The following is a 115,343-nucleotide window of genomic DNA, read 5'->3' as shown; positions in this document are numbered from 1 at the left end:
AAGAGTACGCTGAGCTTCGCACTTTTGTCGTAGCCGCAAAAGCAGGCTGGTGTTCGGTACTTCGTTTAGCGCGTGAAAACGATGTTGAGCGTCGTCTTCACAAACGCGAACTGGCGTACATGTCTGCTGACGAACTTCGTTCGATGTCGGATAAATCGTTGGGTGCGCTGCGTCTCGCGGTTGCGAACAATGACGACCTGCGTGATTCACTGCGTCTTTCGGAAGATAACTCACGTCCTGAGCGTAAAGTTCTGTTCTACATTGCTGTTTACCAGCATCTTCGCGAGCGTATTCGTCAGGACATCATCCGTACCGATGATCCGGTAGAAGCAATCGAAGAGATGGAAGTGGAGCTGGCGCGTCTGACAGAAGAGCTTACTCAACGTGAAAACCGTCTGGCAATCAGTTCTGAGTCTGCAGCAAGCATCATTAAGAAGACGATTCAGCGTGAGCAAAACCGTATTCGTATGCTGAACCAAGGCTTGTCGAACATCTCGTTTGGTCAGGTGAAAGGGGTTCGTTTGAACGTGAAGATCCGCGAAAGCCACGAAGTGCTATTGCATGGTCTTTCTTCTCAGCAGGAGCAACATAAAGACCTGTTTGAGTCTTCACGCTTTACTTTCTCAGAGGCGATGGCGAAGCTGTTCCAACGTGTAAACCCACATATCGATATGGGTCAACGTTCTCCGCAGGTTCTTGGTGAAGAGTTACTTGATTACCGTAACTACCTGGAACTAAGCGTGGAAGTGAACCGTGGTTCAGAGGGTTGGCTACAGGCTGAGTCTGGCGCGCTATCTACTGGTGAGGCGATCGGTACTGGTCAGTCAATCCTGCTGATGGTGGTGCAAAGTTGGGAAGAAGAATCACGACGTCTGCGTAGTAAAGACATCATTCCTTGTCGTCTGTTGTTCCTTGATGAGGCTGCGCGTCTGGATGCGAGATCTATCTCGACACTATTCGAACTGTGTGACCGTCTGGATATGCAGCTTCTGATTGCAGCGCCAGAAAACATCAGCCCGGAGAAAGGCACAACCTACAAACTGGTGCGTAAGGTGTTTAAAGATCACGAGCATGTACACGTTGTGGGTCTGCGCGGCTTCGGTAAGACAGATAAGCCGAAGAGCGAAGCTCAGGAAATGGCAGAAGAGTTTGAATCTTAATCTTCCGTTTTGAAGTTAAATGCCCGCTAACGATAGCGGGCATTTTTTATAGTTAAGTCAGCAGCGCTTTAATTAAACCTGCGTTTTTTCTATAGAAGCGGTTTGCCGATATTGCCTTGGCGAACAGCCACTCCATTTTCGAAAGGCATGACGGAAGTTTGCACTGTCCGAAAAACCGACACGTTCGGAGATATCTTCAATACTGATTTGGGTAGATGCAAGGTAATGCCGTGCGAGATGAAAGCGGACTTGATCGAGAATTTGCTGATAGCTGGTATTTTCCTGCTTAAGATGACGACTTAATGTTCTTGACGACATTCCCAGCTCGGCTGACAGCGTTTCCACAGAAGGGTAGTTACCCGGACGCTCAATAAATATTTGGGTTATTTTGTCTTTTAAGCCGTTACTGCCACTGACTTTTGCCAGCATCTCATCGCAAGATTTAAGACACATTTGTAATGTGATGGGGTTCGCGGCAGGCAGTGGTTGGTAAATACTCTGCGCATCAAATTGCCATTCTAACCGATCGCTATCGAACTCGATGTCACAATGAAATACTTGTTTATATAACGCGCTGTACTCAGGCTCAGGATAAGGAAAGCGAATGACTTTGGACGGGAATGGGTGCTGCATGACTTCTTCGCATAGGTTCTGGATGGTAGAAAACCAGTATTCGCAGCAAAATGGCAACATGGACTGAAGGTCAATTAATTGTTCTGCACGGAAATAACCTAAGTTGTCTTCAACCCACATCTTCTTTTTCAGAACTGGCCCCGCGAGACGCAGATACTTAAACCCCATCACTAACGCATCAAATAGTGTGTTACTGCTCAACACTGCATAGCCGAGTACCCCAAAATCACTGAACTTGGCTTGTTGACCCATACTAAGCCCTAAACTTGGTTCTTTTGAGTGGCTAAGGGCGTTACTGAAGATCATTAGCTTTTGCGTCAGGGTGATATGAGTATCTGGTGCGTAAAGCTGAGAAGCACTGATACCGCTGCCATCAAGTAGCGTTTCGACACTGACACTGGGCTCTAAGTAACGCCTAAGTAGCTGTAAATCTAAAATGCCGAAAGCTTGTGTATCTGGCTCATAAACCGCGGTGTATTCCATCGTTTCTCCCTCTACGTTCGATATAATCCTAACTGGTCTGACCGAGGCTTTCTGTCAGGTTGTTCTCAAAGTTGTCCGAATATCACCGGTTTTTGTCATTTTGTAACCTGTGATTAATGTTATCAAAATGTTGTAATTCAATAAATCGCATGGTGGGAGAAAAATATGAATATGCTGGCAAAGCATGATGAGACGGTTGATAACAACCAAAACATGGATGCGCCTGAAAACCTAAATTCCAGCGAACTGGCTACCTGGTTCGCTGAACTCAGAACTGCCTATCAAGCGGAGCCGTTAGCAACGTTAGCTGTTAGGAAGCAGCGGCTAGTGGATTTAAAAAGGCAACTTTCTCGCTATCAGAATGTTTTAGCGGAAGCAATGAATGAAGACTTTGGCGGACGCAGTCACACAGAGTCAATCATGGCTGATGTTCTTGCTCCGATTCTTGATATCAACCATGTGCTCCGTCACCTGAAAAGCTGGATGAAGCCAAGCAGACGACCAACAGAATGGTTGTTTAAAGGCAATAAGCTTGAAGTCCGTTATCAGCCGAAAGGCGTGGTAGGTATTATCTGTCCGTGGAATTTCCCTATTTACCTGTCGATTGGACCAATGATTACCGCATTAGCTGCTGGTAACCGCTGCATGATCAAAATGCCACCAAATTGCCCTGCGACGACAAAACAGCTACGCCGCATGTTAGCGGAGATTTACCCGGAGAACTTGGTGCGCGTTGTCGACGGCACGCATCCTGAAGCAATGGAAATATCCCACCTTCCATTTGATCATTTGGTCTTCACCGGATCGCCAAAAAGTGGCAGAACCATCATGGCAAATGCTGCTGCCAATTTAACTCCGGTAACGCTTGAACTAGGTGGTAAATCGCCTGCGATAGTATTTGAAGATTACGATGTTAAAAAAGCGGCGGCACGCCTTGCACACGGTAAGGGGATGAACTCGGGACAAATTTGCATCGCCCCGGATTACGCTTTTGTACCGGAGGGTAAACAGCAAGAGTTTGTCGAAGCACTAAAGGCTGCTCACCAATCCATGTATGGCGAGATTAAAGCGAATCAGGACTATACCGCGCTCGTGGATGATGCACAGCATAAGCGATTCCATGACTTATTGAATGATGCAAAAGAAAAGGGCGCTGAGATTACGCAATGTCTGGACGGTGGAGAAGGACGTAAAACGCCGCTCTATATCGCGACCAACCTGACACCAGATATGCGTATTTGTCAGGAAGAGATCTTTGGCCCGTTGCTTCCTGTTCATACCTATCAATCCATTGAAGAAGTAATTCAATACATTACTGACAAACCACGTCCTCTGGCTTGCTACCTGTTTACTAACGATGAGACGCAGCGTGAAACCGTGCTGACACAGACTCATAGTGGTGGCGTCACATTGAATGACTGGGGCTGGCATGTTCTCAATCACTCGGTGCCGTTTGGTGGGGTAGGTAATTCAGGGATAGGGAATTACCACGGTGAAGAAGGGTTCAGAGAGTTGAGTCATGCACGTTCTGTATTGCAAATGCGAGACTGGTTTCCAGTTCAGCTCTTTTCACCTCCATACGGAAGTTGGGTACAAAAGCTGATACTGCGTGTTTTTGTCGGCAAGCCGGACCCGCGATTAAAGAAAAAAAATAGCTGACACCGCGCCTCACTTAGTACGTTTGTAATGACCTAATCAATTCAAGGATGAAATATGACGAAATCAGCGAAAGGATTACGCATTTGCGTGTTGCGTCTTTCTTCAAGTGGCATGACTTACCTGCATCAATGGCAAGAGAGTACCGCTCATTTACTGTCTATGGGAGGCCGGTAATGGAAAGCTACGATTACATTATTGTCGGTGGTGGATCTGCTGGTAGCGTTTTAGCTTCGCGTTTATCTGAAGATCCTGAGGTGACGGTTTGTCTGTTAGAGGCTGGTGGCAAAGACAACAGTGCGTTTATTCAGACCCCTGTCGGCACGGTGGCTATGCTGCCGACCAAGTTACATAACTGGGGTTTTGAAACGGTGCCACAAACCGGATTAAATGGTCGTAAAGGTTATCAACCGAGAGGAAAAGCGTTAGGTGGTTCGAGCTCGATTAATGCCATGATGTACTCGAGAGGGAACCGGTATGATTACGACTTATGGGCAAGTCTAGGTAATACTGGCTGGAGCTACGACGAATGTTTACCGTATTTCAAAAAAGCGGAAAACAACGAGGTTCACCACAATGAATATCATGGTCAGGGCGGGCCTTTGAATGTCACTGACTTGCGCTCTCCGAGTAAGCTTGTTGAGCGATATTTGTCGGCCTGTGAGTCCATCGGTGTTCCCCGCAGTGCAGATATTAATGGCGCACAACAGTTTGGCGCAACTTACACGCAAGTGACTCAACGAGATGGTGAGCGATGCAGCGCAGCAAAAGCGTATCTGACACCACACTTAAGCCGGACAAATCTTACGGTGCTGACCAAAGCCACCACGCATAAGGTTCTGTTTGAAGGAAAGCGTGCGGTTGGCGTCGAATACGGTTTGAAAGGGAAGCGTTTCCAAATTAAATGCAATCGTGAAGTGATTTTATCGGCGGGTGCATTTGGTTCTCCACAAATCTTGCTCTTATCTGGTATTGGAGCCAAAGCTGATCTCGATAAGCACAATATTGATCAAGTTCATGAGTTACAGGGTGTTGGCGAAAACTTACAAGACCATATTGATTTGGTACACAGCTACAAATGCCTTGATAAGAGAGAGTCTTTCGGCGTCTCGCTACGAATGGTTTCTGAAATGGGTAAAGCGTTGCCTCAGTGGATGAACCAGCGTAGTGGCAAAATGAGCAGTAACTTTGCTGAAGGAATTGGCTTTCTTTACTCTGATGACAATATTGATGTGCCTGATTTGGAGTTCGTCTTTGTGGTGGGAGTGGTTGATGATCATGCACGTAAGATCCACCTCAGCCACGGTTATAGCTCTCACGTTACGCTACTAAGGCCAAAAAGTAAGGGAACCGTCAAACTTAAAAGTGCTGACCCTTATGACGCGCCGCTGATTGATCCTGCCTTTTTAAACCACCCGGATGATATCGGCATCATGATCAAAGCGTGGAAGAAGCAACACCAGATGATGGAAAGTCAGGCATTTAATGACGTTCGAGGTGATAATTTTTATCCGGTTGATGTTGACGATGATCATGCCATTGAGCAGGATATCCGTAACCGGGCTGATACCCAATACCACCCCGTGGGTACGTGTAAAATGGGAACGGCGGATGATCCTCTGGCGGTGGTGGATAAGGATTTAATCGTCCATGGGTTAGAAGGGCTAAGAGTGGTTGACGCTTCGATAATGCCAACGCTTATCGGTGGAAACACCAATGCACCTACTATCATGATTGCGGAAAAAATCTCCGATCAAATCAAGTCACAATATGCCGAATATTCTGAGTCTGAAACGAGGATATCTAAGGTTGGGTAGGCCGCTAGGAAAATAACTGGTGCTAAAGCCAAAATAAAAAAGCCGAGACAGTAGGACGGCAGTCTCGGCTTTTTGAGCATTTAGCTTTATACAAAGGCTAGATGCTACTCCTCTGAAACGTCTTTTTTAACTTCGAGCATTTCAGCAAGCTCTTCAAGTGCCTGGATAGAAATCTCTGACAAGCGTTGTAGATGCTGGTCTAGAGTCTCATGGTCAACAAGCGATGGTTCTTTATTATTTGTCTCTTTTGTTAGCATGTCTCAACCTCATAAGTTGAGTTAGGGGAGCTATTATAATACTCAAGATGTTGAGTATTAAAAAAACGTTCTATGTTTAATTTGTTAGATAGATCATTGATTGAGGCTAGCGCTTTCGCGCTTTAAATTGAAAACGAGCTATATCGCTCAAATATGAAAGGTGACCTAGCAATCAGAGGAATTTATGCTATTTGCACTCACTGAACCACATGTTAGAGGTCCAGTGAGCAAAAGTGATATCAGAATTGCGGTTTAACACCGAACTGCGCTGCTGCGTAGGCGACGCGCTCTTTCGGTTTAGGGTATTCAGCAGGAGTACCAAGGCTTTCGATATGTTTTAAACGAGGCAGTAAACCCATGCCATTCGCGATTTGAATAGCCAGGCCCGGACGCGCATTGAGCTCTAAAACCATCGGCCCTTCTTCTTTGTCCAGCACCATATCTGTGCCCATGTAGCCTAGACCTGTCATTTCCCAAGCACTAGAAGCCAGTTCAAGCAAGCGCTCCCAATGTGGAACTTCCAGCGTTGAAAGGTCTTTTCCCGTATCAGGGTGGTGAGTGACAGGTTGGTCAAATTGTACAGCTCTGATCGCTTTACCCGTGGCGATATCAATACCCACACCCACAGCGCCTTGGTGAAGGTTCGCTTTACCATCAGAGGCCGCAGTCGAACAACGCATCATCGCCATTACAGGGTAGCCTTTAAATACAATGATTCGAACATCCGGCACACCTTCATAACTGAAACCATCAAAGCAGTCATCAAACTTGATCAGGTTCTCAACGACGGCAACATCGTTTTTACCACCAAGAGAAAATAGCCCGGCAAGCGCGTTACTGATGTGGCGCTCTACTTCTTCTTTGCCAATGGTTGCACCTGAAGGCTTGGTGTATACGCCATCTTTGTGTGAGGTGATAACTAAAATACCTTTACCACCACTACCTTGAGCAGGCTTAATTACAAAGCCTGGCCACTCTTTAACCATGTTGTGTATGGTTTTTACTTCAGCTTGGTTATGAATGACGCCGATGAGGGCAGGGACGGTCGCCCCTGCTGCCTGAGCGATGATTTTAGTTTTCAGCTTGTCATCCACTAAAGGATATTTGGAACGATCATTGTAGCGACCAATATAGCTATGGTTGCGCTTGTTCATCCCCATAATACCTTTATGGCGAAGTTTTGCTGGCGTGGTATAACGTTCAAACATCGTTTAATCCTCCGCTAGCGGTTTGAAACGACGAAGTTCTGTCAAGCGGTAACCAGTGTACGTACCAAGTAGTAGAATCCCTGCCAGAACGATCAGCTGAAGACCGATAAAGTTAAACGTCAGATGTTGGATATATGAGTTGGTCATGGCCAAATAAACCAGTACTGCGGTAAGTAGTGAGCCACCACCTTGCATCGCCACTTCTTTCGCCCCTTCTTCTTCCCACAGAATCGACATACGTTCGATGGTCCATGACAAGATGATCATCGGGAAGAAGGTAATCGTCAGACCTTCTGTCAGACCGATCTTAAATGCGACGACAGTGAATACCGAGATGATCATGATTACCGTGATGATAACCGCCGATATTCGAGCGACCAGAAGTAAATTAAGTCGCGACAGATAGCTTCGGATAATCAAGCCCGTACCGACAATCAGCAAGAAGCCGACAATACCAGTAATCAATTGCGTTTGGACGAAGGCGACCGCAATCAGAACTGGCATGAAGGTACCTGATGTTTTCAGGCCGATAATCACGCGCAGGAATACCACAATCAGTGCGCCAATTGGGATCAGCATGATGGTCTTAAACATAGCTTGTTCTTCAAGTGGCAAGCTATGAATAGAAATGTTCATCAGGCCATCTGCTTCAATCTTGTTGTTGGTGGCCTGTTGAGGAGTCATATCCTGCTTGATCATTGAGAAATGAACTTGGCTATTATTGCCGCCAACTAAATCGAGCAGCGATACGTTGGATTCATCCCAAACCAACAGGTTAGGTTGCACGGCCTTTTGCTCTGAGTTTGGAGAGAACAGAACCCAGTCTTTACCAGACCACACTTGTACCATTGGTTGAATGGTTTGGCGTCGGCGTCCATCTTCCAGCTCAATAACACCCACTATTTTGCTTTGTACACCTGCTGAGAGAAGGATATTGTGTAACGCATCGGTACGGTCAAAATCGTTCAGTAGCAGCGCAGAGTTTTGACTGTCTGGATCGTTCAATGTTTTGATCAGTTCACGTGCAAATGTCACGTTGTCCGCAGAGCGGCTCATTGCTCGCTCAATCAGTGCGTTTGCTGCGGCCTGTTGCGGAGCTGAAAGCGTTGGAGGAGTAATCTCATCTGCTGGTGGGAGAGGCGTAACCTGAGCTTGAGGGTCCACCAGAAATTGTGCTTTGTAGTAGATGGTCTGAGGACCGCGAGCCTGACGTATTGACCATTCTGCGCGACGTCCGGAGTCTGAGTTGATGTAAGAGACCCCATAACCAGAAGAAGAAGCGGATTCGCCGATAAGTGTGTAACCACTTTGAGTATGAGGGGCGGCAAGGGAAGCTTTTACTTCGTTGCCGTTAGCGTTGAATTCTATACGAGCTTCTACATCCCATACCTGACGCGTTTCACCTGGAGTCCATGGCACGCCATAATTTTGGTGTCTGAAAACACTCAAAGCGATGCCCGCAACCACCAATAAAATGACGGATACGTAAAACGGTATTTTTGACGTCATAATCTACCTTATTATTCTTAGTTTTCTTCTGTTTGAATATATGTGCGGCTAACATCGACCAACGCGATGTCGCGAATAAATTCTCTACCTAGTAAAATAGGATGGTTCATATGGGAACGATCTGCCAACGTAAATTGCGCTTTTTCATGGATTTTCCCAACTTTGACCCACAGTTCGACAACGGCTCTGCGATCAAGATCATCTGCCGTGGATTGACGTATCTTCACGTAGCGCAGGACAGGAGCTTCAATCCAAATATTCTTTTCTTCTTCAGACTTTGTATTGTCGGCCAAATGAAAGCGAACCCAGTTTTTTCCGTTTCTTTCAAACTCTTTAATATCGATAGCGTTTAAAGACGAAGTGGCTGCGCCAGTATCGACTCGAGCATCGAACGTCTGCTTGATAGAATCTATGGTCACTTTCTCAATTGAACCGAGAATAATGTTATGTGTTGGCGTCTGTTCTACAGGGGTAGGAGCCTGAACGATGATAGGATCTTTTGGCTTTTTGACTTCGGCCATGGCTTCGTCACGGAATGTACGAAGCTCGCCTTTTAGTGTCGTCACTTCGCCTTCAAGGTTGTCGATATGGTTCGATTGGTTACTGAGCTGCTGCTCCAGAGTAGCAATACGATTATTGACATTCGTTTCTGAGGATTGGATAGCGGCTAACGTTTCTTGGTGGTACTGTTCGCCTTTGGTAAGTGTGCATCCAGATAGCAAGACGATGGCAACAACCGGAGTCAATCGTAATAACATTGAAAACCTTGGGATGGATTAAGTTGTTTGATTTTTAAGAGTTTAGCTTATATCAACAAAGCCTCACAAGTAAGAATGTTTCTCTATCTCTTATAGAGTGAGGAATAGTGACGAAAAGCTTAGAATCAAGGGTGCGAACCACACCCTTGAAGAGATAAGATGAGAGGGTAATGTCTTAATAGAAGCAGTGAGTTAGAGCAATGTCAGAAATCTAAGTTAATTATGATTTACGAGCCACAAGCACTGCACGGCGCGGCGCTGGGTAGCCTTCCACTGTTTTACTCGGATCGTTTGGATCTAGGTAGTCTGGTAGTGAATTGTGAGTCATCCAGTCTGTTGTGCGTTGCTCACCTACCGTAGTCACATTCTCATCTACGATACGGACATCTTCAAAGCCAACCAGCTCTAACCACACTTTGAGTGCTTTTGCTGAAGGGAAGAAATATACGTTACGCATCTGAGCGTAGCGAGATGTCGGTACAAGAACGGCGTTTTCGTCACCCTCAATCACTAGGGTTTCTAATACAAGCTCACCACCCGAAACCAGCTGGTCTTTGAGCTGAATTAGATGGTCAAGCGGAGAACGGCGGTGATACAGAACACCCATACTAAATACCGTATCGAACGCTTCTAGTTTTGGTAGTTGCTCAATACCCAATGGCAGCAGGTGCGCTCGCTGATCGCCGCCCATTAGTTTGCGGATCGCTTCAAACTGGATCAGGAACAGGTGGGAAGGATCAATGCCAACACAAAGACGAGCGCCTTCACCAAGCATGCGCCACATGTGGTAGCCATTACCACAGCCGACATCGAGCACACTGCGGTTCTTTAGCGGTGAGATATGTGGAAGAACACGATCCCATTTCCAGTCACTGCGCCACTCGGTATCAATGTGAATACCATGCACTGTGTACGGCCCTTTGCGCCATGGATGGAATGTACGCAGCAAATTTTCTAGTTTTTTCAATTCACCTTCATGAAAAGGTGTGTCATTGCTGATGGTGACTGAGTTTTTAATGTCAACCTGATTCGGTGAGCCCTCAGGAATTTTGTTCAGTGCTTTCAACCAGCGACCAAAGTCACCGTGCTCTGCATTTTGCCAGTCCGTTAGCTGTTGTGGTAACACGTTTAGCCACGGTTGAAGACGCGTGTCTTGGGCAATTAATTGATAGAAATTTGCAAAGTTAAACATAATTAGTTAATCGCTGAGTTGATGGTGTAAAAGTAAATTGAGTTTGAGTTCGAATGTTTACTTATCCGAATGGTTACTTAATTGCAAACATAGAGCCGAAGTTAAAGCACTGGAACCAGACGTCATAGCTAGAGAATCCAATTTTTGCGAAACGTTCTTTATGGTCTTTCTTAGAATCCGGACGCATTACATTTTCGATTGCGCTGCGTTTTTGGCTGATTTCCAGCTCGCTGTAGCCATTTGCACGTTTAAAGTCGTGGTGAAGGTCAATCAATAGTTCATTAGACACTTCATCTTCAAAGACGAATTTTTCAGACAGAATCAGAATGCCGCCAGGGCGCAGACCAGCGTAGATTTTCTCTAACAACGTGTAGCGATCTTCTGGAGAAAGAAACTGAAGTGTGAAGTTCAGGACGACTACCGAAGCGTTTTCAATTTCGATATTACGAATATCTTGTTCAACGACTTCTACTGGTGTGTCGCTGCGGTATGCGTTTACGTGAAGCTTACAACGTTCGACCATGGCTGGAGAGTTATCGACAGCGATGATTTTACAACCTTCTTGTTTAATATGGCGGCGCATTGAAAGTGTCGCTGCACCTAAAGAACACCCAAGGTCATAAATGTTGGAGTGCGGCTTAACAAAGCGTTCAGCCAGCATGCCAATCGCAGAAATGATGTTGCTGTAACCCGGCACCGAGCGTTGAATCATGTCAGGAAAGACTTCCGCTACGCGTTCATCAAACGTGAAATCCCCAATTTTATCGATTGGAGCCGAAAAAATAGTATCTGGATTGCTCTTAGGGTTCATAACCATATCTCTGCATACAAGCTGACGGGACTATATAGTCTTCAAAAAACGTCAGACATCAAAAAAGGCGCGTATTTTATGAGAAATTCGCGCCTCTGTCATGCATTGCTTTAGATTGCATCAGAACATCTGTAACTGGGAGTTGCCATCATTGGCAGGGAAGGGCTCCAAATCAGGGAGCGTAATGTGCTTTTGTAGATTCTTATAAATGTTTGCAGCCAGTTCTGGTGCGATGATGTTGTCGGCGGTATGGATCATCACATAAGGCTGTTTACCTTCATTGATCCACTGTGAAAGTTTGCTCAGCCAAGGCTTAAAAAAGTCATAATTCTGCTGTTCCTCCGGGTGGCCGATAAAGCGGATCATCGGGTGGGCAGCAGTGGCAATTGCGTGTACTGGCACTTTGGGCTTTTTCATCTGAGCATCGATGATCGCTTCACTATTTGGTTTAGCTGCAAACACAGGTCGGCTGTCCATGATGATTCGGTCGATGCCATTTTCTATCAGCCATTGATTGAGCGCTCGCTCATCATCACCTTTGGAGAAAAACGCCATATGACGCACTTCTACACCAAGAGGGAAGTTCGGTGGAAAGCTGGCGCAGAACTTTTTTAAACGGTCGAGGTATTCAGGACCAAAAGCGGCTGGCAACTGGATTGTCCACTGACCGACTCGCTCATGGAGCGGTTCCATCACTTTCATAAAGTCACGCAACTGCTCATCACATCCTCTAAGCATTTGTTGGTGAGTAATGGCTTTTGGTAGCTTAAAGGTAAACTTGAAATCGTCGTGCGTTGCTGATTTCCAGTTTTGAACAGTACTAAGTGACGGTGTCGCATAAAAGGTGGTATTGCCTTCTACAGTATGGAATACCTGTGCGTACTTCTCTAAACGCTCAGCAGGCTTTGTGCCACTACCATAGAAGCTTTGTTGCCACAGGTTATGTGACCACATGGTTAGTCCAAGTCGAAGGGGTAAGTTATCCATTATTCTTCTTTACATTTAATCCTGCGATCACTTTACGAGAGTTTTGCTGAAATAGGTAATTTCACGTTATAATCAGCAGCAATTTTTTCGCTCTGGTGCGGTTTTGAACAGTTGTAGTACTAAAAAGCACCAATGAATGATAAAACACACTTAATTGTACGCTGAGTAGTCGATTTTCATAGACTTTCAGCGTATAACTGAATCTTTACTCTGCTTGGCAATGAAGCCGACAGAGCGTAGTCAACAACTTTTGAGAGATTGGGAATTTCATTATGCGTACCCATTACTGTGGTCACCTGAACAAGTCCCTTGCAGGACAAACTGTAGAACTTTGCGGCTGGGTTAACCGTCGCCGTGATTTAGGCGGTCTTATTTTTATCGATATGCGAGATCGTGAAGGCATCGTTCAGGTAGTTGTAGATCCAGATATGGCGGATGCGTATGAAGTGGCTAACACACTTCGTAATGAATTCTGTATCAAACTAACGGGTGAAGTTCGTGTTCGTCCAGAAAGCCAAGTAAACAAAGACATGGCAACCGGTGAAGTTGAGATCCTTGCGAAAGGTCTTGAAATCATCAACCGTTCTGACGTTCTGCCTCTAGACTTCAACCAAAAGAACTCTGAAGAGCAGCGTCTGAAGTACCGTTACCTGGACCTACGTCGTCCAGAAATGAGTGACCGCATCAAGCTACGTGCTAAAGCGTCTAGCTTTGTTCGTCGTTTCCTAGACGACAACGGCTTCCTGGACATCGAAACACCAGTACTAACTAAAGCGACGCCAGAAGGTGCTCGTGACTACCTAGTACCAAGCCGTGTTCATAAGGGCAGTTTCTACGCGCTTCCTCAGTCTCCACAGCTATTTAAACAGCTGTTAATGATGTCTGGTTTTGACCGTTACTACCAAATCGTTAAGTGTTTCCGTGACGAAGACTTGCGTGCTGACCGTCAGCCAGAATTCACTCAGATCGATATCGAAACGTCATTCATGACGGCTGATCAAGTACGTGAAGTGACTGAAAACATGGTTCGCGATATGTGGCAAGAGCTACTAAACGTAGACCTGGGTCAGTTCCCAGTAATGCCGTTTGCGGAAGCAATTCGTCGTTTCGGCTCTGACAAACCAGACCTACGTAACCCACTAGAGCTAGTAGACGTTGCTGATCTTGTAAAAGACGTAGACTTCAAAGTGTTCTCTGGTCCGGCAAACGACGAGAAAGGTCGTGTTGCGGTAATTCGTGTACCTGGCGGTGCGTCTCTGACTCGTAAGCAAATCGACGGTTACGCTGAGTTCGTTGGTATCTACGGCGCGAAAGGTCTGGCGTGGATGAAGGTTAACGACCGCGCTGCAGGGGTGGAAGGTATCCAGTCTCCAGTAGCTAAGTTCCTAAACGAAGACGTGATCAACGGTATTCTAGACCGCACTCAAGCAGAATCTGGCGATATCATCCTATTTGGTGCTGACAAAGCAGGCATCGTTGCAGAAGCGCTAGGTGCACTACGTCTGAAACTAGGTAAAGATTTAGAACTAACGGACGAGTCTGCATGGGCACCTCTATGGGTTGTTGATTTCCCAATGTTCGAAGAAGATGACGAAGGCAACTTACACGCAATGCATCACCCGTTCACGGCACCTCTTGGTGTTAATGCGGAAGAGCTAAAAGCGAACCCAGCGGCAGCGAACTCAAACGCATACGACATGGTTCTAAACGGCTACGAAGTGGGCGGCGGTTCTGTACGTATCCACAACGCAGAAATGCAGGCTGCAGTGTTCGATATCCTAGGTATCGATGCTGACGAGCAACGACTAAAATTCGGCTTCCTTCTAGACGCACTGAAGTTCGGTACGCCTCCACACGCAGGTCTTGCATTCGGTCTAGACCGTCTGGTTATGCTGCTATGTGGTACTGAGAACATCCGTGATGTTATCGCGTTCCCTAAAACAACAGCAGCAGCGTGTCTACTGACAGACGCACCAAGCATTGCAAACCCTGCAGCGCTAGAAGAGTTGGCAGTTGCGGTAACAGTAGCAAAAGAAAAAGACGCAGAATAAGCGCACAACAATTGAAGAAAAACTCCCGCAATTGCGGGAGTTTTTGTTTTAATGAAATATATTCTAATAAGTCTAATAAATTTAATGAGTTGTTGATTAGGAAACTTAATGTCAATTATTTTGGGCATTGACCCAGGCTCACGTATTACCGGTTACGGTGTCATCCGCCAGCAAGGCCGCCATTTGCAATATCTTGGCAGCGGCTGTATCCGCATGTCTGAAAAAGAGCTCCCAGGGCGACTCAGACAAATTTATGCTGGTGTTACGGAAATCATTACTCAGTTTCAGCCAGATGTCTTCGCTATCGAACAAGTTTTTATGGCGAAAAACGCTGATTCTGCGCTAAAACTGGGACAGGCTCGAGGCAGTGCAATCGTAGCGGCAGTAAATGCGGATTTACCTGTTTATGAATACGCCGCACGCCTGATTAAACAGGCCGTTGTGGGGACAGGCGGTGCAGATAAAACTCAGGTCCAGCACATGGTCCAACATATGTTGAAGCTGCCAGCAAAACCGCAAGCCGATGCGGCCGATGCCTTGGGTGTGGCAATCTGTCATGCCAATACCAACAAAACGCTAGTGGCTTTGGCAGGAAAGGCAACCAGCGCACGAAAAGGGCGCTACCGGTAAAATTAACTGGATGTCTATCCAGTTCTTTATTATCCTGTCGCAAATTCATTTCCAAAGAGTATTTATCGTGATTGGACGTCTTCGCGGCACCTTGCTAGAAAAGCAACCTCCTGAAGTTTTAATTGAAGTTAACGGCATTGGTTATGAAGTTCAGATGCCAATGAGCTGTTTCTACGAGCTGCCAAACATCGGCGAAGAAGCCATCATTTATACTCATTTTGTTGTTCGCGAAGATGCTCAGCTGCTTTACGGTTTCAATACCGTAAAAGAGCGTGCGTTGTTCCGTGAAGTGATTAAAGCAAACGGCGTGGGTCCTAAATTGGGCTTGGGCATTTTGTCTGGTATGACAGCAAGTCAGTTTGTTACATGCGTTGAACGAGAGGATGTTTCAACACTCGTTAAGCTGCCGGGCGTTGGTAAGAAAACGGCTGAGCGCCTTGTGGTTGAAATGAAAGACCGTCTGAAAGGGTGGGGTGCTGGTGATCTCTTTACCCCATTTACCGATGCCGCACCAGCAGATTCCGCAACGGCTGCATCTAACAACGCAGAAGAAGAGGCGGTGAGTGCACTGCTTGCTCTAGGTTACAAACCAACGCAAGCCTCGAAAGTCGTGTCTCAAATCGCGAAACCGGATATGAACAGCGAGCAGCTGATTCGTGAAGCGCTAAAATCAATGGTGTAACGCCAGTCCGAAGGTAACAGTTTGCCGATTGCAATAAGTTGCTTAAGGTAATCTATTCTCTCAGGTAACCATTTTTTCAAGGTAACAAGATGATTGAAGCTGATCGTTTAATCGCTCCAGAAAACCCGGCGTTTAGGGAAGAAGACGTCATTGACCGCGCAATCCGTCCGAAAAAGTTAGAAGACTACCAAGGTCAGGATCACGTTCGAGGCCAGATGGAGATCTTTATTAAAGCGGCACAGCTGCGTAATGAAGCGTTAGATCACCTGTTGATTTTTGGTCCTCCTGGCTTGGGTAAAACCACACTCGCCAATATCGTTGCTAACGAAATGGAAGTGAACATTCGTACCACTTCAGGTCCAGTGCTGGAAAAAGCAGGGGACTTAGCCGCGCTGCTCACCAACTTAGAAGAAAACGATGTTCTCTTTATCGATGAAATCCACCGCTTGAGCCCAATGGTTGAAGAGGTGCTTTATCCCGCGATGGAAGACTACCAGCTAGATATTATGATTGGTGAAGGTCCGGCAGCTCGCTCAATTAAAATCGATTTGCCGCCATTTACCTTAATCGGGGCGACAACGCGTGCTGGTTCACTGACGTCACCATTACGCGACCGTTTTGGTATCACTCAGCGTCTTGAGTTTTATAAGATTAAAGACCTGCAGGACATTGTTCAGCGTAGTGCGGATTGTTTAGGTCTCTCTATGGACCCGGAAGGGGCTTTAGAAGTCGCACGTCGTGCTCGTGGCACACCTCGTATCGCAAACCGTTTATTACGTCGTGTGCGTGATTATGCAGAAGTAAAAGGCAATGGTCACATCTGTGCTGATGTCGCTGATAAAGCGCTTAACATGCTTGATGTTGATGCTCAGGGCTTCGACTATATGGACCGTAAACTTCTCCTCGCGATTATGGAGAAGTTTGGTGGAGGTCCCGTTGGCTTAGATAATATGGCAGCGGCTATTGGTGAAGAAAAAGACACCATAGAAGACGTGCTGGAACCTTATCTGATTCAACAAGGTTATTTACAACGAACACCACGGGGTAGAATTGCCACTGATCGGGCTTATCTCCACTTTGGAATCGAAAAATAGAAAGTAAAAAGGCTGGGCAAATTGCTCAGCCTTTTTGCTTTTAGTGATCTATATCTCATTTATTGAATTTCTTTAATTCCTTTTTAGTTAACAGAAAGGTTCTAGTTGTTGCGTTAATGTTTGCCTGTAGCCCGTTATTTACTCCCCTGATTACCCAGCCTTAACATTTGCGTCAGGTGTTGTTTGATTTGCGTCAAGGTGATGGATTTTTGTCCACGTTCTGTGCATAAATATTGATGTGTATCAAAGCGCATTCTGGCTATAAATCTTTTGAAACAATGTGTTTTTACAAGTAATATTAGCCACAGCTATATTAGCTGATGCTTAACAATTAACTAACCAACGAAGTACATTTTCGCAACAAAAAGTTGTGACAATTCAACATATTTCATGTGTGAATAACACTTGATTATGGATTGCAATATGTAGAGAGTGTCATTCAGCCGACACATAGGAGTTACCATGATTGACGTAGTTGATCTATCGCGGTTGCAGTTTGCACTAACAGCGATGTATCACTTCCTATTCGTACCATTGACCCTTGGTATGGCCTTCCTACTGGCCATTATGGAGTCGTTGTACGTAATGACGAATAAGCAAATCTATAAGGACATGACCAAGTTCTGGGGCAAGCTGTTCGGTATTAACTTTGCACTTGGTGTGGCTACCGGCCTTACCATGGAGTTCCAGTTTGGTACTAACTGGTCGTATTACTCGCACTACGTAGGTGACATCTTTGGTGCACCACTCGCCATCGAAGCACTGGTTGCGTTCTTCCTGGAGTCAACGTTTGTAGGCTTATTCTTCTTCGGGTGGGATCGACTGTCTAAACGTCAACACTTAGCGGTAACTTGGCTGGTGGCTTTAGGTTCTAACTTCTCAGCACTGTGGATTCTGATTGCGAACGGCTGGATGCAAAACCCAGTTGGCGCGGAATTCAACTTCGAAACCATGCGAATGGAAATGGTGAGTTTTGCTGAAGTTGTGTTTAACCCAGTTGCTCAGGTTAAATTCGTTCACACGGTAGCTTCTGGTTACACCTGTGGCGCAATGTTTGTTCTAGGCATCAGTTCATACTACCTATTAAAAGGTCGTGACGTGGCGTTCGCTCGTCGTTCATTTGCTATCGCCGCTTCATTCGGTATGGCAGCAATTCTTTCTACTATCGTTCTTGGTGACGAATCAGGCTATGAGCTTGGTGAAGTTCAGAAAGTGAAGCTTGCTGCAGTAGAAGCTGAATGGCACACAGAACCAGCACCGGCTGCGTTCACGCTGTTTGGTATTCCTAACCAAGAAGACATGCATACTGACTACGCAATTAAGATCCCTTACGTAATGGGTATTATTGCAACTCGTTCTATCGATAAGGAAGTAACGGGCTTACGTGACCTGCATGATCAACACTTAGAGCGTATCCGTACGGGTATGTACGCGTACGAGCTGCTAGAGAAGCTTCGTGCGGGTGATAAGTCTGAAGAGAACATGGCTGCGTTCGATGAAGTGAAAGGTGACCTAGGTTACGGTCTACTTCTAAAACGCTACACAGAAAATGTTGTTGATGCGACAGAAGAGCAGATTCAAGCAGCAGCGGATGACTCTATCCCAACCGTGTGGCCGCTATTCTGGTCATTCCGTATCATGGTTGCGTGTGGCTTCATCATGCTATTCGTATTCGGCTTGGCGTTCATCCAAACGTGTCGTCAGAAGATTACACAGAAGAAATGGCTGCTTAAAGCTGCGCTATTCAGTATTCCACTTCCATGGATTGCTATCGAAGCAGGTTGGTTTGTTGCGGAGTTTGGTCGTCAACCATGGGCGGTTGGTGAGATTCTCCCAGTACACGTTGCAGCTTCAGCACTGACAGCCGGTGAAATCTTGACTTCACTATTCGCGATTCTGGCGCTTTACACTGCATTCTTGATTGCAGAAGTTTACTTAATGGTGAAATTCGCTCGTAAAGGTCCAAGTAGTCTGAAAACTGGACGTTACCACTTCGAGCAAAACGCTGACTCTGTTGAAGACAAAGTTAGTCGCCAAGTAGAAGCGTAAGACAAGGAGACAACAAGATGTTTGATTACGAAATCTTGCGATTCATCTGGTGGGTACTGATCGGTGTTCTACTAGTTGGTTTTGCAGTAACAGATGGATTCGATATGGGTGTAGGCGCGCTTGTACCTGTTATCGGTAAAAGCGACACACAACGTCGTGTCATGATTAACTCAATCGCCCCACACTGGGATGGTAACCAAGTTTGGCTTATCACTGCGGGTGGTGCATTGTTTGCAGCTTGGCCTCTTGTTTACGCAACGTCATTCTCTGGTTTCTACCTGGCGATGATCTTGACGCTTGCAGCGCTGTGGCTACGTCCTCTTGGTCTGGACTACCGTTCGAAAATTGAAGATCCAAAATGGCGCAGAAACTGGGACATTTGTATCTCAATCAGTGGCTTTGTACCGCCAATTATCTTCGGTGTAGCTTTTGGTAACCTTCTACAAGGTGTTCCATTCCAATTGAGTGACTTCCTGATGCCAACGTATCACGGTTCATTCTTTGGCCTGCTAAACCCATTCGCGTTGCTGTGTGGCCTAGTAAGCTTGTTCATGATTCTGATGCAAGGTTCAAGCTGGCTACAGATGAAGACTACTGGCGAAGTGCATACTCGTGCGCGTAACGTCGCTCAGCTTACTGGTCTGCTAACCGTGGTAACGTTTGTTGTTGCTGGTTTCTGGGTTCAGAACATTGAAGGCTACGTAATTGTTGGTGGTATTGATACCAATGCAGCGTCTAACCCTCTGAACAAAGAGGTGATTCGTGAAGCAGGTGCGTGGATGAAGAACTTTGAAACCCACCCACTGCTATGGGCTGCACCAGTACTAGGTGTTGCGATGCCACTGCTGACTGTACTGGCTTCTCGCCTTGAAAAGTGTGCGACTTCGTTCATCACTTCAAGCCTTGGTGTTGCGGGTATTATCTTTACTGCTGGCTTTGCGATGTTCCCATTCATTATGCCGTCAGATCTAGTGCCTAGCCATAGCTTGACGATGTGGGATGCTACTTCATCTGAGCTGACGCTTAACCTAATGACAGGTGTTGCGTTTGTTATGGTACCAATCATTCTGGGTTACACGTCTTGGACTTACTACAAGATGTTCGGCCGCTTGGATGATAAGTACATTGAAGACAACAAAAACTCACTTTACTAAGGAGCAATTACTATGTGGTATTTCGCATGGATTCTAGGTGTACTACTTGCTTGTGCATTCGGTATCATCAACGCTCTTTGGTTAGAGCACTCAGAAATGATGGATAAAGACAGTGAGTGATCTCGCTGATAAGGTAGCGAAGTTACATGAACCAACAGATAAGACTCTGCTGAGGGTCTTATCTCTCATCCTCGGCTTTATGCATGTTGGATTGGTCATGTGGGAGCCAGAAGCGTACAGCGAGGCGATTGGCGGGTTTAACGCCGTCATCGCTCCAGCACTGATTTGGGCAGTATGCTCAAGCATGGTGTTTGGCGTTGGCTTCAAGCCGAGAAGTTGGTATTGGCAGGTGTTATTCAGCCCATACTTTTCACTGACTATCTTATTGTACTTAACTGTACGCTATTTCATGTAGCTTGAAATAAGCTGAAATAAAGTCGGTTATTTCATCATCGATTAAAAGCCAGGCTCTTTGCCTGGCTTTTATTTTTTCTACAAAAATCAAAAATATTCCGCTCACTTGGTACCAATTCATATTGCTTAAGTTATAGTAACTACTTTAAAGAATTGACTCTATTGGTACTCTCTTGCAAGGCACATCTAATTCATTCCGCTGGCCGATCACCGTGTACTATGAAGACACAGACGCGGGTGGCGTTGTTTATCATTCAAATTACCTGAAATTCTTTGAGCGTGCCCGTACTGAAATGTTGCGTGCAAAAGGTATCTCTCAACAAGTGTTACTGGAACAAAACATCGGTTTCGTTGTCCGACACATGGATATCGATTTCAAACAAGGGGCAAAGCTGGACGAACATTTGACAGTCTTGACCCGAGTGTCAGAAATAAAACGTGCGTCTTTACAATTCTGTCAAGAGTTGGTCAATGATCAAGGGCGGATATTGTGCAGTACCTTTGTTAAGGTAGCATGTGTCGATAATAAGAAAATGAAACCAATAGCTATTCCAGCATTTATTAATTCGGAGCTAACAAATAGTGACTGCTGATATTTCCATTTTAGATCTCTTTCTTCAGGCAAGTCTGTTGGTAAAACTTGTGATGCTGACACTACTTGGTATGTCGATTGCGTCATGGGCGATGATCATTAAGCGCAGCAAAGTGCTTTCACACGCATCAAAAGATGCAGAATCATTTGAAGATAAGTTCTGGTCAGGTACCGATCTTTCTCAGCTTTACCAAAAAGTAAAAGCTCGTAAAGATGAAATCATCGGCACAGAAGAGATCTTCTACGCCGGTTTTACAGAATTTGCACGTCTGCGTAAGAGTAACGCGAACTCTCCAGCTTACATTATGGAAGGGACAGGACGTGCCATGCGCGTTGCCGTTGCTCGTGAAGTTGATGAGCTAGAAACCAGCTTACCTTTCCTTGCGACGGTAGGTTCAATCAGCCCGTACATTGGTCTGTTTGGTACCGTTTGGGGCATCATGCACGCGTTTATCGCACTGGGTGAAGTAAAACAAGCAACCCTTTCGATGGTAGCACCAGGTATCGCAGAAGCGTTGATCGCGACGGCAATGGGTCTGTTTGCTGCTATCCCAGCGGTAATGGCTTACAACCGACTAAGCAACAAAGTAAGTAAGCTTGAGCACACTTACGCGACTTTCTCAGAAGAATTCCACAGCATCCTTCATCGTCAGGCGATGGCTGGCCGAGACAGCGCGGATAAGGAATAAAGCATGGCGGGTTACCAACCTAAAAAGCGCAAAATGACGGCAGAGATCAACGTTGTACCTTATATCGACGTGATGCTGGTACTGTTGATCATTTTCATGGCAACCGCTCCATTCGTGACGCAAGGTGTTGATGTTGAGCTACCAAAGACCTCAAACGCAACCCCTGCTCAGGAGCTAGCCGGAGATACTGATAGCAGTTTCATCATTATCGAAATTGATCGCGATGGTAACTTAGGTCTGAGTGTCAACGATGAAGAAGTTCAACGTGGCTTATCACTGCAAGATGTGATTGTCCGTGTGAAAGCTGAGCGATCGCTTAAACCTGATTCACCTGTTGCGGTAGGTGGCGATGCAGCAACCCCGTATGCAGATGTAGTCCTTCTACTTGATGAATTGAGTCGTGCCGGTATCCCTAAAGTAGGGCTCCTGACCGATATCAGGGAATAAACGTCAACTATTCATGAAAGAAAAAAAGAACCAGACGAAAGAGTACTCCAAGCCGATAATGATATCGGTGGGTTTGCACGCCCTGTTGGTAGTCGCATTGCTTTGGGGTACTGATCTAACAATGTCAAAACCTGAACCAACAGGACAGATGGTTCAGGCCGTTGTTATCGATCCAAAGCTTGTTCAGCAACAAGCGAAAGAGATTCGTCAGCAACGCGAAAAGGCCGCTAAGAAGGAACAAGAACGTCTGGATAAATTAAGACGGGAAGCCGAGCAGCTGGAAAAAAATCGCAAAGCTGAAGAAGAGCAAATTCGCAAGCTGAAAGAGCAACAGGCTAAAGATGCTCAAGCCGCGCGTGAAGCGGAAGCCGAGCGCAAGAAAAAAGAGCAGGAACGCAAAGCCGAAGAGGAACGTGTTCGCAAAGAGCAAGAGCGAGCTGCTAAGCTTGAACAAGAGCGTAAAGTCAAAGAAGAGGCAGTACGTAAAGCGGAGCAGGAACGTTTAGCGAAAGAAGCGGCGATTGCAAAAGCGGAACAAGAACGTGTGGCGCGCGAGAAAGCAGCGAAAGAAGCTGAAGAAAAAGCCAAACGTGAACGTGAAGCCGCGCAAAAAGCCGAGCAAGAACGTATCGCAAAAGAAAAAGCGGCCAAAGAGGCGGCAGAGCGCGAACGTAAAGCTCGTGAAGCTGCTGAGAAAGCCGAGCGTGAACGTAAACAACAAGAAGCAGCATTGGATGACATTTTTGCTGGCTTAGAAGATGAAGCAAGCCAAAACAGTGCGGCTCGTAACCAATTTATCAACGACGAGCTTTCTCGTATGTCGTCGATATACACTCAGAGTATTCAGCAAAAGTTGATTAAGGATGACTATTTGCTGGGAAAGGAGTGTAGGGTAAACATCAAACTGATTCCTACCGGGTCGGATATGATGGTTGCTGGTGTTACCGTACTGGGTGGCGATACGCGAGTTTGTGCGGCAGCAAAAAGAGCGATTGCACAAGTTGGGACGTTCCCTAAATCGTCAGAAGCTGCGGTCAATGAAAAACTGAAAGACATCAACTTAACGGTTGCTTTGGACTAAAAGGAACAGAGACGTGATTAAACGCCTTTTACTAGGAATGTTTGTACTGCTAAGCAGTATGACGAATGTAGCGAATGCTGCACTAGAGTTGGTTATTACCGACGGTATTGATTCAGCACGACCAATAGCTGTAGTTCCATTTAAATGGGAAGGTGCTGCGGCGCTGCCAACAGATATTTCTGCGGTAATAGCCTCTGATTTACAACGCAGCGGAAAATTCAGCCCGGTGCCGACAAACAAAATGCCACAGACGCCTTTTAATGAATCTGAGGTTAATTTTGATTCATGGACCAACCTGGGTGTTGATGCCTTACTGACAGGCTCTATCACGCAAAATGAGCAGGGTAATTATGTGGTTAACTACCAGCTTGTTGATATCGTTCGTGGTCAGCTAACTGGCGGTCAGGGTAAAGCATTAGGCGGTGATGGTGAACTCGTACTATCGAAAGACCATGTGTTGTTTAACAAAGTTGCGACTGTAGAAGCGTCTCGTATGCGTGAATACGCGCACCGCATTTCCGATTTGGTTTATGAGCAGCTGACGGGTGACCGCGGCGCATTCATGACCCGAATTGCCTATGTAGTGGTGAGTGACACTGAGCGTTTTCCTTACCAACTGCGTGTTTCTGACTACGATGGTTACAACGAACGTTTGGTACTTCGCTCTAAACAGCCGTTGATGTCACCGTCTTGGTCTCCAGATGGCCAGAAGCTAGCGTATGTAAGCTTCCAAAACGGTCAGTCTGAAATTTACATCATGAATATCTACACTGGCGAACGAGAAAAGATAACTTCTTATCCTCGTCACAACGGTGCACCTAAGTTTTCGCCAGATGGAAGCAAACTTGCACTTGTTCTGTCGAAGACGGGGTCATTGCAGGTCTACACATTCGATCTGAGATCTCGCCAGCTCACACAAATTACGCGTGGCAGATCAAATAATACAGAACCGTTCTGGCACCCAGATGGAAAATCGTTGGTTTTCACATCGGATAGGGGTGGAAAACCTCAAATTTATCAAGTAGATTTGGGCAGCGGTGATACTAATCGTTTAACTTGGCAAGGTAGTCAGAACCTGAGTGGTCAAATCACACCTGACGGCCGATTCCTGGTGATGGTGAATCGCAGTGATTCAGGCTTCAACTTGGCAAAACAAGATTTAGAAACGGGTGCTCTTCAAGTTCTTACCAAGACCTTACTTGATGAGTCACCAAGTATTGCTCCAAACGGTGGCATGGTTGTATATAGCTCCATGTACAATAAGAAAAACGTACTTTCGATGGTTTCCATTGATGGTCGATTTAAAGCGAGATTACCTGCGACAAATGGACGCGTAAGAGCGCCTGCGTGGTCACCGTTTTTGTAATAATAAGATAGATTAATAAAGGAAAATAAGATGCAACTTAACAAGGTTCTAAAAGGGCTACTTATCGCGCTTCCAGTTATGGCTATGACTGCGTGTAGTTCAAGTGACGACGCTGCTTCAAGTACAGGTGACGCAACTAACCAAAGCGGCGCTGTTGAAACAACAGTCGTATCACCGATCGATCAAGCTGGTCAACTGACTGAGCAAGAGCTTAAAGAGCAAGCGCTACGCGAAACTCAAACTATCTACTTTGCATTTGATAACTCAACAATTGCTGGTGATTACGAAGAGATGCTAGCGGCTCACGCGGCGTACCTAAGCAAAAACCCATCACTACGCGTAACTATCGAAGGTCACGCTGATGAGCGTGGTACTCCAGAGTACAACATCGCGCTAGGTGAGCGTCGTGCTCAAGCAGTTGCAAACTACCTACAAGCACTAGGTGTTCAGGCAGACCAAATTTCAATCGTTAGCTACGGTGAAGAGAAGCCACTTCTTCTTGGCCAGTCTGATGACGTTTACGCTAAGAACCGTCGCGCGGTTTTAGTATACTAATTCGAGGGAATCCTCATGTTGTTCAGTAACACTAAGCGCGCTGTTGCGCTTACGTTACTGGCAAGTGCAGCGAGCTTTGCGTTCGCTGCACCAGCTCCAGTATCTGATCTCAACAGCACATCTTCAGTTTCTAAAAGTCGTTCATCCGAGACGGATGTCGAGCGATTAGAACGCCTACTGCAAAGTCGCAGCCGTCTTCAGTTCCAAATGCAAGAGCAAATTGACCAAATGTCACGAGAGATCAGTGATCTAAGAGGTCAGTTGGAACGAAACAACCATGAAATGAAGCAAATGCTTCAGAGGCAGAGAGAGCTGTTCGTTGAGCTTGATCGCATGCGTGGTGAGATGAAGTCAGCGCCCGTCGTTCAAGAGACGGAGTCAGCAGAACCGGGTGGTCAATACACTCCGAATGCGGATGAGCAGACGGCTTACCAAGACGCTGTGGATCTTATCCTTAAAAAGCGCGATTACGCTGGCGCAATTGCTGCATTCCAGCAATTCCAGAAGGATTATCCTGACTCCACTTACACAGCGAACTCACATTATTGGTTAGGCCAATTGTATTACGCTAAAAAGCAGGATAAAGAAGCCGCGAAAAGCTTTATTGCAGTGGTTTCTTACAAAGATTCTAACAAGCGAGCAGATGCATTGGTGAAACTTGGCGATATCGCTGAGCGTAACAACAATGCTGAGCAGGCGAAGAAGTTTTATCAGCAAGTGGTCGATGAGTACCCAAATAGTGCCTCAGCGAAAATTGCAGGCGCTAAACTGTAACCACTGTCTTTGATTATTTCTAAAAGGAGCTTCTGGCTCCTTTTTCTTTTATTGGCCTGTGTATTAAGTTAATAAGTGTTAATTGGAACAAAGATATACGGCTAGAGCTCTATAAATCCTCGCTATGGGTTGGTTTTTGAAAATTAACGAGGTTACAATACGCGGATTAAAGGAAGTTGCGTAGAGCAAGAGCAATGAGCCATATACTAGATAAAATCGACACTGTTTACCCATTCCCTCCAAAACCTGTTCCGTTGAGCGAAGACGAGAAAGCGTCTTACATTGAGCGCATTAAAAAGCTGCTCAAAGAGAAAGATGCCGTCCTTATCGCGCACTACTACACTGACCCTGAAATTCAGGCGTTGGCTGAAGAGACTGGTGGTTTTGTTGGTGACTCGCTAGAAATGGCGAAGTTCGGTAACCGTCACCCGGCAAGCACATTGATCATCGGTGGCGTTCGCTTTATGGGCGAATCGGCGAAGATTCTAACTCCGGAAAAGCGCATTCTAATGCCAACGTTGGAAGCGGAATGTTCGCTTGATCTTGGATGTCCTGCGGATAAATTCAGTGAGTTCTGTGATGCTCACCCTGACCATACGGTTGTGGTTTACGCCAATACATCTGCAGCGGTTAAAGCACGTGCTGACTGGGTAGTCACATCAAGTATTGCACTTGAAATTGTTGAACACCTGGACGCAGAAGACAAACCAATCATCTGGGGCCCTGACCGTCACCTGGGTTCGTACATTGCGAATAAGACTGGCGCAGACATGCTGCTGTGGCAAGGTGAATGTGTTGTTCATGATGAGTTCTCTGCTGACGCACTGCGCAAGATGAAGAGCGTTTATCCAGACGCTGCGATTCTAGTTCACCCAGAGTCACCAGCAAGCGTGGTTGAATTGGCCGACGCTGTTGGCTCTACAAGTCAGCTTATCAAAGCCGCGAAAGAGCTTCCTCACAAGCAAATGATCGTGGCAACCGATAAAGGCATCTTCTTCAAGATGCAGCAACTGGTTCCTGAAAAAGAGCTTATCGAAGCCCCAACAGCAGGTGCTGGTGCGACATGTCGTAGCTGCGCGCATTGCCCTTGGATGGCGATGAACGGCTTGAAAGCGATCGAACAAGCACTTCGTGAAGGTGGTGCAGAGCATGAAATCTTTGTTGATGAAGAGCTTCGTGTTAAGTCGCTTATCCCACTAAACCGCATGTTAGATTTCGCAGAACAGCTTAATATGCAGGTAAAGGGTAACGCGTAAGTTTTTCGCATTATCTTAAGATGAATCTCAAAAACCAGCCGAATATGGCTGGTTTTTTTGTGTCTTACAATCAATGGGTTACTATTAAAAGACGTAATGCATTTAGGAACTGAATACTTATGGCAGTGTGGCTGGTCGTTAAAAAGTGGTTAAGTTCGCACTTTTTTAAACTAAGTACCCGCAACCTTGTCGTCATTAGCCTTTTATATATCAGCCTCTCATGGGGGCTATTGGTTCTGGCAGGCGAGACGGAACTTACGGAAAACTTTTCAAGCTTCATTTATTACTTGATGGTGACGGCGAGCACCGTTGGTTACGGCGATCATTCTCCAGTAACCGATTTAGGTAAGTGGGTTGTGGTCTTGTTTGTAATTCCGGGAGGCTTGAGCTTGTTTGCGGCACTTTTGGGTCGTGTGGCTGGTGCGGCGGTAGATTATTGGCGAGCGGGAATTATCGGTAAACGGAGAGTAAGAGTGGAAAACCATATCGTATTATTGGGCTGGAACGGGTCAAGAACCATGCACCTGATTCGTATGTTGCAGCATGAGGAGTCAGGAAAACGTCCGGTAGTACTGTGCAGTCGCTCAGATATTGAAAACCCTCTACCGGGTGAAATTCACTTTATTAAAGTAACCAGTTATACCGACTCACAGGAGATGTCAAACGCGAACATTACAGAGGCGAGCTGCATCATCGTCGATAACTTATCGGATGATATCACTTTGTCTGCAGCACTGTATTGTGCCTCTGTGAACCCTGACGCACACTTGCTTGCCTATTTTAAAGATGAAGCGCTGGGTCGTTTACTGAGCCAGCATTGCCCGAAAGCGGAGTGTATTCCAGCTGTTGGGGCTGAAATGTTAGCCAAGGCAGCCGTGGATCCTGGTTCGAGTGCGTTGCATCAGGAACTGCTAGCCTCAACTCGAGGTATGACACAATACTCCGTGATCTATCCTGAAAACCAACCAACGACAAAGATTGAAAACCTGTTTGGGTTTATTAAAAAGCATCACCATGCAACGCTTATTGCCATCGATTTAGGTGAGGGCATTGAGCTAAATCCGGACCTAGATACTGACGTACCACCAAAAAGCAAACTGTTTTATATTGCAGATGAACGTATTGAAGATTTTGCATGGAACAAAATGATAAAGGACAAATAATGCACATCATCGCAGACTTGTTAGCGGGATTTCCCTATTTCTTACTCTATTTTTCAGTGTCGATTGTTTTCGTTTTGGCGTTCAAATTCGTTTATATAAAGCTGACTCCTTATGATGAATGGCAACTCATTAAAGAAGAGCAAAATACAGCAGCAGCGGTGGCGTTAAGTGGTGCTTTTCTTGGTTACTGTCTGGCAATTGCAGGCGCGGCGAAAAACTCAGTCAGCATCATTGATTTTATGGTTTGGGGCGTTGTCGCGTTATTAGCTCAGCTGATTGCGTTTGGAATTGTTCGTTTTATTCTGATGCCAAAAGTATCAGAGCGGATTGAAAACAACGAGGTACCCGCGGGTATTGTACTTGCCGCAGTATCCGTTTCTGTCGGTGTACTTAATGCCGCCTGTATGACGTATTAGGAGGAACGATGAAACGCAGCTCTAACGTTAAACGTTCATCCATGGATAAGAGCTTTAAAGTCAGTCGCCTTATCCCTTTTGCAGCCTTTGGCGGGATATTTTATCTTGCGACACAGGAGTCAACGACTGAAGGCGCTATTTACCTTGACGCCAGTGAGTGCAAAGCATCGGAACCCGGGTTCAGCGAGCAGTGTGACATCGCCTATCAGGAAGCGAAGGAAAGAGCGGAGCAAAATGCACCACGCTATACCACAGATCATGAGTGTGAGAACGACTTCTATCAAGATGACTGTTATTACAGTTCTCGCTACAACTCCTATGTTCCCTTTGCCAGTGGTTTCTTTTTCAGTCGCGCTCTTAGCAATCTGAGCGGATACAACAAGAGTTACTATTCAGAGCCGATGTACCGTTACAAGTCGAAATATTACAACGGTGCCGGGCAGTTTTATGGCTCGTACCGAAACCAGCCGACTAGCGTTGCGAGTAGCCGATTGAACAAGCGTGGCGGCGGTACGATTGGTCAGGCTATGTCTCGAGGCGGCTTTGGCAAAGCGGTATCAGGTAGTCGCGGCGGTTAACAGACACTATGTTTCGAAGAGAAATACAAGAAAGAGAAAACTGGCGTGAACTGGCACGCCAGTTTGGTTTTGGCTTCCATTCCATGTACGACCAACCTTACTGGGATGAGACCGCGTATTATCAGTTTACTCTGGCGCAGATCGAACAGGATCTTGAAGATCCCACTGAAGAGTTGCATCAGATGTGCCTCGAAATTGTTGACCAAGTGGTACACAGTGAACAGTTACTGACGAAATGTGCGATTCCTGAAGTTATGTGGTCTCAGGTCGCTTCCTCATGGAAACGCAATGAACCGTCCCTCTATTCACGAATGGATTTCGCCTACAACGGTTCTGGACCAGCGAAGCTTCTGGAAAACAATGCGGATACGCCAACATCATTATTCGAGACTGGATTCTGGCAATGGGTGTGGCTCGAAGATGTGGTGAATAAAGGGCGAATTCACCAAAGTGCAGATCAATTCAATATACTGCAAGATTTCCTTATCGAGCGCTTTGCTGAGATTGCCAAGCTACAGCCGGGACAAACGCTGCATTTTAGTTGCTGCAAATATACCGAAGAAGACAAAGGCACCGTTCAATATCTTGAAGATTGTGCTCGGGAGGCTGGGTTATCAACGGCTTTTGTCTACGTTGAAGACATTGGCGTGACGGAAGAGGGGATATTTGTTGATGCGGACAACCGAGCTATTCGCTGGATGTTCAAACTCTACCCTTGGGAGTTTATGTTTGAGGATGCGTACAGCACTTATCTCTCATCTGCGAACGTTAACTGGTTAGAGCCGATGTGGAAGTCCATTCTTTCGAATAAAGCTTTGCTGCCATTACTTTGGCAACGCTTTCCTAATCACCCCAATTTACTGCCTGCCTATTTTGCTGAGGATCCCAAAGCGGCAAGCTTAAAAGACTATGTGATAAAGCCGCTATTTTCACGTGAAGGCGCGAATATCGAGATAGTGAAAAGTGGTCAGCGCGTGCTTAAAACACCAGGACCTTATGAATCGAGCAAAAACATTGTTCAGCAATATCATCCGTTACCGAAGTTTGGACAAAGTCATACGCTTATCGGCAGCTGGCTGATTAACGACCGAGCCGCGGGTATTTCGATTCGTGAGGACAGCAACTTAGTTACTCAGGATATGGCGCGTTATATTCCCCATATCATTTTGACCTGATCAAAAAAGCTCTCCGTGGAGAGCTTTTGACTATTCATGACAATTGCGTTTCGCTAAAGTCTTTATTTATTGATCTTCAGCGAGCGTGACGCCGCGTTGAGTCAGACCACAAAGCATGACGGGCATTGCGTTGAAGATCTCTTCGAACTGCTCAAGCCCGACCATACCTTGTTCTGCTAATGTTTCGATCGTGGTTTCTGGATCGTAAAGCATTGTAAGAGAAAGCAGTACGCCACCAAGTAGTGCGTTATCCTCGCTTTCTTCAGGCATCAGTGTTTCCCAGTCGTCACGAGCCAACTGCCAGCCTTGTAATACACCCTCACAGAAGTCACGAGTGGTGGTGGTTACGATGTCTTTTTCATCCAGCGCGCAGCCTTCCGGCCAGCCCCATGAACCTTCTAGCAACGCAGGGCGAGTTTGGTTCCACATTTGTACAATTTCATCAATGTACAGTTCTAACTGTTCACCATCACTAAAAGGTGCTGTCTCTTCTCCACCCCACAAGAATGGTAGCCACTCTTGAGGCATCAATACATTTGGTGCTGAAGCCATCGCAGTGACAAAGCCTTGAGTTTTCGCTAGATTTAGTAGTTTTCCATCAAGTTCTGGAAGAGAAAGAATGTCTTGTAGTTTCAAAATAGAATACCATTTGTTCATGGGCTGGTTGGTTGCGGCCATCTTACCAATCAATTAACGATAAATCGATATTAGGGAAGATTTGTTAACACCTATGGAAATTCGCTCATCACTCCGCCGAAAAAGTATTTTTGCACTGACGCTTTACCTTTGCTTCTTTATCGCAACGGTTGGCTCGGTGGTGTACTTTGTGCTTGAGCCGCCTGTGCGTGAAAAACTAGAACAAAACCTCGATTTACGAACGCAACTGCTAGCTTCTCAGATTAAAGAACCGTTGCTTGCGTCAACCAGTGTCCTTAACAGCCTTGTAGGCCTGGCTCAAAGCCCCAATCAAACTGGCTCTTTCAGTACGACTATCCCTCAAATCTTACGCTTAAGCGGTGACATGCTTGTCAGCGGTGGTTTGTGGCCAAAGCCTGAACAACTTGCTGACCAACGGAAGTATACCAGCCTGTTTTTCAACAAGAATCTGGATGGCAGTATCGATCAAATTCATTCGTACAATAACCCTCAATCGGCGGGATACGATAAAGAGCCCTGGTATGTCGTTGCTGCCAATGCGTCAGCAGGCTCTATTCGCTGGTCTTCGGTTTACATCGATACTTTTACCCAAGTTCAAATGATCACTGCTTCGGCACCTTACTATAGAGACGGTGAGTTTGCAGGTGTAGCGACCGTGGATGTTTCTTTAGCCGCTTTGTTTCAGTTTATTCGTGAACATACCAATCAATATTCGCTGGGCGTTAACATTAGAGATGCCAACTCAAACGTGATTATCGAACATAATTTCCAACTGCGGAATGAGATGTATGTTAGTGAGCTTCACTTTGGTGAGTTCAACTGGCGAATGGAAGTGGTGAATGCGAAAGAGCGTGTAGCCGATCAGGTTTTTGCTCAGGTGATGAGTGTTGAGAGCGGCATCATTCCGTTTCTACTGTTATGTGTTTTGGTCGGTTACTACTTACTTAACCGTTATATCGTTGAGCCCATTGTCAAAATAGCGGCAAAAATTGATGACTCTAAAACGGGGGGAATCATCGATATCGAATATCACAGTGAAGATGAGATAGGGCACCTCATCAATAAATTTAATGAAAAGACCATTTATCTAGAACATGAAAAGATAAAAGCACAGGCATCAACCAACGCAAAGACCGCCTTTCTGGCGACGTTGTCTCATGAAATTCGTACACCGATGAACGGGGTTTTGGGTACCGCGCAAATACTTCTAAAGACCAAGCTAACCGACGAGCAAAGAAAACAGTTAAGTACACTGTATGAATCAGGCGATCATATGATGACACTGCTTAACGAGATTCTGGATTACTCGAAAATCGAGCATGGCCACGTTGAATTTTCTAATTCACCATTTCCGATTGAATCGATTATTGGCAGTATGAAAAGTGTTTATCACACCTTATGTGAAGAGAAGGGGTTGCGCTTCCGTGTCGTTTCACAGGTACCATCCGGACGCTGGTATAACAACGACAAAGCACGATTACGCCAGATCCTATTCAACTTGCTAAATAATGCCGTCAAGTTTACCGAACAGGGTGAAGTTGAGGTTAGATTAAGCGAACATGTTACTCCAAGTGCAACCAAACTGAGCATTGCGATTAAAGATACCGGTATTGGGATACCAAAAGAGGCTCAGAACCGGATCTTTCGTCCATTTGAGCAAGCGGAATCTTCAACAACCAGACGCTTTGGCGGCACAGGGTTAGGGTTGGCGATTGTCAAAGAAATTGCCGAAAACATGGGCGGCAGTGTTTTGCTCGAAAGTAGGGAAAACGTTGGTACAACATTCACCGTAGAGATTGAGTTGACGCCGTGCGAGCCGAGCCAAACGGGGACGGCACTTAAACATAAACTAGACTGCAATGGTTTACAGGCTTTAATCGCAGAAGATAACACAACCAATGCCATGATCATGGAAACGTTTTTACGAGCCAAGGGTTTTGAATGTACACGAGTGGAGAATGGTCAGTTAGCCGTAGAGCAAGTGAGAAAGCAGCAGTTTGACCTAATAATGATGGATAACCACATGCCTGTACTAGATGGTATTGGTGCAATATCTGCTATCAGGGCCATGGATTCAGAAACAAAGTCAGTTCTCATCTTTGGTTGCACTGCAGATGTATTTAAAGAGACTCAAGAACTGATGACGGAAGCTGGGGTGGACCATATCATTGCTAAACCAGTTGTCGTGTCGGAACTCGACGACGCCCTGTATCGCCATGCAGACTTGCTCTATCAGTACCAAGACCCAAAAAGCAATAAGGCTAAGCATCCGCATCACATAAACACGGACTCATTACTACTTAGCTTTTACATTTCGCTTGATAATGACAACCTTCATCAAGCTCTGGAGGTCTTTTCTGACATCATCAAGCACATTACACCACACTCCAATCAGGATCTTGCACAAATTACTGCACGCATTGAAAGTAAATTACAGCGTCAGGAAGCACCAGAGCAAGCGGATGTTGATGCGCTAACAGTCATGCTTGCTACGCCTTAACATACCTGGCTTTCCAACTCGCTAGCCATTGTTGTATAAAGACTATTGTTCTAGAAATTGGGAAGCTCTGAATTATGACCTGCAGGTAGCATAAGCGAGTTATTTTTCGCATATTGTGCCAGATTTTGTTCTGTAAAATTACCTTTTCTCCTCCTCTAAATTCCTCATATAACGAAAATTTTTGGTTTTTTACGCCATTTTTGATCGAAAAAGTGCAGTTTTTGCCCGGATCGGTGAATTAAACTACTTTAGTTTCAAAATTTGGTTATAAATTTACATCTTCATTTTAAATATGGAACCATAAACTACAAACGTTGTGTTCTAATAGCGACATAATCTGGGTGGTTGCTATATATGTAGTCAATCATGTTTATTTTTTTGTTTATTGCAGTTTTTGATTTTAGAGGTTGCTAAATGAAGTCTCGTGGACCATTTTGTATTCGTAATGCCGCAGCGGATACTTTTGCTATGGTGGTTTTTTGCTTTGTCACAGGGATGATTATCGAGATTTTGATTTCAGGGATGACATTTGAGCAGTCTCTGGCATCACGTACGTTGTCGATTCCAGTTAACATTGCTATCGCTTGGCCTTATGGCGTTTTCCGCGATTGGGTACTACGTCAAGGTAGTAAAGTTTCACCGTCTTCATTTATGAAAAACGTGTCTGACCTTATCGCCTATGTGCTTTTTCAATCTCCGGTTTACGCAGGTATTCTATTAGCCGTTGGTGCATCGACCGATCAAATCATTACCGCAGTTACGAGTAATGCGGTTGTATCTTGTGGAATGGGCGTTTTGTATGGCTACTTCTTAGACATGTGCCGCCGTTGGTTCCGAGTCCCTGGCTACAACCAAGGTGTTTAATTGAGCCTGTTTTGTTCAATTTAGTTACTTAGTGAGCAAACAACAGAAAAACAGGGCTTTTTTTCATTTTTAGCCTTGACCATAAGGCACATAATCATTAAATTAGCGCCTCGTTAGCCAACGATGCTAACCACAATTTGATTCGGTGAGTTGTCCGAGTGGCTGAAGGAGCACGCCTGGAAAGTGTGTATACGGCAACGTATCGAGAGTTCGAATCTCTCACTCACCGCCACATTCCCTCAAAAAGACGTCCTAGGACGTCTTTTTTCGTTTATAAATCAAGAAATTACCTATCATTAACGTCCACACGTCTCACTAAAATCCACGCATTTGATGTATAGGGAAATGTATAGTTTACTATTCCCGCCGGCATCACTATACATGTTTTAACGAGAAAACCTATACAAGCCGTATAGTCCTGTAGGGCTGTACGGAATGCTATAACTTATTGTAATTAAATTGTTTTCCTCAAAAATATGTATAGCCAAAATTGAGCTCAATGAAGTCAGATAAAACTATACATTTTCGACAAAATTGAGGGTGCTATGAAGACAAAATTGACGACAAAGTTTGTGGAGAATTCCAAGGTCACAAACGGCAAGCCATTTCAGAGATTCACTGATGGGAACGGGCTATCTTTAGTCGTTAGAGCCTCAGGTACTAAAGCCTGGGAGTTTAGGTTTAGGAAACCAGATGGACGTGACTCAAACCTTGGTTTAGGCCGATATCCAGAAATCACTCTGTCTGAAGCGAGAAAAAAAGTAGCAGAATTCAGAAAACTGAGAGCTCAGGGCTTGGATCCGAGTGTTGTACAAAGAAATCGTAAAGTCGAACTTAAGCGCAGCGCAAGCAATACGGTTAAGCAAATTGGAGAGATGTGGCTTGAGAAAGCAGCTACGCGCGTTGTGCACAAAACCGCTGAGGGCTATCGGCAAAAGCTCAATAAACATATTTACCCTAAATTAGGCTCTATCCCGGTTTCCGAAATCAAGGCTGCGATGCTGATTGATGCGATGCGACCGCTGGAAAAGAAAGGGAAGTTGGAGACAGTGACTCGTACTATTGCGCTGTTTCGTCGGCTCATGAACTATGCCGTTAATAATGAATACATTGACCATAATCCGATAGGTAGCATGGCTGACGTATTTGAGAAGCCCAAGCGGGGTAATTTTGCTTGTATTGATATCAGCGAGTTGCCCGACCTATTGACCATGGTCGTACAGTCGACGATGCGACCCGCCAATAAGTTGCTATTCGAGTTCCAATTGCACACGCTTACTCGTTCTAAAGAAGCAACCGGTACTCGTTGGGAAGAAATCTCTTTTGAGGAGCAAATATGGTACTTGCCAGCGGAGCGTGCGAAAAATAGGTTAATGCATAAAATTCCTCTTACACCCGAGGTTATCGCTATTCTGAAAGCTGCTAAGCATCTATGTCGCGGCAGCGAGTACGTGTTTCCTTCAAGAAACTCTCTAAGAAAGCCCGTGCATAGTGAGACGGTAAATGCTGCTTTTAAAAGAATGGGGCTGGGAGGGAAGATGACATCCCACGGTACGCGTTCGCTCGGCAGTACAACACTCTATGAGCGCACAGACTTTGAGTCGGTAGTCATAGAAGCCCTGCTTTCTCATACTGACAGAGATGGTATTCGGGATGCCTATAACCGCAATAAGTTTTTTCAGAAAAGAAAGCGGGCGTTAGAGTGGTGGAGCAAGCATGTTGTCGGTTTGACACATGGATTAACAAGTTACTCAACAATCGAGTTATAGGTATTAAGGAAAGGGCACTAGAGAGACAGTGCCCTCGGTTTTTTATCAAGCTATCTCGTCTAAGCCACTTTGCAAAAGAACCTCGTTAATTTCACTCAATAGCCAGCCGGAAGCCCTCTTTCCCAGTTTTATAGGCTGGGGCAAGTGGCCTTTCTCTATTTGAGCGTAAATATGTGACTTGGAGACGTTTAAGATACCGGTCAGCTCTGAGAGTCTGATCACGCGTTCTTTCTCAATTTTACCTTGATACTGGTTACAACCCTTTCTCTTGTTTATCACATCACACAACCAAGTAAATACATCGTCTTTTCTGTAAAGCACTAGGTTACTTAGATACTGACTGTCAATTTTTTCTGGGAAATTGGGCAACTGAGGTATCGTGCTTTCAGAAACAGACAATATTTCGCAAATTTGATGCTTTTTGAACATATAAATAAATTCCGATTTCATTAATAAGAGAGTGATGAAATAAATGAGAGCTAAACACAAAAGCTCATGCTAGCTCTTTGTAAAAGATATGAGGTTGAGGAAGTTAAGCTACTTTTCTGATGTTGGTAAAAGTTTTAGGTGTATGAGTTCATTTTCAACAACATCAGTGCAGCTGCAATCTTTTGTGATTTCTTCGTACATGTTTCCCCATAGATCAAGGACATCCCGGCGCTTGCCTATGAATTTACTGCGATTGTAGATTTCTCGAATGTGATCTTTATCTGTATGAGACAGTATCATTTCGATGATCAATGATTCAGTGATGTCGAGCTCTTCGTGCATTTCGCTACTAAAAATAGAACGAATACCGTGCGCTGACATTGTTCCTTTAAGTCCCAGACTTCTGAGCAATCTTCCCATAGTTTCTTTGCTAACTGGCTGATTAAGGCTCGCTCGCGGAGAGGGAAAAATATAGGGACTACCATTTGATACTACTTTAGCCAATTTCAAAACTCGCTGAGCTTGGGATGACATTGGAATAATGTTTTCAAGCCCATTTTTTGCAAGTTCAGCAGGAATTTTGATAGTCATATCGTCAAAGTTGATATTGTTCCACGTGTTTTGTGTTGCTTCTTGAACACGCTGCGACGTTAAAAACAAGTAATCCCAAAGTAATTTGACTTGTAATGAGCATGCTGAATCTGCAATAAGCGTGTTGATCGCGGGAAGATCTTCTATGTCTGTACAAGGGTGAGGTTCAGGTTTGTGCCTAGTGAGAAATTGACTGATTTTACTCACGTCAATTGTGTCCAACTCATATTTTATACTCCCAAGCTCATAAGCGCGTTTTAGCAAAGAGATAACTTTTTTGTGTTGACTTTTATAACCCTTCTTGTCCATGTTTTGAGCAAAATCATAGATATGCTGGACAGTTAATGCATCTGCGGGAATAGAACCAAATGGAGAGTCAATTAGGTACTTCTTTGCGCGATTAAACTCCCTTTGGTACGTATTTTCATCCCAAGTGCTTCGTTTTTCTTCCAAAAACGCTAACATTAATTCAGCCACTGTTAACTTGCTATTTCGACGTAGTTTGTGCAAAACATGCCTTGGTTCATTGCCCTGATGCCTTTCTTTTATCAATATGTCACGTATTTCTCTAGCTTCTTTCAAACTGATAAAATCGACGGATCCTAGTGTTAAAAGGACTTCTTTACCATTCAACCCTTTAAGTCTCATTCGCCACACTTTTTTACCCGTTTTATAGACAATGAGTTGGAGGCCAGCACCATCATTCATAGTTCCTTGAGCCTTATTTCTCGGGCACTTTGCCTTTTCAATTTCCATCACAGTAAGTAAATTTTTCTTGGCCATCTTATGTCTTTTTTGGTTCAGTTTCGGACTGCGGACAGATATATCGTCAAAACGCGAAGGCGACAAAAAAAGAATTAGGTCTGTGGAGATTGCTCGCAGAAATAGAGTTTGGGAGATTGACTAAAATACAGAACGTTAGAGCTTGTAAGGTAGCCTGAACAGAGCTAGTGCTTATTGTTAGATATAAACCGATATACAACCCAGTGCAATGGGCCCGATATCATTATCGTCTTTTTTTGTGTTTCAACAGATTTTAAAAACTATTCGTATGGACTTATTACAAGAGTCCATCGCGCGATGTGACGAAACATGAATTTTAAATCTGAAGGAGAAAATCATGGAAAAAGACTCTAATGACCAACCAGGCTTGGTCAAGACCATACAAGCAAAGCCCGTAATGAATGAGGAGTTTTTACGTTTCTATTCAACTTATCCTGAACACCGCCGGATGGATGTATTAGATGCGGAAAGTGCTTGGAATAACTCTGCATTGTCTGATGAAGAAGTCACTTTTTTACTTAATTGGTTGAAAGAAAGACAGGAAGAAGACCCATCATGGCATCCCCGCGCTACAGGCATGTACGTGCCCAAGCTGGATAGTTTTCTCAAAAAGCGCTGGTGGCTAAGTCCAAAGGCTCGCATGAGACCATAGATAGTATTTGTTCTCGATTATTGTTTTAGTTTCAAACGGACGCCATTTGCTAAAGAGAGCGGTGGCGGTCCAGTTCATCAAACGGTTAAGACATGTGAAAAGGAACAAGGTGATTACCAACAATTACTAAGTGAACAAAAGCAGCGAACCATAACTGAAAGTTTGCAGCGACTCGAAGTAGTAAAACGGATCGAGTGACTCACGACGTCATCTACATACTGGTGAAGACGCGAGGTAATCGCAACAGGCATCATACTGCCAGGCAAACCGAACAGTTACATAAGGCAAGTGAAGAGTTTGGTATCGTAGTCAGATGCATAATAAGCTGAGTGATGGGCTCTTCTCTGTTCCTGAAAGGACATCAATGGTCTATTTTGGCTAACAAGGATAGCGCGGGAATCAACAATAATCGCCACTTAACGCCTATCATAGCGAGTTGATTTTGGCTGATGCCAAACTGGCGGAAGTTATTAACTCGCTATGGTAAAAATCAACTCGGGCTTGATACTTCATTAAAGGTTTTCCTGCGGGCGCAATGTCGGATTATCCAGGTAAGGTATATGTTTCAAAATTGAAGCTGAAGCATGTTATCTCTACGCATTCAAAGCCTTAACCTTGGAATTTTGGGGATTCTAGCCTAGGCTCTGAATTAAAATAATAATCCAATTGTGCAGTGGCGCAAGTTGATAATACTGCCCCACAAGTTAGGCTAGCGTAAATTACCGAACGACTATATGCACACAGCTAATTCTCGTTGGTTTTATCTGCTTCTCCGCACGTTCCTCAATGATTTAAATAAACGAGTTTTTGAATATGGCAGGTGCTTCAATAGATGCGATTGGTGTGATTAACCAAATCAAGGATAATTTGACCGACCGTTATGACAATGGTTTTCCAGTACTTAAAGAGATTATTCAAAATGCCGATGATGCTGGCGCCAGTACCCTCACAATAGGCTGGAGCAAGGGCTTTGGTGATGCCGACAATGAATTGCTTAATGCACCTGCTATTTTTTTTGTTAACGATGCACCGTTAGAAGAGGAGCATCGCGATGCTATCCTATCTATTGCACAGAGCTCGAAAGCATCTTCAAAAACGTCGGTCGGGAAATTTGGACTAGGCATGAAAAGCTTGTTTCACTTAGGTGAAGCCTTTTTCTTTATGTCGGAGCAGTGGCAAAAACAGCCTTGGGCAGCTGATGTCTTTAACCCTTGGGATAAATATCGCCCTAAATGGAACGAATTCACACATTCGGACAAACAACTTATTGAAAAGCGTTTAACCCCTTTGCTTGGAGAGCGAGATAAACCATGGTTTATTGTATGGGTTCCTCTTAGAACTCAAGCTCTTGTTGAAGCTAAAAATAATAATATGATCGTTAACAATGTCAGTAATGGTCATTCTTTGCCAGATTTTTTCTCAGAGCAGCATTTAGCAGAAAAAACATCTGAAATCTTGCCCCAGTTAAAGCATCTCAACGATATTGTTTTCTACAAAGAAGCCTTACACGGCCAGTTTGAAAACATGACTCACATTACTTTAACTCCTGAGTCGAGTCGAAGCGCATTTAATGGTGATGTTAGACTTTCCAATGGCATGGTTAGTGCTACATTTAGCGGAAAAATACGCGCAAAAGTACAAGAGAGTAGTCGTATTCTTGAATACGCTGGATGTGAGCAGATAATTTCCGATTCGCGATTAAAGACACTTAAAACGGCAGAAATGGGTTGGCCGAAAAGCTATCAGTTTGATAAGAATGTTCAAGAGCCAATAGAGGCTCTGGATAAAGCAGAGCAGCATGCTGCGGTAACCTTCTCTCGCTTTAAAACTAATGGGCAAGCGTATTTACGAGCAAACTGGGCAGTATTTCTTCCCCTTGCGAATACAGATGAACTTGTGTCGATACCTATTGAAGGCGACCATGATTACAATCTGTATCTACATGGCTACTTCTTTGTCGATGCCGGTCGAAAAGGCTTACACGGTCATGAGCAATTAGGTCAGGTTATCTCACTTGATGGCGTCGAAAACGATGAAAAACGTCTTCGTCAAGTATGGAATGTCATTCTAGCGAGTGAGGGGACGTTTAATTTGGTACTAAGAGCATTAGATGCATTCTGCCGTCAATTTAGTATGTCCCAAAAAGCCATGTCTACACTCACGCGCGCATTGCATCAGCTGCTTTCACAGAAAGAAGAGTATAAGCGAGAAGTGGTAAAACTCTATAATTGGCTAGTCGATGTGGATGAAAATCGCACTTCATGGAAGTTATTGGACTCGTCAACGTATTGTTTACCGATACCTAAGCCACTCAACAATGATCAATCACGTATTTGGTCTACTTTACCAAAACTTAAAGAGCTATCAGGGAGTAAATCTCTGTATCAAAGATGTGGTTATGAGTTTTTAACGTCGCAAAATACCGAAACTAACTGGACTCCTTCTCTGGTGGCTGAGGTGCTAGATGGCGATATTAGCCATGTTTTTGGTAAATCAATCTACATCGAATATTTAAATCAGTTTTTTGAGGTAACTAGATCTGAGATTTCAGAGGATGAGCTGAACAATTTGTTGCTGCCTTTGTTCAAAAACTCTTTGGTTCAGCAAAAATTGATGGAGCTTTCGGTTAACAAAGGGCTCGTAGCTACACTGTTTGCCAATGTAAGCATCGATAAATCTGTGGTTGTACCGATTGAAAAAGATGATCAAGAACTTTGGGAACAGATCTCACAACTTAACACTCAGAATCTATTGGTTCCAAAGTTTATTGCCAAAGAGCGTGTCGGTGAATATGCATTACTCTCACAAGATGAGTTGTTATCCCTATTGATCTGTATAGATAGCTTTATCAATCAACACCAATCTAACTTCAGCAAAGAGCAGTCTTCGTCTTGCGATAAGATGATCGAATTTGTTATTACATCGGCTAGGTCGAACGTTGAAATTGATATTTCAACGTTTTTCCAGTGCTGTAGTCACTTAAAGTTGTTCAAGGTCGATTCAATTGGCGCGACTCAAAAAACGAAATATCGCTCTCTTAATGAACTGTTGGACTTAAAAAGTAAGCGTCAGTTGTTCGTTAAGGAAGGACCTCGTGGTTTTGGTATGGGGTTCGCTAAAGAATTGGCGTTAGCGGTGCCAGATATTGAACTTTGTTTTATAACCCCAAAGCTTGTAGATATGCCAGAAGCGTTGCAAGGGGTTGGTGGGTGTACAGAAGCTAATTGTTTATATCTGCTTGCGACGTACCCTGCTCTTGGCTCCAAAGCAGGCCGTTTAGCATTACTCAAAGTACTGTCTAATGAGTTTGAGTCTTTGGATGAAAAGCGAGGTTTGCGGTACTTGGTTCATGGTAGTCGAGAGGACGATCTAGAACATCCTTTGTGGAAAAGAAACAAATCCACAAAAGCTGTCTGGATGAAACTATGGCAAATGTGCCAAATGGATGAACTTCCTGCTTGGTGCCAACTGGACCCTGAGTTTGAACAGGCACTAAGAAATCAGCATGAAGAGTTTATTGGTGTAAAAGAGCAGTCTTACCAGGGCATCATGGAAGTGTATAGCTCAATGATGCCAAATTGTGACTTCTCTATATTTGAGCATTGGGAGTTAGAAACTCTCTTGGCTGATATTGGGACAGAAGGTAAAAGAGAATTGTGGCAGGCGATGCCTATTCACATCACTAGTACGAGGGATCGAGTAGCGATTACCACCGATTGTTTGATGGAAGGGAGCTCTAACATACCATCCAACTTAAACGTGACAATTATTCAGCGTTCTGAGTCCAGTGAAGTCGCGGCATGCCAGCAAAAGTGGGTCAATAACGGTTTGCCCGTTGAACTGTTAGATATTGCATTGATGCAAGAAAAGCCTGCGAACTTCGCGTCGTTTATTATCGAGCAGTTGTGCATTATTCGATCTGAAGAAATGGACTTGTCCGTTGATCGACGCAGTAAAATAGAGGAGATACCATGGCTAACTCTCGAGAATTCAAGTCAATGTGTTGCGCCAAACCAGATATTGAAGTTTGGATTGAGCGATCTACCTGCGGCAGCTAAATTGTGCCGCGATTCTGATACTAGTCTGTATCATCTTTCACAGTTGTCTGGGGCACTGTTTCAGAACAAGGAGGCTAGGGCTGAGTTAGAGCGTTGGGTTGTGAGCAGTAAAGTCAAAGTGGGGACACGATTGGTTTCTGAAGCAGCGAAAAAACGCGAGTATGCATTGGGCCAGTTGGAGTCAGTAACAGAAACTGTAGTTGCACAAGCGTGTTGTATTCCTTATCTGAGGGATCATTTTGTGGGTTGGCAGCTTCTTTCCGAGCTGTTTGATTCCAAATATCTTCTTGAGGTAGACAATAAACAACAAATGTTATGCACTGATGTCGATGCGACGCTGTTGTTTGCTTCATTAGAACAAACTGCTGACCTTACTCAAAACGACTTTGCTACCGAACTAAGGGTGCAATTGCTCAGTGCATTATGTAAAGCGGAAGGCGGTGTCGAGTTGCTGCCAGATGTGCGATTGAGAAGTCAACTAGGAGAATATGTTAGCGGGACTCAATTAGTGTTTGATGTCCCTCAAGTTGCTCCAAAATACCTTATTGATTCGGGTGAATACCAAGTCATTGAATTCTATTGCAGCAAGTCATTTACGCAGCACTCTTCCTCTAAGTCCACCAACATTGTTGAACATGGCAACAATGCAGAAGTACTGAAAAGCTACTTCGAGGAGTGGGAAAGGCGAGTACCAAGGGATGCTATTGCGACATTCATGACGCTGTTCAGCAAACAAGATAGCGTTGAGAGTTTAGCGAAGTGCTATCTTGTTAATAACAGCCTAGAATCAATTCGAAAAATATATCAGAGTAAGTGGGACCCAATTAGCAGGGGGAGAGGGCCTTATTCTGGTCAACCTTTTACTACCTTATATAAAAGTGTCGATTTTGAATTGTCGATATGCGCTGAAAACGCCACTTTCATGACGTCTATCTTTGGTCAGCAAGTCGAGGTAGAGCTGATAGGCACACCAAGCTCACTATTAATTCATCAAAAATCTAACTCCAAGCTTAAACGCGTTGAACTAAGAAAAGTTGATGCGAAAAATACTGATAAAGAGCGTTTGATTCGTCTGTTAGCGAAAGGTGTAGAGGACCTATTTCAGGAAGTATTTGGTGCTTCGTTGCGCTTTGAAAATGAGTTTCTTAAGAGTTTTGGTCATTCAGAGCAAACTGACATTCAGGTGGCGCGTCAAATCATTCTCAACAACTTGGTGCCTTTATTGGAACGTTTGCAAGTAAGGGAAGAAGGTTTGTCGGAACTGTTGCTTGAGTATAACAGGGAGACTAGAGTGCTTGCGAAAGCGGACCCATCTGCTCAGCAAGACCGAACCAAACTATCAGCCGTGTTAACGAAGATACAAAAGGTGATGGAAAGTAATGCCAAAGTCCAAACTTTAGTGCTCAATGCGGTACGCAAAGAGATCAGCAAACATTTCCAGTACTCACCGAATAGTGTTCCTTTTGAGTTGTTGCAAAATGCTGATGATGCGTTGAGTGAGCTTGCGGATATGACGAAAGGCTCGGCAGAAATAATACCGAGGTTTGACGTTAACCTGGAAAATGGTAACGAGTTGAATTTTTGTCACTGGGGACGGGAAGTGAACTACTGTTCGAGTAGTTATGCTGCTGGTAAAAATAGGTTTGAACGTGATTTAGAGAAGATGGTGAGCCTTAATGTTTCTGACAAGGCTGAAGGTAAAACAGGTAAGTTTGGCTTAGGGTTCAAAAGCTCATTATTACTTTCAGACACGCCACGTATCGTCAGTGGTGAGATCTGTGCTGAAATTCAAGCTGGAGTATTACCAAAAATACCAGAAAAAGCATTGATGGCTTCGTTGACTGAAATCACGGCAAAGCGAGTAATTAATAACCAGCCTCCTACCTTGATTCAACTGCCAAACTGTAAACCACCAGCAGAACAGTTAGTATCGGTTCTAAAACGTTTTGAGAGTAGCGCGGGTCTGTTAACGGTTTTTTCTCGCCATATTCGCCAAATCAATATCAACGGTAAGCGCTTTGAATGGGCAGGGGAAACAGTAAGCAGTCTGCCGAGTTTAGCGGTGGGTGATGTCAAGTTGCCGACAAATAAGTCCAATGAAAATGAAGTGAGCCTGCGAAGCAGCAAAGTGCTATCGGTGACGACGGCTAATGGACAGTTTGTATTTGCATTAGATAACAGTGGTGTAGTGTCACTCGAAGACCGTAAGAAGCTGAGTAGCTTCTGGGTGCTTAACCCGATTGATGAAGAGTTTAAGCTAGGTTTCTGTATTAACGCGCAATTTTCAGTCGATATAGGCCGTTCTCAGTTAGCGGTTGATAATGATGACAACATAGCTTTGGCTAAAAAGCTTGGTCTGGAGCTTGCGGCTGTGTTCGAGGGAATGTATCAGCGGTCCAGTCGATACTGGAATGAGTTTGCAGAAGAGTTGGGCCTTGGTCAAAAAGCGACGTTTACCGGATTTTGGCGTTCGGTTTGGAACGTAATGACCACACAATGGCCAAATCGATTAGGCGATGATGGTTCGAAAGCTGAATTGATAAAGAGTATGTTTACTTGTCCAAATGGCCTTCTTGATTTTTATAAACGCAATCCGGTTCTTCCTACCAAACTAGTCGTAGAAGAAAACAAACTTATCAATCTGCAAAATGTCGAAATTGGAGCTGGTCGATTGCTTAGTGCTGTTTTCTCTTCTTTAAGCGAACATGAGCGCTTATCAAGGTTATCTGAGCAAAATCGAATTGTCGCAAATGAAATCTTTGAAGTGCTAGAGCGAATGGATTTTTCACCATCTAGTGGATCTCTTCAGAAATTAGATCTGATTGAACTCATTAAAGATGACCTCCCGAATTACGACGTGCCGCCTCAGAAGGCCTCTTATTATGGTCGCTTGTTTGATGGCGACTTTGATGAACGAATCTCGAAATCGAATGTCACCGTCATAGAAAGGCGTGAATTAGAGGAACTTCTCGCGAAAATGCGTTTCCTTAATCAAAGTGGAGTATATATATCGGCAAACAAGTTACTTGCTAAGGGCGTTACCGAATATGGTTTTCTTAGCCGTTTTGCGCCATTAACCTCAATGTTGAGTGAGCAGTATGACAGTGATGGTGTCAACCTTGTCAACCTAGTGCGCACTGAATCCGATTTTGACCCCTTTACTTGGGCCCATCAGATTGAAAGTGACGACAAAGCGAAAGGTGGGAAGCAAGATGGCTTGTGTTCTTATATGGTTGATGGGTCGAATATAACTACTTTACTCGGTAAGCTTAGACAGAACCATCCAACTTTTTTGCGAGAAGGTATTTTTGACCCGAAGATGCTCGAACAGTGGCAATGGGACATTGATAAACAATCTCGGTTTATTCGACTCTGGATCGACTCTGAAGAAGATAAGGCGCGACATGTCAGAAATGCTCAGAAAGAGTTTATTCCTAATGTCAGTGATAGTGACACCATCTTAGAGAACATTGTGGAATGGTGGAATGAAACAAAGGATGGTCATTTAACTGACCATGATAAATCGCTTTACGCTCAACCTATGCCTTGGACATTAATGGCGGAGGACTTTGGTTTAGAGCAGATCGAAGCTCGAAAAGGTTGGTTAAAACTATTCTACTTAGGTTGTTGTCAAACCTTGGCTTATTCCCACGACGAAGCGAATAGAAATGTCGTTGAATGGTTTGAAAATCACGGTTGGTGGGATCGGCTTGCTGAAAATGGTGGACCCAAACCAGAGTGTTGGACCCAATTGATGGAAGAGTATCTTCAAACCTCAAAGGTAAACGAACGCTATAGAGTATGGATACAAATTCTGCCTTTGTACCGTTTTGCTACAAAGCTAGCTGACTATGTTGATCTGTTTAGGAATGCAACGTTCATCAATAACTTAAATGACCTATTGCAACCTAATAGTTCAAACTTGTTATCTGGATCTGGTATTGATGTCGCAGAACTTAAAGGAACGCTGGGAATTGGGATTAACTTTATACTGAGAGAGCTCACCAGACACCATGTTATTGAGCCTGAACTTAGCACTGCTATTCACAAGTTTGCATTCGTCTTACCTTTAAGGCTTAGAAGATTGCTTAACAAGATCGGTGCTAACTTGGATACTCAAGCCAATCCTTTTAACTCAGAACGTGCCCATAGTTTTTTCTCAGAAACACTCAATGATGCTGATTGCCACTTTGGAATGAGTTTTGATATTCCATTTAGGGTACTGTTAGAAGACCAACAAGCGTTTAGGCGCTGCTTTGACTTTGAACCGTTAGATTTAGCTGAGGTAGAACATGGATAATGTTGTTCGCGTTAATCATCCCAAGTTTGGATTAGGTACGGTTGAATTTACAAAACCAGAGACGTCACTTGTTAGATTTGAGCACGGGTTTGAAGAATGTCTAAACAGTGAGCTTGAGCCAGTTGCTGATCTAAGGTCAGATATTCAGTCTGGAAACGCAGTGAAAGCCACGGAATTGGCCTTGAAGTCATTAGCGAGTTCATTGAAGAGTATCAATGAAAGTTGGAGTGTATTCTCGAAATCAAACATTAATTTGTTGCCTCACCAGCTTTGGGTATGTCATCGAGTGTTAAGACAGTGGCCAACCAATCAGCTAATTGCAGATGATGTCGGATTGGGAAAAACGGTGGAAGCTGGATTAATCTTATGGCCTCTGATTGAAAGAAAAAGAGTTAAGCGTTTACTCATAGTTACCCCGGCACCTTTGGTTGAGCAGTGGCACCAACGGATGCTGGAGATGTTTGATATTAGGCTCAGTATGTACGCACCGGAAAATGACACTGATCGAGTGGATTATTGGGGTGCTAACAATATGGTTGTAGCCTCACTGCCAACCTTGAGAAATAACAAGAATGGTCGGTTAGAGCGCATGCTAAATGCAGATCCTTGGGATATGCTCATCGTGGACGAAGCACATCATCTTAATTCTACTGAAGACAAAGGCGGAACACAGGGTTTTAGATTGATCCAGAGCCTTGTTGATAATGGCAAGTTTGAATCAAAGTTGTTCTTTACCGCCACACCCCACAGAGGTAAAGAATATGGTTTTTTCTCTCTGCTTCAATTACTAAGACCAGATCTTTTTAACGTTAAGAAAATGTCTGAGAAAGAAATGCGACCATTCGTTAAAGATGTCTTAATCCGTAACAACAAGCAATCAGTTACAGATATGAATGGCGAGCGATTATTCAAGCCTCTCAGTGTTTCATCACGAACTTATACTTACAGTGAGCAAGAGCAGAGGTTCTACGACCTACTGACGAAATTTATTATCTCTGGTCAGGCATATGCGTCATCATTGAACTCACGAGATCAAAGAGCGGTAAAGCTAGTACTGACTGCAATGCAAAAGTTGGCTTCGAGCTCAGTTGCTGCTATCGAGCGTGCATTGAAAGGGCGTATAGAGAAGCAAAAACAAGGGCAGAAGCGACTGGAAGATATCGAGCTGTTACAAAGTGAATTGCTTGAACAGCTCGAGGTGGATGATTTGGGGGCAGCCAATCCTAGTTTTGCTGACGAGCTTGCTCGTTTGGAAGTTGAGTTTGTTGAAACATCGACCCGTGTGCAGTTGATGAATGATGAGCTTCCGCGTATCAAAGAATTGCTGGAAGCATGTCAAAATATCAAATTTGAAACTCGAATCACGACCATCATGGATATTCTAGAGACAGAGTTCAAAGATAGAACGGTAGTGTTCTTTACTGAATACAAAGCAACACAGGCTCTCTTAATGGGGGCACTGAATAAAAAATATGGAGATGGTTGTGTTACCTTTATAAACGGTGAAAACAAGTTGTATAACGTGGCAACTCAGCTAGGAGAATATGCTGATTACAACACAGACCGTTATACTGCGGCCAAAATGTTTAACGAAGGTAAAGTACGTTTCATTATATCTACTGAAGCTGGTGGAGAGGGTATTGATCTTCAAAAGAACTGCTTCTCTATGATCCACGTAGATCTTCCTTGGAACCCCATGAGGCTCCATCAACGTGTAGGACGTTTGAACCGTTATGGGCAGCAAATGCCCGTAGAAGTAATCACGTTGCGAAACCCGGACACTGTAGAGTCCCGCATATGGGATTTACTGAACTCGAAGATTGATCTTATCATGCGTTCTGTTGTTGGAGCCATGGATGAGCCAGAAAACCTAATGGAGCTTATCTTAGGTATGGCCGACAGCTCTCTCTTTAATGAGCTGTTTGCAGAAGCATTAATGCGAGACAAGTCAGACTCGCTTTCTTCCTGGTTCGATTGTAAAACAAAAACGTTTGGTGGAGAGTCTATCGTACAAAAAGTGCAAGATTTGACGGGCCGAGCTGAAAGATTTGATTATCAGGATTTAGATGATGTTCCACGCTTGGATCTTGCTGACTTGAAACCTTTTTTTACTCAAATGTTGGCCTTGAATCAAAGACGCTACAAGTTTGACGAATCTGGGGGAATGTCATTTCTGACGCCAGTCAGCTGGCTTGGTGAATTTAGAACGAAACGAGCATATGAACGTATCTATTTTGACCGTAAAGCTAAGCAAGTAGACTCCCAAGCCGATATTATGGGCTTCGGTCATCCTATGTTGTCTAAAGCAATCAATCAAGGTGAACAGATTACGGGAAGCTTTGCCTACGTTGAAAATATATCTAGTGATTTGGTTGTGTTTAAAGTTCAGGATCAAATTACAGGGACAGACGCGTCAGTTAAAAGCAGCATAGTTGGTATAGCTGTTGATTTGGATATGCATTGTAATGTTGTAAAAGACGAAGAGCTAATTCATTTGTTAAATGAGATGATTAAAAACAATACATTAGCAGATGTGCTCAGAGAGCCTGATGATTTGTTGTCTATTCTTGAAGTAGCTATGGGTTTTTTATCTGAACAAGTATTGAGCCTCGGGCTACCATACAAATTACCTACATTCGAGCCTTTGACTGCTTTCTATAAAGTCTAGGTATTAGAGGGCTAGATCACTTTATTCTACCCCTCAATTTCAACTCAACCCATAATCATTGAGATGGCATACCGTGAGGTAGCCACTGTGGCTGATCGTTGTATCTCTATTATCAACGAGCTATTTGTTAGTGACGATGATTCTCAATGCCCTTAATTATAGATAGAGCTATTTCTGGTTGATAAGCGGATAAACCGCTTCTCCCCAAACTTTGTCTGCGGAGTCCATCATGATTTCAATAATACTGGGTACCAGTTTTTCTAGAATACCGGAGCAGTCTTTGAGCTGCTGCCTATTTGCCGAGCTCAAATAAGTCGCGCCGCCGTGGATAAGCTGGTTACGCAGGGTGTAAAGGCGAGAAAATAATATAGATAGAACCTTTGCAGTATCGTTTTGGCTTAGTGCTTTGTTAGCAGCAACTTTGGCTTTACTACGCTCGTTTTTCCAGCTTTCTTCTGTAATCCTACCAGCATGAAAGTCCCAATATGCCTGCAGAATAAACTCATTGTCTAAGATCACACGAATAGTGTTGGAGTACTCATCCCAAACTAAATTGTGTAACTGTTCTCGTTGATCACAAGTGATTAGCTTTTCCAAAAACTTCCCATAAAGTCCTTGTTCACCATAGTGTTGTTTCTGATCAAACTCTTGTGCATAGGCTGAATTGAAAGCGATCCACAAGAATATGAATTTAGAGTCATCATCGTCACAAACCTCCGACTTATTCAGCCAGCTCAAAGCACGGTGGACGCGAAGGCTAAGATTTTGAGGGTAACGATTCCGTTCAGCTCTTTGGCGTTGTTTTAGTTCTTTGTAGGTTCTCATTTTCTGGCTCTAGATCATATGCACATACTTCTATTAGTATATAAGCATTTGGTTGCTCAATATTTGATCTCTAGTACAAGATTATAAGCTAATGGGAGCGTTGTAATTGTAGGCGGCTAGAATACAAGGTATGTCCTCAGTTCATCAAAATTTCCTACGACAATTTGCTGGCTTTTAGGGTTGGAATCCAACACATTGACATCGATGTTATAAGCATCCAAAACATATCGGACCAAGGCTGCATTGGTTTGAATCTTGAGTATGTTTTTTTCCATACCATAATCATGGGTAACGACAGCCGCTTGAGCTTCGGTCAACCTTGGGTCTGGTATTAACTCAATAGAGAGTGGAGTGTTCCACAGACCATCGTGCTCTCTCCCCATCACCTTCTTAGCTTCAAGGTTTGGAATTCCACGTATTCGGCTGAGAACAAAATCACGATAACCACCAGCATGCTCACAATAGGCTCGAACGTGCCAGCGCAATGGGGTGCAAACGAGGGTATGGGGTGAAATAATTCGCTCCACTTCTACTCCGTCTTTGAGCGATGTGTAGCTTATATCGACACGTTTTTTTTCTCTAATAGCTTGGACGAGAGGACGAAGTATCTCTGGCGCAATATTGCGTGTTACGGGTCGGACCATGGTCGTGTGATCAAAACCCATATCAAGCTCTTTAAATGTGGTAGTCATATCTTCGGTGCGTGAGAGGATATGTAAATATTCATCAGCATGGCCGCTGGTTAATCGTGGGACAAAGTTATCACCGGGCTTGTAGCCTTTTAACCGTTTGTCATAAACAAGATTTCCTGGTGCAACATCTGCCAGATAGGTGTTGATGTCTTTTGATGCTTGTTGTCTGCCAATACCAAAACTCTGAATCAAGTGGTTCGTTGTCAACCTACCTTCCCATAGCGCAATGACTTCTATCATTCGATAGCGAAATAGTAGATCCCAGCGTATTGGCCACTTACTCATTATTAGACTCCTGTCTAGTTATTCTACATGATCATGTATTCAGTATTTACCTGTAGTTGATGACGTCATATTATTTTTCCGTCACAACTACGTCAATAATTATCTGGGAGAAGGCCATGAGTGAAATTCATATCACGCGAGCGGTATATACAGACACTAAAGAGTCAGTATCGATTGAAGCTGTTAACAGTGGCCTTCAAGATAACGTTGTATGTGCATGTTGTGGAGCAAAGCTGGTAGCGAATAAAGGTAAGAAGAAAGCTTGGCATTTCTCTCATTATTTTGATGAAGCATGTGCGTTAGCATACGAGACTCAACTCCACCTCACTGCTAAGGAATATTTCGCTAACGTAGGCAAAATCCCTATACCTCTTGAGGCTGGGTGGGTATCTCCCTATGTTTGCTCCGAGTTAAAAATTTCTGGTGTTCAAATCGAAGTCTATATGGATGGCAGAAGACCAGATCTTGTTGTTGAAGTGGGTAGTGAACAGTATTGGATTGAGATAGCTAACAAACACAAGTGTGATGCAGATAAAGTCTGGGATTGTCGAGCTTACGATAAAAATGTGATTGAGATTGATGTTTCGGATTGTGGCCATTTAGATCAATTTGATTCGTTAGATCATTGTCTGGTGCGTATCCAATCACTAAATGTGTGTAACGACTACCTTGATGACATCGCAACGAATACCGCGCATAAACATGAAACTGTTAGAAAGCAGTTTGAAGCTTTAACGCGATCTCAAAAGCAACTAGAAGAAAAAGAGTTTAAGCAGATAAAAGCGGAAAAAACACTGGAAGAACGCGTAGAAGCACAGCAGAAAAAACACGACTCTAGACTAGAGAAAATGAGGCTTCGAGAAAGTGCACAAAATGAAATTCTAGCAGAGCTTGAACGAGCGATTGGTGCACATGAGGTTCTTCTCAATGAAGCTAAAGTTAGAAGATCAAATCTTGAAAATGAAATAAATGATAAGGCTAGTGCAAAACTCGTTGAGCTTGAAGAGTTGAATAAAGCGACGCTGGAAAGACTTAAAGGTGAGTTTGAATCACAGTGGCAACTAGAATTGCATGCCAAACGGGAACGATTTGAGCAAGAGTTGAACGCAGAGTTTCAACGCAGATTTCAGAACGAGTTAGACGAAATGAACTCCAGAACACTTGCTCATGAAAAGTTAGGATATGAGTTAAAGATTATGGAACATGAAAAAACCTTCTTGTGCAATGAGCTTGAGACTTTGGGGCATCGTAATAGGGAGTTTCAAAAGCAACAAGAAAGTCAGTTACAAGAATCAATTAGCCCCCTTATTGAACAGAGAAATACCCTTAATGATCAAATTGCTGAATTAACAAGGATGATTGAGGGAAAGATGATAGATGCTGATCTTATTGATACTTATGCCAACAATCTTGCTGAAGTGAGGGAGTTTTGCTTGGCTCGAACCGACTATCGTCAAACTCTTAATCAGCGGATGAAAGTATTTAGGTCCATCGAACGTCAATGTAACGAGCTAAGGGTTGAATATAAACAAAAATCTGTGCAGTTAGATGCGATGGTAAAACTGTCAAATGATTTCGTTAAGGCTTTTAAGAGTAGCTTCGATTTGTTACAGAGAAAAGAGTTATTAGAGCAGATACCTGAAATCTTAGCCAAACGAGTTAATAAGAATTCAATTTTGTTATCCAGAAACGCTCAAGAAGAACTGGACGACTTTGAGTTGATGGACGTGTAGATAATTTAGGAAAGAGTGGCCTTTGCGGCTATTGTATTCACAAAATGCACAACAATTGAGCATTGGATTGCATAATCTGGTGAAGAGCATTGTTGATTCCCCAATTTTCCCATATTCTCTCATTATTAAATCCCCAATAAATTTGCCGAGAGCTAATACGCTGAAATGACTGACCAAATTTTAACCTTGAAAGAGGTGGCTACTTATCTAAAGTTAGCTGAAAAGACAGCTTATAGACTTGCGAGTGAAGGTAAGCTCCCTGGGTTTAAAGTTGGTGGTTCGTGGCGCTTCAAACGTGAAGACCTAGATACCTGGATAGAAGAACAAAAAGGTAAATAGTTACGCTCAAATAATAATGAGTGTCAGAACGACTTCTGAGGAAAAACAATGCACAAAGAAATAGTAAACAAGCTAGCACTGCTGCGTTACGTGGTTGGTTATTTGGGTGAGAAGAATCAATATGGTTGGTGGCCGTCTAACTTCCTTAATCCATCTACCAAGAAAATGTTGGAGTTTACCTTCCCGCGTACAGCTGCGTTAGCACAGTACGAAGCAGTATCAGCAGCGGCAGCAAAAGTTCATGATGAAGCAATTGGTGTGGGTAAATCTTTCCACCTGTTTCGTCTGCCTGAGTTCATTGAAAAGTCTCTAGTGTCGGAAATACAAGGTGCATCTGACAGTTCCTCGTTTGAAAGCAGTATTGAATCCAAGGAACTAGCAATGAACGCTCTTAGTGATCTAGCTGGCTCTGCAAGCTTAAATGGTGAAGGCCCTATTAATATTGGCCAGGTTGATGATACCCAAATGGAGCAGTTTATTGCTCAAATAGCTTCAGCTTATATTCAAGCGTTTAACGGTAATAAAAAGGCGTTCCCGTACTTTAAAGGTGAGAACTAAAGATGGCGGAACAGTATTACACTACACAACTTCAAGCAGGTCTTGGTTTAAGAGAAGAAACCAAGGGCTTATTCGAACTTTGGCAGCCAGGAATGAACACACAGCAGCTATGCGACCTAGCATTAGAGTCAGGTTCTTTCCCTAATGTAACGGCAAGACGTTTAAGAAACATCGTTGCTGAGTGCTTCTTTCCTCGCTATCTGCGCAATGAAGGTGTCGCAGAGCAGGTTAAAGCGCTTTTGCCAGCACTAACGAATGATGAAATGACGCAAGTGCTGTATTTGTACACGGCAAGAGCTAACTTCATATTGGCAGAATTCGTCAAAAACGTGTACTGGCAGAAATACGCTGCAGGGTATTCATCTATCTTAACGGAAGAGTCTAAGTCTTTTGTCGAGCTTGGTTTACAAGAAGGCAAAATGAAAAAGCCTTGGTCAGAAACCACTATCAAGCGTGTATCGTCCTATATTTTGGGTTGCCTTGTTGATTATGGCTTTTTAGAGGTAACCAATAGAACTGAGCGCAAACTTACCCCTCCACGTTTGTCGGATAACATTGCAGTCTATTTAGCTTATGAGCTTCATTTTTCAGGCCTAGGCGATAACGCGATAATTAACCATCCTGATTGGCAATTATTTGGTTTAGAACCAAGTGATGTTAGAGAGGAGCTAAAGGCACTAGCCGTGAATCGTCATTGGATTTTCCAAGCTGCAGGCAGTGTTGTTCAGATCAGTTGGTCATACAACAGCATGGAGGAGGTCATTGATGTCATCTCTTAAAAACAACTTTGATGAACTGGTTGCGAAAATTAAACAAGGGCGTGAGTTTACACAAGCAAGTTTTGAGCCTGTTTACTACTTGGTATTCAGCCCTGAAGACATTGTGGCAGTGAAACGCAAAAAAAATGCTTGGCTAGCTCAACTGAAGAACGAAGGTTGGAATGTTCGAGAGTTCTCTGCTGCTGAGCAGATTGAGAAGATATTGAGCGAAGTAAAGCCCATGGTAAAAAAACTATGGTTGGCTGCGGATCAAAAAAATCCGCTAGATTTCGAGAGAGTAAACCAATCTATTATCAATCAGCTCAAAGAAGGCGAACGTTTCAGAGATGCGCTTGAAGCATTCCTGCTTGAAGCAGAGCAAGACAAAGATGCATTAGTGTTAGTTACGGATTTAGAGGCACTTCACCCCTATTTTCGTATCGGCACAATAGAAGCGGGCCTGCAAGGTAAATTCAACGTTCCAACAGTATTTCTATACCCGGGCACACGTACGGGCAAAACAAAATTAAAATTTTTAGGCTTCTACAACGAAGATGGTAATTACCGTTCAGAACACGTAGGTGGATAAGGAATAAAAATGACAAATATAAGAACATTATTTGATGCAACGAAAGGGCTAGATCGTCGTATTGAAAAAGTAATCACCTACGGCAGCAATAATGAGCAAAATCTTAAGGCAGAGATCTCTGAATATGTCGTAACAGATCACTTGTGTGAGAGCATGCACGAGTTGTTAGAGCGTATGCAAACGGCAATGAATTCCAATGACGAAAACGAGATTGGTGTTTGGGTTTCTGGCTTCTATGGCTCAGGTAAATCGTCTCTATCTAAATATATCGGTATGGCTTTAGATGACCAAATCACCATCGAAGGTGTGCCGTTTTTGCAACATTTCTCAGACAGGATCCGCGACGTAAGGACTAAAGCTCTGCTAAATACGGTAGCTAAGCGCTTTCCTGCATCTGTTGTGATGGTTGACTTAGCCAGTGAGCAGTCTGCTGGTGCTTCCATGGAAGATGTTGCTACTGTCCTCTACAACAAAGTCCTCAAATGGGCTGGCTATTCTCGAAACTTGAAAGTTGCTTCTTTTGAGCGTCGCCTTAAAAAAGATGGCCGCTTTGAGGAATTTGAAGCACTATTTTCAGAGATGCTAGATGGTGAAACTTGGGATAGTTACCAGGACGATCCATCAGTGGTGGACTTTATTGTTCCAGAGCTTGCACATCAGATGTATCCAAAGTTTTGGCCGCATTCAGATAGCTTCAAAACTGACCATGAAGAAATGGTCTTCACCGTAGAGCAGCAAGCACAAGAAATTATCGACATCGTTCGTGAAACGAGCGAGAAAGAGTACTGCATCTTTATTTTCGATGAAATTGGTAACTATGTTGGTCCAAGAGAAAAACTGATATTTAAACTCCAGGGCTTTGCTCAGATCATCAAGCAGCTGGGTAAAGGTAAAGTTTGGCTGTTCGGTACCGCTCAGCAAACGCTGGCTGAAGATGATAAGAGCGCGGCACTTAACTCGCCAGAACTGTATAAGCTTATTGACCGATTCCCTATCGATATCCGATTAAAGTCGAGCGATATTAAAGAGATTTGTTACCTGCGTTTGCTTGGTAAATCAGCATCAGGTGAAAAACAACTTGAAGCTCTATTTCAAAATCATGGCCAATCATTGCGTCACAGTACAAAGCTCGAGGGTAACAAGTTCTACGAAGCGGATGTTGATGAAAAAGCATTTGTAAACTTATACCCATTTTTGCCGGCGCACTTTGAGCTATTACTGAATTTATTAGGCGTGCTTGCGAAATCTACCGGTGGTATTGGTTTGCGTTCTGCCATCAAAGTAATTCATGATATTTTGGTTGAGGGCAATGATGATCAACTGCCGATTGCAGAGCAAACTATCGGCTGGTTAGCAAGTTCAGTCACGTTATACGACGCGTTAGAAAAAGATATTGGCGTTGCATTCGCTACCAAACATAAAGCAGTTGCACGTTTGCACCAATCAAACTGGTTTGAGTCTGAAACTCACTGGGGCGTAGCTAAAACCGTAGCACTACTAGAGATCCTCAATAACCTACCAATTACGCGAAATAATGTTGCAGCGTTAATGCATGGTGATGTGACTGCTCAATCTCAAAAAGACGCAATTAATCAAGCTATTGAAGACTTGATTAATGATCCAAAAGTACCACTTGCAGAGAAAGACGGTGAGCTTTGTTTCTTCAGCGAACGCCTAAATGACATTGAACAAGAACGCCACCAGCTTCGTTTACCATCTGTGGAACTGCGTAAAATTATCAGTGGGGCATTAAAGGAAGTAATGAGCCCATTACCAGCGGTTCGTTTAAGTGATTCTAGAAGCGTACAAACAGGTATCAGATACCACAACGACACTGGCGTCATTGCACAACTGAATGGCGATAGAAACCCAATCCAAACGGTTATTGAGTTTGTTTCTCCAACAGACTTTGATGCTTCTCGTGCTCGCTTGGTGGATGCTTCTCGCCACAATACCAGTGAGATTTATTTACTGGCACGTACAGCTCCGGATGTAGATGATCTAATCAATGAAACGCATCGTTGTCAGGAAATCGCAACTCGTTATCGACATGAAGCTGAGAAAGAAATCAAAGATTACTGTAAAGCGCAAAACGATCGAGCGATTAATCTAATTGACCAAATCCAAACCAAGCTACGTCGTAGCTTAGTAAACGGTGAGTTTATTTTCAGAGGTAATGCATCAGCGGTTGAAGGGCACAGTCAAGAGCTGTTAGATGCCAACAAAAAACACCTCCTCGATGCGGCGAAGCAAGTCTTTGACCGTTTCCAAGAAGCGCCAGTTCTTGTGAATACCAACATCGCTGAAAAGTTTATGCGTGCTGATAACCTAGGGGTAATCACAACAGAAATTGATCCATTAGGCTTGGTGGTTAAATCTGGTGGTTCGTTCAATATTAATGAAAATCATCAGGCAATCACCAGCATCAAAGATTACATTGAAACTCGTGGTGGTGTGGATGGTAAGGTGCTGTCTGATTATTTTGCTCGCCCTCCGTTTGGTTGGTCGCAAGACACGCTGCGCTATCTAGTATCGGCTATGTTTGTCGGTGGTTTAGTGAAATTCAAAGTATCGGGCACTGAGCTAACTAGTTCTGGACAGAAGGCGATTGAAGCAATTAAAAGCAACAATACTTTCAAAAACATCGGCGTTAACTTACGAGACGATAGACCATCACCTGAAATGTGTATGCTGGCGTCAGAACGTTTAACTGAGCTAACAGGTGATACGATCTTCCCTATGGAAGATGACATCAGTAAAGCCGCGGTTAAGTATTTCAATAAGGCTCAGCATGACTTTGGTTCTTTGGCTGAAAAGTTACGTAGCATGGGTATACCTGGTAGTGAGCGTGCTGATAGCTTAAGCCAAGATCTTGCCGATATGTTGTTGTCTGATTGTTCTGAAGCACCTCAACGATTGGGCGCAGAGGAATCTCAAGTATTCAAGTCACTCCAGTGGGCAACATCGGTACAGCTCGCATTCAAACAAGGCTTAGGCGATACCCTTAAATCACTTAGAAGCTTAATTGAAGCTATTAATGGATTACCTTCTTCAGGGATTCCAGGCCAGTTAAAAATCGATGTGTCAGAAGAGTTATCAGTCTTTGCTGATCAGATCAAAAAGTCTGACTTCTATGAGCATAGTGCCGACTTTAACAGTACCTTTACTCGCTTGAAGTCAAGTGTAAGCAGTGCCGTTATATCTTTACAAGAAGAACAAGAGAAGCGAGTAGAGCAAGCGCAAGCTGAAGTGGCAAACCATATTGATTGGCATGAGTTAACACAAGCTGAAAAAGACCTTGAGCTTAAGCGCTTTGATGATTTGGAGATCCAAGCCAGCCAAGATATTAATGGACTCAAACAGTTACTTTCTCAAGAGTACAACATTAGCCAGAAGCTGAAAGAAGTGAACGAGTCTGTCAGCCAAAAAGCCCAGGTTAAGCGTGCTCAGAGAGTCGCAGAAGAAAAAGCGAAATATCAGAATGAGGGTAAGGTCAAAGTCGAGCGTAAAGTGACGGTACCAAAGCGAGTGACGCAAAAAGCTGAACTTGACCAGCTTATTCAAACGTTACTGCAACTTAAAGGGGATTTAGAGCTCAACAGCGAAATTGAAATCCACCTCGACTTTGAAGATTGAGCTCTGAAGGAACTATTACATGGCATTTGACCAAACAACCCGAAACCGCCTACAGCGCTTTGTAGGCGATGCACGCACATTGTTAGCTGACGAGTTTACTCGTCAGTTGCAAGCCACATACGGCATGAACCCAGCGACTGGTGATGTGGCAGACATTAAAACCCTTTCTGGTTTAACACCACACCAGCAAGAAACAGCGCAACTTCTGCGGGATACGTTTACTCACTACTTAGCCAATAATGAAAGTGGTAAAGAAAAAGAGCGTAAGCTAGCAGCGTTAGACCGTATCGTACGTGAACAGGCGTTTACTGTTTTAAACCGTATTGCAGCGTTGAGAATGAGTGAGGCTCGTGGTTCGTTAACTGAATCGTTAGCGAATGGATATGAATCAAAAGGCTTTCAACTGTTTCACCGTATAGCAGGTACAAGCCTGGGTGAAACAGGTGATGCATATCGTCATTATCTGTTTAGTATTTTTGATGAATTTACCCTAGATCTATCTGTACTATTTGATCGCTTTTCGGCGCAAGGTCGCTTATTCCCTTCATCACCTGTGTTGCTAGAATTGCTCGCCCTTGTGAACGATGAAGAGGTTGCGCCTTTATGGAATGAAGATGAAACCATCGGCTGGATCTATCAGTACTTCAACTCTATTGCTGAACGTAAAAAAATGCGCGACGCATCCCAAGCACCTCGTAATAGCCGAGAGCTTGCGGTAAGAAATCAGTTCTTTACCCCTCGCTATGTGGTTGAGTTTTTAACGGACAATACCCTTGGTCGTATCTGGTATGAGATGACTCAAGGTCAAACTGAGCTGGTGGACTCATGTGAATATTTGGTTCGTCGCCCCAATGAAATCTTTTTGTCTAAAGGTGAAATTGCGCCAGAGCAAATTGAACAGGAAGGCTTGAGTCAAGAAGAACTACTTCAGCAAACCGTTTATATCGAGCATAGAGAGTTAAAAGATCCACGTGATATCAAAATGCTCGACCCTGCCTGTGGTTCTATGCACTTTGGTTTGTACTGTTTTGACTTGTTCGAAAAAATCTATGCAGAAGCCTGGGATCTAGAAAGCTCTCAAGGTAAAGATGCTTTTGTTCGTGAAGGTAACAAAGCGGCACTTACAGAAGCATTCCAAGATAAAGCGGAGTTTTTAACTCACGTTCCCCGCTTAATCATTGAGAACAATATCCATGGTGTTGATATCGATCCTCGTGCAGCGCAAGTAGCAGGTTTATCTCTATGGCAACGCGCTCACAATAGCTGGCAGCAAGCCGGTATCAAGCCGCAGTTTCGACCAAAGATATTAAAATCAAACATTGTTTGTGCAGAACCAATGCCGGGTGAGAAAGAACTATTACAAGAGTTCACATCTCAATTAAAACCGACGGTTTTAGGCCAGCTTGTTGAAGTGATTTTTGAAAAGATGGAGTTAGCTGGCGAAGCGGGAACATTGCTCAAAATTGAGAAAGAAATTGAAGATGCAATTGCTAGTGCAAAAGCGGTGTGGCAGCAACAAAATCAAGCGTTGAGTCAATCCCCTGATTTAGCTAAAGTCGATAAACAGCGCGGTGAAATTGAGTTTGATGTCAGTGATATCGATGAAGAGAGCTTTTGGCAACAAGCTGAGCAAAATATTCTGGATGCTTTAGCTAGCTTTGCTAGTTCAACTTCATCAGATATGAGTGAGCAAAAACGACTATTTTCATCAGATGCGGCTAAAGGTTTCGCTTTTATTGACCTGTGTAAAAAGCGATTTGACGTTGTATTAATGAATCCACCTTACGGAGCTCCATCAAATAAATGTAAAAATTACTTGTCAGAGCATTACCCTACAATTTGGATTGAAATTTATATATCTTTTTGTATAAGAGCACTAGCTTTATGTCCGAACGGATACATAGGTTCATTGACATCTAGAACATGGCTGTACCTACAGAAGTTCAGCTCATTTAGGAAAAGTATAATTCTTAATGAATCGCTGGATGTATTACTAGACCTGGGGGCTGGAGTTTTAGATGGTGCTGCCGTAGAAACTGCTGCCTACATCATTAAAAATAATAAAAATCAATCTAACTCTTTATTCTATGATCTTGATGGTATCGATAAAGATAATATTTGTTTAGAGCCAAAAACGTTGGAGTTCCAAGGTGAAAAATCTAAAGTTAGGCCAGTGATAAGAAATCTAAAATATTATCTAGATGGGAAAAACTCTCCTATTAAATATAAAGGCGAAGTTAATCCAGAGAATAGTTTACAAGCAAAGGAGCTATTCGATGCAAAGCCAGGTTTGGGCACACGTGATGACTTTAGATTTATAAGACTTTGGTGGGAATTACCCGCGCAGGATAGTGAATCTCCATCTTGGCAGCCAATTGCTTTTGGTGGGAAAAGTACGCATTTTTATGCGAATCACAATACTTTCGTTAATTGGGCTTCATCAGGTAAAGAGTTAAAAACATTCATAGAGCAAAAATACGGCTCCGCATCTAGAAGTATCGTCAATGAGAAGTACTATCACAAGCCAGGCATTAGTTATCAGTATACAGGTAAAACATTCAGAGCTCATCTTATGCCTAGTGGTATGATTATTTCTATGGCTGGACAAGGTCTTTATGCTGATAGTGAGTATATTTATCCATTGTTAGGCCTGCTAAACACAGGACGTGCCACCTATGAATTAAAGCAGATAAATCCCGGACGATTCTTCCAGGCAAGCTATGTCAACTCTCTTAGATTTAGTTCCGGCATTGTCGATGAATTTGATGCTCTAAGCCTTTTTACCGATAAAGCATTAGAATCAGCCTTTAAGTTGTCTTCATATGAAGAAACCTCTTTATATTATACGCCTAGCTCGAAGCTTATCCCTTTTGATGCTTATGAAAAAATCACCAATGATTATAACTATGAATACAATTATGCTTTTAATCAGTTGGAGGAGCTTTCATCTAAAGCATTTCCACAAGCAGAGAGTGGATTTGGTTCCGAAAATTATTTTCCAGTACCTAAGTGGGGGGGGATTAGTTCGCTTGTAGGGTTCGCATTTGGTCGTTGGTGTGATTCCGATTTCGAATCTAAATTAACATGTTCAAATGATTTTTCTCAATATCCATCATTACCGGCTAATCGCCATGAAGTGAGTCAAGTGGCCTCAGCGATTCACTCGGGAGATAAATTGCATGGTACATGCCTAGCTGATGTGATAAATGATTTTATTCAGTTCAAAGGACTTGAAGAGTTTTTTGATAAAAGTTTCACAGATGATCTTTATTCTTATATAGAAAGAAGGTTCTTTTCAGAACATTTAGATATGTATACTGAAAATAAAAGGCAAGCTCCAATATATTGGCAACTACAAACATCACAACGTACTTTTTCTATATGGTGTTATTACCCTAGTTTAAATTCTCAAACACTATTAAATTGTATTAATAATCTAGTAGTACCTAAGCAAGATGAGGTAGAAACGGAGTTGCAGTTATTACTATCTAAGCCTTCAAGAAGTGTAGGAGAGGAAAAAAGGGTTGATTCTTTAGTTGGCTTGAAGGTTGAGCTAGACAGCTTTTCTAATGAATTACTTCGGTTATCAAAATTTTGGCAACCTGATCTTAATGATGGTGTTCAAATTACAGCTGCTCCGCTTTGGCGACTTTTCCAACATAAAGCATGGCAAAAGAAACTCAAGCAGACCTGGGAAAAACTTGAAGAGGGTGACTACGATTGGGCCCATCTTGCCTATACCACCTGGCCTGAGCGCGTACTTAAGAAGTGTCATGCGGACAGAAGTCTAGCTATTGCTCATGGTATCGAATCTGATTTATGGCATGAAGTTGAAGTCATCAAAGGTCGTAAAAAAGAACCGGTATGGGAGTGGCAACCTAAGCCGCTGTCACCTGCTGAACTGAATGACTATGTGCGTGAAAAGATTGCCACGGATGAGCGCTTGGCTTTGTACCGTTCTAATGCAAAAAATAGCGGAGTGAAGTCATGAGTATCACTATTGAGCAGTACATTAAAACCGATATCCTTGAAAAACGTTTAGCAGACAGAAGTGTTGTTGTCGTTTATGACGCCGAAAAGCGTTACCACAAGCTTTGTTTGGAATTAGAAAGCGAAAATTGTCAGGTCATTGATGCAACGGCTGGAAGTTTACTTACTCGCCAAGCAGCGATAACTGCTTTAACTAACCTTGGTTCTGTCAAGCAGTTATTGGTGTACGTACCTAAATCTGCACCAATGGAAGATGAGGACAAGCAAAAAGATCCATTTGCTATCTATATGGCCACTGGTAGCGTGTTCCCAGATCCCCAACGTTCAGGTGACAACTACATTGATATTTGTATTCAAGCCAAACCAGATCAAGCAACAGAGATTCGGGAGTTGTTTGCGCAAAACAGCCATCCTAGCTTTGATGTCATCAATGCTATTGGTGGTGGCGTGAGTTGGCCGACGTTGCAAGCAGCATTAGGTGCCGAAGGTGCCACAAATCTACTGTTTAAGTTTATGGTGGCTGACAGTTCTGTTCAAGAGAGATTGGCGGGTGAGTCTAGCTGGGTAACCGAGATACAAAGCTTGCTAAGTAGGAGTTTAGGTTTAACCCTTCGCACCAAGCAGACGAGTTGGTCTGCAATCAGTGATGAATTGTGGCGATTTGTATTGTTTAGTGAATTTGTCTTTGATCTAAAAGAAGCAATCCCTGTAAGTTTAGACGATGTACCTGTAGCGAAAAGCTCGGCACAGCCTGTCATTGAAGAGTTAGGCAATAGTCTTCGTAAGCATACAGACTACCAAAGCCTATATATTGAGCGTGCGACAGCGATTGAGCAAGAGCTTAATCTAGGAGTGTTGTGCGCTAATATCACTAAGCTAGGCACGAGAGATACATTCCCGTTTGAGGAAAAATGTTACTTGAAGCAAGCGGTAGAAACTCTTCTCGCGGATGACGGTGATAAGACTCGCCAGATAGTTAGTGAGCATGCTAATTCAGTATGGTCTGCTAAAAGTGATAGCCAAATGAACTGGGAGCTGGTGAAGTCGTCTCAGCGTTTAATCGAAGTATGCTCAGACTTAGAGCGTGATTTACCAGCATTCAGCAGAAATCAAACAGATCTGATTGAGTTTTATCAGTCTTCTCTGCGCCGAGCGGACCAACTCCATCGCGAATTTGAACAAGCAGTGAATGATTGTCCTGAAACTGAAGACTTAATGCCAGGTGTGGTCGACTTAGTTCGCAAGCGGTATCGTAATCTAGTTGAAGCCGCTCAGTTAAAGTTCACTCACTTTGTTAATGATGCGGGTTGGCCGCCACAAGGCTTCTTATCTAATACTCAGGTATTCGATACCAAAGTGGCTCCATTGCTGAAAAGCGGCGGAAACCGAGTGGCTTACTTAATGGTCGATGCGCTGCGTTTCGAGTTAGGTTACGAGCTAAACAAGCAGCTAATGGAAGATGCCGACGCGCAGCTATCAGCAGCGTTCTCAAGTTTGCCATCCATTACACCTGTTGGTATGGCAAGCCTATTGCCTGGTGCGTATGAAAAACTCTCTGTACATCTTGATGACGGAAAAACCAAACCACTATTCAATGGTAAACCTGTCGCTGACGTAGCTCCGCGTATGGCTGTGTTCAATGCCCAATATGGTGATCGTTTTCAAGAAATGCCATTAAAAGACTTTGTAAAAATGGCTAAGAAGAAAACCATAGACAGTAATGTTGACCTTCTTGTTTTACGTAGCACAGAGATTGATAGCTACTTTGAAAATCATCCTGAAGATGCACCAGCAATGATGCAGCGTGAATTAAAGCAGATCCGCCAAGCAGTCAATAAGCTTCAAACTCAAGGGTTCCAGAAAGTCTTCATTGTTACCGATCATGGTTTCTACATGAACAATGCCCAAGAAGTTGGGGATGTAGTGAACAAACCCGATACAACATGGAAGGTTGAGCACCAGCGAATGCTTTTGGGCAATGGTAATTTAGATACCCATCATTACAGTTTACCGATGGAACAAACTGGTATTAAAACAGACATTGTTCAGTTTGCTGGCCCACTTTCTTTGGCTCCGTATAGAAAAGGCATGCTCTATTATCACGGTGGTCTGTCGATTCAAGAGTGTTTGGTACCTGTAATTGAAATTACACTTAAGAACAACTCGATGAAGTCAACACAAAGTGCCTCAGTTGTGCTCAACTACAAAAATGGCGCCACACGTATTACGGCGAGATTTGCGGTTATTGAACTTAAACTCGAAAGCCTGAGTGCAGATCTGTTTGGTGATTCAGAAGCTTTGGATGCAACAGAAATTCTGTTGGAAGCTCACAGTGGTAAGAAAGTGGTTGGTGAAGCGAGGCCAGGTGAACATGTTAATGCTGCGACAGGTACAGTAACTTTAGAGCCAAACAAAACGATTAAAGTGACGCTAAAAATGGATCCTGAATTTGAAGGTAAGTTTAAAGTCAAAGCTATCGATCCCGTGACTAATAGCATTTTAGGCACTGCGCTTGATCTTGAAACTGATTACGCCGTGTAAGGACTAATAATGGACGTTTTAGATAGTAAGTTAATTGAAATCTTTGATGGCAAGTTAGTTCGCAAAGACTTGTTGCAACGAATTAAAAAAGGCACCAATGTGCCAACGTTTGTGTTGGAATTTCTTCTTGCACGATATTGCGCGAGCGATGATGAAGATGAGATTCAGGCTGGTCTTGAAGCTGTGCTTGAAACTTTGTCGGATAACTATGTCAGACCTGATGAATCCAATGCAGCGCAATCTAAAGTAGCAACAAAAGGTAAGCACAGTTTCATTGATAAGGTTCATGTTCGTTATGTCGAAACGCAAAGACGGCATTGGGCTTCTTTAGAAAATTTTAACTCTCAGAAAATAGCGGTGGGTGATAAATTCTATAAAGAAAACAATCGATTACTAGAAGGTGGGATTTGGGCTGAAGTAAAGCTGGCCTATAACGAAATCGATGAAGATGACTACGCTTTTTATATTGAGAGTCTACGCCCAATTCAATTGAGTCGCTTTGACTTTGATGGTTATAAGCAAGGTCGAGCGTTAATGAGTCGTGACGAGTGGATGGATGCTTTACTTCGTTCAGTAGGACTCGAAGCTACGAAGTTGTCACAGCGAGTTAAGTTTCACTATCTATTACGTTTAGCACCGCTGGTGGAAGCAAACTTCAATTTTGTTGAGCTTGGACCACGCGGAACAGGTAAGTCATACTTCTACAGTGAATTTTCACCATATTCGACTCTGATATCCGGTGGTCAAGCTACAGTCGCGACTTTGTTTTATAACAAGAACAGAAAGGAGACGGGCTTAGTAGGGCACTGGGATACCATTGCTTTTGATGAAGTTGGTAACATGAAGGTGAAAGACCCTGATGTTATTCAGATCCTTAAAGACTTCATGGCAAATGGTCGTTTTTCTCGTGGTAAAGAAGTCATTGCAGATGCGAGTACCGCGTTTGTGGGCAACTTAGATCTGTCAGTGAATCAAGTTGTTAACTCGACAGAATACGACCTATTTCAACCATTACCCAAAGAGTTTGATTTAGCGGTCATGGACCGCTTTTATGCTTACTTGCCTGGTTGGGAAATGCCCAAAAACTCAAGTGATTTTCTGACCAACAATTACGGATTCATCACTGACTATCTAGCAGAGGCATTTCACCACCAGCTAAAATCAGTCAACGTCTATGAGATGGTAAATAAGCGTATAAAACTAGGCCGTGCGATTGAAGGCCGTGATGAGAAGGGTATTAAAAAGACGGTTTGTGCATTCATCAAGATGCTCCATCCTCATGGTGAATGTGGTGATGCAGAGTTCGATCAATACGTTGAATATGCTGTTGAATGCCGTCGCCGTGTTAAAGAGCAAATGAATAAGCGTAAGCCTGATGACGAATTTGCCAATATTGGTCTGTCTTACTTTAACCATAAAGGTGAGGAAGTTGTTGTTCATTGCCCTGAGTCGATTAATGCACTGGCAACATTGGAGCCATCTAAGCCAACATCAAGTGGTTCTAACGAGGAACCGACAGAAACAAACATAGCCGCTACAGAAGAAACCGGTCAGCAAGCAGAGGTTAGTGTCTCACAGGAACCAGAACTGGTTGAAGAGCTAAAAGAGCAGCACTATACGATTACCTATGATTCGACAGGTTACAGCTATGAGTCAATTGTGACGCCTTACCTTAAGGGGGCGAAAACGGTTGTAATAGAAGACCCGTATATTCGAGCTAAGCACCAACTGAATAATTTTGTCCGTTTCTGTGAAGCAGTTATCAAGCAGCCTTCCGTTGATTCTGTCACTTTGATTACTTCTTACGACGATCATACTGATGTAAGTGAGATGGCAAGCGCACTAAAAGACCTCCAACAAAGCCTTCTAGAGCTCGACGTGAAACTAGACGTGCAAGTGAATGAGAACTTACACGATAGAGAAATTCGCATTGACAATGGCTGGACCATCAAAATTGGCCGCGGCTTGGATTTTTTCCAAAAGCCGGACAGTTGGTTTGGTGTTGGTGTTAATGATCTTTCGTTGAGAAAGTGCCTTGAAACTAAGGTTGATATATTTAAGTCCTAGAGCCAGTGTTTAGGGATTTCTAAATCAAAGTTTTTGGCAGCATACTTGAGCATCGTGATAATTTCACGGTGCTTTTTTTCATCATAGGGCTGACCGTTTTGCTTGTGTTGAACAATGACTTTGAGCTCTACGAGATTAAACATACCCAACTTGTAAAAGTTTCCCCAGTTTGGTGTGCCAAATAGGTTATAGATGACTTCGGTGCTATCACGTTCGCTGGCCAAGCGCTTAGGTTCACCGATTTTGGCTAGAGCTGCTTCGCCTTCTTCTTTTGTGTCGTAGGTGTTGAGTTGTTTCATTATTTTGTACTGTTGTTGCCTATTGAACAAAGGTTATCAGAAGCCTCAAATAATGTCCTCTTCAGATAGCTAGGCTTACGAAACTCTGTGTGATATTGCGCAACTTTTTGAGGTATATCTAGAGTCGATATTGAGTCATTATCTTCCAGATTGGTTAGTGTCGAGCCAGCAGAAACTCACTGTTTATCAAGGCACTTTCTTCGAGCGGAATATGTATCCTGATTTGGTACTCACACATATCGAGACTGGCAAAATAATGGTCTTTGATGCCAAGTTTAAACGGATGTGCTCGGACTACAGAGACGTCGATAGGGCGGACTTCTACCAAATTCATGCTTATATGGCGTATTACCATCAGCAACTGCAAGTGGGTGGCTTACTCTATCCTTGTGATCGGCCGATAGAACCCGGTCAATGCTATGCCAATCAAGTCATGGGACAGGCACCTAACTCGGATGCTCACTTCATCATCATTGATGGCGTGTATGTGAATGAGGCGATGAGCATGAGTGACATTATTGAGAGTGAGCTTGAGATGGTGGGGAGGATTGAGAATTTGGTGGTTTAATGTGACGAGCTTTGGCTGTTGCTAACGAGCAGAGGCGTACTATCAAAATTGGACATGCCGGCAAGCAATAACTGACACGTTTGTTTCCAGAAGCGCGTTAGCGAGGGAATATTGCTAGCTTGTGATCACTAAGCGATTCTACCAACCGATTTTGGCGTTCGCTTCTCACATTTTTACCTCTTTCAACTCGTTCAAAATCTCCCTAAGTTGAATGGACAACGCTATTGAGCGTCGCCTTTTGTGATTACCAAAGAATGTTAATTGCAGGAATAAAAAGCCTTCAGGTCGGTAATGAAAAACGTTAAAAACCGGAGATAGAAATATAGACGGCTAAAGTGTCTATACGAAATACGTTCAATCTAAGTACGTTTATCGGTCGGTCGCAACCGCCCACAAGCGCAGACAGTTCAAATAAAAATCACAACAGGATTTCGATGAAAAATAGTTAGGCGTAATAATTTATGCCTCAAGACGAGGCGTTTTTCCGTCCTAATGGTCAATAAGGAGTATGAAATAGAGTTTGCTCCTTTCTCATTGGTACAGGTACTCAATGTAATCACGAGCAACTCACGTCAGTATCGGTGGGTTTAATTTCTAGAGTTAGACCCACCGATTTTTATTTCAAGCTTCTACGCCGATTACGTCTGTATTAGCGTCTATTTTTAGGCTACCGTCCCCTCGGAGCCTATATTCCTCCCTCTCGTTGTTACTCATTTTTCTTGGTTCAAGATATTCCAATTCTGCTCATCGTTGTCTTACTACAGATGCAAACGCAATAGCGTTGATATTCTGAGCACACCCGCCATCAAAGGAGAATTTACATGATGAAGAAATTATCGCTCACTTCAGGCTCGATGTTCTCGCCAATTGGCAAGGCATCACAAGATATGCTTTCAGAGATCCTAAAGTCGAGAAAGAGGAAACAGCGATTAACCGATGCACAAAGATGCATCACCGCTTCGTCTAATTTAAGTTAAGAAATTAGACGAAGCCGCAAACTTTAACCCAAGCCAGGACTGGTAAGGGGTGCGGAACAAAACTTAAGGAAGTGAATGGAAGTTCAAGCGTTATTCGGTGATTGAGAGCGACAATAGGCGACATAAGTCTGGCGCTATTATCCCAATGCCCACTCAATACATAACGTCATTACGCACAAAAAACACATAGCCCCCTGGTGGAGGATGCAATAAGCCCAAATGCAGCTGTCGACTGCGCCACCAGTCAGAACGAGGATGCAACACGCCCAACTGATCCACAAAAGGTGGAAAGCGTTCTATAAGTGAAGGTGAGGATGCAATAAGCCCATGTTGACATCTGGAAGAGGGAACACCTTGACTCCCACGACGTCATCATTTATCGAAACAGCCTGTGTGCTGCGCAATTGCTATGTACTAATCTATTAATCAATGACTTTGTGACTTTATTTCAATTGGTTACAAGTTTAATTAAAAATAAACATTAACACTTTGTCTTAATTCCGCGCTTTGCGCTACTTCGTTGACGGACGTGATCGTCATGTAGTGTGAATATAGGAATGATGATGGTAACAAAAAGAAAAGAGTCAGCAGTGCCCAAAAGAGCAGGCGAGTTTTTAGTCAAATTCTTTGGGGGTGACCATGAACCGCGACACTAAAAAGCAAATTTTGACCGTAATGGCGTCTTATCACAAGCGAGGGATCCCCTTTAGACGTAAACAAATGAAGCGCTTGATTGCGATACTCGATGACATCTTTATACATGAGCCGTATCTCGGCGAACGACTACAGAAAGTCGGCAAGCGTCAAATCATCGGGTATTGGCAGCGCACCCGTTGTGAAACCGCGCAAGTGAGGGCAGAAAAGTACGCCATTTTAAAATTGTTTTTCGAAACGGCGCAGTTAGCCGGGCGTGTTCCCAGACCCAAATGATGGGTTTGGGATGTTGAGTGGATAAGGACTATCTTCAACTTGGACAGCACAGCGAGAGTTGTCGCAATGACACTATTTATCGGCTGGTTTTTCCTGGTGTGTCATTTTTATCATTAAATAGTGTTCTTAATGTTTTGTAAGTAACTGAAATATATAGTTTTGTGTTAACTTGTGGGAGAAGGCAAGTCTGATTTAATGGTTAGTGAGTAATTCATATAAGGATATTGCTATGACCATGTTTACATCACGTACTATCAACTTCTTCAATTTAATGAAACGTCTGGGGCAGGTATTGCTCTTGTTTGTTTTAGGCGCTTGCCTGTTAATACTCAGTACATTGCTGGTTTCCGTTTCTGGCCAGTGGGGATGGCTGGCGTTTGGGATTTTGGTCAGTACCCTGCCGTTCCTCGGCTTTTATCTCGCCGGTTTTTTGCTTGCGCCAAAACGTTTTTATCAGGCCCAAATGTGGAAAAATCAACCCTCATCGCTGCGTTGGGGCGTTGTCATTGTGTGCGCAGTGAGTAGTTATCTTTCAATGGGTGAGTTAAACAGCGTGGCTGATATTTCTGCTGTAGGACAACCCATGCCTCTGCTCGAACAGTTACTGATCACAGTCGGCGCGGTGATATTGCTGACGGGTGTCTATATGCCGTTAAGAGCGATAACACTGTTCCGTTGTCTTGGAATGGGCAGGACAAACGCTATCGGTGAAGTGTTTGACGAACACAATAAAGACACGTATTCCTCGTTGGCGATACCGCCGCTGCCGGTGAGTATCATGATGTTAGTGATGATGTGTTACTCACTGACTGCTTTGAGTACTTCGAATGCGCCAGAAGGGGCTAACTACCTGCTTTTCTTCCTGCTAGAAATTACCGCAGCTTTAGACATTGCGTACGTCTATCGAAACCGTACAAAGGGTGGCCCTCATTTTCACCTTAAAGACCTTGCAGCCCGACAGGCATGAACGCCTGAATAGTTTCTGAACTCGAGTGCGTGGACAGTTCCTCCTCGCACTCGTTCGCGTCTTAAAAAGATTGGAGGGCATTATGCTTCTGGTACTCCGTATAGGGTTGACTCTCTATTGTTTTCTCACCGTGGACAGCGTGTCCGAATGGTTAGCCGTCTCACTCAGTGGCGTGCTGACGGTGCTGATTTCGCTTTTCATCATTGTGCCCAGTTTTAAGTTGTCATTTTGGCGAACTCTCCAGCAACTGGCTTGCAGTCGCCTTGTGCTGACAGGCATCAGTGCATTTGTCATCGCAACGTTTGTTTATGGGCAACTGACACTCTTAGTCGAACTCAACCAACATCTACTAAAGGGGCTTCATCGGCCAGATTTTACGGGTTATTGGGCCGCAGCCCGGGCCTACGATACCTTTTTCGTTTGGGTTGGGTTGTCCCTGGTCTTAACCATTTTGCTGGAAGAGTGGCGGGTGCTGTTTTCTCGCCCGCCAACGTTTAACTGGTACTACTTACAGGGTGTGTCGGTGATGTTGGCGTTTGCCGTTGTGGCGTGCGGTGAATACCTCGGGTCAGCCACACAAGCCTGGCTGAGTGTGGTGGCCTCTTATGTCGTCATTGTTTTATTCCATATTGGCGGTTTTATGTTTGACCAGAAACAACCGAAACGAAACACACGCTGGCTGGTTTAAGCCATTCGGTTTTTAACAAGAGGGACAGAATATGACTACGGACAGAAAAGAAACAGAAGTGCAACCAATCAAACCCGGCATCGAAATAATGGCGATTACGATACTCACGATACTTACGGTTATTTTCCTGTTAGCGAACCACATATCTGAATCAACCTTTCAGGCTCACTGCCGGGGTTATGAAGAGAGTATTGAAAAGTCACTGAAACAAACGATGGCCGGTGAGGATGAACTTCATTTAATTCAAACCAACTTCCAGCAATACAAAAAAGATTGCAGTGCGCATTAACAGGGTGTTCGGGCTGACATGAGCGAAGGTTAAACACAACAGAAGGGGAGTTCACATGACAGAAGAAGAGAAAGCGGAAGTGAAGAAACTCATCAACGAGCAAAACAAGGCTATAGACCAACGTATTGAATCACAGGAGAGAAAACTCGATGCGCTGCTTAACCGAGCACCATGGTGGCACTGCTTTTTTAACGAGACTCTCGATGTGATTTTGGCCACGCTCTGCAAAGGCATCATTTTGGGAATACTGGTGTTCTACCTGCTGATCAACCCAATTATTTCAGGTTAAAGACGTGGGCGATAAGAGAAGCCTCGTGTTTTCTGCCTGGAAAAGAGGCTATTCGGCAAACGATGAGCGCGACCAACGTGTCGATAAGGATATCAAATGGGACAAGGTGTAACTTTCAATCGCAGCGTCTATCTGAGCCCGATAGTGTTGATACTGTTTGGTTGTAAAGTTGAGCATATAAAAAGCGATTATTTATGCTTCAATGCGGATAACCACTACATTGATGGCAGTACAGGAACGTCGGCGGTATTCCGGGTCGACAGCGGGCATGGCACCCAGATAGGCTACAGTGCAAACGGGAGACTGGTTCTGCACAGTGAATGTGCCGCCGCCCTGACCATCAGGGATGATGGTTCAACCACCTATGCCTGGTTTGAATATGGCCGTGAAGTTGAGTACGACAGTATTCAATCTTTGCGCTTTTTTACCGCGAATCAGCGCATCAACCTCCACGCACGCAGAAACATCAGACCAGGGATACCAACCGAAGAGTTCTCGGAGCGAAGCTTTGATTATAACAGTCGACCACAGCGCACGCGGACGGTGTTTTATGGCGAATTTCCGTATTCAGAAATCGATGTACGTGACAAATATGACCAGAAATTAATTCGACAAGTCTCAGCTTCAATTGGTTCAGCGTCGAAAGTCTATCGATGGAACGATAATACCGACCAATTTGATTGTCTGTATACGTCGCACACTGATACGGTATTTGATATCGGGTGTCAAAATGAAGCGAGTTTAGACCAGCAATATCTCGGTCTTAGGGCGCCGCTTGACGATTATTTCCAGTCACTGTCCCAACCATTTTTATATGAAACAGAGGAAGCTGAAATCCAACGTCATATCGATCGCTATTAATCAAAATTCATCTCAGGCGATACGATATCCTCGTTCTGAGAGGTGATGCCTGCGCTCATGTTGCTCCTAAATAGTGACTGAACACAATAGTTCGTTGCGTTCTTTGCCTTACTTCCTTCTCGAAAAAGGAGTAAGTCATGAGGAAGAGAAATTACGTTGGTCACTTGGCAAAGGCACCAAGAGACTTTAATAAGCCGAATTTCAATCTGGGGTCGAGAGACATGTTTAAAGCGCTGATTAATGCCAGTTTTGAAAATCAGGGCGGGATGGTCACCAACACTCACAGAACCAGGTTGCCCGCTCTAAAGCTCTTTATCTCTTTCATCAAAACCCATACGCCTGTCAAACGGTTAAACGAGATAGAAAAGCAGCACGTCGTTAGTTTTGGCGAATTCCTGAAAAACAACGCAGACGAAGAATTGTTATCTCCAGCAACCGCCCGAGATTATCTTTCTCATGTCAATCGAGCGCTTGCACAAGCAAGAGGGGATGAAGCGTGTGTTGTGAACGCGACACGGGATTTGGGTTTTACCCCCAAGTCTGGCATTGCCACCGTTGATGGCTCCGTCAAAGAGGCACTTCATGAAAAAGTGCTTCCACAGGTCACCCCTGAAGTCGGCTTTGTGATGCAATTGCAGCGTACTTTTGGTGTCAGGTTCAGGGAAGGTGCGCTTTTAGATGCGTCGAGGGTTTTAGAAGAGCTCCACAGCGGACGGGCACCGATGTTGTTACGTGGCACGAAAGGTGGTCAATCAAGGCCGTTACCTGTGGATTCGAAAGAAAAGTACCGGTTGCTGGTGAGAGTGGCGGCATTTCAGCAGTCCCTTGGGCAGGATTCACTTATCCCTTTTCACTTGTCATTTAAAGCTTTTCAGAGCGATGCGTGGCGACAAACCAAACATGCAGATACCTCTTACCTGAGCCACGGCGAACGCAAGCACTTTGCTTGTGAGGCGTACTATCAGCTTATGGACGTTCGCTGCCCGGTTCAGGCCAATGTGGCACATGGAAAAAAGCACCATCAGTACATTGCGAGTACGCTTAACATCAGCGAAGCAGAAGCGAAACAACGTGATTATGAAGTTCGACTAAAGATATCCAAGCTACTTGGCCATCATCGAGCAAGCATCGCCAATGCTTACTTGGGATAGGGGAGTAGCTATAGTAAATTTCAGAAATACGACAGAATCGCTCGGTGATCAAACGCTTTTATAAAGTGTCGTAACTCAGAATTGGGACAGAAGTTTGTCAGGGACTCTGTTAAATTAGCATCTAACGGATTACCTCAAGTATCGAACACCTCTAGGCATAAACATTCGCACTTCAGACTTGCTTATGAACATGGAAATGTTTAGTCCATTCTCCAGAAACCAAGCTACGTGTTTCTAAGCAAAAAGGTACTGACCAAATAACCAGCTCATCAGAAAAATAGAACGGTGGAAGTGCCGATTTAAACTGCTGATGCTTTGGATATATCAGCATCATATGACCTCGACCTTTTTGGTATTTATGGCCATACGCAAACATCTGATATAGATCGGCCTGAGAGATTCCATATTTCTCATTTGATTGATACGCTGATTGATCTATGAGCTTCCACTTGGTATCTAAAACCTGGTTACCCATTGATGTTTTCAGCAACAAATCAGGCTTTAGTTGAAACAGTTTCATTGACTGTGCCCTATTCTCCGGCGTATGCCGCAATAGATACTTGGAGCTAACCTGCGATTTTAGTAAGCAATCTTTAGGTAATTGCTTATGTAAGGTAGATTCCACATACTTTTCAAATAACTGCTCCATAGGGAACAATAATGAAATGCCGCGATGTACGCCTTGCTGAAAATTTGGATTCAGTTTTTCCAATATCAGAGCACACCATGGACGTAGGGTATCGTATGCTTGCATCAGTTTATTGCTCTTCCAGTTACGCATTTGATTTAACGGATCCGGCAAGGTGGGAATATCTGCCATACGATGAGATAACTCGTTTGCTAACCGCCAATTTTCACTAGTTCTACAGGCAGTAAATACATATTCCAGAGCTGTTTTGAGCAAGCGGTTTTCTACACGTTCAGGTGAATAAATATCATGGCTGATATGAAAAAAGTGCTGCTTACCCGCAGACTGTCGTTGCTGCTGAGCGACTCGTAACTGTCCTCGAATAAACCGACTCTCCTCATCAGTACGTTGATAATCAAAACGCAAGCCCCGTGTTACCAACTTTTGGAGCTCTGATAGAAATTGACTAAAGATCCATTCATGCAAAGGCTGACGCATCCGCATCAGTTTTGCAGCATCAGCTACTCTTGGTTTAATACCCATCGCAGTCATCAACATGTCTTGCAGGATACGCCGAGCTGAATCAGAATTTTCGAGTCCTAACCCCGTCTTTGGCAATATCTCTATTGCCTCTCCTCTGGGGCTCTGCAAAAAACCAACATAGCTGCCTAACTTCAAAGAGCGTTGACTATCAATTATAGTTATTGTCTCTGAACCCTTCCATGCAGCTGTCAATTCCTGCAACCAATCTAATGTAGCTCTGGATACCACAGCGCAATCCAATGAAGGAACCACCCGACTATCAGTTGTGAGGCGAGCGTACTCGCGCACTTGAATCATTTGGCTATTCCCCTGCTACATTAAATATTCCCTTATAAGAATCCGGATTAGTAAACGCCCGTTGGTTAATTCTATATCTACGATCGATAACTTCGTCTGCAATAGCATTAGTAAACAAGTTACTCAATGGCTGCCCAACTGCCTCCGTCTGAATAAACTGTGCATCTGGAGCCTTACCAGGATCATTTAAAACCCAACCTATGCGTTCCCAATCCGCAAAAAAGTATTCCTGGAGTAGTGGTATAACGCGTTTAGCAAAGATATCTGCCAGTAACATTTCTTTTTCACCTTCAGAATCCACACCTTTGAGCGGCCAAAAGTAAGCGTGTCCGAGCATATGATCACGATCTAAAAGAACCTCTATACGTTGATTGAGTAAATCTAATAATTCACCTATATCTACTCCATGTACAGAAATCCCAGATAGAAGAGTTGGTTCCGGCATTAATTCTGCGAACTCAAACCTCCGACGCAATGCCAAATCTAGTTGTGCCAGTGATTTATCCGCAGTATTCATAGTTCCTACAACATAAAGGTTGCTTGGCACATCAAAAGGTTCTTTTGAATATGGAAGAATAACTGAACGCGCATCTGCACCACCTTTGCGTTTATCAGGCTCTAGAAGAGTAATCAACTCTCCAAAGATACGCGAAATGTTTCCACGGTTAATTTCGTCAATAATTAACACATAATTTTGGACCGTTGAGCGAGATGTTTCCGGGTTTAAAGAAACCGGTAATTCTATCTGCTGCTTTTCAAGTTCAGCCACCAGTGAGTTCCAGTTTATGCGATTGAGTGGGTACACTGTTTGTTGCACCATTCTCATATCATTGTTGAGTGGCAAGATATTTAGCTCTATGTTTTTCAGCAACCATTTTACTTTACGGGCATGGGCATACCCTTTGTTGCACTCCGTTTCATCAAAATAATAATCTGATTCAACAACCCCGATAGCCTGAACAGTTTCAGCGTTTTTAAGGCATAGCAATACATCTCCCACCTTCATTTCATGTGAAAATGCACTGATGGCGGTGCGATTCCGGGAAGACAGATCTTTGTCCCAATATTCCTGCTGCTCGTGTGTCCTATCATCCCACTCCAGAGATAGATCTCCGGTATCATTCCAACCAATGCGAGCCTCTCCAGCGTCAATATACTTATCACGCATCTCTTTTTCATTGGTACGACCAATGGAGATCTTCCAAATATCAGGGGATTCCGAAAGTCCAATATCTTGGTGCGTTGACACAGCTTTAACGGCTCGATCACACATTCGCTTAAACACGCCATCTTCAGTTTTGTATTCTAGTGTTTTGGTCTCATTAGATGTTTTGGCTCGGATGCCCTCAACAAAGTCTTCATAAGAAAAGCTCTGATGAAATGTTGTAAGCGCGATGCGTCCATCAGAACATAGCTCTTCATAGCGAGCTTTAATTGAGGCACGCTCCTGGTCTTCGTCCAAACCCTGACTTTGTAGCTCTTCAAGCCAATTTGGATCCGCTAATGAAATTGAAAGATGTGTTGTTGAGTAGGTCTTTCCTGTTCCTGGAGGGCCATAAAGTATCTGGTTTAAAGGTTGCCCGTAACCTAGTTTCTCGTCATCTTTCATATTTTTACCATCCATAGATACAGTGGAAGCTTTAGGAGATTGTTTCGATATATGAAAACGGTCTTTACGCTCTGAATCTTTTGTAATGCACAATGTTACCGGAGCTGTATAGTCAGCGAAACGCTGGTTGAATCTGGCTTTGATACGTCCAAATTTGCTTAAAACACAAGTTAGTCGTTCCTCTCCATCCGGCCAGCACAGAGTAAATTGAGATTCACTAATCCCCTTTTCATTAGCAATAAATTCTGTAGGAAAGAAACCATTGTGGTCCCTCACGACTATATAGCCGTTTCTGATTGCACCATCAGTTAACTCAACAAAATAACTATTAGACTTATCTTGAAATGTACTCTTCTGGAATTCAATCCAATCTCGAAGGCCTGAGCGAGTGCTGCCACTGTTCTTATCGCCCACACTCTTATACTTCCCGCCAGGACCATAGTCTGACCAGATTTTGTCTAGCTCACCTAGATCATTAATACTGAACACATCTTTACCGTAGTGCCCGGATACAGTATTGACACCTGATACGTACGCATTCACCGTATTTTCTGTTCGCCGCTTTTCATTTAGCAGAAAACTTTTGAATTCTTTTTTTCTTTCTTCTAGTGCCATCACGCCTACCAAACGTTTTTGTTCAAACTTTTCATCACCGATAAAGGACCTATAAAAAGCCTCTTAGTCACGATACTCTGCTCTATTTCAAACACTTGAAATCGACTGGTATGTTAAAATCTATGTTTAGACTTCCGAATCAATGTAACTCTTTTGAATATCGAACTTCAGGTACTTAATCATTTTCGTATTTTCAACATGTTATGATAAATAGTCTACGAGAGCAGTGATCTGTTTAGCTACTTTGTGTCTGGACATGAGATTAAATGAAAAAAACCTTGAGTATTAAGGTTACTTTGTAGAGTGATTACAATTTTGGCCACATAGATAGATGAGAAAAATTAAGTCAAATTACTAACTTTGAAATCAGGTTCAATCTCATCTTGGCTCACTTTGGGGCGTAAGCTTCTCTGTACGTAAGGCACGATCCATACATTACGTACTGCTTTAAGGCAAGTGCTACACCGTATTTACTCATCCTTATTGATTTCCAACTTTTTATCGCACCAAGCTATAATTCTCGCAGCATAGAAGGTCAAAACACCAACACCTAACATTAGGATAATATAGAGCCATCCAAGCCAGTAAAAAAACTTAGGTACATTTGGGGCAATAACTGCGGCTACGCTGCCTAACGACATTAATGAGAAAACAATTTTCCAGAAGACTTTCTTCATAGTGAACCCCTAACTTAAGTTAATAGAACACCCAAGCTAGCATGTCTTTTTTATTTCCAAAGTCCCCACAACGCGACCTAAAACTTATTGGGGAGTCCTATCGGAATCACCTCTCAGTGACTCTATAATTCCTTTGCTAAATTTGAAGTTGGGTTAGTCACAAACAACGTGGTGAAACTAAGCAATGAAAAAGGTGAATATTGGATTAACTTTAGCAGTTGTTACTGTCATTCTTACTTTTATTGGCTCAACAAATAAAACGTTCATAGGGCACTGGGGACAAGGGGTACTAGTTATGATTTGGGTTTACTACCCACCTTTGATTCTTGTTGGGATTTTTCACATTTTTAGTCACCGAAAAGTCATTTATTCGTTTACAAATAACCTTTGGGTCATGGGAGCTTTGGCAAATATACTACTTCTCATCTCGCCTGTATCTCTTTTACGTGATGATATTGGTGTGGGGTGGCTTTTATTATTCACAGTAACATTGATAGATATGGCCATTTTGTTCACTAAGAAAAAATGAAATATATGCTGAGCTAATATCTAGCTGCAACAGTGTGGTGAATTTCACTAATAGTGAAAGCACTGATGACAGTAACTGGACCTCAATATGAGGGAATAAAAAACCAGACGCAATTAGAGTACGTCTGGCTGCATTATGATAATTCAATTCACTAACAATGTCAGTTGGCTAGGTGCCTGCATCTTACTGACTAACTTTAGCTAACTTCTTGCCCATCTCAATCGCCGCAGTGAGCTCTTTTCGTGCCTCAGTTTCGCTAATCGTTTGTTCGCGTGGCTCAACTTTCATGAGCAGAAATGAAGTTTTGTTGTTTTTGTTATCCTGAACACCTTTCTCAACCACTTTCAGATTGGTATAGACGGTATCGAGTACACAAGCACCGATAGCTGCCGTTCCAGTCGGTAGTTCGCGGTCTGCTACTAGTTTTGCTGCTGCTGCGGTTCCCTCAGGAATTTCTAGTTCCTTCGGTTGGATGCCAGCTTTCCAGGCGTTAATCTGTTTCAGGGCCGCAGGGTGGGACGCTATCATAGTAATGGCCGTATCATTAGCAACGTCTCGTTGGTTCATCAGTACGCACATTTCTATCGGCGTCTCAATGAATGCCTTGACGCTGAGTAGGCGGTATTGCTGAAATGCTTCCACGGTGGCTTGTACTAATCGACCGTCAATAGTGCTATTTTCAACTGCACTGAACGCTAGAGCACTGTTGTCGATCGATTGTTGGAAAGTATTGCTTGGCGTACCCGCAAACGTCACAGAGGCACTTAGTGATGGTTGCTGTTCAAAAAGCTTTGTAATAGCAGCATCGTTGAAACTCCCTCTCGAGGCTTGTGCAAAAACTGACTCACTGGCAGTCGTGAGAGTTGAAAACATAAGAGTGGAGGCGGCAATGGCGATTCCTAGCGGTTTTAACATCCGTATTTCCTTTACAATATATGGGTAAGAGCGGTTTAATATGATAATTTTATCTTGTTGATTTTAGATATCTTATCACTAATTATGGTCAGAGCAGTTTATCTCAGATAAATTTGATTCTGAGGCCCCGCATTCTGATGTGTGCGTTCCGTTTTCATAAGTCGTGTAGCGACTCTAACCTCTATCGCTGGTATGCGTTGTCATTATTTGGGTTGGGTGAATCGTCACCGACTTGATAGATATTTTATGTATTGTAATGTCGCTTAGTAAAGTGTTTAGTCTGACCAAAAGATAAAGAATTCTACGGAACAAATATCTCTGATTTATAGTTACGATAAGCACTTGCAAACTGTCCTATAAGTCCAGTAAAAAGTCGAACGTAGAGGCAGAGGAGATGGTGGCTTGGATAGGTTATTTAACGATAAATGTGAACGTCATAACAGAAATGAAATTGTATAAAATGGCGTAGAAAATAATTTTAAAATCGCTATATTTTCCTTTTATTTCATTATCTTATTGTTGTCGTTTGACGTTCTCACTCACATTCTTGAAGAAAGGCGTCTTAGGACGTCTTTTTTATATCTCAAAAACAACGAGTGATTTTTCGTTGTCTTCTCTAACTAGTTGTTGTGACGCAAATCACAATAACTCATTATTTATTAATACTTAATCGCCTTATGCAACCATGCTATTTATCATCATTGAATGGTTGATGGTGGCTTGGTTCATGTCTGTAAATATCTCTTATTAAGATAAAAATGCTGTTGAGCTAGCGAAGCAATATGACTCTCTTTCATTTGAGTCAGTGCACCGTTCATGGAAACAGTATTGGCCAGGAAAAGGCGCGAATGTTTTGGATGTTGGTGCAGGTTCTGGTCGGGATGTTCAGTGGTTTTGTGATCAAGGCTGCTTTGTTGTTGCTGTTGAACCTGCCAGTAATCTCCGCCAATTAGCCATTTCAAACTCCTCGGCGCAAATTGTATGGGTAGGGGAGTCACTGCCTGACTTGACTCGTGTCAGTGAATTGCCGTACCAGTATGACCTTATTTTATTATCTGCAGTTTGGATGCATTTAACTACCAAGCAGCGAACTGAGTCGATGAGGGTTTTATCACTTCTTTTATCTGACAGAGGAAAATTGGTGATTACGTTGCGTCATGGGAGTTTTGATGAGGGACGCGAGACATACGGTGTATCAGCAGCTGAAATAGAAACTATGGCTAGAAAACTCGGGTTCTCTGTCTGTCATGTTGTTGACGGAGAGGACGCTTTAAATCGACCTGAAGTTAAATGGCAAAGCGTGATTTTAGAAAACACTAAAACGTTGAAAGGTAAATGATGGCGCTGGAGTATTATTTAGAACGTTTTCAAAATTTAAAAATGAATAGTTCTGGTGGTCAAAAGAGCCCACATAAAGTCTGTATGTTACTGGCAGTAATGGATCTCATTCAAGCGGGGCATATTGTTTCCAACCAAATTACATTCAATCAGATACTTAAAGATCAGTTTACTCGCCATTTCAACACCTTTGCGCAAGATAAAGACAAAGATACGCCGGAAAATCCTTATTTTCATCTGAGAAGTGAAGGATTTTGGCACCTTTCATATAAAGATGGATATGATGAAAAGACCACAAGCCGATATTCATCGAAGTCTGTGGCTTATGCATTTATTGATGAAGAGCTATTTGCGTTCATGAAAAGTTATATTGTGTCTAATGAACTCAAACAAGCACTGATTTCAAATTTTTCAGATTTAGCAACGCTCTTTCGTCAATGGCTAGTCGATATTGGAAAATCCGATAAAACCGCAGTTAACTACCTTGGAGCTATTCGTGGCTCAATGTCTAATTGGTTGATCGAGGCGGGGGAAATTGATCAACCGCTAACTAATATTAATTCATATCGAAAATTTCTTGATTATAAAGAAAAGGTAAAGAGGTTAGAGGAGTTTCAAATTCGCGATGCGAAAGGCAAAGGAATGTACAGTGCTGCTCTATCTCATTACAACAAGTTTCTCGCTGATCTATCTCAAATCGATATTAACGCAGATATAAAGCAAGTCATGTCGGATAATACTTTATCGGAAACAGAAAAAACAATTTTGGTAAATACTAGGATGGGTCAAGGACAATTTAGGGCAAAGCTTATTCATATGTGGGGTGGGTGTGCGGTTACTGGATATAGAAATACACAAATGTTGTTAGCTTCTCATATCAAGCCGTGGCGTGATTCAAATAATGAGGAGCGTCTGGATAAATTTAACGGGTTATTACTGCTGGCTAATTTAGATAAAGCTTTTGATATCGGTTTTATTTCTTTTGATGATGACGGAAAAGTTATGATCTCTAGCCACTTAGAAGATCCTTCTGTAATCGGGTTGAGAGAGGACATGTCTTTTAATCTTTATCCAGAGCATAAGTCGTATCTCGGTTATCATCGCGCAGAATTATTTAAGGGCTTTTAAGATAAATAAACCGTTATGAGCGTATATCAAAAACACTTTTAAAGAATGCTATAGACAAAATCTGTCCTAGACTGACTAGTGAACTGTGTAAACACTCAATAAGAAGAGAACGACTATGTTTACTAGCACCTTTGTCAAAACAATAAGAGCGCAGACTAAAAAGTTGTGGTGTGTTTTGTTCCTCGCTCTTACCTCTATTCCAATTCATGCAGCCTCTCCTTCGGCTCGTGCTGAGCTTGAAAATAACCCATCATTAGCCTACTCATCAGAGTCGGTTCTGATACGTTTTAAACCTGAAGCCAGCGCGGCAAATAAACAACAAGCAAGGCAATTGGTGAACGGTAAAACGATGCGCCAATTTGCGATTGTGAATGCGCTTGAGCATCTTGAGTTAGGCCTCGGGCGCAGTGTAGAAAAGGCGATTGAAACCTTACAACGTTTGCCTTTTGTCGATTTCGTCGAACCTGATTATGTTATTCGTGCTTACATGGAACCCGATGATTATTACTACACGGAGGGGTTGCAATGGGCACCAGACAATGATGGCAGCTTTTATTTGAATTTGTGGGGGCCATTCTTAGGTACGTTGTTCCCAATAAAGGCGGGTGCGGATATTGATGCCAATTTAGCTTGGGACATCACCACGGGTAGCTCGGATGTCATTGTTGCGGTGATTGATACTGGGGTGGACTATAACCATGAAGATTTAGCAGGAAATATGTGGTCGAACACTGGCAGCCCTAGTGGAGTTCATGGTTATGACTTTTATAACGACGATAATAACCCTATGGATGAACATGGGCACGGAACCCATGTGGCCGGTACGATATGTGCCCAGGGTAATAACCAAGTCGGTGTCGCGGGCGTTGCGTGGCAATGCCAGATTATGGCGCTGCGTTTCCTAGGCGCTGATGGTTCAGGATACACCAGTGATGCGATTAGCGCGATTGAGTATGCCGTAGAGAATGGCGCGAAAATCTCAAATAACAGCTGGGGAGGAGAGCCTGAATTTTCAAATGGACTCTACGCTGCAATACAAAGTGCCGCGACGAGTGGCCACCTATTTATCGCGGCTGCTGGCAACGGAGGTAGCGATGGAATAGGCGATAATAACGATTCGACAGCAGATTATCCTTCATCCTTCGATTTAGATAACATCATTTCGGTTGCCTCAACAAACGCCAGCGATGACCTTTCATCTTTTTCAAACTACGGTAGTAGCCGCGTTGATCTTGGCGCTCCGGGCGAAGACATCGTGAGTACTTATACGATAGCAGGGGACTATGAAATAGCATCAGGTACCTCAATGGCTGCACCTCATGTTGCTGGTGTCGCTGTTTTGGTGGCGAGCATGCATCCCGAATGGGGCTATGCAGACATTAAAAACCGTATTTTGAGCACGACTCGTCCGCTGACATCTTTAGCAGGGAAAACAGTCACCGGAGGTGTTCTTAACGCTTTGAATGCGGTTCAAGAGCCCGCGACTTTACCCGCTGCGCCAACCTCACTCTCTGCGACGGCTATCTCCGATACAGAAATCATTCTTACGTGGGAAGATAATTCGAATAATGAACAAGGGTTCCGTATAGAGCGCGACAGTGGCTCTGGCTGGGAGGTAGATTTCGCCAGCGTTGAAGCTAATGTCACCACTTATAGTGATACGGGTTTAACAGCTGAAAACTATTATGACTATCAAGTCGTTGCTTATAACGAAGTGGGTGATTCCGCCTATACAGATGTGGCGTCCGCGACGACACAAAGTACGCCTTCTGAGACGGTTCAAACTACGGTAGCGAGCAGCGAAATATTTGGTGCAGGCACAGTAACAGGAACTTATGCCGATACTGAGGCTGATGATGGTAACGTTCAAACTATTGTTGAGCGTTTATCCGGAGGAAAACCAGCCAATCGTTATAGCTACCTACAACATACGTGGGTATTTACAGGCGTTGCCGTAGGTACTTCCACACTAAATATTGCGGCTGGATCGACTACTTCTTCAGATGGGGAAGCCTTTACATTTAGTTATTCTGTTGATGGTTCGAGCTATTTGAAATTAGATGGGCTCTCTGTTAGTGGTGGAAAGGGAAGCTACAGTGCCAATCTACCAGCGGGAGTCGATGGTACGGTTTATATCCGTGTTACAGATACTAATCAGCTTGCTGGTAACGATGTGTTAGACGAAATATTTGTGGATCAGCTTGTGATCGAAACTGAAGTTGGGGGCACTCCTCCTTCTGAACCTGAACCAGTCGTCCCTGTTCTTACATTGTTTGACCAGTATCTATCTGGTAAACCTGATTGGCACAACGTTGTCTTAACCTGGGAAGACGCGTCAATGAGTGTAGATGTTTATCGCAATGATAATCTTATCGCACCTAGCGTATCCGGAGGAACGTATAGGGATGAAAAAATAGGCAAAGGTAGTGCAACCTATACTTATAAGGTGTGTGAAGCTGGAACTACCAATTGTTCAAGTGAAGTAGTCGTTATTTTTGAATAGATAAACTTAGCTCTTTAATGATGCGCGAGGCTCGCTTTGAAAACCCCAGACCCATTGTCTGGGGTTTTCTGACTCTAGTTGTTAATTCTACGCTTTATGTTTGAGCGCGTATAAGCGACATTCTGCGATGCAACTCAGTATGCCTATCTCACGCTCTTTCGTTTTTAAGCAAACCAGAGACACGGTTTGAGGTTCAGGCTCGGGGTGAAGGGTATCGATATCAACAAACGTAACGTGTGGTTGGTATTTGTCTTTTAATCGTGCTGGAACGATCGAGTAGCCTACGCCAGACTGAATCATGTTCATTAGTGTAAAAATATCTTCCACCTGCATGCCGATATTAGGTTTAAGGTTGTCCCTTTCAAAGCACTTCATGCAATGTTCATAGGTAGCAAAGCCAGGCGATAGAGTGATGAGCTTTTCATTGGCGAGCTCTTCCAGTGCTATCTTGGTTTTGTTGGCAAAAGGCGAAGAGTTGGATAACGCAATCACCATGTGATCTTGATAGATCGGCATGACAGTATAGGTACTATTCGCCGCGGTGTGCGGTTGCGCAATAAGTGCGACGTCGATTTCCATTTTATCTAAGCGTTGCAGTAGCGTTTGGTTCGAGCCTTGGGTGATCGAAACCTGAAGCTCTGGTCGTCGATTTTGCAAACCTGAGACAACACTTGGAACCAGATCATACGTTAACGAATACAAGCTACCTAATGCCAACTTGTCGGCTTGAATCCCCAGCTGCTCTTTCGCTTCTTTGATGGCGGAATCCAGTTCATTCAACAGTTTTTCTGAGTAGGTATACAAGGTTTCCGCACTTTTCAGCGGGCGGAGGGAACGGCCTTGAGTCTCGAAAAGTGGGCACTCAATCGCTTCTTCTAATGAGTGCAGCGCTTTATGCACACTCACCACACTAATATCCAAATTACTTGCAGCATCTTTCATGCTGTTGTGTTTCATAAATTCATGAAAAATCATTATTTTCTTTAACGTAACACCATCGTTAATCATGTTTGTTCGAATCCGTTCCAATGATGTCATCACCATAGCATTGTTAACTTTAGGTTAATAGTGTTGCTTGTCAGTTAATTGAATGTGGTCTCGTTCACGAGTAGTTTGAATCTATGGATAGATTCAGAGCGTTGTCACTGACATTAGTTCACGGAAAACAATGCCATGGAATAGCGGGTTATTTTTCAAATTAAGAAATAACAGCGTGATTGAAATAGATCGTGAGGCACTTTTATGACGGAAAAGAAGAAGTGGGATATTAAGCGCACCTTAAAACAGCAGCGAATTAAATCGGTTCATTCAATAACGGAAGGGAAGGTTATTCCAACCGAAAATATTGTTGAAGTGATGGAAAAAATTATCCAATCCGGTGATCGAGTTATCCTCGAAGGCAATAACCAAAAACAGGCTGACTTCTTGGCGCGCAGTCTAGAAAAAGTAAATCCCGAAACGGTGAATAACCTTCATATGATCATGCCGAGTGTGAGCTTGCCTGAGCATATGAATATTTTCGAAATGGGGATAGCCAAAAAGCTGGATTTCGCTTTTGCAGGAAAACAGAGCGTACGTATTTCTCAAATGCTCGCTGACGGAATACTAGAAGTTGGCGCCGTCCATACCTACATCGAACTCTACTCGCGTTTGTACTGCGATTTAATTCCCAATGTTGCCCTAGTGGCTGGCTACACAGCTGACAAAAAAGGCAATTTATATACAGGTCCATCAACGGAAGATACACCTGCTCTGGTGGAAGCGCCTGCTTTTAAAGACGGCATCGTTATCGCTCAAGTTAACAAGATTGTGGATACGGTCGATGACTTACCACGTGTTGATATTCCTGGCGATTGGGTCGACTTTGTGGTCGAAGCTGACAAAGACTTCTTTATCGAACCGCTGTTCACTCGCGACCCCCGATTGATCAAAGACACCCATATTTTGATGGCGATGATGGCAATCAAAGGGATTTATGCCAAGCATAAAGTGCAAACCCTCAATCACGGTATTGGCTTTAATACCGCCGCGATCGAATTACTTCTGCCAACCTACGGCGAAAAACTGGGACTGAAAGGCAAGATCTGTCAGCACTGGACATTAAACCCGCATCCTACATTGATACCAGCGATTGAATCAGGCTGGGTTGAAAGCGTGCACTCGTTTGGTGGCGAATTAGGCATGGAAGAGTACGCCCGTCATCGACCAGATGTGTTCTTTACCGGCCCCGATGGTTCCATGCGCTCGAACCGAACTATGTGTCAGATGGCTGGCCAGTTCGCAGCAGACATGTTTATTGGTGCAACACTGCAAATGGATGCGGAAGGCAACTCGTCAACTGTGACGCATGGTCGATTGTCCGGCTTTGGTGGTGCGCCAAACATGGGGCACGATCCTCGTGGACGTCGACACGCGAGTGATGCCTGGCTGGATCTCATCACCGATCGCGACAAAGACATCCTCAAAGGTAAAAAGCTGGTGGTACAGATGGTCGAAACATTCCAAAGCGGGGAAAAGCCAACCTTCGTCGACAAGCTTGATGCGGTTGATGTTGGCCAGCACAGCAATATGCCGATTGCGCCAGTGATGATTTATGGCGATGACGTTACCCACGTATTGACCGAAGAAGGCATTGCTTACCTGTACATGGCGCGAGATCTGGAAGAGCGTAAACAGATGATTGCTGCGGTGGCTGGCGTTACTCACTTAGGGCAGACAGTGACTAAAAGCCAGATAGATAAACTCCGGGCCGAAGGTAAGGTCGCCACACCTCAGGATCTGGGTATCAAACGCTCTGAAGCGACTCGTGACTTGTTAGCCGCGAAAAATATGAATGAGCTGGTTAAGTGGTCTGAAGGTTTGTACGAGCCTCCTGCGAAATTCCGCAGTTGGTAGGCTGATGGGTTTATAGAACAGCACTTGTTTATTAGCCGCTAAGTAGTAATAGCAAACGCCTAAATAAGCAGTAGGTAGAGGGAACGTTAATGTCGCATATTGCTCAGAAAGTCCGCCCAAATTGGGAGGAATACACAACGATTTCTCCATTGGCAAATCAAATAGGTTTATTGGCGCGTGATGCGTTGGTCGCTGAAGTTATGTTATCGCCAAAACCTGGCTTGGTTGATCAGTGGGATACCGGATCACACAGTGATTTGACTGTTGAATTGATGGTGCGTTCGGCCAACTGTCTTGCGCCTTATTTCGCGCAAATGGCGGCAGAAGGACAAAGGTATCACTCTGATCAGACTACGGATTCTTTGCTTGATCTGCGAGAGAGAATTGGTCGCATTGGCCGAGATGCCGAGTCGCAAATGATGATGGTGACCAATAATGTGAACACGCATCGTGGTGCGATTTGGGCGCTGGGTTTACTGGCTACATCCGCAGGGATGCTGGGAGAACACGCGACGTCAAATGATCTGTGTGTGGTCGCCGGGCGCATCGCTTGTTTGCCGGATCAATTCGTCAAACAAACGTGGAGTAAAGGACTTAAGGCGACACGCCAATATCAGATCAACGGCGCTCGAGAGCAAGCTCAGAATGGGTTTCCTGCCATTTTAGACATCGCGTTTCCGGCTCTTATCACCAGTCGGCAGAATGGTGACTCTGAGCCTCATGCGCAGTTGAATGCGTTAGTAGCTCTGATGGCAGAACTGACCGATACGTGCGTGCTATCCAGATCTGGAATGAAGGGGTTAACACTGATGCAAAAAGGCGCGAATGACATCATTCGTGCTGGTGGAGTGGCGACGGAGTCAGGCTTTAACAAGCTCATCGAATTGAACAGAGACATGGTTGCTATCAATGCTTCTCCGGGAGGCGCAGCTGATCTGTTAGCGGCGACACTCTTTGTCGATGCAATAGTAAACCGTAGCATCATTTTGGTTGATTAATGATTCCAGTTCATTGATTTATAAAGGAGATTATTAGCAATGGAACAACTGCAATTTACTTATCCAGGTCAGCACTCAGTTTCCAAAAACGTGCGGGTGGGTAATGTTGGGTCTGGTGACTTAGAAGTTTTGCTGCAACCAAACTCAAGCCCCCAAATCGACGTGAATATTTCGACTTCAATTAACCATCGTCATGAAGTTTGGCAAGTGATTTTATCGCGTGCGTTTGATGAGGTTAACGAAGCGATGACGGTCACCATTAATGACTTTGGCGCGACTCCCGGCGTGATTAACCTCAGGCTGGCTCAGGCACTCGAGCAGCTTGAGGAACAAACGAATCCTTCGTTCGATAGCTCGGAAATGGGTCGCTCTTTTGTCGAAATGCCAGTACGTCAGCGCTGTCAGTTCCTGTTCGATGAAGGTTCAGTTACGGAGCTTTTGGGTTGTGAAGCACAGTTAACGTCCCCATGGCTACCTAAGCAAGGCATCGTTTCACAAAGTGATGATGGCGCGGTTGTGATGCTAGGAAAAATTGATGGTCAGCGCGCCGTTGTTCTCGGAATAGAAGGTGGGTTTCAGGGCGGCGCGATTGGTGAAGTTTCTGGTGCAAAAATGGCAGCCGCTCTTGATCTCGCCCTGCAAGACAATCAACGCGGTGTAAAAACTCAAGTGGTCATTGTACTTGAAACTGGAGGTGTCCGATTACAGGAAGCCAACCTTGGTTTGGCTGCCATTGCCGACATCCACTCAGCTATTATCGGGCTAAATGATTATGTCCCTGTGGTGGGGATTGTGGCCGGAGCCGTGGGTTGCTTTGGTGGCATGTCGATTGCAGCAGGACTTTGCAGCAAGCTTATCGTCACCCGTGAAGCGCGACTTGGTTTGAATGGCCCGGCGGTGATTGAGCAGGAAGCGGGGATCGCGGAATACGACGCTTCCGATCGACCTTTTATCTGGGGCATCACCGGTGGTGAGCAGAGATATCGAAGTAATTTGGTCGATCATTTAGTTGAAGATGAAGCAAACACGATTAAACAACAGCTTGTTGAGACGCTTCAATCTGGCAAGCCACTAACAACCCGTAGTGAACAAATTGACCACTATTTATCGATATTGAATCAGGTAGATACATCGGTTCAAGCAACGCCTACACAGGTATGTTCAGATTTAGCAGGAGGAGAGGCTGATGAATAAACGAGGTGATATTTGGATGAAAGCACTGGCCGAGAACGGTCAGATAGTCACTGGTTTTTCTCCATCGGTACAAGTCGTTGATGATCAGTTTAATGGCCTTCCGGTTCGCTATATTAACGTGACTCAAGACCTCAATAATCCATTCCCACGAGCGAGAAATGGTGAAGTTGGGCTACTGGAAGGATGGAATGTTACGAAGGCCGTGCGTCAGGTGGTTGAACGTGATCAAGACAGCCATTCAAAGTCGATCATTGTCGCGGTTATTGATGTTCCTTCTCAGGCCTACGGTCGCCGCGAAGAGGCTTATGGCATTCATTTGTCATTAGCAGCAGCGGCTAATGCATACGCTCAGGCTCGTAAGGCGGGTCACCCGGTGTTAGGTTTGATTGTGGGCAAAGCGATGTCAGGTGGCTTTCTTGCTCATGGTTATCAGGCGTCTCGATTGATTGCTTTGGATGATGAGCAGTGCAGTGTGCATGCGATGGGTAAAGCCTCGGCGGCGAAGGTGACGCTAAGAACCGTTGAACAGCTAGAATCACTCGCTGCTGAACATCCGCCGATGGCGTACGATATCAACAATTACAATACACTGGGATTATTGTGGAAGTTGGTCTCGGTAGAGAATGCGCAGCAGCCTTCTAATCAGGATATTGACCATATTCGCTCTCTCTTTTCTGCAGCATTGGAAGATATCCAAGTCAATGGCAATGACTGGTCTCATCGTCTGCAAGGGGAGAACCGACAAGCAACCCGTCATATTCGAGAGCAGATGCAACAAGCCTGGGTGTATTAGGGTAACGAGGAGGCTGATGATGTCTTTTAACGCACATGATTTATTGTGGGTCGATGAAATAACCCTGGAAGGAAATGAATCGCCCAGCTGGTACGCGAGCCATAATCAGTCTCTGCCAGTTGTTGTCCGCCGGGCTAGCCGACAAACCCTAATTCCCGTCGGCGTGAGAGGCAAAACCCGCAGTGAACGTTTGGCAGCATGGGCGTGTAAATCATCAGTCGTCAAGTCAGTTTCGCCTAGAGAGCTTGTTCAGTCAGAGCATGCACGGGCGTACTGGCAGTCGAGTGAGTTAGTAGCTTTTCAAACGCTCACTGATGTGGATGCAATATGTCAGGCGTATGGAATTGAGTGGGGCGTCACAGGCAGTTTAGGCTACGAGTTGGCGACGGGAATGCCATGCGCGCATCAGGACAGTGATATCGACATGACCGTTTACTTATCAGAGCCGGTGCCAGTAGAAACGCTAACTTCTTTAAGCGATCAGCTAGACAAATTAGCGTGCAGGGTCGATACGCAAATAGAGACGGCTTTAGGGGCCGTGGCTTTGAGAGAATGGGTTTTAGGCCGTGGAGAATCTAACGTTCTGATCAAAACGGATGAGGGCCCGCTACTGACCGATAACCCTTGGATATCCTAATTCTTAAATTTGCTCTATTTTGCCCGGTTTAGGTTTTGCTGCTGGGCATACCCTTCGATCAGAGAAGCCTTAATCATGAGTATTCTAATGACCTTTCCCGGACAGGGAACACAACGCCCCAACATGATATCTGAGTTACCTTGTCACGCTGAGGTTGAATTGGCCTTGCAGCAGGTGGAAGAGGCATTGGGGTACTCTCCAACTAATTTTGATAGCCTTGATGAGAACAGCTCAAATAAGGATGTACAGTTAGCGCTTACCATTTCTGGGTATGTTCAGTATCGCTACCTGAAAGCCCATGGTGTGCAGCCAAACTATATGATGGGACTGTCAATCGGAGCGTTTACTGCCGCAATTTGCAGTGGCATTTTAGATGTGCAACAAGGGCTTAATATTGTGTCGCTAAGAGGCGAACTGATGGCTCAGGCCTATCCGAGCGGTTATGGCATGGCGGCGATAATTGGGCTTTCACAGAATCAGGTGAGTGATCTGGTACTCCACTCGCAAGAACAGGGGCTGTGTGTCTATGTGGCCAACGTTAATTCAGAGAATAAAACCATCGTATCAGGCAAGCTCGACGACCTCGACCGGATCTGTGAACAGGCAATAAAAGCACAGGCACATAGCGCCCGACGCCTTAACGTTTCGGTGCCTTCGCACTGTGAGTTACTCGCGTCTCAGGCTGAAACGTTGTATGCCGAAATGCAAAAGGTACCGATCAACCGCGCTGAGAGTATTTACGTCAGCGCCAACCGAGCCCGGGTGCTGCACGACGCTGAAAGCATACGTCGCGACTTAGCGTTCAATATGTGTCAAACGGTGAACCTCTGGGATACGTTGTCGATGATGGGACAACGTGGCGTAAAATTGGCAATGGAATGCGCTCCGGGAGCCGTACTCACATCACTTTGCCAGTCATCAATGAATCAGACACAGTGCATCAGCCTTGACTCCACCAACTTAGACAACACCTTAGAATGGGTAAAGAGAACGCGCTAATTGATGAAGGGAGTTCTCCAGCCATTTTACTGCAGGTAAAAAGAAGCCAGAGCATTACCACTCTGGCTAAACACAGGAAGAAATAAAGCCCAACTATTCGTTGCCAGAACACGACTGCTGAATGTTCTGTGTGGGGCATCGGCATATAAAATGTAGTCTTTAGTCTGAGACTTATACACTTTCTGAGGTCCTTTAAGTGCCCGAATGGGAGGTTCGTTCCAATCAACACTCGCAGGGATGGTCATCTCGGATAACAAACGATGTTCTGGAATGTGGTTGTTTCTGTGGCAGCTTCGTAGCCATGTGGTTGATCACTGAAGAAGCGGATACTCTCTCCCGTAGCCAAGTGATGCCATTCATCGTTGAAGAACACATTCATTTCCCCTTTCAACACATGAATATGTTCGATGACGCCAACTCCATGCGGAGAGGACATTTGGCGATGATGATCAGTCAGCGTGATTTCGAACATTTCCAAACCTGAATCTGCTTTGTAAGGAAATAGCGTATTCACTTTCATCTTTGAGTCGTCGGGGAAGGCCTGATCTGCAGAGCGTAGCTCTGGGTCATTGGCAAAAAACGCAGAGAAAGATGTGTCCAGACCACTGGCTATTTTCCACAGCGTCGAAATCGTCGGGCTTGATTCTTCTCGCTCGATCTGCCCTAACATCGCTTTTGAAACCCCAGTCAGTTTAGAGGTCGCATCCAGACTCAATCCTCTTTTTTTCCTTTCAGACTTCAGGTGGTGAGCAATCTCGGATTTAAATGCTGATTCATTCATAACTAAATACCTTGTTGTGCGTTATTGCGCACAATGTTATCTTTTTGTTTGTATGTTATAGCGCACAAAAATTTTACCATAAAGCAGGGAAGAACGAAGGATGAAAAAGCTGTTCAATTTAAGTCACTTGTCAGCAGGGTTTACTGCCGTGTTAGTGGGCTACACCAGCTCGGTGGTGATTATCATTCAGGCGGCAACCTCTGCCAGTGCGACACCCAGTCAGATAGAAAGCTGGTTGTTGGCCTTGGGCGTCACAATGGGGTTAACCTCCATCGCCTATTCATGGTTTTATAAAACGCCGATTCTGACCGCGTGGTCGACACCCGGAGCGGCGATGTTGGTCATTGCTTCACAGCAGTATGAATTGTCAGTCGTCATCGGTTCTTTTGTTGTATCTGGTGTTTTGATCTTGTTGACGGGGCTCATTTCTCCGTTAAGTCGAGCACTTGAACGCATTCCGCCACAACTCGGCACTGCGATGCTTGGTGCTATTTTGTTGCCGTTCTGCTTAGGGAGCTTTCAAGCAGTGAGCAGCGCACCAATCACATTTTTAATTATGTTTGCTGGCTTTTTGTTAGCTAAGAATACGATTCCAAGGTACGCAATGCTCGTACTTCTTATCCTGGGTGTTGTTTGCGCGGTTGCGGTGGAAGACGCCACGCTTAACATCGAGGAACTCTCCATTGCTCAGCCTATGTGGGTCACTCCGGGTTTGGATCTCGGTGCGATACTGAACTTATCGATCCCGCTTTATATCATTACGATGCTTTCTCAGAATTTGCCTGGTATTGCGATGATGAAAAGTTACCAATATGACACACCAGTGAAACCCATTTTAATGGGCACGGGAATCACCAATATTTTGTCAGCGCCATTTGGTGGTTTTAGTGTCAACCTTGCCGCAATTTCAGCAGCAATTTGTATGACACCAGAAGTAGACTCAGACAAAACACAACGCTACCGCGCAGTGATATGGGCCGGGGTGTTTTATCTGATTGCCGGTGTGTTCGCGACGACGGTTGTGGCGATCTTTTTATCACTCCCTGACGATGTAACAAAAATCTTAGCGGGTTTTGCCTTGTTAGGGACGTTAATGATGTGTTTGCAATCGGCTTTTCATGACGAAGGATACAGAGAGTCTGCACTGTTTACGTTTCTTATCACTCTGTCCGGAATCAGTTTTCTTGGTGTGAGCGCGACATTGTGGGGCTTGTTAGTGGGGATTATGCATCTGCGTTTAACTCATAAAGCGGTCCGCGCATAAGCATTGCCAGCGACGAAAGTGTTGTGTTAATTGATCCTAGCCCGGTTTCGGGTACTAAAAATAAGAATGCATGCATAAATTCAGGTCATTTTTAGTGCATTAGCTAACATTACTTTTGGTTATCTACGAATTGTTTCTTAGGCGTTTAAGAAATAAAAGTGGACTTGGGATCAAATTTTTGTACAAACTTCTGGTGATTATTTCATCAATATGTCTTCTTTTTGAGCAATATTATTGCACACAGAAAAATGTGATTTCCAACGCAAAATAATCAGTTTTGAGATGTTAAGCACACCTTTCAGACAAACGTATTCTGCAAGCGTATAGAAACGTAAATATTGTTGTATGTACAACACTGGGTAATTATCATCCTAAGTAATTTTTGAATGTAACTTCAACAATTATAACCACATTTTTTAGGTGTATTTAGGCGCCTGAATGGTTTTTAGAGAAAGTAAGAAGAGAGATGTTTAATGAGACGTAAAACCACGCTATCGCTGTTGATTGCGTCAAGCCTGTTTATGGCCGGATGCCAACCAAGCCAAGAAGGAACGAAGCAAAGCGGTGGTGCCGCTCCAGCAACAGAAGTCGAAGTGATGACTGTTGAGCCAGTTCGTCAAATGTTAACCGTAGAGCTACCGGGCCGCAGCCGTGCGTTTAAAGAAGCAGAAGTACGCCCACAGGTGAGTGGTATTGTCTCGGAACGTAACTTTGTAGAAGGTAGTGTTGTCGAACAAGGTCAGTCTCTGTATCAGATTGACGACTCAACCTATCAAGCGGCTCTGTTAAGTTCTGAAGCAGAATTGATCCGCGCGAATGCGACTGAAGAATCCACTTTTGCAACGGTTAAGCGTTATCGTGCCCTCATTTCGAAAAAATCAATCAGTCAACAAGATCTCGATGAAGCGGAAGCGGCTTACAAAGAAGCAAAAGCTCAGGCATTAGTCGCTAAAGCGGCCATCAATACTGCGAAAATCAATTTGTCTTACACTCAGGTTAAGGCACCTATCAGTGGTGTTATCGGTAAATCGAGTGTCACGGCAGGTGCTTTGGTTACTGCAAACCAGTCTGACACGTTAGCGACGATTCAACAGCTTGATCCAATTAATATCGACATCGTGCAGTCATCAGCTCAATTGCTGCGTCTGAAATCCGCTCTGGCGGAAGGGCATATCCAGCAGGATGAGTCAGCCGAAGTGACTTTAGAACTAGAAGATGGTTCGACCTATGCTCACAAAGGCACAATGAAGTTTGTTGAAGTGAATGTTGATGAGAGCACTGGCAGTGTCACGCTGCGTGCGGAATTCCCTAACCCAGATGGGCTGCTTCTACCGGGTATGTTTGTTCGTGCCACGGTGATTACGGGTGTTGACCCTGAAGCTATCCTTGTACCCCAAAACACGGTAACTCGTGATGCAAGGGGACAAGCGACCGTGATGGTTGTTAACGCAGACAATGAAGTTGTCTCGACTCCGGTATCGACAGCTGAAGTGGTTGATAACCAATGGCGTATTATCGACGGCCTGAAAGCGGGCGACAAAGTGATTACGGCTGGTCTGCAAAAGGTAGGGCCAGGTAGTTCTGTAAGCATTCAAACCGGTGAACAGGAGTAATCATGGCACGATTCTTTATCGATCGTCCGGTCTTTGCTTGGGTTCTGGCTATTCTGACTATGCTGGCGGGGGTCATGTCCCTGATGAACTTGCCAGTGTCGCAGTATCCAACCATTTCACCGCCGACGGTCACGATTTCTGCTCGCTACCCGGGCGCGTCTGCAAAAACGGTTGAAGATTCCGTTACGCAGGTTATCGAACAAAACATGACTGGTCTTGACTACTTGCGTTACCTTTCATCAAGCAGTGATGCGTTTGGTAATGCGACAGTTACGCTAACATTTGATAGCGAAGCCGATCCGGATATTGCTCAGGTTCAGGTACAAAACAAGCTACAGTTAGCGCTGACCTCATTACCGAGTGAAGTACAAAGCCAAGGTATTGTTGTCGAGAAATCGAACACCTCTTTCCTACTGGTTGTTGCCCTGTATTCTGAAGATCCAGACTACACACAAAATGACATCGCAGACTATGTGGTATCGAACATTGAAGATCCAATCAGCCGTGTATCAGGTGTTGGTAAGGTTCAGGCGTTTGGTGCGCAATATGCGATGCGTGTTTGGTTAGACCCGTTTAAGTTGACCCAGTTTAATCTGACTGCGATTGATGTCGCTGGCGCGATCAGTGAACAGAATGCTCAGGTTTCGTCAGGTCAGCTTGGCGCAGCACCAGCACAAAAAGGGCAGTTGTTGAATGCAACCATCTCTTCCGCAAGCCGCTTGAGCAGTGTCGAAGAGTTTGAAAATATCATTCTTAAGTCCGACACCAGCGGCGCAAATGTGTATTTGAAAGACGTTGCTCGTGTGGAACGTGGTGCGGAAAGTTACGACATCAAGGGTCAGTACAATGGCTTCCCAGCATCGGGTTTGGGTCTTTCTCTGGGTACTGGAGCGAACGCGCTGGAAACGGCTGCCGCGGTGAAAGAGCGTTTGGCACAGTTACAGGAAAACTTTCCGGCTGGCTTAAAGATCGCTTACCCATTTGAAACCACACCTTTTGTTGAAGCATCAATCCATGAAGTAGTGAAAACGCTTCTGGAAGCGATTGTTTTGGTGTTCTTGATCATGTACCTGTTCTTGCAGAACTTCCGAGCGACGCTTATTCCGACCATCGCGGTTCCGGTTGTTTTGCTTGGTACGTTTGCGGTTTTGTATACGACGGGCTTTAGCGTCAACACCTTAACCATGTTTGCGATGGTTCTGGCGATCGGTTTGCTGGTGGATGATGCCATCGTAGTCGTAGAGAACGTTGAACGTGTGATGCACGAAGATGGGCTCGAACCTAAAGAAGCGACCAAGAAATCGATGGGGCAGATCACTGGCGCCTTGGTTGGTGTCGGTTTGACCTTATCTGCGGTATTTGTACCGATGGCGTTTATGACAGGTTCTACCGGAGTTATTTATCGTCAGTTTTCGATAACGATCGTTGCAGCTATGACGCTTTCGGTACTGGTTGCGATCATCTTGACGCCAGCGCTGTGTGCGACCTTGCTGAAGAAAGGCGATGCAGAACTGTCAGAGAAAAAAGGTTTCTTCGGTTGGTTTAACCGCAAGTTTGACTCTTTAACTTCAAAATACGAATCAGGCGTAGCAAGACTGCTAAAACGCACGGGCCGTATGATGTTGTTGTTTGTTGCGTTGTCAGCGGGTGCAGGTTGGTTCTTTACTAATCTGTCGACGTCTTTCTTACCTGATGAAGACCAAGGCACTATCTTCTCTATGTCGATTTTGCCACCGAACTCAACGCAGGAACAAACCGAGAAAACGCTCGATAAGATGCGTGAGTACTTCCTTGAAGAAGAAAAAGATGCGGTTAACTCGATATTTACCGTGGCTGGCTTTAGCTTCGCTGGTCAGGGACAAAATATGGGTATGGCATTCATTAACTTGAAGGATTGGTCAGAGCGTAAAGAGCCGGGAATGGACGCAGCTTCATTAACGGGTCGAGCGATGGGTTACTTCTCGACCATCAAAGAGGCGATGGTTTATGCCTTTGCGCCTCCGGCAATCCAAGAGTTAGGTAACGCCACCGGTTTTGATTTCTATCTTCAAGACTCGTTAAACCAAGGGCACGATGCATTGGTTGCAGCGCAAGGTCAGTTACTAGGTATGGCAGCACAAAACCCTAACTTGGTTGGCGTGCGTCCTAACGGTCAGGCGGATGCGCCGATGTACCAAGTGCACGTTGACCACGCGAAGCTACGCGCTTTGAATGTGAGTATTGATGACGTTAACCAAATCCTGTCTTCGGCATGGGGTGGCGCTTACATCAACGACTACATTGACCGTGGTCGTGTTAAAAAGGTAATGCTTCAGAGTGATGCTGAGTTCCGTATGCAACCTAAAGACTTTGATTCTTGGTACGTGCGTAACTCCAATGGTGACATGGTGCCATTCTCTGCGTTTGCTCATGGCGAATGGACGTACGGTTCTCCTCAGTTACAACGTTTTGATGGCCTGCCTGCGATGAACATTCAGGGTGGCGCAGCGCCTGGCGTTAGTACTGGTGATGCGATGGCCGAGATTGAATCGTTGGTAAAACAGTTACCTGAAGGTTTCCAAGTGAAGTGGACGGGTATCTCTTATGAAGAGCGCCTATCCGGAAACCAGGCTCCAATGCTATACGCGTTGTCGATTCTGGTTGTTTTCCTTGTATTGGCTGCACTTTATGAAAGTTGGTCTGTACCGTTCGCAGTTGTATTGGTGGTGCCTCTGGGTGTGCTTGGTGCGGTCCTTGCGGTGATGGGACGAGGTTTGGATAACGATGTGTTCTTCCAGGTAAGTCTATTAACCACTGTCGGTCTGGCGACCAAAAACGCCATTCTGATTGTTGAATTTGCTAAAGAGTACTACGAGAAAGGTGCGGGGCTTATTGAAGCCACGTTGCATGCAATTCGAGTGCGTCTACGCCCGATCATCATGACGTCACTGGCGTTTGGCCTTGGGGTTGTGCCTTTGGCTATTAGTTCTGGTGTAGGCTCAGCAGGTCAGAACGCAGTAGGTACAGGTGTACTTGGCGGTATGATCAGTGCAACATTGTTGGGGATCTTCTTTGTTCCGATCTTCTTCGTCGTGGTAGAACGTTTGTTTGACCGCAAAGCGAGAAAAGAGCAGGAAGAACAACAACAAGCGTTGGCTCAAGAATCTGAATCTTCAAAGTAGACCTTAATAGCTTGAACTAAGTTATACTACTGATAGTTTTGTAATATAAGAGCGCTTCGGCGCTCTTTGTTTATCTGCTCTACTTAAAAATAGCCATCCATGAAAGATAAAAAGATTTCTCCAATTACCGTTTTAGACAAAAGTCCGATGTTTGTTTGTGGCGTAATGCAACGTATGTATCGAAATCGTGCGCAGGCCGAACTATCGCGTCAAAGTTTGATCACCTTAGAGATGGCGAGTGCGCTGGCGGCGATCGAAGAATTTCAGCCAATGAGTCAGCAAGCGTTAGCGAATGCCGTAATCTGCGAACGTAGCGTTGCGAAGCGTATGGTAGATAATTTGCAAAAGCGAGGTTTGGTACAGGTTTCTAAATGTGAATCAAACCGTCGAATCAAGATGCTAAGTCTGACAACTGACGGCCAGAATACGTTGCAAAAGGTACATGAAATCATGACTAACTTGCAGCGGGATTTTTTCTCTTGCTTGTCTGAGTCGGAAACCTCGGAGTTCGTTCGTCTGATCAGGAAGGTGACGCTGGCCAATCACGACTGACAATAGAGCTAGCGAAACCCACAAGTCAACGTAAGTTCGGACCTGCTGAATTCATGTTTAAATCAAATCCAGAGAATTCAACATGATGATCCCTAGGGTGCAAGTTAGTGTGGAAAGGACGGTTGTCATAGCAATAATGTTTGCCGCCAGCACAGAGTTTCCGCCCATAGAACGGGCCATGACGTAACTTGCCGCCGCAACGGGCGAAGCGTTCATAAAGAACAAAATGCCTAGCTCAACACCTCTGAATCCGACCAAATACGCACCTAATGTGATTACCGCAGGTGCTACCAGAAGTTTGTAACTACTGGCAAACCATGATGGGCCTTTCTCTTGTCTCATTAAGCGCAAATTCAACGATCCGCCCGTGCATAACAATGCAAGTGGTAATGTCATTTTCGACAAGTAATTGCCTGCATCAATCGCGATTTTAGGCACAGGGATCGACAATATGTAAAAAAGCATCCCGAGAACAATGGATATAATCAATGGGTTTTTAGTCAGTGTACGAAACATTAATTTCGCGGCCTGAGAGACGGATGTCGCGCCTTTAGGTGATAAGCAGATCACCGCTTGTACGTTATAGATAAAGGTGGTGACAGCTACATAAAGAGCGGCTAACGCGACGCCTGATGGGCCATAAGCACTAGACACGTAAGCAAGACCTATGATGCCCGTATTAGCACGATACCCGCCTTGCACCAGCACTCCTTGATCAGGGGAGGTCGGAAATAACAACTTGACGGAAATGTAGGTAAAAACAAAAAATGAAATACTGGCGATGATGCCATAGTTGACGAAATTACTGGCTGAAGCGAAGTCATGTTCTGAAGACACAATGCTGATGAATAGCATAGCTGGAAGTGTCACCTTGAAGACCAGCTTTGACCCCACATCGATAAAGTTATTATCAATCAAGCCAACTCGTTTAAAGACCACCCCGAGCACTAGCATCAAACAGATAGGGCCTGTAATCGATAGAGAAAATTGCAACTGATTTAAAACCGAGTCCATTCGGGTACCCGTCGAGAAAAGTTATTATTGTTTAAGCTATTAAGCCACAAAGTAGGGGGAGAGGAACAGTAGAATGATGAAATTCTATTCAGTTTTTTCAATTAATAAAAAGCCGGGACTTGAAGTGACCCCTTAAAGAAGCATGCTCCGGCTTTATTCTATTTTTTATCCGACGATTAAGCGGGTACGCCACTGTGGAATTTGAAATCTTCGTCTGGCGTTAAGATGAGATCCGCTTCGACACGTCCAAAGTATTCGATGCGTTCACTAATGTCTTTCCCTGCGATTTGCTCAGCCAGCACCAAATAGTCTTGGTAATGACGGGCCTCAGAACGCAGCAGAGAAATGTAGAACTTAGCGATATCTTCTTCCATATGTGGTGCCAGTTTCGCAAAGCGTTCGCAGGAGCGCGCTTCTATGTATGCGCCAATGATCAGCTTATCGATCAACGTTTCTGGCTCGTGGGTTTTCATATGAGAGATCAGCCCTTTAGCATAGCGACTTGCCGGGATGTTCTGGTATTCAATGCCACGGCTTTCCATAATCTCGAGCACTTGATAAAAGTGGTGTAACTCTTCTTTGATCAAAAGCACCATCTTATCAATCAGATCCTGACTATATGGTGAGTCTGATTTCGCCATAATTGATTTGGAAATATTACTTTTGCCTTTCAATGTTTCTAATGAGCCAACATTGCGATAAGCAAAGTCTTCATAGGGTTTAAACCAGTCTAGCAGCGCGTGTGAACTGTTTTGATCAACGGCGTATTTTCGGATCAAAAACATGGCTGACTGGCCTGCTTTGAGCTCGCAAAGTAGGTGGTCTAACAAAATGGTTTGAAGATTTTCTGGTTTCTTGGCTTCTTCAACCCACGCGTCAGGTGTATTGCACTGTAGAAACTGGTTGATAGGAGCAAGAAGATCTTGATAGGCGTCTAAATTTATCATGTTAATTTAATACTTTACGTTCTGATTTTTATCCACTGGTAGTCTGGATACAAAAAAGGCTGCCAGAGCAGCCTTTTCCATGAGTGGAAAGCTAAGCAGATATTACCACTTTTTCTTCTCACCGAAGAGCACTTCCATATCATTGTCACGCTCTTTATCGGCCAGTTGCTGAATTTCTGCGTTGTTTTTATCTTGGCGTCTTTTATCTAAATCACCCAGCATCTCTTCAAGCTTTTGTTTAGCCTGAATGGAATAAGCGTCATTTTTGGTGCTCAATGCGTCAATGCCTTTACGTAGAAGCTGAAGTGCAGTGCCTGGTTGACCACGAGCAATAGAGTCGTTGGCTCTTTTTATTACGTTCTCGATATTGATGCGGATTTGGATTGTTTCCAAGCGAGCGTTCTCACTAACGTAAGTCTGAGTATCCAGTCGACCTTTATTATGCTCATTACGAACCGTGTCTCTCAGGCGTTTCACCAGTTTGAGCATCGCAATGGCTTGTTTATCGCTGCTTGGCATTTTGAATGTCGTACTGTCACCAGATTGCTCGTTTAATTTTAACTGGACAATTTGCTGCTTGAGATTTTCGACCCGCTGGGAGAGCTGTTTATTTTTTGGATCGAGTTGTTGCATCGCTTCTAAGGCGTCAAGAATTCGATTGTTCAGGCATAGCAGAAGATCATGGCTGAAAGGAATATGGTGAGCGTGACCAATAAGTTCTTCAGTACCGTCAATTAAAGCAACGTAACGAGCGGATTCCTGTCTTCTTGCCGTTTCGACTTTGACCTTGTATTGCAACATCATGTTATAGCCTAGGATCAAGACCAATAAGATGGCTACCAAAGCGATTATTAAACCAATATTCATATCTTTGCGTCTGCTTTTAGTTTCTACGGCTAGCGCTAAAGAATACATGAATCTCAACGAGCAAGGCACCCTATTTATCGGATTATTTAGCCCGCCACACGTTTTAATTTATATGGATTCGCTCGCATCTATAAAGCAGCATTTAAATGATTCAATCATGCGCATATTAATTTGCTTCTAATTTTTTAGTATGAGTTTGAGATATATGTTAGAAATTACTGTTCATTTGGCAGATGTCGCGTTATAACTAATTATTATATCGCTCAAAAGAGTGATGATTTTTGCTTTCGATTTTAGTGTCTCGGGAACGAGTAAGGGATTACGATGAAACTGCAACAACTGAAGTATATTGTTGAGGTTGTAAACCATAATTTGAACGTGTCTGCCACCGCAGAAAGTTTGTACACCTCACAGCCTGGTATCAGTAAGCAGGTGAGGTTACTGGAAGACGAACTGGGCATCCAAATTTTTGAGCGAAGTGGTAAGCACTTAACTCAGGTGACTGGCGCGGGCGAAGAGATTGTTCGAATTTCTCAAGAAATCCTTGGACGTGTCGAAAGTATTAAAGCGGTAGCGGGTGAGCATACGCATCCTGAAATGGGAACCCTGAACATTACGACGACACACACACAAGCGCGTTATGCCTTACCCGATGTCATTAAAGGTTTTACGACGCGTTACCCTAAAGTTTCGTTACACATGCATCAGGGTACTCCTTCGCAAATGTCAGAAGCGATCGCCAAAGGCACGGCGAACTTTGCGATAGCGACTGAAGCACTGCACCTTTATCAAGACGCAATTATGTTGCCTTGTTATCACTGGAACCGCTCTATTGTTGTGCCGAAAGATCACCCTCTGGCGAAGAAGGCCAACATCAGCATCCATGACCTTGCCGCTTACCCGTTGGTGACTTACGTCTTTGGCTTCACAGGCCGCTCTGAACTCGATACTGCATTTAACCGTGAAGGCCTGACTCCTCGCGTGGTATTTACTGCAACCGATGCGGATGTGATCAAAACCTACGTAAAAATGGGTATTGGTGTTGGTGTGATTGCAAGTATGGCTGTTGATGAAAAGCAAGACACAGATTTAGTTGCTATCGATGCTAGTCATTTGTTCGGGGCAAGTACCACCAGTATCGGCTTCCGTCGCGGCACGTTCCTTCGTTCTTATATGTTTGATTTTATGGAAAGATTTGCGCCGCACTTGACTCGACCAGTGGTAGAGCAAGCTATCTCTTTGAAGTCAAACGTGGAAATTGAAGAGATGTTTAAAGATATCGACCTTCCAGTCCGATAACGATGAATTACATGCCCATACCCAAGCCGAGTGTTCCGGAAAGGGTTGGTTAGGTATATAATTCGCCCCCGCTAGTGTGGTGGGGGCTTAATGAACACTCGATTCCAATTTATTAATGACTGTCTGATTGACAACCAATCGTTGTGGCGATTTGATCCATTCCAAAGCAGCATTCATCCAGTACTACCTTGGCAAGAACAGTATCCCGATCTTTGTCAGTGGTTAGCGTCACTGTCTCCTCTTGAAATTGAACGCTTAAAAGTAAAACCTGAAGAAGCGTTGGCTGAAATTAGCGCTTACCTACCAGTACTTAAATTACTGTCTGAGCATACCCATTTAGAAACGATGCCACTCCAAGGTTTGGATCTTGACCGCGGTTTAGACAGCGGTGTTCCTGGTCGTAAACTTGAGCAAATAGTTGCCATGGGAGAAGCCGCAATCCAAAGCCATTATGGTGAAGAATGGCTTGAGTGGTGTTCGGGTAAGGGCTACCTTGGACGTATTCTTACCACACAAACGGATCAGCCTGTTACCAGCTTTGAATATCAACAATCGTTGTGCGATTCGGGACAGTCGGCGGCTAATGAACATCAATGGAAGATGACGTTTATTCAAGGCGACGCATTTGATGCCAAAGCGAAAGCGGTTTTTGAGCCTACGCAACATGCCGTAGCGCTGCATGCTTGTGGTGACTTACATGTGCGTTTGCTTCAGTACGGCTGTGAAGCAGGAGTCTCGGCAATGACGATTTCTCCGTGCTGTTATCACCTTATTCAGGGCGAAACGTATCAACCATTGTCCGAGATTGCTCAACACTCTACATTAGTGCTGTCGAAACAAGAACTTCGTATTCCATTGCAACAAACGGTGACGGGTGGGGAGCGTGTCCGCCGTCATCGTCAGCAAGAAATGATTTTCAGGCTGGGCTTTGATCTGCTCACTCGTCAGGTGCTAGGTATTGAAGAATACCAACCGGTCCCGAGTATCCGCAAATCACAGTTGAGTGAAGGGTTTGAGGCATTTTGTTTGTGGGCGGCAGAGAAAAAGGCGATCGACATTAGTCAGTCGATTGACTTTAATAAGTTCGAAACTTTAGCGGAACAGCGCTTTTGGCATATGGAAAGAATGAGCTTAGTTCAGTTGGTTTTTCAGCGTCCATTAGAGCTTTGGCTCGCATTAGATAAAGTACTTTATCTTGAGCAACGTGGTTATCGTGCCAGTTTGTCGGAGTTTTGCGCTAAAACTGTCACACCTCGAAATATTTTAATTTGCGCATATAAGTGATGGTTATTATTTATATCTAAATGCTCTATAGGAAAAAGCCCACCTGCTAGTGGGCTTTTGTAAACAAAACGTGACAAAAATGAATTATTTTGTCATTAGTTGAACATTGCAATCGCTTGCTCTGCTTCTACATATTCAAGACCAAAGCTGTCGGCAACTTCTTTACAAGTCACTTTGCCGTGAATAACGTTTAGTCCTTCAAGGAAACCTTTCTCGTCAAGAAGGGCTTTTTGGTAGCCTTTATTCGCTAGTTTCAAAATGTAAGGTAACGTTGCGTTGTTCAATGCAAAAGTAGAAGTACGGGCAACGGCACCTGGCATGTTTGCTACGCAGTAGTGCACGACTTCATCGACGATGTATGTCGGTTCAGCGTGAGTGGTTGCGTGCGATGTTTCAAAGCAACCACCTTGGTCGATAGCCACATCAACTACCGCTGCGCCTGGCTTCATCTTCGCAATGTGTTCTTTTGTCACCAGTTTAGGTGCAGCTGCACCCGGGATAAGAACTGCGCCAATTACTAGGTCAGCTTCTACAACATGCTTCTCAATCGCGTCTTCTGTAGAATAAACGACTTTAGCGCGGCCTTGGAATTCTTCGTCCAGTTTACGCAGAGTATCGACATTACGATCAAGAATAGTGACGTCTGCACGAAGGCCCACAGCCATACGAGCTGCGTTTGCGCCAACGACACCGCCGCCCACAATGACCACTTTTGCAGGCTCAACACCAGGTACGCCGCCAAGCAGTAAACCACGACCACCGTGTGATTTTTCTAGCGTTTGTGCACCTGCTTGAATAGACATCCGACCTGCTACTTCAGACATTGGTGCTAACAGTGGCAAACGACCCATATTATCTGTTACAGTCTCATAGGCTATACAGACAGCTTTGCTCTTGATTAGCTCATCAGTTTGTGGAAAATCTGGTGCTAGGTGTAAATAAGTAAATAAAATTTGCCCTTCGCGGAGCATTGCTCTCTCGACTGCTTGGGGTTCTTTAACTTTTACTATCATGTCTGCTTGCGCGAAAACGTCTGCAGCATGAGGGAGAATGGATGCGCCGACAGCGATGTAATCATCGTCTGTAAAACCAATGCCGGCACCTGCGTTGGTCTCAACTAAAACTTGGTGACCATGTGAGATTAACTCTCTCACGCTTGCTGGGATCATACCGACACGATATTCGTGGTTTTTGATTTCCTTAGGTACGCCAATGATCATCCTGTATCCTCTTTCTATAATGGTTATTTTAACTATTTGTAGGGTGTTATTATCGAATTAATAGCTAGTATAGTTATAGATTTGTAATATTTGGCACCAAATATTAAAAAGTTGTAGTATATTTTTTTGCAAGGAAGTAATAAGGTGGAATAAAAAATGGCAGACAACTATAAAAAGCCGTCCAAGGAACTAGACCGTATCGACCGCAACATTCTTAATGAATTGCAGAAAGACGGTCGTATTTCGAACGTAGAACTTTCAAAGCGTGTTGGTCTTTCGCCAACTCCGTGTTTGGAGCGTGTACGTCGATTAGAACGTCAGGGGTACATTACAGGGTATACTGCGTTACTGAATCCGCAGTTTTTGGACGCTTCACTTTTAGTGTTCGTTGAAATTACGTTAAACCGTGGCGCACCAGATGTGTTCGAGCAGTTTAACTCTGCGGTTCAAAAACTGGATGATATCCAAGAATGTCATCTAGTATCAGGTGACTTTGACTATCTTCTTAAAACTCGTGTATCAGATATGGGTGCTTACCGTCGACTACTTGGCGATACGCTTCTACGTTTACCTGGTGTAAACGACACTCGTACATACGTTGTTATGGAAGAAGTGAAACAATCTAACCAGCTTGTGATTAAAACTCGTTAATTTCTTGCAAAGAAAGCGGTATATGCTTCCGCTTTCGGCATTGAGTAATTGGGTTTTTCTCTTTGATATGGTTAAATCAATTTACCGAGCGGCTTTATGCCGCTCGGAATGTTTTGCAAATTCCTAATTCATTTCCATATTCAAGTTGATTTATGTTCAAAGAGAACGCAAAGAAAGTCGAAACCATCATCAAAACAAGTGAAGAGCCTCAGTCTTCACGCTTAAATGGCTTCCAACGCTTGAAAGAGTGCTGCTTTATTGTGGGCGTTCTTAGCTCGGTATTGCTTGCTGTAGCGTTATTTACCTTTAGCCCGGCCGATCCTTCCTGGTCCCAAACTGCTTGGGGAGGGGAGATCGATAATGCTGGTGGCCTGTTTGGTGCTTGGCTAGCCGATACTCTATTTTTCACTTTTGGCTCACTGGCTTACCCTCTGCCTTTCTTATTGGCGGCGGCGGCATGGGTGCTTTGTCGTAAGCGCGGCGAAGACGAGCCAATCGATCTTATGCTTTGGGGCACAAGACTACTGGGTCTTGTTGTTCTAATTATGACCAGTTGTGGTTTGGCCGATATTAATTTCGATGATATCTGGTATTTCTCATCGGGTGGCGTTGTAGGCGACGTACTCTCCAGCCTGGCATTACCTACACTCAATATTTTGGGGACTACGTTAGTTCTGCTGTTCTTGTGGGGCGCGGGCTTTACTCTGTTTACCGGAATATCTTGGTTAAACATTGTCGAATGGTTAGGCGATCGCTCCCTAGGGTTAGTCAATGGTATTGCTAATAAACTCAGAGGCTCAGAGCAGGAGACACTGGAACCTCAACTTGATGAGTTTATTGAAGATAAAGTCACCACAAGACGCGCTGAGGTTGAACAGGAAGAAGAACCACTTCCTCACTTGACGGCATATGATGTCGAAGAGCCTAAAGAAGCGCCGCACGAATATCCTATTTATATGCCGCAAACTCAGCCGGAACCGCGTGTGTCAAAACCTGTGGCGGATTCGGTAAAACCTGTTTCTGTTGCAGCAGAAAAGCCGGAAATGGCGTATTCCAAACCAGAACCTCAAACGCAGGCATTCAGCGCGAGTCATGTTGATCCATCAGTGGAACGCACTAAACAGCTGAATGTCACGATTGAAGAGCTGGAAGCGGCTGCTCATCAGGCTGACGATTGGGCGTTGGAAGAGCAACCTGAACAAACGCTAACCTCGACACAACAGAATTATTCAGAGCCACAACGCCCTGCTGAACATGAAGAGACTGATACAACATCATTCCAAAGTGAACCGGACTACGCTGAGTATGCGCAGTTCGCAGCGGAGCAAGCACAGCAGGCTCACGTTGATTCAGTACCATTTGAAGAGCCAGTGATAGATTCCGCCTCTTTGGATAATATTTCTGAGCAGACAGAACCCGGCGAGCATATTGAACCAACGATTTCGAACTTTGATGTTGTTGATGACGAAGATGAGGACGAGTATGTTGCTGCTCAACCAGAGCCGACAGTGGTTCCTCAATCAGAGGCTTCAATAGCGCAATCAAGCGAGCCGTTTGTAAGGTCTGAACCGTCACCACGTGAGACATTTGAGCCTGCTCCTGTGGTCGAAGTAGAAGAGGTTGCTGAGGGCGATCAAGATGTGGCTGCATTCCAGAACATGGTAGCTGGTGCTCAAGCTAAAGTGGCAGCAACACAAAACCCATTTTTGATGAAACAAGAAGAAAACCTGCCTGTGCCAGAAGAGCCACTACCAACTCTAGAGCTTCTTTATCACCCAGAAAAACGCGAGAACTTTATTGATCGTGACGCGTTAGAGCAGGTCGCTCGACTGGTTGAAAGTAAGTTGGCAGATTACAAAATTAAGGCGGACGTGGTCGGTATTTATCCAGGCCCTGTCATCACTCGATTTGAGTTGGATTTGGCGCCGGGTGTAAAAGTCAGCCGTATTTCTGGCCTTTCAATGGACTTGGCTCGTGCGCTGTCTGCAATGGCAGTACGTGTTGTTGAAGTGATTCCAGGTAAACCTTACGTAGGTTTGGAACTGCCAAACATGAGCCGTCAGACCGTATATCTTTCTGACGTTATCAACAGCCCTCAATTTGAGCAGGCTAAATCACCGACAACGGTAGTGCTTGGTCAGGACATTGCTGGTGAAGCGGTCATCGCCGATATTGCTAAAATGCCTCACGTGCTGGTGGCTGGTACAACCGGTTCGGGTAAGTCGGTCGGTGTAAACGTGATGATCTTGAGTATGCTCTACAAAGCGTCTCCGGAAGATCTGCGTTTTATCATGATCGACCCGAAAATGTTGGAGCTTTCAATCTATGAAGGCATTCCGCATCTACTTTCTGAAGTTGTGACAGACATGAAAGACGCGTCTAACGCTCTCCGTTGGTGTGTAGGCGAGATGGAACGTCGTTACAAACTGATGTCAACGCTAGGCGTTCGTAACGTTAAAGGCTTCAACGAAAAACTGAAGATGGCTGCGGAAGCGGGACACCCAATTCATGACCCATTCTGGCAAGAAGGCGACAGCATGGACACTGAGCCACCGCTGCTAGAGAAACTGCCATACATCGTTGTTGTCGTGGATGAGTTTGCTGACTTGATGATGGTCGTCGGTAAAAAAGTCGAAGAACTGATTGCACGCTTGGCACAGAAAGCACGTGCAGCGGGTATTCACCTGATTCTTGCGACTCAGCGACCATCTGTTGATGTTATTACCGGTCTGATTAAAGCGAACATCCCAACGCGTGTGGCATTTACAGTATCAACCAAGACGGACTCGCGTACGATCCTAGACCAAGGTGGTGCTGAATCGCTATTGGGTATGGGTGATATGCTTTACTTGCCGCCGGGTTCAAGCCATACCATACGTGTGCACGGCGCATTTGCTTCAGATGATGATGTTCATGCTGTCGTGAATAACTGGAAAGCTCGCGGTAAACCAAACTACATTGATGAGATTATCAGCGGCGATCAGAGTCCGGAAAGTTTGCTCCCGGGCGAACAGATGGAATCTGATGAAGATGTAGACCCGTTGTTCGATCAAGTGGTTGAGCACGTCGTTCAGTCACGTCGTGGCTCTGTATCAGGTGTGCAACGTCGTTTCAAGATCGGTTACAACCGAGCGGCTCGAATCGTTGAGCAACTGGAAGCTCAAGGTATTGTCAGCGCGCCTGGCCACAATGGCAACCGCGAAGTTCTCGCGCCTGCGCCGCCAAAAGATTAATGAACTTGTCTTACTCACCTCAGTCCAAAGAGGTGAGTAAAATTCGGTCTTTTAGACCACAGTGATAGGTATTTGAATGAAACAACGATTTTCAGCGAAACTCATCTCCGCGCTTGTTTTAAGCTTCTCTATATTCTCAACCGCGTATGCCGCATCCCCAAAAGCAGAGTTAAGCAAGCGTTTATCAATTAACGAAGGCTTCAGTGCCGACTTTTCTCAACAAGTCATCAGCCCTGAAGGGGAAACGGTGATGGAAGGGGAAGGGACCGTTGAGATTGCCCGTCCGAGTTTGTTCCGTTGGAGCACGACATTCCCAGACGAAAACTTGTTGGTGTCTGATGGTAAAACCCTTTGGTACTACAGCCCATTTATCGAACAAGTGAGCATTTACTGGCAAGAACAAGCTGCTGAACAGACACCATTTGTGCTTTTGACTCGTAATCGCGCAAGTGATTGGGACAATTACAAAGTCTCTCAAAAAGGCAATGAGTTCACACTGATCCCGACAGCCGTCGATTCAACGCAAGGTCGTTTCCAGATTAATATCGATGCAAAAGGTATCGTAAAAGGCTTCAATGTGATTGAACAAGATGGTCAAAGAGGCCTGTTCAAATTCAGTAACGTGAAGCTAGGAAAACCAAAAGCCAACCGATTCACATTCACGATTCCAAAAGGAGTGGAAGTGGATGACCAAAGGAATTAACGGGTAGTGACGAATTACACACTAGATTTCTCGGGGGACGAAGATTTTCGTCCCCTTGCTGCGCGTATGAGGCCGCAAACGGTCGAACAGTATATTGGACAGCAGCATATTTTAGGTCCGGGGAAACCTTTACGTCGTGCATTAGAAGCCGGGAATATCCACTCAATGATTTTGTGGGGGCCTCCGGGTACCGGCAAAACGACGTTGGCAGAAGTCGCAGCGAATTACGCGAATGCAGAGGTGGAGCGTGTTTCTGCAGTGACGTCTGGCGTGAAAGAAATACGTGCTGCGATTGAGAAAGCACGAGAAAATAAAATGACGGGTCGCCGCACGATATTGTTCGTGGATGAGGTGCACCGGTTTAACAAGTCTCAGCAAGACGCTTTCCTTCCGCATATTGAAGATGGTACGGTTACTTTCATCGGTGCAACCACAGAAAACCCGTCTTTCGAACTCAACAACGCATTGTTGTCTCGAGCGCGTGTTTACAAACTGACCTCATTGAATAAAGACGAGATTGCACAGGCGCTCAATCAAGCGATTATCGATAAAGAGCGTGGTCTGGGTAAGATACCGGCCCACTTTGCTGATAACGTGCTCGATCGCTTATCAGAACTGGTTAACGGTGACGCTCGCATGTCGCTTAATTACCTTGAGTTGCTCTATGATATGGCCGAAGACAACGCTCAAGGTGAGAAAGAAATCACGCTTAAGCTACTGGCCGAAGTCGCAGGGGAAAAAGTCTCTCGTTTTGATAACAAAGGCGACATTTGGTACGACTTGATTTCTGCGGTACATAAATCAATTCGCGGATCTAACCCAGATGCAGCACTGTACTGGGCTGCGAGAATGATCGCTGCAGGTTGTGACCCTTTATACATTGCACGCCGATTACTCGCAATTGCTTCCGAGGATATCGGAAATGCGGATCCTCGAGCTATGCAAGTAGCACTCTCTGCATGGGACTGTTTTACGCGTGTTGGTCCGGCAGAAGGCGAACGTGCGATTGCTCAGGCGATCGTGTACCTTGCGTGTGCACCTAAGAGTAATGCGGTCTATGTGGCGTGGAAACAAGCGCTTTCAGACGCGCATAACTTACCCGAGTACGAAGTCCCTCATCATTTGCGTAATGCACCAACAAGTTTGATGAAAGACATGGGGTACGGCGCTGAATATCGGTATGCTCACGATGAGCCGGGAGCGTATGCAGCGGGTGAGCGATATCTGCCACCGGAAATGGATGATCGTAAGTACTATGAGCCGACAAATCGAGGTCTAGAGACCAAAATCGGCGAAAAGTTAGATTACTTGGCTACTTTAGACGCAAATAGCCCACAAAAGCGCTATGAAAAGTAGGCATTTTTGGATACATTTATTCGGTAAATTTTTATAGCGTACTAGCAAGATGTTGGTGCGCGATTTCACAACTACAAAAGCATAGGATTAACAATGCTGGATTCTAAATTACTTCGAACTGAGCTGGATGAAACAGCTGCTAAACTGGCGCGTCGTGGCTTTAAGCTAGACGTCGAGACTATCCGTAACCTTGAAGAACAACGTAAGTCCATTCAAGTAGAAGTTGAAAATTTACAATCCACGCGTAACTCCATCTCCAAGCAAATCGGCCAAAAAATGGCAGCTGGCGACAAAGAAGGCGCAGAAGAGATCAAGAAACAAATCGGTACACTAGGTAGCGATCTTGATGCGAAGAAAGTTGAACTTGAGCAAGTGATGTCTCAACTAGAGGAAATCACGCTTTCTGTTCCAAACCTGCCAGCTGACGATGTGCCAGACGGTAAAGATGAAGAAGACAACGTAGAAATCTCTCGTTGGGGCGAGCCAAAAACTTACGATTTCGAACTGAAAGATCACGTTGACCTAGGTGAAATGGGCGACGGTCTTGATTTCGCGAGCGCGACTAAAATTACCGGTGCACGCTTTATCGTGATGAAAGGTCAGTTCGCGCGCCTACACCGTGCAATCGCTCAGTTCATGCTAGATCTTCACACCGAAGAACACGGCTACACAGAAATGTACGTACCGTACCTAGTGAATTCTGACAGCCTATTTGGTACAGGTCAGCTACCTAAATTTGGTAAAGACCTTTTCCACACAGAGCCGCTTGAAGAGAAAGTGAACGACGAAGAGCCGCGTAGACTGTCACTTATCCCTACAGCTGAAGTACCAGTAACTAACATGGTACGTGACACGATCTCTGACGAAGCGGATCTACCGCTTAAGATGACAGCTCACACGCCATGCTTCCGTTCAGAAGCAGGTTCTTACGGTCGTGATACTCGTGGTCTTATCCGTATGCACCAGTTCGACAAAGTTGAACTTGTTCAAATCACTAAGCCAGAAGACTCAATGGATGCACTTGAAGAGCTAACAGGTCACGCTGAGAAAGTTCTGCAACTTCTAGAGCTTCCTTACCGTAAAGTGGTTCTGTGTACAGGTGACATGGGCTTCGGTGCTCGTAAGACTTACGACCTAGAAGTATGGGTTCCTGCGCAAGAAACTTACCGCGAAATCTCTTCATGTTCTAACATGTGGGACTTCCAGGCTCGCCGTATGCAGGCGCGTTTCCGTCGTAAAGGCGAGAAGAAACCTGAGCTTGTGCACACGCTAAACGGTTCTGGCCTAGCAGTAGGTCGTACAATGGTTGCTATCCTTGAAAACAACCAAGAAGCAGACGGCCGTATTGCAATCCCAACTGCACTTCAGAAGTACATGGGCGGCGCAACGCACATCGGTTAATAAGTAAACTGAATAAATACAAAAACCCAGCTTTTGAGCTGGGTTTTTTAATATCTAAAAACCAAAATCAGTGGGCGTCGTTGTTATAAAAAACAGTCTTCACGTTGAAGCGCTGTTTCAATCGCGTTTACCAACCTTTCAATGTGTTCTGGCTCGCTGATAAATGGTGGCATCATGTAAATGAGTTTGCCAAACGGACGAATCCACACACCCTGCTCAACAAATAGCGCCTGAATCGCTTCCATGTTAACGGGACGATGAGTTTCCACAACGCCTATTGCACCAAGCCAACGTGTATTTTTCACCACATCATATTGTTCTAGCTTGGGTAACAACTCAGAAAAAAGCGTTTCAATTTGCTGAGTCTGCTGTTGCCAGGCTCCTTGCTCGATAAGCTCTAAACTCGCGGTCGCTACCGCACAAGCGAGCGGGTTTCCCATGAAAGTGGGCCCATGCATAAAGCAACCTGCTTCGCCACCGCAAACCGTATCAGCGACATGTTTGGTCGCAAGAGTGGCAGATAACGTCATATAGCCACCAGTTAATGCTTTACCAACACAAAGGATGTCAGGCTGAATACCGGCATGCTCACATGCGAAAAGCTTTCCTGTACGTCCAAATCCTGTCGCAATCTCATCAGCAATCAATAGAAGTTCATATTTGTCACAGAGTGCTCTGACACCTTTAAGGAACTCAGGATGATAAATACGCATCCCCCCGGCACCTTGTACGATTGGCTCTAGAATCACTGCGGCAAGT

The 115,343-nt window shown here is 44.4% G+C and carries 91 protein-coding genes, 1 tRNA gene and 1 pseudogene (2 of these 93 only partly in view); 68 read left to right on the top strand and 25 right to left on the bottom strand.

The window, feature by feature from the left end; genetic code table 11:
* A protein-coding gene (mukB, locus tag V1U08_RS09840) for a chromosome partition protein MukB (protein WP_330470555.1) crosses the window boundary here: on the top strand, positions 1-1,160 show its 3' portion. 3,304 nt of this gene lie to the left of the window's left edge; 1,160 of the gene's 4,464 nt are visible here — the last part of the coding sequence; the start codon falls outside the window, past its left edge; it ends in the stop codon at positions 1,158-1,160.
* 72 nt (positions 1,161-1,232) lie between these two features.
* Here the strand turns inward: mukB and V1U08_RS09835 are convergent, their stop codons facing one another.
* Positions 1,233-2,276, bottom strand: coding sequence for an AraC family transcriptional regulator (locus tag V1U08_RS09835; RefSeq protein ID WP_330470521.1), 1,044 nt, complete (start codon positions 2,274-2,276; stop codon positions 1,233-1,235).
* A gap of 165 nt (positions 2,277-2,441) precedes the next feature.
* On the opposite strand from V1U08_RS09835, the gene V1U08_RS09830 reads away from it, so the two are divergent.
* A complete protein-coding gene (locus V1U08_RS09830) occupies positions 2,442-3,935 on the top strand; it encodes a coniferyl aldehyde dehydrogenase (RefSeq protein ID WP_330470520.1) in 1,494 nt (497 codons plus the stop codon).
* A gap of 173 nt (positions 3,936-4,108) precedes the next feature.
* The gene (locus V1U08_RS09825) at positions 4,109-5,749 is read left to right on the top strand and encodes a GMC family oxidoreductase (RefSeq protein ID WP_330470519.1); all 1,641 of its coding nucleotides are present in this window, start codon (positions 4,109-4,111) and stop codon (positions 5,747-5,749) included.
* A gap of 104 nt (positions 5,750-5,853) precedes the next feature.
* Here the strand turns inward: V1U08_RS09825 and V1U08_RS09820 are convergent, their stop codons facing one another.
* The 7 genes from V1U08_RS09820 to V1U08_RS09790 form a co-directional block, all read right to left on the bottom strand.
* Positions 5,854-6,006 carry a hypothetical protein gene (locus V1U08_RS09820; RefSeq protein ID WP_330470518.1) on the bottom strand — a complete coding sequence of 51 codons (153 nt, stop codon included), beginning with the start codon at positions 6,004-6,006 and terminating at the stop codon, positions 5,854-5,856.
* Positions 6,007-6,245: 239 nt separating this feature from the next.
* Positions 6,246-7,214 carry an alpha-L-glutamate ligase-like protein gene (locus V1U08_RS09815; RefSeq protein ID WP_014231346.1) on the bottom strand — a complete coding sequence of 323 codons (969 nt, stop codon included), beginning with the start codon at positions 7,212-7,214 and terminating at the stop codon, positions 6,246-6,248.
* A 3-nt stretch (positions 7,215-7,217) separates the two neighbouring features.
* On the bottom strand, positions 7,218-8,723 hold the full coding sequence (locus V1U08_RS09810) for an inactive transglutaminase family protein (protein WP_020332889.1): 1,506 nt from the start codon (positions 8,721-8,723) through the stop codon (positions 7,218-7,220).
* A gap of 17 nt (positions 8,724-8,740) precedes the next feature.
* The gene (locus tag V1U08_RS09805) at positions 8,741-9,481 is read right to left on the bottom strand and encodes an ATP-dependent zinc protease family protein (RefSeq protein ID WP_020332890.1); all 741 of its coding nucleotides are present in this window, start codon (positions 9,479-9,481) and stop codon (positions 8,741-8,743) included.
* Between the two features lie 220 nt (positions 9,482-9,701).
* Positions 9,702-10,673: a tRNA 5-methoxyuridine(34)/uridine 5-oxyacetic acid(34) synthase CmoB gene (gene cmoB / locus V1U08_RS09800; RefSeq protein WP_014231349.1), complete on the bottom strand. Its 972-nt coding sequence runs from the start codon at positions 10,671-10,673 to the stop codon at positions 9,702-9,704.
* A 73-nt stretch (positions 10,674-10,746) separates the two neighbouring features.
* Complete coding sequence (gene cmoA / locus V1U08_RS09795) at positions 10,747-11,484, bottom strand: carboxy-S-adenosyl-L-methionine synthase CmoA (RefSeq protein ID WP_014231350.1); 738 nt, start codon at positions 11,482-11,484, stop codon at positions 10,747-10,749.
* A 120-nt stretch (positions 11,485-11,604) separates the two neighbouring features.
* Positions 11,605-12,471 (bottom strand): DUF72 domain-containing protein, encoded by an 867-nt coding sequence (locus V1U08_RS09790; protein WP_330470517.1) that lies wholly within the window; start codon positions 12,469-12,471, stop codon positions 11,605-11,607.
* 272 nt (positions 12,472-12,743) lie between these two features.
* Here V1U08_RS09790 and aspS point away from each other — a divergent pair, with 272 nt between their 5' ends.
* The 20 genes from aspS to V1U08_RS09690 all read left to right on the top strand — a co-directional run bounded on the left by aspS (position 12,744) and on the right by V1U08_RS09690 (position 30,637).
* Positions 12,744-14,522 carry an aspartate--tRNA ligase gene (aspS, locus tag V1U08_RS09785; RefSeq protein WP_014231352.1) on the top strand — a complete coding sequence of 593 codons (1,779 nt, stop codon included), beginning with the start codon at positions 12,744-12,746 and terminating at the stop codon, positions 14,520-14,522.
* Between the two features lie 108 nt (positions 14,523-14,630).
* A complete protein-coding gene (gene ruvC / locus V1U08_RS09780) occupies positions 14,631-15,152 on the top strand; it encodes a crossover junction endodeoxyribonuclease RuvC (RefSeq protein ID WP_065296611.1) in 522 nt (173 codons plus the stop codon).
* Between the two features lie 67 nt (positions 15,153-15,219).
* Positions 15,220-15,834: a Holliday junction branch migration protein RuvA gene (gene ruvA, locus V1U08_RS09775; RefSeq protein WP_065296612.1), complete on the top strand. Its 615-nt coding sequence runs from the start codon at positions 15,220-15,222 to the stop codon at positions 15,832-15,834.
* Between the two features lie 89 nt (positions 15,835-15,923).
* Positions 15,924-16,928, top strand: a complete 1,005-nt coding sequence (gene ruvB / locus V1U08_RS09770; protein WP_065296613.1) for a Holliday junction branch migration DNA helicase RuvB — start codon at positions 15,924-15,926, stop codon at positions 16,926-16,928.
* A gap of 462 nt (positions 16,929-17,390) precedes the next feature.
* A complete protein-coding gene (cydA, locus tag V1U08_RS09765) occupies positions 17,391-18,977 on the top strand; it encodes a cytochrome ubiquinol oxidase subunit I (RefSeq protein ID WP_014231356.1) in 1,587 nt (528 codons plus the stop codon).
* Positions 18,978-18,994: 17 nt separating this feature from the next.
* The gene (gene cydB / locus V1U08_RS09760; RefSeq protein WP_020332892.1) at positions 18,995-20,131 is read left to right on the top strand and encodes a cytochrome d ubiquinol oxidase subunit II; all 1,137 of its coding nucleotides are present in this window, start codon (positions 18,995-18,997) and stop codon (positions 20,129-20,131) included.
* A gap of 12 nt (positions 20,132-20,143) precedes the next feature.
* Positions 20,144-20,251 (top strand): cytochrome bd-I oxidase subunit CydX, encoded by a 108-nt coding sequence (cydX, locus tag V1U08_RS09755; RefSeq protein WP_000270284.1) that lies wholly within the window; start codon positions 20,144-20,146, stop codon positions 20,249-20,251.
* Positions 20,244-20,546, top strand: coding sequence for a cyd operon protein YbgE (ybgE, locus tag V1U08_RS09750; RefSeq protein WP_065296615.1), 303 nt, complete (start codon positions 20,244-20,246; stop codon positions 20,544-20,546). The genes cydX and ybgE overlap by 8 nt, the downstream gene beginning before the upstream one ends.
* A gap of 172 nt (positions 20,547-20,718) precedes the next feature.
* Positions 20,719-21,138 (top strand): tol-pal system-associated acyl-CoA thioesterase, encoded by a 420-nt coding sequence (ybgC, locus tag V1U08_RS09745; RefSeq protein ID WP_014231359.1) that lies wholly within the window; start codon positions 20,719-20,721, stop codon positions 21,136-21,138.
* Positions 21,128-21,826: a protein TolQ gene (gene tolQ / locus V1U08_RS09740; protein WP_014231360.1), complete on the top strand. Its 699-nt coding sequence runs from the start codon at positions 21,128-21,130 to the stop codon at positions 21,824-21,826. The genes ybgC and tolQ overlap by 11 nt, the downstream gene beginning before the upstream one ends.
* Before the next feature lie 3 nt (positions 21,827-21,829).
* The gene (locus V1U08_RS09735; RefSeq protein WP_014231361.1) at positions 21,830-22,273 is read left to right on the top strand and encodes an ExbD/TolR family protein; all 444 of its coding nucleotides are present in this window, start codon (positions 21,830-21,832) and stop codon (positions 22,271-22,273) included.
* A gap of 13 nt (positions 22,274-22,286) precedes the next feature.
* Positions 22,287-23,354 (top strand): cell envelope integrity protein TolA, encoded by a 1,068-nt coding sequence (gene tolA / locus V1U08_RS09730; protein WP_014231362.1) that lies wholly within the window; start codon positions 22,287-22,289, stop codon positions 23,352-23,354.
* A 13-nt stretch (positions 23,355-23,367) separates the two neighbouring features.
* The gene (tolB, locus tag V1U08_RS09725) at positions 23,368-24,720 is read left to right on the top strand and encodes a Tol-Pal system beta propeller repeat protein TolB (RefSeq protein ID WP_330470516.1); all 1,353 of its coding nucleotides are present in this window, start codon (positions 23,368-23,370) and stop codon (positions 24,718-24,720) included.
* A gap of 30 nt (positions 24,721-24,750) precedes the next feature.
* A complete protein-coding gene (gene pal, locus V1U08_RS09720; RefSeq protein WP_014231364.1) occupies positions 24,751-25,275 on the top strand; it encodes a peptidoglycan-associated lipoprotein Pal in 525 nt (174 codons plus the stop codon).
* 18 nt (positions 25,276-25,293) lie between these two features.
* Positions 25,294-26,049: a tol-pal system protein YbgF gene (gene ybgF / locus V1U08_RS09715; RefSeq protein WP_024372715.1), complete on the top strand. Its 756-nt coding sequence runs from the start codon at positions 25,294-25,296 to the stop codon at positions 26,047-26,049.
* A 194-nt stretch (positions 26,050-26,243) separates the two neighbouring features.
* Positions 26,244-27,305, top strand: a complete 1,062-nt coding sequence (gene nadA, locus V1U08_RS09710) for a quinolinate synthase NadA (RefSeq protein WP_020332896.1) — start codon at positions 26,244-26,246, stop codon at positions 27,303-27,305.
* 119 nt (positions 27,306-27,424) lie between these two features.
* Positions 27,425-28,468 carry a potassium channel protein gene (locus V1U08_RS09705; RefSeq protein WP_020332897.1) on the top strand — a complete coding sequence of 348 codons (1,044 nt, stop codon included), beginning with the start codon at positions 27,425-27,427 and terminating at the stop codon, positions 28,466-28,468.
* On the top strand, positions 28,468-28,884 hold the full coding sequence (locus tag V1U08_RS09700; RefSeq protein ID WP_065296617.1) for a DUF350 domain-containing protein: 417 nt from the start codon (positions 28,468-28,470) through the stop codon (positions 28,882-28,884). The genes V1U08_RS09705 and V1U08_RS09700 overlap by 1 nt, the downstream gene beginning before the upstream one ends.
* 8 nt (positions 28,885-28,892) lie before the next feature.
* Positions 28,893-29,462, top strand: coding sequence for a DUF1190 domain-containing protein (locus V1U08_RS09695; protein WP_330470515.1), 570 nt, complete (start codon positions 28,893-28,895; stop codon positions 29,460-29,462).
* A gap of 8 nt (positions 29,463-29,470) precedes the next feature.
* Positions 29,471-30,637 carry a glutathionylspermidine synthase family protein gene (locus tag V1U08_RS09690; protein WP_330470514.1) on the top strand — a complete coding sequence of 389 codons (1,167 nt, stop codon included), beginning with the start codon at positions 29,471-29,473 and terminating at the stop codon, positions 30,635-30,637.
* Between the two features lie 66 nt (positions 30,638-30,703).
* On the opposite strand, the gene V1U08_RS09685 is transcribed toward V1U08_RS09690, so the two are convergent.
* Positions 30,704-31,315, bottom strand: a complete 612-nt coding sequence (locus V1U08_RS09685; protein WP_330470513.1) for a YecA/YgfB family protein — start codon at positions 31,313-31,315, stop codon at positions 30,704-30,706.
* A gap of 52 nt (positions 31,316-31,367) precedes the next feature.
* Between V1U08_RS09685 and V1U08_RS09680 the strand changes: the two genes are divergently transcribed.
* The 4 genes from V1U08_RS09680 (at position 31,368) to V1U08_RS09665 (ending at position 36,427) form a co-directional block, all read left to right on the top strand.
* A complete protein-coding gene (locus V1U08_RS09680; RefSeq protein ID WP_065296620.1) occupies positions 31,368-33,794 on the top strand; it encodes a hybrid sensor histidine kinase/response regulator in 2,427 nt (808 codons plus the stop codon).
* A gap of 414 nt (positions 33,795-34,208) precedes the next feature.
* Positions 34,209-34,658: an L-alanine exporter AlaE gene (locus V1U08_RS09675; protein WP_014231378.1), complete on the top strand. Its 450-nt coding sequence runs from the start codon at positions 34,209-34,211 to the stop codon at positions 34,656-34,658.
* A 144-nt stretch (positions 34,659-34,802) separates the two neighbouring features.
* Positions 34,803-34,890: transfer RNA gene (locus tag V1U08_RS09670), tRNA-Ser, on the top strand.
* 313 nt (positions 34,891-35,203) lie between these two features.
* Entirely contained in the window at positions 35,204-36,427 is a 1,224-nt protein-coding gene (locus V1U08_RS09665) for a tyrosine-type recombinase/integrase (RefSeq protein ID WP_330470512.1), read from the top strand.
* A gap of 45 nt (positions 36,428-36,472) precedes the next feature.
* Here V1U08_RS09665 and V1U08_RS09660 read toward each other — a convergent pair whose 3' ends face one another.
* Together V1U08_RS09660 and V1U08_RS09655 are read right to left on the bottom strand one after the other, a co-directional pair.
* Positions 36,473-36,856 carry a helix-turn-helix transcriptional regulator gene (locus V1U08_RS09660; protein ID WP_330470511.1) on the bottom strand — a complete coding sequence of 128 codons (384 nt, stop codon included), beginning with the start codon at positions 36,854-36,856 and terminating at the stop codon, positions 36,473-36,475.
* A 108-nt stretch (positions 36,857-36,964) separates the two neighbouring features.
* On the bottom strand, positions 36,965-38,230 hold the full coding sequence (locus V1U08_RS09655; RefSeq protein ID WP_330470510.1) for a tyrosine-type recombinase/integrase: 1,266 nt from the start codon (positions 38,228-38,230) through the stop codon (positions 36,965-36,967).
* A gap of 337 nt (positions 38,231-38,567) precedes the next feature.
* Here V1U08_RS09655 and V1U08_RS09650 point away from each other — a divergent pair, with 337 nt between their 5' ends.
* From V1U08_RS09650 to V1U08_RS09640, 3 genes are all read left to right on the top strand, one after another.
* Complete coding sequence (locus V1U08_RS09650; RefSeq protein ID WP_330470509.1) at positions 38,568-38,882, top strand: hypothetical protein; 315 nt, start codon at positions 38,568-38,570, stop codon at positions 38,880-38,882.
* 813 nt (positions 38,883-39,695) lie between these two features.
* The gene (locus V1U08_RS09645; RefSeq protein WP_330470508.1) at positions 39,696-47,240 is read left to right on the top strand and encodes a sacsin N-terminal ATP-binding-like domain-containing protein; all 7,545 of its coding nucleotides are present in this window, start codon (positions 39,696-39,698) and stop codon (positions 47,238-47,240) included.
* Positions 47,233-49,908 (top strand): DEAD/DEAH box helicase, encoded by a 2,676-nt coding sequence (locus V1U08_RS09640; protein ID WP_330470507.1) that lies wholly within the window; start codon positions 47,233-47,235, stop codon positions 49,906-49,908. The genes V1U08_RS09645 and V1U08_RS09640 overlap by 8 nt, the downstream gene beginning before the upstream one ends.
* Before the next feature lie 168 nt (positions 49,909-50,076).
* On the opposite strand, the gene V1U08_RS09635 is transcribed toward V1U08_RS09640, so the two are convergent.
* Together V1U08_RS09635 and V1U08_RS09630 are read right to left on the bottom strand one after the other, a co-directional pair.
* Positions 50,077-50,733 carry a hypothetical protein gene (locus tag V1U08_RS09635; RefSeq protein WP_330470506.1) on the bottom strand — a complete coding sequence of 219 codons (657 nt, stop codon included), beginning with the start codon at positions 50,731-50,733 and terminating at the stop codon, positions 50,077-50,079.
* A gap of 116 nt (positions 50,734-50,849) precedes the next feature.
* Positions 50,850-51,710, bottom strand: a complete 861-nt coding sequence (locus V1U08_RS09630) for a helix-turn-helix transcriptional regulator (protein WP_330470505.1) — start codon at positions 51,708-51,710, stop codon at positions 50,850-50,852.
* 116 nt (positions 51,711-51,826) lie between these two features.
* Between V1U08_RS09630 and V1U08_RS09625 the strand changes: the two genes are divergently transcribed.
* The 9 genes from V1U08_RS09625 (at position 51,827) to brxL (ending at position 67,921) form a co-directional block, all read left to right on the top strand.
* A complete protein-coding gene (locus tag V1U08_RS09625; RefSeq protein WP_330470504.1) occupies positions 51,827-53,443 on the top strand; it encodes a competence protein CoiA family protein in 1,617 nt (538 codons plus the stop codon).
* Positions 53,444-53,608: 165 nt separating this feature from the next.
* Positions 53,609-53,782: a methylation-associated defense system helix-turn-helix domain-containing protein MAD1 gene (mads1, locus tag V1U08_RS09620; RefSeq protein WP_330470503.1), complete on the top strand. Its 174-nt coding sequence runs from the start codon at positions 53,609-53,611 to the stop codon at positions 53,780-53,782.
* A 48-nt stretch (positions 53,783-53,830) separates the two neighbouring features.
* Positions 53,831-54,340 (top strand): BrxE family protein, encoded by a 510-nt coding sequence (locus V1U08_RS09615; protein ID WP_330470502.1) that lies wholly within the window; start codon positions 53,831-53,833, stop codon positions 54,338-54,340.
* A gap of 2 nt (positions 54,341-54,342) precedes the next feature.
* Positions 54,343-55,119 carry a BrxA family protein gene (locus V1U08_RS09610; RefSeq protein WP_330470501.1) on the top strand — a complete coding sequence of 259 codons (777 nt, stop codon included), beginning with the start codon at positions 54,343-54,345 and terminating at the stop codon, positions 55,117-55,119.
* A complete protein-coding gene (locus V1U08_RS09605) occupies positions 55,106-55,687 on the top strand; it encodes a BREX protein BrxB domain-containing protein (RefSeq protein ID WP_330470500.1) in 582 nt (193 codons plus the stop codon). Before V1U08_RS09610 ends, V1U08_RS09605 begins: the two co-directional genes overlap by 14 nt.
* Before the next feature lie 9 nt (positions 55,688-55,696).
* Entirely contained in the window at positions 55,697-59,323 is a 3,627-nt protein-coding gene (brxC, locus tag V1U08_RS09600) for a BREX system P-loop protein BrxC (RefSeq protein ID WP_330470499.1), read from the top strand.
* 19 nt (positions 59,324-59,342) lie between these two features.
* A complete protein-coding gene (pglX, locus tag V1U08_RS09595; protein ID WP_330470498.1) occupies positions 59,343-63,314 on the top strand; it encodes a BREX-1 system adenine-specific DNA-methyltransferase PglX in 3,972 nt (1,323 codons plus the stop codon).
* On the top strand, positions 63,311-65,854 hold the full coding sequence (locus V1U08_RS09590) for a PglZ domain-containing protein (RefSeq protein WP_330470497.1): 2,544 nt from the start codon (positions 63,311-63,313) through the stop codon (positions 65,852-65,854). The genes pglX and V1U08_RS09590 overlap by 4 nt, the downstream gene beginning before the upstream one ends.
* Before the next feature lie 9 nt (positions 65,855-65,863).
* Positions 65,864-67,921, top strand: coding sequence for a BREX system Lon protease-like protein BrxL (gene brxL, locus V1U08_RS09585; RefSeq protein WP_330470496.1), 2,058 nt, complete (start codon positions 65,864-65,866; stop codon positions 67,919-67,921).
* On the opposite strand, the gene V1U08_RS09580 is transcribed toward brxL, so the two are convergent.
* Positions 67,918-68,220: a hypothetical protein gene (locus V1U08_RS09580; protein WP_330470495.1), complete on the bottom strand. Its 303-nt coding sequence runs from the start codon at positions 68,218-68,220 to the stop codon at positions 67,918-67,920. The two genes, brxL and V1U08_RS09580, sit on opposite strands and share 4 nt — an antisense overlap.
* 85 nt (positions 68,221-68,305) lie before the next feature.
* On the opposite strand from V1U08_RS09580, the gene V1U08_RS09575 reads away from it, so the two are divergent.
* From V1U08_RS09575 to V1U08_RS09540, 8 genes are all read left to right on the top strand, one after another.
* Positions 68,306-68,788 (top strand): 5-methylcytosine restriction system specificity protein McrC, encoded by a 483-nt coding sequence (locus tag V1U08_RS09575; RefSeq protein ID WP_330470554.1) that lies wholly within the window; start codon positions 68,306-68,308, stop codon positions 68,786-68,788.
* A 1,616-nt stretch (positions 68,789-70,404) separates the two neighbouring features.
* Positions 70,405-70,695 (top strand): hypothetical protein, encoded by a 291-nt coding sequence (locus V1U08_RS09570; RefSeq protein ID WP_330470494.1) that lies wholly within the window; start codon positions 70,405-70,407, stop codon positions 70,693-70,695.
* A gap of 229 nt (positions 70,696-70,924) precedes the next feature.
* Complete coding sequence (locus tag V1U08_RS09565; RefSeq protein ID WP_330470493.1) at positions 70,925-71,662, top strand: hypothetical protein; 738 nt, start codon at positions 70,925-70,927, stop codon at positions 71,660-71,662.
* A 139-nt stretch (positions 71,663-71,801) separates the two neighbouring features.
* A complete protein-coding gene (locus V1U08_RS09560; RefSeq protein WP_330470492.1) occupies positions 71,802-72,350 on the top strand; it encodes a hypothetical protein in 549 nt (182 codons plus the stop codon).
* Between the two features lie 31 nt (positions 72,351-72,381).
* Positions 72,382-72,639, top strand: coding sequence for a hypothetical protein (locus V1U08_RS09555; RefSeq protein ID WP_274026698.1), 258 nt, complete (start codon positions 72,382-72,384; stop codon positions 72,637-72,639).
* A 55-nt stretch (positions 72,640-72,694) separates the two neighbouring features.
* Entirely contained in the window at positions 72,695-72,928 is a 234-nt protein-coding gene (locus V1U08_RS09550) for a hypothetical protein (RefSeq protein ID WP_053349474.1), read from the top strand.
* A 96-nt stretch (positions 72,929-73,024) separates the two neighbouring features.
* On the top strand, positions 73,025-73,789 hold the full coding sequence (locus tag V1U08_RS09545; protein ID WP_330470491.1) for a hypothetical protein: 765 nt from the start codon (positions 73,025-73,027) through the stop codon (positions 73,787-73,789).
* A 137-nt stretch (positions 73,790-73,926) separates the two neighbouring features.
* Entirely contained in the window at positions 73,927-74,940 is a 1,014-nt protein-coding gene (locus V1U08_RS09540) for a hypothetical protein (protein ID WP_330470490.1), read from the top strand.
* A gap of 172 nt (positions 74,941-75,112) precedes the next feature.
* On the opposite strand, the gene V1U08_RS09535 is transcribed toward V1U08_RS09540, so the two are convergent.
* The 3 genes from V1U08_RS09535 to V1U08_RS09525 all read right to left on the bottom strand — a co-directional run bounded on the left by V1U08_RS09535 (position 75,113) and on the right by V1U08_RS09525 (position 79,309).
* Positions 75,113-76,408, bottom strand: coding sequence for an McrC family protein (locus tag V1U08_RS09535; RefSeq protein ID WP_330470489.1), 1,296 nt, complete (start codon positions 76,406-76,408; stop codon positions 75,113-75,115).
* Between the two features lie 4 nt (positions 76,409-76,412).
* Entirely contained in the window at positions 76,413-78,632 is a 2,220-nt protein-coding gene (locus tag V1U08_RS09530) for an AAA family ATPase (protein WP_330470488.1), read from the bottom strand.
* Positions 78,633-79,102: 470 nt separating this feature from the next.
* Entirely contained in the window at positions 79,103-79,309 is a 207-nt protein-coding gene (locus tag V1U08_RS09525; RefSeq protein WP_330470487.1) for a hypothetical protein, read from the bottom strand.
* 184 nt (positions 79,310-79,493) lie between these two features.
* On the opposite strand from V1U08_RS09525, the gene V1U08_RS09520 reads away from it, so the two are divergent.
* On the top strand, positions 79,494-79,838 hold the full coding sequence (locus V1U08_RS09520) for a hypothetical protein (RefSeq protein ID WP_330470486.1): 345 nt from the start codon (positions 79,494-79,496) through the stop codon (positions 79,836-79,838).
* Positions 79,839-80,021: 183 nt separating this feature from the next.
* Here the strand turns inward: V1U08_RS09520 and V1U08_RS09515 are convergent, their stop codons facing one another.
* Entirely contained in the window at positions 80,022-80,753 is a 732-nt protein-coding gene (locus V1U08_RS09515; protein ID WP_330470485.1) for a prephenate dehydratase domain-containing protein, read from the bottom strand.
* A 727-nt stretch (positions 80,754-81,480) separates the two neighbouring features.
* On the opposite strand from V1U08_RS09515, the pseudogene V1U08_RS09510 reads away from it, so the two are divergent.
* The 3 genes and pseudogenes from V1U08_RS09510 to V1U08_RS09500 all read left to right on the top strand — a co-directional run bounded on the left by V1U08_RS09510 (position 81,481) and on the right by V1U08_RS09500 (position 85,722).
* A pseudogene (locus V1U08_RS09510) lies at positions 81,481-82,092 on the top strand (class I SAM-dependent methyltransferase).
* A complete protein-coding gene (locus tag V1U08_RS09505; RefSeq protein ID WP_330470553.1) occupies positions 82,092-83,219 on the top strand; it encodes an HNH endonuclease in 1,128 nt (375 codons plus the stop codon). The pseudogene V1U08_RS09510 and the gene V1U08_RS09505 overlap by 1 nt, the downstream one beginning before the upstream one ends.
* A gap of 115 nt (positions 83,220-83,334) precedes the next feature.
* Positions 83,335-85,722, top strand: coding sequence for a S8 family serine peptidase (locus V1U08_RS09500; RefSeq protein WP_330470484.1), 2,388 nt, complete (start codon positions 83,335-83,337; stop codon positions 85,720-85,722).
* An 87-nt stretch (positions 85,723-85,809) separates the two neighbouring features.
* On the opposite strand, the gene V1U08_RS09495 is transcribed toward V1U08_RS09500, so the two are convergent.
* Positions 85,810-86,697 (bottom strand): LysR substrate-binding domain-containing protein, encoded by an 888-nt coding sequence (locus tag V1U08_RS09495; RefSeq protein WP_255212191.1) that lies wholly within the window; start codon positions 86,695-86,697, stop codon positions 85,810-85,812.
* 267 nt (positions 86,698-86,964) lie between these two features.
* Here V1U08_RS09495 and mdcA point away from each other — a divergent pair, with 267 nt between their 5' ends.
* From mdcA to V1U08_RS09465, 6 genes are all read left to right on the top strand, one after another.
* Positions 86,965-88,617: a malonate decarboxylase subunit alpha gene (gene mdcA / locus V1U08_RS09490; RefSeq protein ID WP_330470483.1), complete on the top strand. Its 1,653-nt coding sequence runs from the start codon at positions 86,965-86,967 to the stop codon at positions 88,615-88,617.
* 89 nt (positions 88,618-88,706) lie between these two features.
* The gene (locus tag V1U08_RS09485; RefSeq protein WP_330470482.1) at positions 88,707-89,615 is read left to right on the top strand and encodes a triphosphoribosyl-dephospho-CoA synthase; all 909 of its coding nucleotides are present in this window, start codon (positions 88,707-88,709) and stop codon (positions 89,613-89,615) included.
* A 39-nt stretch (positions 89,616-89,654) separates the two neighbouring features.
* Positions 89,655-90,809 (top strand): biotin-independent malonate decarboxylase subunit beta, encoded by a 1,155-nt coding sequence (locus V1U08_RS09480; RefSeq protein ID WP_330470481.1) that lies wholly within the window; start codon positions 89,655-89,657, stop codon positions 90,807-90,809.
* Entirely contained in the window at positions 90,802-91,602 is an 801-nt protein-coding gene (mdcE, locus tag V1U08_RS09475; RefSeq protein WP_330470480.1) for a biotin-independent malonate decarboxylase subunit gamma, read from the top strand. The genes V1U08_RS09480 and mdcE overlap by 8 nt, the downstream gene beginning before the upstream one ends.
* A gap of 19 nt (positions 91,603-91,621) precedes the next feature.
* On the top strand, positions 91,622-92,239 hold the full coding sequence (locus tag V1U08_RS09470) for a malonate decarboxylase holo-ACP synthase (RefSeq protein WP_330470479.1): 618 nt from the start codon (positions 91,622-91,624) through the stop codon (positions 92,237-92,239).
* Positions 92,240-92,314: 75 nt separating this feature from the next.
* Positions 92,315-93,238 carry an ACP S-malonyltransferase gene (locus V1U08_RS09465; RefSeq protein ID WP_330470478.1) on the top strand — a complete coding sequence of 308 codons (924 nt, stop codon included), beginning with the start codon at positions 92,315-92,317 and terminating at the stop codon, positions 93,236-93,238.
* Positions 93,239-93,479: 241 nt separating this feature from the next.
* Here the strand turns inward: V1U08_RS09465 and V1U08_RS09460 are convergent, their stop codons facing one another.
* On the bottom strand, positions 93,480-94,019 hold the full coding sequence (locus V1U08_RS09460; protein WP_065299434.1) for a helix-turn-helix domain-containing protein: 540 nt from the start codon (positions 94,017-94,019) through the stop codon (positions 93,480-93,482).
* Between the two features lie 100 nt (positions 94,020-94,119).
* Between V1U08_RS09460 and V1U08_RS09455 the strand changes: the two genes are divergently transcribed.
* The 4 genes from V1U08_RS09455 (at position 94,120) to V1U08_RS09440 (ending at position 100,609) form a co-directional block, all read left to right on the top strand.
* Entirely contained in the window at positions 94,120-95,283 is a 1,164-nt protein-coding gene (locus tag V1U08_RS09455) for a benzoate/H(+) symporter BenE family transporter (RefSeq protein WP_330470477.1), read from the top strand.
* 473 nt (positions 95,284-95,756) lie between these two features.
* A complete protein-coding gene (locus V1U08_RS09450) occupies positions 95,757-96,896 on the top strand; it encodes an efflux RND transporter periplasmic adaptor subunit (RefSeq protein ID WP_330470476.1) in 1,140 nt (379 codons plus the stop codon).
* 2 nt (positions 96,897-96,898) lie between these two features.
* Positions 96,899-100,057: an efflux RND transporter permease subunit gene (locus V1U08_RS09445; protein ID WP_330470475.1), complete on the top strand. Its 3,159-nt coding sequence runs from the start codon at positions 96,899-96,901 to the stop codon at positions 100,055-100,057.
* 99 nt (positions 100,058-100,156) lie between these two features.
* A complete protein-coding gene (locus V1U08_RS09440) occupies positions 100,157-100,609 on the top strand; it encodes a MarR family winged helix-turn-helix transcriptional regulator (protein WP_330470474.1) in 453 nt (150 codons plus the stop codon).
* A gap of 57 nt (positions 100,610-100,666) precedes the next feature.
* Here the strand turns inward: V1U08_RS09440 and V1U08_RS09435 are convergent, their stop codons facing one another.
* The 3 genes from V1U08_RS09435 to V1U08_RS09425 all read right to left on the bottom strand — a co-directional run bounded on the left by V1U08_RS09435 (position 100,667) and on the right by V1U08_RS09425 (position 103,437).
* Positions 100,667-101,623, bottom strand: a complete 957-nt coding sequence (locus V1U08_RS09435) for an AEC family transporter (RefSeq protein ID WP_330470473.1) — start codon at positions 101,621-101,623, stop codon at positions 100,667-100,669.
* A 176-nt stretch (positions 101,624-101,799) separates the two neighbouring features.
* Entirely contained in the window at positions 101,800-102,570 is a 771-nt protein-coding gene (miaE, locus tag V1U08_RS09430; protein ID WP_065296634.1) for a tRNA isopentenyl-2-thiomethyl-A-37 hydroxylase MiaE, read from the bottom strand.
* Positions 102,571-102,672: 102 nt separating this feature from the next.
* Complete coding sequence (locus V1U08_RS09425) at positions 102,673-103,437, bottom strand: DNA repair protein (protein ID WP_330470472.1); 765 nt, start codon at positions 103,435-103,437, stop codon at positions 102,673-102,675.
* 324 nt (positions 103,438-103,761) lie between these two features.
* Between V1U08_RS09425 and cysB the strand changes: the two genes are divergently transcribed.
* Both cysB and V1U08_RS09415 read left to right on the top strand, forming a co-directional pair.
* Entirely contained in the window at positions 103,762-104,736 is a 975-nt protein-coding gene (gene cysB / locus V1U08_RS09420; protein ID WP_014231455.1) for an HTH-type transcriptional regulator CysB, read from the top strand.
* Positions 104,737-104,826: 90 nt separating this feature from the next.
* Positions 104,827-106,020: a methyltransferase gene (locus tag V1U08_RS09415; RefSeq protein WP_330470471.1), complete on the top strand. Its 1,194-nt coding sequence runs from the start codon at positions 104,827-104,829 to the stop codon at positions 106,018-106,020.
* A 95-nt stretch (positions 106,021-106,115) separates the two neighbouring features.
* On the opposite strand, the gene ald is transcribed toward V1U08_RS09415, so the two are convergent.
* On the bottom strand, positions 106,116-107,240 hold the full coding sequence (ald, locus tag V1U08_RS09410) for an alanine dehydrogenase (RefSeq protein WP_014231457.1): 1,125 nt from the start codon (positions 107,238-107,240) through the stop codon (positions 106,116-106,118).
* 156 nt (positions 107,241-107,396) lie between these two features.
* Here ald and lrp point away from each other — a divergent pair, with 156 nt between their 5' ends.
* The 5 genes from lrp to serS all read left to right on the top strand — a co-directional run bounded on the left by lrp (position 107,397) and on the right by serS (position 114,584).
* Positions 107,397-107,891, top strand: coding sequence for a leucine-responsive transcriptional regulator Lrp (lrp, locus tag V1U08_RS09405; RefSeq protein WP_005378234.1), 495 nt, complete (start codon positions 107,397-107,399; stop codon positions 107,889-107,891).
* Between the two features lie 152 nt (positions 107,892-108,043).
* On the top strand, positions 108,044-111,124 hold the full coding sequence (locus V1U08_RS09400) for a DNA translocase FtsK (protein ID WP_330470470.1): 3,081 nt from the start codon (positions 108,044-108,046) through the stop codon (positions 111,122-111,124).
* 76 nt (positions 111,125-111,200) lie between these two features.
* A complete protein-coding gene (gene lolA, locus V1U08_RS09395) occupies positions 111,201-111,827 on the top strand; it encodes an outer membrane lipoprotein chaperone LolA (protein ID WP_014231459.1) in 627 nt (208 codons plus the stop codon).
* Between the two features lie 6 nt (positions 111,828-111,833).
* On the top strand, positions 111,834-113,183 hold the full coding sequence (locus V1U08_RS09390) for a replication-associated recombination protein A (protein ID WP_330470469.1): 1,350 nt from the start codon (positions 111,834-111,836) through the stop codon (positions 113,181-113,183).
* 93 nt (positions 113,184-113,276) lie between these two features.
* Positions 113,277-114,584, top strand: coding sequence for a serine--tRNA ligase (serS, locus tag V1U08_RS09385; protein WP_014231461.1), 1,308 nt, complete (start codon positions 113,277-113,279; stop codon positions 114,582-114,584).
* 83 nt (positions 114,585-114,667) lie between these two features.
* Here serS and bioA read toward each other — a convergent pair whose 3' ends face one another.
* Positions 114,668-115,343 carry the 3' portion of an adenosylmethionine--8-amino-7-oxononanoate transaminase gene (gene bioA / locus V1U08_RS09380; protein ID WP_330470468.1) on the bottom strand. 602 nt of this gene lie beyond the right edge of the window, so 676 of the gene's 1,278 nt are visible here — the last part of the coding sequence; its start codon lies beyond the right edge, outside the window — the gene reads right to left on this strand; its stop codon occupies positions 114,668-114,670.

Origin of the sequence: Vibrio sp. YYF0003 (assembly GCF_036350715.1) — a bacterium.
Taxonomy (GTDB): Bacteria; Pseudomonadota; Gammaproteobacteria; order Enterobacterales; family Vibrionaceae; genus Vibrio; species Vibrio natriegens.
The sequence above is the reverse complement of the archived record's forward strand: the minus strand, read 5'-3'. Positions and strand labels throughout refer to the sequence as shown.

What these genes read in the sequence shown, in the direction of transcription:
- V1U08_RS09835 (WP_330470521.1), bottom strand. Translation starts at nt 2,276, where the DNA reads ATGGAATACACCGCGGTTTATGAGCCAGATACACAAGCTTTCGGCATT.
- V1U08_RS09830 (WP_330470520.1), top strand. Translation starts at nt 2,442, where the DNA reads ATGAATATGCTGGCAAAGCATGATGAGACGGTTGATAACAACCAAAAC.
- V1U08_RS09825 (WP_330470519.1), top strand. Translation starts at nt 4,109, where the DNA reads ATGGAAAGCTACGATTACATTATTGTCGGTGGTGGATCTGCTGGTAGC.
- V1U08_RS09820 (WP_330470518.1), bottom strand. Translation starts at nt 6,006, where the DNA reads ATGCTAACAAAAGAGACAAATAATAAAGAACCATCGCTTGTTGACCAT.
- V1U08_RS09815 (WP_014231346.1), bottom strand. Translation starts at nt 7,214, where the DNA reads ATGTTTGAACGTTATACCACGCCAGCAAAACTTCGCCATAAAGGTATT.
- V1U08_RS09810 (WP_020332889.1), bottom strand. Translation starts at nt 8,723, where the DNA reads ATGACGTCAAAAATACCGTTTTACGTATCCGTCATTTTATTGGTGGTT.
- V1U08_RS09805 (WP_020332890.1), bottom strand. Translation starts at nt 9,481, where the DNA reads ATGTTATTACGATTGACTCCGGTTGTTGCCATCGTCTTGCTATCTGGA.
- cmoB (WP_014231349.1), bottom strand. Translation starts at nt 10,673, where the DNA reads ATGTTTAACTTTGCAAATTTCTATCAATTAATTGCCCAAGACACGCGT.
- cmoA (WP_014231350.1), bottom strand. Translation starts at nt 11,484, where the DNA reads ATGAACCCTAAGAGCAATCCAGATACTATTTTTTCGGCTCCAATCGAT.
- V1U08_RS09790 (WP_330470517.1), bottom strand. Translation starts at nt 12,471, where the DNA reads ATGGATAACTTACCCCTTCGACTTGGACTAACCATGTGGTCACATAAC.
- aspS (WP_014231352.1), top strand. Translation starts at nt 12,744, where the DNA reads ATGCGTACCCATTACTGTGGTCACCTGAACAAGTCCCTTGCAGGACAA.
- ruvC (WP_065296611.1), top strand. Translation starts at nt 14,631, where the DNA reads ATGTCAATTATTTTGGGCATTGACCCAGGCTCACGTATTACCGGTTAC.
- ruvB (WP_065296613.1), top strand. Translation starts at nt 15,924, where the DNA reads ATGATTGAAGCTGATCGTTTAATCGCTCCAGAAAACCCGGCGTTTAGG.
- cydA (WP_014231356.1), top strand. Translation starts at nt 17,391, where the DNA reads ATGATTGACGTAGTTGATCTATCGCGGTTGCAGTTTGCACTAACAGCG.
- cydB (WP_020332892.1), top strand. Translation starts at nt 18,995, where the DNA reads ATGTTTGATTACGAAATCTTGCGATTCATCTGGTGGGTACTGATCGGT.
- cydX (WP_000270284.1), top strand. Translation starts at nt 20,144, where the DNA reads ATGTGGTATTTCGCATGGATTCTAGGTGTACTACTTGCTTGTGCATTC.
- V1U08_RS09735 (WP_014231361.1), top strand. Translation starts at nt 21,830, where the DNA reads ATGGCGGGTTACCAACCTAAAAAGCGCAAAATGACGGCAGAGATCAAC.
- tolA (WP_014231362.1), top strand. Translation starts at nt 22,287, where the DNA reads ATGAAAGAAAAAAAGAACCAGACGAAAGAGTACTCCAAGCCGATAATG.
- pal (WP_014231364.1), top strand. Translation starts at nt 24,751, where the DNA reads ATGCAACTTAACAAGGTTCTAAAAGGGCTACTTATCGCGCTTCCAGTT.
- nadA (WP_020332896.1), top strand. Translation starts at nt 26,244, where the DNA reads ATGAGCCATATACTAGATAAAATCGACACTGTTTACCCATTCCCTCCA.
- V1U08_RS09705 (WP_020332897.1), top strand. Translation starts at nt 27,425, where the DNA reads ATGGCAGTGTGGCTGGTCGTTAAAAAGTGGTTAAGTTCGCACTTTTTT.
- V1U08_RS09700 (WP_065296617.1), top strand. Translation starts at nt 28,468, where the DNA reads ATGCACATCATCGCAGACTTGTTAGCGGGATTTCCCTATTTCTTACTC.
- V1U08_RS09695 (WP_330470515.1), top strand. Translation starts at nt 28,893, where the DNA reads ATGAAACGCAGCTCTAACGTTAAACGTTCATCCATGGATAAGAGCTTT.
- V1U08_RS09690 (WP_330470514.1), top strand. Translation starts at nt 29,471, where the DNA reads ATGTTTCGAAGAGAAATACAAGAAAGAGAAAACTGGCGTGAACTGGCA.
- V1U08_RS09685 (WP_330470513.1), bottom strand. Translation starts at nt 31,315, where the DNA reads ATGGCCGCAACCAACCAGCCCATGAACAAATGGTATTCTATTTTGAAA.
- V1U08_RS09680 (WP_065296620.1), top strand. Translation starts at nt 31,368, where the DNA reads ATGGAAATTCGCTCATCACTCCGCCGAAAAAGTATTTTTGCACTGACG.
- V1U08_RS09675 (WP_014231378.1), top strand. Translation starts at nt 34,209, where the DNA reads ATGAAGTCTCGTGGACCATTTTGTATTCGTAATGCCGCAGCGGATACT.
- V1U08_RS09665 (WP_330470512.1), top strand. Translation starts at nt 35,204, where the DNA reads ATGAAGACAAAATTGACGACAAAGTTTGTGGAGAATTCCAAGGTCACA.
- V1U08_RS09660 (WP_330470511.1), bottom strand. Translation starts at nt 36,856, where the DNA reads ATGTTCAAAAAGCATCAAATTTGCGAAATATTGTCTGTTTCTGAAAGC.
- V1U08_RS09655 (WP_330470510.1), bottom strand. Translation starts at nt 38,230, where the DNA reads ATGGCCAAGAAAAATTTACTTACTGTGATGGAAATTGAAAAGGCAAAG.
- V1U08_RS09650 (WP_330470509.1), top strand. Translation starts at nt 38,568, where the DNA reads ATGGAAAAAGACTCTAATGACCAACCAGGCTTGGTCAAGACCATACAA.
- V1U08_RS09645 (WP_330470508.1), top strand. Translation starts at nt 39,696, where the DNA reads ATGGCAGGTGCTTCAATAGATGCGATTGGTGTGATTAACCAAATCAAG.
- V1U08_RS09640 (WP_330470507.1), top strand. Translation starts at nt 47,233, where the DNA reads ATGGATAATGTTGTTCGCGTTAATCATCCCAAGTTTGGATTAGGTACG.
- V1U08_RS09635 (WP_330470506.1), bottom strand. Translation starts at nt 50,733, where the DNA reads ATGAGAACCTACAAAGAACTAAAACAACGCCAAAGAGCTGAACGGAAT.
- V1U08_RS09630 (WP_330470505.1), bottom strand. Translation starts at nt 51,710, where the DNA reads ATGAGTAAGTGGCCAATACGCTGGGATCTACTATTTCGCTATCGAATG.
- V1U08_RS09625 (WP_330470504.1), top strand. Translation starts at nt 51,827, where the DNA reads ATGAGTGAAATTCATATCACGCGAGCGGTATATACAGACACTAAAGAG.
- mads1 (WP_330470503.1), top strand. Translation starts at nt 53,609, where the DNA reads ATGACTGACCAAATTTTAACCTTGAAAGAGGTGGCTACTTATCTAAAG.
- V1U08_RS09615 (WP_330470502.1), top strand. Translation starts at nt 53,831, where the DNA reads ATGCACAAAGAAATAGTAAACAAGCTAGCACTGCTGCGTTACGTGGTT.
- V1U08_RS09610 (WP_330470501.1), top strand. Translation starts at nt 54,343, where the DNA reads ATGGCGGAACAGTATTACACTACACAACTTCAAGCAGGTCTTGGTTTA.
- V1U08_RS09605 (WP_330470500.1), top strand. Translation starts at nt 55,106, where the DNA reads ATGTCATCTCTTAAAAACAACTTTGATGAACTGGTTGCGAAAATTAAA.
- brxC (WP_330470499.1), top strand. Translation starts at nt 55,697, where the DNA reads ATGACAAATATAAGAACATTATTTGATGCAACGAAAGGGCTAGATCGT.
- pglX (WP_330470498.1), top strand. Translation starts at nt 59,343, where the DNA reads ATGGCATTTGACCAAACAACCCGAAACCGCCTACAGCGCTTTGTAGGC.
- V1U08_RS09590 (WP_330470497.1), top strand. Translation starts at nt 63,311, where the DNA reads ATGAGTATCACTATTGAGCAGTACATTAAAACCGATATCCTTGAAAAA.
- brxL (WP_330470496.1), top strand. Translation starts at nt 65,864, where the DNA reads ATGGACGTTTTAGATAGTAAGTTAATTGAAATCTTTGATGGCAAGTTA.
- V1U08_RS09580 (WP_330470495.1), bottom strand. Translation starts at nt 68,220, where the DNA reads ATGAAACAACTCAACACCTACGACACAAAAGAAGAAGGCGAAGCAGCT.
- V1U08_RS09570 (WP_330470494.1), top strand. Translation starts at nt 70,405, where the DNA reads ATGAACCGCGACACTAAAAAGCAAATTTTGACCGTAATGGCGTCTTAT.
- V1U08_RS09565 (WP_330470493.1), top strand. Translation starts at nt 70,925, where the DNA reads ATGACCATGTTTACATCACGTACTATCAACTTCTTCAATTTAATGAAA.
- V1U08_RS09555 (WP_274026698.1), top strand. Translation starts at nt 72,382, where the DNA reads ATGACTACGGACAGAAAAGAAACAGAAGTGCAACCAATCAAACCCGGC.
- V1U08_RS09550 (WP_053349474.1), top strand. Translation starts at nt 72,695, where the DNA reads ATGACAGAAGAAGAGAAAGCGGAAGTGAAGAAACTCATCAACGAGCAA.
- V1U08_RS09545 (WP_330470491.1), top strand. Translation starts at nt 73,025, where the DNA reads ATGGGACAAGGTGTAACTTTCAATCGCAGCGTCTATCTGAGCCCGATA.
- V1U08_RS09540 (WP_330470490.1), top strand. Translation starts at nt 73,927, where the DNA reads ATGAGGAAGAGAAATTACGTTGGTCACTTGGCAAAGGCACCAAGAGAC.
- V1U08_RS09535 (WP_330470489.1), bottom strand. Translation starts at nt 76,408, where the DNA reads ATGATTCAAGTGCGCGAGTACGCTCGCCTCACAACTGATAGTCGGGTG.
- V1U08_RS09530 (WP_330470488.1), bottom strand. Translation starts at nt 78,632, where the DNA reads ATGGCACTAGAAGAAAGAAAAAAAGAATTCAAAAGTTTTCTGCTAAAT.
- V1U08_RS09525 (WP_330470487.1), bottom strand. Translation starts at nt 79,309, where the DNA reads ATGAAGAAAGTCTTCTGGAAAATTGTTTTCTCATTAATGTCGTTAGGC.
- V1U08_RS09520 (WP_330470486.1), top strand. Translation starts at nt 79,494, where the DNA reads ATGAAAAAGGTGAATATTGGATTAACTTTAGCAGTTGTTACTGTCATT.
- V1U08_RS09515 (WP_330470485.1), bottom strand. Translation starts at nt 80,753, where the DNA reads ATGTTAAAACCGCTAGGAATCGCCATTGCCGCCTCCACTCTTATGTTT.
- V1U08_RS09505 (WP_330470553.1), top strand. Translation starts at nt 82,092, where the DNA reads ATGGCGCTGGAGTATTATTTAGAACGTTTTCAAAATTTAAAAATGAAT.
- V1U08_RS09500 (WP_330470484.1), top strand. Translation starts at nt 83,335, where the DNA reads ATGTTTACTAGCACCTTTGTCAAAACAATAAGAGCGCAGACTAAAAAG.
- V1U08_RS09495 (WP_255212191.1), bottom strand. Translation starts at nt 86,697, where the DNA reads ATGATTTTTCATGAATTTATGAAACACAACAGCATGAAAGATGCTGCA.
- mdcA (WP_330470483.1), top strand. Translation starts at nt 86,965, where the DNA reads ATGACGGAAAAGAAGAAGTGGGATATTAAGCGCACCTTAAAACAGCAG.
- V1U08_RS09485 (WP_330470482.1), top strand. Translation starts at nt 88,707, where the DNA reads ATGTCGCATATTGCTCAGAAAGTCCGCCCAAATTGGGAGGAATACACA.
- V1U08_RS09480 (WP_330470481.1), top strand. Translation starts at nt 89,655, where the DNA reads ATGGAACAACTGCAATTTACTTATCCAGGTCAGCACTCAGTTTCCAAA.
- mdcE (WP_330470480.1), top strand. Translation starts at nt 90,802, where the DNA reads ATGAATAAACGAGGTGATATTTGGATGAAAGCACTGGCCGAGAACGGT.
- V1U08_RS09470 (WP_330470479.1), top strand. Translation starts at nt 91,622, where the DNA reads ATGTCTTTTAACGCACATGATTTATTGTGGGTCGATGAAATAACCCTG.
- V1U08_RS09465 (WP_330470478.1), top strand. Translation starts at nt 92,315, where the DNA reads ATGAGTATTCTAATGACCTTTCCCGGACAGGGAACACAACGCCCCAAC.
- V1U08_RS09460 (WP_065299434.1), bottom strand. Translation starts at nt 94,019, where the DNA reads ATGAATGAATCAGCATTTAAATCCGAGATTGCTCACCACCTGAAGTCT.
- V1U08_RS09455 (WP_330470477.1), top strand. Translation starts at nt 94,120, where the DNA reads ATGAAAAAGCTGTTCAATTTAAGTCACTTGTCAGCAGGGTTTACTGCC.
- V1U08_RS09450 (WP_330470476.1), top strand. Translation starts at nt 95,757, where the DNA reads ATGAGACGTAAAACCACGCTATCGCTGTTGATTGCGTCAAGCCTGTTT.
- V1U08_RS09445 (WP_330470475.1), top strand. Translation starts at nt 96,899, where the DNA reads ATGGCACGATTCTTTATCGATCGTCCGGTCTTTGCTTGGGTTCTGGCT.
- V1U08_RS09440 (WP_330470474.1), top strand. Translation starts at nt 100,157, where the DNA reads ATGAAAGATAAAAAGATTTCTCCAATTACCGTTTTAGACAAAAGTCCG.
- V1U08_RS09435 (WP_330470473.1), bottom strand. Translation starts at nt 101,623, where the DNA reads ATGGACTCGGTTTTAAATCAGTTGCAATTTTCTCTATCGATTACAGGC.
- miaE (WP_065296634.1), bottom strand. Translation starts at nt 102,570, where the DNA reads ATGATAAATTTAGACGCCTATCAAGATCTTCTTGCTCCTATCAACCAG.
- V1U08_RS09425 (WP_330470472.1), bottom strand. Translation starts at nt 103,437, where the DNA reads ATGAATATTGGTTTAATAATCGCTTTGGTAGCCATCTTATTGGTCTTG.
- cysB (WP_014231455.1), top strand. Translation starts at nt 103,762, where the DNA reads ATGAAACTGCAACAACTGAAGTATATTGTTGAGGTTGTAAACCATAAT.
- V1U08_RS09415 (WP_330470471.1), top strand. Translation starts at nt 104,827, where the DNA reads ATGAACACTCGATTCCAATTTATTAATGACTGTCTGATTGACAACCAA.
- ald (WP_014231457.1), bottom strand. Translation starts at nt 107,240, where the DNA reads ATGATCATTGGCGTACCTAAGGAAATCAAAAACCACGAATATCGTGTC.
- lrp (WP_005378234.1), top strand. Translation starts at nt 107,397, where the DNA reads ATGGCAGACAACTATAAAAAGCCGTCCAAGGAACTAGACCGTATCGAC.
- V1U08_RS09400 (WP_330470470.1), top strand. Translation starts at nt 108,044, where the DNA reads ATGTTCAAAGAGAACGCAAAGAAAGTCGAAACCATCATCAAAACAAGT.
- lolA (WP_014231459.1), top strand. Translation starts at nt 111,201, where the DNA reads ATGAAACAACGATTTTCAGCGAAACTCATCTCCGCGCTTGTTTTAAGC.
- serS (WP_014231461.1), top strand. Translation starts at nt 113,277, where the DNA reads ATGCTGGATTCTAAATTACTTCGAACTGAGCTGGATGAAACAGCTGCT.